We start from the raw sequence: 109417 nt of genomic DNA on the forward strand, positions 1-109417 counted from the left end.
GTCGAGTCGCTCGGCGAGGGCGCTGTCCGAGAGGGCAAGCACCGCGGCGGCGAGGAGGGCGGCGTTGACGGCGCCGGCGCGGCCGATGGCCAGCGTACCGACCGGGATGCCCGCCGGCATCTGCACGATCGAGAGCAGGCTGTCCTGACCCGAAAGGGCCTTGGATTCGACGGGGACGCCGAAGACCGGCAGCGGAGTCAGCGAGGCCGTCATGCCGGGCAGGTGCGCCGCGCCGCCGGCGCCGGCGATGACCACCTTGAAGCCCTCGGCCTTGGCGCCCTTGGCGAAGTCGAACAGCCGGTCCGGCGTGCGGTGGGCCGAAACGATGCGCGCATCATAGGGGATCGCGAGGGCGTCGAGCGCCTCGGCCGCATGACGCATCGTCGCCCAGTCGGACTGGCTGCCCATGATGATGGCGACGGGGGTGCTGCTGGCTGCCATGGAATGCGCTCGGGCTCGGCTCCGGAAGCGCGCGATCTAGACCGGTAGACGCCGGGTAAGCAAGGGCGAATCGGCTTGAGGCAGCTGGAAAACGCCGCGTCAGGCGATGATGTCGGGCGTCAGCGCGTCCTCGATCTGGGAGATGCGGTCCTTGAGGTAGAGCTTGCGCTTCTTCAGGCGCTGGACCTGGACCTGATTGATCGAGCCCACGCGCTCCAGCGCATCGATGGCGCTGTCGAGATCGCGATGCTCCTCGCGCAGCCGCGCGAGTTCGGAGGTGAAGGTCTCGACCTCTTCCGGGCTGAGCTCGAATCCCATGGGCATCTCATCATCGCCTTGATCGGGGGCGACTATGCGCGTGCCGCCCTGCGTCCCGCAAGTGCGGGTGGGGCAGCTGAAGGCATAGGGAAGCCATCTATTCACGGCTTTCCGGAAACGGACCGGTCACGATCACAGAATCTCATGAATGCCGTGTGACGGCGCAGGGAAGACGTGAAGCCGGCTCTATGCCAGATTGGGACGTCAACCGCTCATCAGGAGGATCCAGATGTCGTTGCAGACCCGTCTTGCGGAACTCGAGCGCAAGCACCGTCAACTCGAGGACGCTATCGCCCAGGCTGTGGCGAGCCCGTCCTCCAGTGACCTCAGCCTCGCAGAGCTGAAGCGGAAGAAGTTGCAACTGAAGGATGAGATCGAACGCGTACGGATGACCATGCCGGAGCGAACCTTGCATTGAGCCGGCGGGCCGAATGGCCCGTTGAATGCGATGAAGATGCGGATGAACCGGCCCGAAAGGGCCGGTTTTTCGTTGGCGGCAGGCCGGGGCGGGCGCCGTCAACGGAATGACACAAATCGGCGGGAACTTCTTTGGCGATGACCCGTTGAAGCCGGGCGCGCATCGCGAGGGGAGGCAGCCATGGGCATCGTCTGGACCATCATCATCGGTTTCGTCGCCGGGGTCATCGCCAAGTTCATCATGCCCGGTTCGAACGAGCCCGCCGGCTTCGTGCTGACGACGATCCTCGGCATCATCGGTGCCTTCGTCGCGACCTATCTCGGCCAGTCGCTCGGCTGGTATGCGCCGGGGCAGGGCGCCGGGCTGATCGGCGCGGTCGTCGGGGCCATAATCGTGCTGGTGGTCTGGGGCGCGATCAGCGGCCGCAACCGCGCTGTCTGAGTTCGACCTTCCTTTTCCCAAACGGAGTGAGCGCCGTGAGTGACGACAACAGCAGCAGCGGTTTCCCGTCCCTGACCGCCCTTCTCGGGCTCCTCGCCGTCGCCGGCTACCAGAATCGCGACAAGATCGCGGAATGGCTGGGCGGGCGCGGCCAACCCGAGCCGGGACAGGTTCCGGCGCCGCAGCCCGGACAGGCTGGCGCCGCGCCGCAGGGCGATGGCGGCGGACTTCTCGGTGGCCTTGGGGGATTGCTGGGTGCCGGCGGCATCGGCGGCATGCTGAATGGCGGGCTCGGCGAGCTGGCCGACCGGTTCAGGCAGGCCGGGCAGGGCGAGAAGGTCGATTCCTGGGTGCAGAACGGACCGAACCAGGAGGTCGCGCCCAGCGATCTCGAACAGGCGCTCGGCCCGCAGGTGATCGACGCGATCGCGCGCCGCACCGGCCTGTCGCGCGACGAATTGCTGGGGCGGCTGTCGCAGGTGCTGCCGGAGGCGGTCGATCGCTATACGCCGGATGGGCGGCTGGATCGCGCGGGGGTCTGATACCGCAGACGATAGCGCTATCCCGGGCTTCGCTCGGAATGGCGGCTAATTGCGGCTGAAGTCGGTGCTCAGAGCGCCCGCGCCATCTCCCGCAGGCGGAATTTCTGGATCTTGCCGGTCGAGGTCTTCGGCACCTCGGCGAAGACGATCGTGCGCGGGCATTTGAACGAGGCGAGATGCTCGCGGCACCAGGCGATGATCTCGGCCTCGGTCGCGGTCTTGCCCGGCTTCAATTCGATGAAGGCGCAAGGCGTCTCGCCCCATTTCTCGTCGGGGCGTGCGACGACGGCGGCGGCCTGCACGGCCGGATGCTTGTAGAGCGCGTCCTCGACCTCGATGGACGAAATGTTCTCGCCGCCGGAGATGATGATGTCCTTCGAGCGGTCCTTGAGCTGGATATAACCGTCCGGGTAGCGCACGCCGAGATCGCCGGTGTGGAACCAGCCCCCAGCGAAGGCGGCCTCGGTCGATTTCCGGTTGCCGAGATAGCCCTTCATCACGACATTGCCGCGCATCATCACCTCGCCCAGCGTCTGGCCGTCGCGCGGAACGGGCTGCATCGTCTCGGGATCGAGCACGTCGAGCCCTTCGAGCGCGGGATAGCGCACGCCCTGGCGGGCCTTCTTGGCGGCCTGCTCGGCCGGCGAGAGGGCGTTCCAGTCGTCATTCCAGTCGTTGACGACGGAGGGGCCGTAGCACTCGGTCAGCCCGTAGAGATGTGTCACCTCGAAACCGGCCTGCTTCATGCCGGCGAGCACGGCCTCGGGCGGCGGGGCGGCGGCGGTGAAGAAGGAGACTGTCTGCGGGAAGTCGCGGCGCTCTTCGGGCGTCGCGTTGAGGAGCGTCGACATCACGATCGGCGCGCCGCAGAGATGGGTGACGCCATGGTCGGCGAGCGCATCGTACATCGCCTTGGCGCGGACCTGGCGCAGGCAGACATGGGTGCCGGCGACGATCGAGATCGTCCAGGGGAAGCACCAGCCGTTGCAGTGGAACATCGGCAGCGTCCAGAGATAGACGGGGTGCCGGCCCATATTGCCGGTGATGACGTTCGACGTCGCCAGCAGGTTGGCGCCGCGATGGTGATAGACCACGCCCTTGGGATCGCCGGTGGTGCCGGAGGTGTAGTTCAGCGCGATGGCGTCCCATTCGTCCGCTGGCATCAGCCAGTCGAATTCCGGGTCTCCTGAAGCAATGAGCTCCTCGTATTCGACCTCTCCCAGCCGCTCGCCGGGGCCGTCATAGACGGGGTCGTCATAGTCGATGACGATCGGCTTGGCCTTGCAGAGCGCGAGGGCCGCCTTGATCGTCCCGGAGAACTCGCGGTCGGTGATCAGCACCTTGGCGCCGCCATGGTCGAGCGAGAAGGCGATGATCGCGGCGTCGAGCCGGGTGTTCAGCGTGTTGAGGACGGCGCCGGCCATCGGCACCCCGTAATGGCATTCCAGCATGGCCGGCGTGTTCGGCAGCATCGCCGCCACCGTATCGTTCTTGCCGATGCCGTGCTTCGCCAGAGCCGAGGCGAGGCGGCGCGAGCGGGCGTAGAATTCCGCATAGGAGCGGCGCAGCGGGCCGTGGATGATCGCGGTGCGGCCGGGGAAGACCGAGGCCGCGCGCTCCAGGAAGGCGAGCGGCGTCAGCGGCTGGTAGTTCGCCGGGTTGCGGTCGAGATCGGTGTCATAGGCCGAACGGGTCATCGGGAGCCTTCCTCGCAAGCGCCGAAAGCCTTAGCGGCTGGCGCGCTCCCAGGTAATCCATCCCTTTTTCCGATGCGGCGCAATCGCGCGGATGCGGCTCAGCCGAGAAGATGCAGGCCGCGCAGGCCGTCATAGACGAGCTTGGCGCCGACCAACAGCAGCAGCCAGTAGATGATCCCGTAGAAGCGCTCGGGCGGGACACGACGGACCAGCCAGACCCCGGCGAAGGTCGCGGCGACCGCGAAGGGCAGCAGCGCGGCGGAGGCCAGCAGGTTCTGGCCGTTGAGCTGGCCGAGCGCGAGATAGGGGATGAGCTTCACGAGGTTCATCGCGGCGAAGAAGACCGCGCCGGTGCCGACGAAGACGGCGGGCTTCAGCTTCTGCGGCATGACATAGATCTGGAAGGGTGGGCCGCCGGCATGGGCGACCATGCTGGTGAAGCCGCAGAAGAAGCCCCAGAGGCTGCCGGCGCTCCAGTTCGCCTGCGTCGCGACAGTGGGCTTCCTGCCGTCGCTCAGCATGCGGCGCAAAGCGAAGCCGACCGAGATCAGGCCGACGGCGAGCACGACCGCCGCATCCGAGACCTTCGCGGCCAAGAGATAGCCGACGAGGATGCCGATGAGGGCGCCGGGCGCCAGCGTCGCGAGATTGCGGCGGTCGAAATCACGCCGATAGGACCAGACCGAGACGACGTCCTGCGCGATCAGGAGCGGCAGCATGATCGCGGCTGCCGTCACCGGCGAGACGACCAGCGCCATCAAGGGCAGGGAGAGCAGGCCGATGCCGGAGAAGCCGCCCTTGGCCAGGCCGGTCAGGACGACGGCCGGCACCATCGCGGCGAAGAAGAGCGGGTCGAAGGGCATGTGGTACTGCGTCGCAGGGCCGGGAAATGCAGGTCGGGATCGGCGAAAGTCTTAAGGCGGCGCGCTTGCGCTGGGCGCGGGGAAGAGCGCAGGGTTTGCGCAAAACCAGCCCCGCCATCGCCGGCTCGCTCACGGGGCTTTAGGCTGAAACCCGGCGCAGAGGAACGCTTCCGATGAATGGCTCCCATGCGGCGCCCGCCCGCTCCGAAGGCTATCGCGAAACCTATGCACGCTGGCAGGCCGATCCGGACGCCTATTGGCTCGACATGGCCAAGGGCATCGACTGGATCAAGCCGCCCGAGAAGGCCTTCGATCCGGCGGCCGGCATCTATGGCCGCTGGTTCCCGGATGCGACCTGCAACACCTGCTTCAACGCGCTCGACCGGCATGTGCGCGATGGGCGCGGCGAGCAGGTCGCGCTGATCCATGACAGCCCGGTCACCGGGACCAAGGCGAGCTATACCTATGCGCAGATGCTGGAGGAGGTGGCGACGCTCGCCGCCGTCCTGCAGGATCTCGGCGTCGGCAAGGGCGACCGCGTCCTGATCTACATGCCGATGGTGCCGGAGGCGGCCTTCGCCATGCTCGCCTGCGCCCGGATCGGCGCCGTGCATTCGGTGGTGTTCGGCGGCTTCGCGGCCAAGGAACTGGCGACGCGGATCGACGATGCCGAGCCCAGGGTCATCCTGACCGCGACCTGCGGCATCGAGCCGACGCGCGTGGTCGAATACAAGCCGCTGCTCGACGGCGCGATCGAGATGGCCAGGCACAAGCCGCAGGCCTGCGTGGTGCTGCAGCGGCCCCAGGTCGATGCCTCGATGCATGTGACCCGCGACAGGAACTGGCGCACGCTGGTGGCGGCTGCGAAGGCCGCGGGGCGCAAGGCGGATTGTGTCGAGGTCGCGGCGACGGACCCGCTCTACATCCTCTACACATCCGGCACGACCGGCCGGCCCAAGGGCGTGGTCCGCGACAATGGCGGGCATATGGTCGTGCTCAAGGCGACGATGGATCAGCTCTTCGATGTCGGGCCGGGCGAGGTGATGTTCTGCGCCTCCGATGTCGGCTGGGTCGTCGGCCACGGCTATATCGTCTACGCGCCGTTGATCCAGGGCGCGACCAGCGTGCTCTACGAGGGCAAGCCGGTCGGCACGCCCGATCCCGGGGCGTTCTGGCGGGTGATCGCCGAACATGGCGTCAAGGTGCTGTTCACGGCGCCGACCGCCTTCCGCGCCATCCGCAAGGAGGACCCCGAGGGCAAATATCTCGCCGGACACGACCTCTCGCGCTTCAGGGCGCTGTTCCTGGCCGGCGAGCGGGCCGACCCCGAGACGCTGAAATGGGCCGAAGAGATGCTCAAGGTCCCGGTGATCGACCATTGGTGGCAGACCGAGAGCGGTTCGCCGATCGTCGGCGACCCCATGGGGCTCGGCCTGCTTCCGGTGAAGCACGGCTCCCCGACGGTGCCGCTGCCGGGCTGGGACGTGCAATGCCTCGACGAGGGCGGGCGGCCGGTCGAGGCCGGCAAGATGGGCGCGATCGTGCTGAAACTGCCCTTGCCGCCGGGCGCGCTGCCGACGCTGTGGAACGACGATGCGCGCTTCAAGGAGGCGTATCTCGCGACCTACCCGGGCTATTACAACACCTCGGATGCCGGCTTCATCGATGCGGACGGCTATGTATTCATCATGGGCCGCACCGACGACATCATCAATGTCGCCGGCCACCGGCTCTCGACCGGCGGCATGGAGGAGGTGCTGGCGGCGCATCCGGCCGTGGCGGAATGCGCGGTCGTCGGCATCCGCGACGCGCTCAAGGGCGAGCAGCCCTGCGGCTTCGTCGTGCTGAAGGCCGGCGCGACCGTGACGCCCGAGCAGGTCGAGAAGGAGCTGGTCGCGCTGGTGCGCGAGCGCATCGGGCCGGTCGCGGCCTTCAAGCTGGCGCTGACGGTCAATCGCCTGCCGAAGACACGCTCCGGCAAGATCCTCAGGGCGACGATGAAGAAGATCGCCGACGGCGAGGATTACGCCGTGCCCGCGACGATCGAGGATGTCGCGGTGCTCGGCGAGATCGGCACGGCGCTGAAGGGCAGGGGGATCGGGTAGAAGCGGTCGCGCTACCGCGTCATGCTCGCCCTTGTGGCGAGCATCCATGTCTTGAACACGACCTTCGAGCAGCGAAGACGTGGATGGTCGGGACAAGCCCGACCATGACGGCTGAGCCGGAGCCTAAGCTCAGCCCTCGTCGTCCTCGTCTTCGGCCGGGCGCTTGAGCTGCTTCAGCTTGGCGAAGACGGAATCGACGTCGATCGCGGCCTCTTCCTCGCGCTTCGGCCGGCTCATGTCGGCGAAGGGCTGGCTCTCGCTGCGTGCGGGCTCCGGAGCGATCGCCTCTTCCACCGTGAGCAGGGTCGAGCCGGCTTCGGCCAGCGCGGCCGGACGGTCCTTGGCGGCGCGGCCGACTTCGAAATCGAGGTCGATCTGCGAGCACAGGCCAAGGCTGACCGGGTCGATCGGGGTGAGCTGCTGGGCGTTCCAGTGCGTCCGGTCGCGGATCTGCGCGATGGTCGACTTGGTCGTGCCGATCAGGCGGATGATCTGCGCGTCCTTGAGCTCGGGATGGTTGCGCAGCAGCCAGAGGATGGCGTTCGGACGGTCCTGGCGCTTCGAGACCGGGGTGTAGCGCGGGCCCTTGGTGCGCTTGATCTCCGGCACCTTCACCTTGCGCTCGGCGAGCTTGAGGTGATGGTTCGGGTTCTTGGCGGCGCGCTCCAGCTCCTCGCGGGTGAGCTGGCCGGAGGTGATCGGGTCGAGGCCCTTGATGCCGGCGGCGACTTCGCCGTCCGCGATGCCGCGCACCTCGAGCGGGTGCAGCTTGCAGAACTCGGCGATCTGCTCGAAGGTCAGCGAGGTGTTCTCGACCAGCCAGACCGCGGTGGCCTTGGGCATCAGCGGGGTTTGTGACACGGGACGGTCTCCTCTTCGCCTTCGCGCCGCCGCTCGCAGGGGCTCCAAAAGGCAGGGTCGCGGACAATAGCTCTCATGCGCAGACCGGCCTCCCCGGCCGGCCATCCAAATCATCGACGATGAGCAGGATGGCGCGCCTTATAGGCGAGGGCGGGGCCAGTGTCCATGAAAAGCGTGTGATTGCAGAAGGTCACACCGTCAGTACGATCTTGCCGATATGGGCGCTCGACTCCATCAGGCGATGGGCGTCGGCCGCCTGCGCCAGCGGGAAGGTCGCGTGGATCAGCGGCTTGCAACGGCCGGCCTCCAGCAGCGGCCAAACCTTCGCGTGCAGCTCGGCGGCGATGGCGGCCTTCTCGGGCACGGTGCGGGGGCGGAGTGTCGAACCGGTATGGGTCAGGCGCTTCAGCATCAGGCGGCTGAAATTGACGGTGGCCTTCGGCCCGTTGAGGAAGGCGATCTGGACGATGCGGCCCTGATCGGCGGCGAGCTCGTAGTTGCGGTCGATATAGTCGCCGCCAACCATGTCGAGGATCAGGTCGGTGCCGCGTCCGCCGGTCATGGCCTTGCCCGCCGCGACGAAATCCTCGGTGCGGTAGTTGATGGCGTGGTCGGCGCCGAGCTCCAGGCAGGCGGCGCATTTGTCGTTGGAGCCGGCCGTGGCGATGACGGTCGCGCCGAAGGCCTTGGCCAGTTGGATCGCCGTGGTGCCGATTCCCGACGAGCCGCCATGGACGAGGAAGTTCTCGCCGGCCTGCAGGCGGCCGCGCTGGAAGACATTGGTCCAGACGGTGAAGAAGGTCTCAGGGATCGCGCCGGCCTCGGTCAGCGTCAGGCCCTTGGGGGCGGGCAGGGCGTTGCTCTCGTCGACCACGGCATATTCGGCATAGCCGCCGCCGGCGACGAGGGCGCTGACGCTCGCGCCGACAGGAAAACGATTGGCGCCTTCACCTTGCGCGACGACCGTGCCGGCGAATTCGAGGCCGGGGATGTCGGAGGCGCCGGACGGGGGATTGTAGCCGCCCTGACGCTGCAGGACGTCCGGGCGGTTGACGCCGGCGGCGGCGATGGCGACGAGAATCTGGCCGGGGCCGGGCTTCGGCACCGGGCGCGTTTCCGGCCGCAGGACCTCGGGGCCGCCGGGCGCCGCCATGCCGATCGCCGTCATCGTCTCGGGAAGGGTCGTCATGCGTCTCGTCCTCGTTTGGTGCGTCGCAGCGTGACTGCGGTCGAAACTTGGGTAGCGTGCCGCGCGCAGTTTGAGCAGATGCGAGGCCGCCATGTCGATATTCCCGGAGGACGACCGTCCCAAGCCGAAGAGCGTGCATGAGATCGGGCAGGACCTGTCGATGCTGTCCCTGGCCGAGATCGACGAGCGCATCACCGCGCTCAAGACCGAGATCGAGAGGCTGATCGAGACCCGGGCGCGCAAGGATGCCTCGCGCTCTGCGGCGGACGCGTTCTTCCGCAAGCCCGCCTGAAAAAGCGTCAAAAAGAAACGCCCGTTTACCGGGCGTTAATGATTCCAAAGTATGAATCGCATCATCCAGTTTGTCTGGATGTCGAGTGGCTCCTGCCCACTCTGTTTGACGCCTCCCTGTTGACCTTCGAGCCGCCTTTGGCGGCTCTTTTTTTGCCCGCGCGTTCCCTTGCGTCGGCTGGTCGATAAGCTCCTGTGGAGCCGCCTGCCTTGTTGTCGCCACAGCGGTTTAGCCTCGTTAAGGTTAACGGCACCTTACCGACGCCGGAAACCGTGATCGGCGCTATCCTTGCGACATCGGCAGCCATATCCGTGACGCGTTCCAGAGGCGCACGGGTTTGTGCCGATGGGAGACACCAATGAACGACGCCCAGTTGCTCGATCCGCAGACGGAAGAGGGCGCGATTTCCTTTGCTCGGGGTTTCGTGCGCTCCGATGCCTTCATGCTGCTGTTTCGCGAGGGGATGGGGCTGGTCGAGCAGACGGCGAGCTATCTCGACGGGGACGGGCGCAAGGACGCCGCCGCGCTGCCGCGCGAGGCCTCGCTGACCTATGCCACCGAAAGCATGCGCTTGACGACGCGGCTGATGCAGATCGCCTCATGGCTCCTGGTGCAGCGGGCCGTGGCTGAAGGCGAGCTTACCGCCGAGCAGGCCCGCACCGAGCATAACAAGGTCAAGATGGGCGATCCGATGCCGCCCCCGGCCGAGCATATCGTGGCTCAACTGCCGGAGCGGCTGCGCGACCTGATGGCGCATTCTTTCCGTTTGCAGGAGCGCATCCGTCATCTCGAGGGCCAGATGTCGGGCGTGGCCCCTGTCCGCGCCAACGCGAATCCCGTCTTGAACCAGCTCGCCAGCCTGGAAGCGCGGCTGGGCTTCGGCCGCTGACCCTTTCAGATGCGCGGCGTCTTATGGGCGCCGCGACCCGATCATGCTCGAACAAAAAACCCGGCCGCGAGGCCGGGTTTTTTGTTCGAGATCAATGACGGCGGCGCCGGAGCGCCGCAGCATCACTTCTTGCCGATGGCGCCGATGCCGCTGAAGCGCGAGTTGAAGCGCGAGACGCGGCCGCCGCGATCCAGCATGTGCTGGGTGCCTCCGGTCCAGGCCGGATGGGTCTTGGGGTCGATGTCAAGGTTCAGCGTGTCGCCTTCCTTGCCGTAGGTCGAGCGGGTGGCATATTCGGTGCCATCGGTCATGACGACCTTGATGGTGTGATAATCGGGGTGGATGCCGGCCTTGGCCATGACGAAGTCCTCGGAGCTACAAAAACGGGCGCATCGACAAGCAGGCGAGCCTGCCCGGCCCGTCGAAAGAATTCGGATGAGCCTGTCGTGAAGTCGCGTGCACATATCGCAGCCGGCGCCTCAGCGCAAGCACAACGCGCTTTCGGGGGCTCCCCTGCGGCGTTGCGTCGTTTGCCAATCCGGCCATGATCGGCTTCACGGAGGCAAGATTGAGATTGGTCGAAAGAACGCGCGCGGCGCGTGCGCGAGATGCGGGAGGGCCAGTGCGTGGCCGAAGCTGACAAGAACGACAAGAAGGCCCGGCCCGATTTCCGCTCGCTCGCGACCTTCTGGCCCTATGCGCGGGCGCAGAAGCGCCGGATCGCGCTGGCGCTGGTCGCCCTCATCATCGCGTCGCTGGCGACGCTGGCGCTGCCGCTGGCGGTCCGGCGCGTCATCGATGTCGGTTTTGCCGGCGGCGAGCGACAGCTCGCCGACAGCTATTTCATCCTGCTGATCGGCGTGGTCGGAGTGCTGGCGCTGGCAAGCTCGGCGCGGTTCTATCTGGTGATGACGGTGGGCGAGCGCATTGTCGCGTCGCTGCGCGCCGACGTCTTCCGCCACCTGACCCGGCTGGAGCCGGCCTTCTTCGATTCGAGCCGCGCGGGCGACCTCGTCTCGCGGCTCACCGCCGACACCACGCAGATCAAGTCGACCTTCGCCTCGACCGCCTCGATCGCGCTGCGCAACGCCATCATGGCGCTGGGGGCGCTCGCGATGATGGTGGCGACGAGCCCGCGGCTTTCCGCGATCGTGATCGGCGTGATTCCGCTGATCGTGATTCCGCTGGTCCTGTCCGGACGTTCGGTCAGGCGGCGTTCGCGGGCGGCGCAGGACCGGCTGGCGGATGCCTCCGCCTTTGCGGCCGAGGCGGTTAGTGCCATCCGCACGATGCAATCCTTCGGCGCCGCGCGCCAGACCTCGGCGCGATTCGAGGCGGCCTCCGATGACGCTTACGGCGCCTCGCGGGAGGCGACGGCCTCACGCGCGCTGCTCTCGGGCGTCGCGATCTTCCTGGTCAGCGCCAGCGTCGTCTGCGTGCTCTGGGTCGGCGCCACCGAGGTGTTCGACGGGCGGATGAGCGGCGGGCGGCTGTCGCAGTTCATCCTCTATGCCGTGCTGGCGGCCAGCTCGCTCGGCCAGCTCTCCGAGGTCTATGGCGATATCAGCGCCGCTGCCGGTGCCTCCAGCCGGCTCGGCGAGATCCTGGCCTTGAAGCCGGCCATCGCCGCGCCGCCGCATCCCAAGCCGATGCCGGCGCCCTCGTTCGGCGAACTCGCCTTCGAGAACGTCTCGTTCAGCTATCCCGGCCGCGTCGGGCCGGCTCTGTCGGATCTCAGCTTCTCGGTCCGGCCAGGCGAGCGGATCGCGCTGGTCGGGCCTTCAGGAGCCGGCAAGAGCACGGTGCTGCAACTGGCGCTGCGCTTCTACGATCCGCAGGACGGGCGCGTCGTCGTCGATGGCGTCGCGGGGCCCGAGGCCGATCCCGAGGTCTGGCGCGAGCGTTTCGCGCTGGTGCCGCAGGAGCCAACGGTGTTCGGGGTCTCGGTGCGCGATAACATCGCCTATGGCCGCCCCGAGGCCTCGCAGGAGGAGGTCGAGGCTGCAGCGAGACTTGCGGCGGCGGACGAGTTCATCCGTGCCTTGCCTGAGGGCTACGAGACGGTGGTGGGCGAGCGCGGCGTGACGCTGTCGGGCGGGCAGCGGCAGCGCCTCGCTATCGCGCGGGCGATCCTGAAGGACGCGCCGATCCTGCTGCTCGACGAAGCCACCTCGGCACTCGATTCCGAGAGCGAGCGGGCGGTGCAGGACGCGCTCGACCGCCTCATGCAGGGCCGGACCACGCTGGTGGTGGCGCATCGGCTGGCGACCATCCTCTCGGCCGACCGAATCCTCGTCATGGAGGACGGACGCATCGTCGAGGAGGGCAGCCATGCCGAGCTCAAGGCGCGCGGCGGGCTCTATGCGCGGCTGGCGGCGCTGCAGTTCGGACTGGAGGCGGCCTGAGCGGCGGCCTCACCGCTCGGTGATCTTGAACTCGATGCGGCGGTTGCGGCGGTGGGCTTCGTCTGTATTGGCCACGTCGAGGGGCTGATACTCGCCGAAGCCGGTCGCGGCGACGCGGTCGGTCGGCAGGCCGCGCGAGATCAGGTATTCGACGACGGCGATGGCGCGGGCCGAGGAGAGATGCCAGTTCGAGGGGAACTGCGCGGTCTTGATCGGGCGGTTGTCGGTATGGCCGTCGACGCGCAGGATCCAGGGCAGGTCGGGCGGCATCTCGTTGCCGAGATCGAGCAGGATGGTGGCGAGCTTGTCGAGCTCGCCCTTGCCCTCGGGCTTCAGCACGGCCTGGCCGGCATCGAAGAAGACCTCGGACTGGAAGACGAAGCGGTCGCCGACGACGCGGATATCGGGCCGCGTGCCGAGTACCTGCCGCAGCCGGCCGAAGAAGTCCGAGCGATAGCGCGCCAGTTCCTGCACACGCTGGGCCAGCGCGACGTTGAGCCGTGAGCCGAGCTCGGAGATGCGGGCCTGCGAATCCTTGTCCTTGGCCTCGGAGGCGGCGAGCGCCTCCTCCAGCGCCGCGAGCTGGCGGCGCATGGCTTGAATCTGCTGGTTGACCAGATCGACGGTGGCCTGGGCGCGGGCGGAAAGCTGCTTCTCGGCGTCGAGGGCCTTCTGGGATTCGGCGAGCTGGGCGCCGGCATTGCTGCCGGCTTGCGTGTCGATCAGGCCCTGCAGGCGGGTGCGATCGCCCTGGGCCTGCGCCAGGGTCGATTGCATGAGCTGGAGGCTTTCCTGCGCCTGCCGGTTGGAGGAGCGCTCCAGGGCGAGCAGGTCGGTCAGTTCCGAAATCTGCCTGTTGAGGCGTTCAAGCGCCGTGTCCTTGCCGGTCAGCTCCTGCGAGAGGAAGAACTGGCCGAGCACGAAGACGGTGAGCAGGAAGACGATGCCGATCAGCATCGTCGAAAGCGCATCGACGAAGCCGGGCCAGAAATTCGTTTCCTCGCGGCGATGGGCGCGGGAGAGGGCCATCCGTCAGGTTCCTGCTCTGTCCGAAGCCATCATGGTTCGGTGACCTGGTCGGCAGTAAGGCGGTCGATCAGGCGCTTCAGGTCCTTCTCGCGGGCGGCTTGCGCCTCGACCCAGTCGCGGATCATCTGCTGCTCGGAACGCATATGCTGGACGAGCCCCTGGATGCCCTCGGCCAAGTTGGAGAGGGCCTGGGTCGCGGCGCGGTTGTTGGAGGCGCCGTCGGCCATGGCGGCGCTGAGCTGCTCGAAGCGGTCGGCCAGCGGGTTGCCGGCGCCCAGCAGGGTGGCCGGCGCCTCGGGCGTGCCGGTGCGGCTGCCGAGCCAGCTCTCGACCTCGTTGCGGAAGCGGCGCTGGGCCTGCCCGACCTGAAGGTCGAGGAAGCCGAGGATCAGCGAACCGGCGATGCCGAAGAGCGAGGACGAGAAGGACAGGCCCATGCCGGCGAGCGGAGCGGAGAGGCCGGCCTTCAGCTCGTCGAAGAGCACACCGGCTTCCGCGCCGGTGCGCAGCGACTTGATGACGCCGCCGACCGAGCCGACGGTATCGAGCAGGCCCCAGAAGGTGCCGAGCAGGCCGAGGAAGACGAGCAGGCCGCTGAGATAGCGCAGCACCTCGCGTCCGTCGTCGAGCCTGACGGCGATCGATTCGAGCGTCGAGGCCGCCTGGACCGGGGCGAGCGTGCCGTGCTCCAGCGCCGGCAGGACGGAGCCCAGCGGAGCGATGACCTGACCGCGGCGGACTTCGGCGGACGCGGGGGAGGCTGCGAGGTTCGTCGCGGCGCGCGCCTCGCTATGGAGGCGCCAGAGCTCGCGCAGCGCGATCAGGCAGCCGACGAGCAGGGCGCCCAGGATGAGGCCGTTCAGCCCCGGGTTGGTCATGAAGGCATCGACCAGCCCGCGCTGCAGGATGTAGCCGAGGAAGCCGATCAGGGCGAGGAAGAGGACCGCGCGGACGACGTAACGGAGCGGTCTGGAGAAACGGACCTGCGTCCGCACGCTTGCGGCCGTTGCCGGCTCGGCCGCGAAATCCTCAATCGCCATGCGTCGTCTTCCGTTCGCCTCGGAGTGCGGGGAGGACTGTCGCCTCCCACGCCGCCGGGATCAAGCACGAAAGAGCAACAGTTTATTGGCTGTTGGGTTTCACGCGGCAGCGGTCTTGAGCGCCTGGGCGAGCGCGCGCTCGCCGGCCTCGTTGCCGCAGATGATGTCCTTGGCGCTGGTCACCGGCTTGCCGTCGAGCGTGCCGAAGGTGCCGCCGGCCTCGCGGATCAGCACGGCGCCGGCCGCGAAATCCCAGGTGTTGAGGCCGCGTTCCCAATAGGCGTCCATGCGACCGGCGGCGACATAGGCGATGTCGAGCGCGGCCGAGCCCATGCGGCGGACATTGGCGAAGCGCGGCATCACGGCCGCGAGCTCGCGCAGGAACTGGCCGTGGCCGCCCTTGCCGATATGCGGGATGCCGGTGCCGATCAGCATGTCGGCGGGCTCGTTGCGGCCGGAGACGCGCAGGCGGCGGTTGTTGACGAAGGCACCCTTGCCCTTCTCGGCCATGAACATCTCGTCCTTGGCGGCGTCGTAGATCACGCCGGCGATGAACTGGTTGTCGCGCTCCAGCGCGACCGAGATGTTCCAGTGCGGGATGCCGCGCAGGAAGTTATGGGTGCCGTCGAGCGGGTCGATATGCCAGCGGTTGCTCTCGTCGGTGCCGTGGACGACGCCGCTCTCCTCCAGGACGAAGCCGTAACCGGGGCGGGCCTTCTCCAGTGCCTCGCGCAGAATCTCCTCGGCCTTGTGATCGGCCTTGGAGACGAAGTCGCCCGGGCCCTTGGCGAGCACCTGCAGGTTCTCGACCTCGCCGAAATCGCGCTTCAGCGAACGGGACGCCTTCATCACGGCGTCGGTCATCACGGTCATCAGGGGGGAGCGGATCATCGGAAACCTCTTGCGCGCCGGAGAGGCGCGGTGAGCCAGCGGCGCAAGCCTTGCGCCCGGCGAAAATTTAGCGAGCCGTCACTTGCGCGGGTCTTAGGGCGCCGTCAAGACGGCGCTGCTGATCCGGCTGGCGGCCATGCGGGCGGCGCGGGCCTGCTGTTCGGGCTTCAGGCGCTCGAACAGGTCGTCGAGCGCGGCGTCCTTGAGGCCCTGCGCGCGGGCGGAGAGATGCCATGCAGCGGCCTCGATCGTGTCGGGCGCGATGCCGAGCCCGAACTGATAGAGCTTGGCCAGGCGGTTCTGGGCGATCGGATTGCCCTGCCAGGCGGCGCGCCGGAACAAGTTCGCGGCAGCGGTCTCGTTCTTCTCCACGCCGGTGCCGTTGAACAGCATGATGGCGTATTCGACCTCGCCGGGGACATTGCCGGCCGTCGCGGCCTGCTTCATCCAGCGGGCTGCGACCTCTTCGCTGGCCGGCATGCCGCGGCCCTGCTTGGCGAGGATGCCGAGCGCATACATGGCATCGCCGACCTGCGCCTTCGCCGCGATTTCGAGGCTGGCGACAGCGCGCTTGTCCTCGGCTTCCTTGTTGGCCGCGAGCAGGGCGAGGGAGAGATTGTAGTTGGCGGCGGGGTGGCCGGCGGCGGCGGCCTTCTCCAGCAAGCCCCCGGCGCGTGCCGTATCGCGCTTGCCGCTCTTCTCGTCGAGAAGCTGGGTCGCGAGCGCGAAGGCGGCGTTGATGTCGCCGCGCGCCTCGGCCCGCTCATACCATTCCGTCGCGATCTTCTGGTCCGGCGGCACCCCGAGGCCCTGGCGATAGAGCTCGCCGAGAAGCGTCATCGCCGCGGCATCGTTATTGTCCGCCTCGATGCGCTTGATCGCCTCGGTCAGGGCACGGCGGTAATGGCCGGCCTGATAGGCGCCATAGGCCATGTCCGGCGCTGGCGCCGCCCCAACCGGAGCCGCAAGCAGGGCGCCGGCGAGCAGGACGAGCCCGGCCAGCCGTTTCATCGGGCCGCCTTCCGCGCCGCGCAGGCTGCGGTTGCGGCATTGGCGGCTTCAACCAGGGCGCGGATATCCTGGCCTTCCTCGAAGGCCCAGGCGCCGAGCGCCACGAATTCCGCGCCGGTCTCGACCAGGGCCGGGATGGATTCGGCATCGGGGGCGTAGGCGACACAGGGCGTCTCGAAGATCTCGGCCCACCAGCCGGCGCGCTCGATCACGGCCGCCAGCGGCGGCAGCGAGCCGTCCGGGCGGGGCTCGCCGAACATCACGTAGTCGACGCCGGCCTCGCCCGCATCCATGGCGTCGTGGCGGGCACGCAGGCCGCCGATGCCGATGATTCGCTCGCTCTTGAGGCTGGAGCGGGCCTCGGCAACCGTGGTCGGGCCGCCGGTGAGATGGACGCCGTCGGCGCCGCCGCGCGCGGCGACGAGCGCATTGTCCTCGACGACGAGCGCGACGCCATTGGCCTGGACCGGGCCGGCGAGGCGCTTGACGCGCTCGATCCGGCTGCGGTCGTCGCCGGGCGTCAGGCGCAGCAGCACGGCGGCGACATCGCCGCCGGCCATGGCCTGCATCAGGCGAAAGGCCATGGCCTCCGCGTCCGCGACGGGAGGGGTGACGAGCATCAGGCGAGTGGAGAAAGGTTGTGTGGTCATGATTTGCTGCGCAAACGGCCCGCAGCGAAGTCCAATGTCAAGACCGCAAGACCGGCAACGAGGCTCCAGAAGGCCGAGCCGATGCCGAAAAGCGAAAGGCTGGAGGCGGCGACGGCGAAGGTGACGACGGCGGCGAAGCGCTCCTTGTCGGAGGCCATGGCCTGCCCGAGCGCGCCTGTCAGCGAGCCGACGAGGCCCAGGCCCGCCACAGCGACGATCAAAGCCTTGGGCAAGGCCAGCAGCAGGGCGATCAACAGGCCGGTGCAGGCGGCGACGACGAAATAGGCGAATCCATAGAGCACGCCGGCCTTCCAGCGCTGGGCCGGGTCGGGATGGGTATCGCCGCCCGTGCAGATCGAGGCCGATATCGCCGCCATGTTGGTCATGTGGGCGCCGAAAGGGGCGGTCAGGAGCGAGGTCAGGCCCGTCACGAATAGCGAGGGCGCGGTCGGCGGATTGTAGCCGGCGGCGCGCAGCACGGCGAAGCCCGGCAGGTTCTGGGCGGCCATGGTGACGAGGTAGAGCGGGACGCCGATGCCGAGCATGGCGGGAATATCGAAGCGCGGCGTGACGAATTCGAGGCCGCTCAGCGTCATTGCTCCGGCAGGCCAAGCGCTGAGGCCGCCAAGAAAGCTGATCGCGATGCCGGCGACCAGCGCGGCGATGACGCCAAGGAAAGGATTGATCAGCCGCGCCATGAGGAAGACGGCGAGCAGCGGCAGGACGAGGCCGGGCGAGAGCCGCATCTCGTCGAAGACCGCGACGACGAAGCGGAAGATGACGCCAGCGAGCATGGCAGCCGCGACCGGCATCGGGATGCGTTCGATCAGCTTGCCGAGCGGGCGGAAGGCGGCGGTCAGCATCATCAGCACGGCGGCGACCAGGAAGGCGCCCACGGCAGACGCCATGTCGAAGCCGGTCACGGCCGCGATCAGTGCTGCGCCCGGCGTCGACCAGGCGCAGATCATCGGCATGCGGTAGCGCCAGGACAGGAAGAGGCTGGAGGCGCCGGTCGCGAGGCAGAGCGCGGCGATCCAGGAAATGGTCTGGCCGTGCGTGGCGCCCAGCGCCTGCGCGGCCTGCAGGATGACGGCTACGGAGGCGGCGAAGCCGACGAACACCGCGACCAGGGCAGAGAAGACGATCGACATGGTGCGGGAAGCCGGCTGGAACGGAAGCAAGCCAGCGTTGAACCAGAAAACGCGAGACACGGAAAGGGTGGCAGGCGCAAGGCCGGGGCCAGCTTCAGGCACGACGCTTGCCCGAAGATGGCCTGCCGCTGGACGGGGATGTCATGCGGCTGTCAAAGCCTAAGTCTAGCTGCGCATTATTCCAATCCGAAGCGACCGAGGCCGACCATGCGCGACGACGATCACGAATCCACCTTCGGCGCCAGCATGCTGGAGCATGAGGACGCGGAGCCGCGGAACCCGACCGAGAACCCGACGATGGGCGAGTTGATCTCGCAGCGCTTCTCGCGGCGCGGGCTGCTCAAAGGTGCTCTTGCCGTCTCGGCGATCTCGGCGACGGTCGGCACGCTGGCGCTGGAGAGCGCCGCGGAAGCGCAGGCGCAAGGCGCGAAATCGGCCTTCTCCTTCAAAGAGGTCGAGGTCGGCGTCGATGCCGATCACCATGTCGCCGATGGCTACGAGGCGCAGGTGCTATTGCGTTGGGGCGACCCGCTGACGGCCGATGCGCCGACCTTCGACCCGGCGAGGCAGAGCGCCGAGGCCCAGAGCAAGCAGTTCGGCTACAACAACGACTTCGTCGGCTATGTGCCGATGACCGGCGCGGCCGACCCGTCCGCGCATGGGCTGCTCTTCGTCAATCACGAATACACCAACCCGCATCTGATGTTCCCGGGCGTGGTCGAGATGAAGGACGGCAAGCCCGTCCTGAAGAACGCGACCCCGGAGCGCTTCGCGATCGAGGCGATGGCGCATGGCGCGACGGTCGCGGAAATCCGCAAGACCGGCAGCGAGTGGGCACTGGTGAGGGATTCCAAATACAATCGCCGCATCACTGCCGCGACCGAAATGGAGCTCTCGGGGCCGGTCGCCGGCACCGAGCGCGTGCAGACCAAGGCCGATGCCAGCGGCCGCAAGGTGCTGGGCACGCTCAACAACTGCTCGGGTGCGCTGACGCCCTGGGGCACCTTCGTCTCCGGCGAGGAGAACTTTCACGGCTATTTCTCCGGCAAGCTGCCGGAGGGCCATCGCGAGGAGGCGAATTACAAGCGCCTCGCCGTGCCGTCCTCGCCCTATGCCTGGGGCCGCTTCGAGGAGCGCTTCGATCTCGCCAAGGAGCCGAACGAGGCCAACCGCTTCGGCTGGGTGATCGAGGTCGATCCGTTCGACCCGAACTCGGTGCCGAAGAAGCGCACCGCGCTCGGCCGATTCAAGCACGAGGGCGCCGACATGGTCGTCGCCAGGGACGGGCGGGTGGTCGCCTATCTCGGCGACGACGAACGCTTCGACTATGTCTACAAGTTCGTCACGGCCGGCCGGTTCGACCCGAACAATCGCGCGGCCAATCTCGACCTGCTCGATTCCGGCACGCTCTACGTCGCCAAGTTCGCGGCTGATGGCACGCACGAATGGCTTCCATTGGTCTTCGGTCAGGGCCCGCTCACGGCCGCCAACGGCTTCCAGAGCCAGGCCGATGTGCTGATCGAGGCGCGACGCGCCGGCGACCTGCTCGGCGCGACCAAGATGGACCGGCCCGAGGACATCACGCCGAACCCGGTGACGGGGCGCGTCTATGTGATGCTGACGAACAATACGAGCCGCAAGGATGGTGAGGTCGATGCTGCCAATCCGCGCGCCAAGAACGCCTTTGGCCATATCATCGAGATCGCCGAGGCCGATGGCGACCACACCGCGACCAAGGGGCGCTGGGAGATCCTGCTGAAATGCGGCGATCCGTCCGTTGCGGCGGTCGGCGCCAGCTTCTCGACGGATACGACCAAGAACGGCTGGTTCGGCATGCCCGACAATGCCGTGGTCGATTCCGCCGGACGGCTCTGGGTTTCGACCGACGGCAACGGCATCGACGTGACCGGGCGCACCGACGGGCTCTGGGCGGTCGATACCGAGGGCGGCGCGCGCCGGACATCAAAATTGTTCTACCGCGTGCCGCATGGCGCGGAGCTCTGCGGACCGTGCTTCACGCCGGATGACACCACCGCCTTCGTCGCCGTGCAGCATCCCGGCGATGACGGCCCGGACTGGCCGGAGTTCGGCCGCCGCTCCTATTACGAGGACCTCTCGACCCGCTGGCCGGACTTCAAGCCGGACATGCCGGTGCGGCCCTCCGTGGTGGCTATCACCAAGAAGGGCGGCGGCAAGATCGGGGTTTGAGGCGGCGACCCGCCGGCCCGGCGCACCTCAGGCCATGAGGAAAGCGAGCCGGTCGTCGGCGCGGCCCGGCGCGATCTCAAGGATGTCGGCGCTGACGACATCTTCGGCCACGAACGGGTCCTTCTCCACGCGCGCCTCAAGTTCTGCGCGCGTGATCCGGTGGGCGAGGACAACGCCGCCCAGGCCCGGCTTCAAGCTCCCGGTCATCAGGAAGACGCCATCGTCGAAACCACTGCGAATCCAGTCGTTATGAGCCTGCATCAGGTTTGGCGCCTGTGCCTTGTTGGCGGAGAAGCGCAATGTGACGACGAACATGGCGGTGCCCTCGGACAATTGGATCAGATGGTCTGCGGCGGGGTGGCTGGGCATTGTGCGTCGAGCCAGAGATGCATTGCCTGCACCTCTCGCTCGATAAAACCTTCATCGCGCAGGGCGGCGGCGAGGGTCGCGACGCCCTGGCTGCGCATCAGCAGATGCATTGCCAGAGAATCGGCGTCGGCAGAGCGACCGAGTGCGTCGAACTGCCTGGAGAGCCAACTTCGGAAGAGTGCGAAGAGCTCTCCGGCGCGACCAAGGGCGAGATGGTCGAGCTTCGCAAGCTCGCTACACAGAGTTCCCACCGGGCAGCCGTAAAGCATGATCTTCGCGCGGTTGGCGACCAGGATGTGGACGAAGCGGCGGACGCGATCACGCGGCGCCTCCGTCTCGCTCTCCCAATGGGCAAGAAGGGCTTCCGTCTTTTGCAGCCGCAACCCGATCACGGCGTCGAGGATCTCGTCCTTCGTTCTGAAGTGGTAGTAGAAATTGCCGCGCGAGATGCCGATGGACGCCGCAATGTCGGCGAAGGCGGTCGCTCCGAAGCCGTTCTCGTAGAACAGCCGGTCGGCCGTCTCGACGATCTGCTGCCTGGTCGAGGCTGCTGCCATCCTATCCCTCGTGCACGCTACGGCATTCGAAGCGAAATGAATTAGGTCACTTGTCCTAATTGCTTTATTAGGACAAGTGACCTAGAGCGTCAAGCAGGCAAGCCACCATAACGAAAACGCCGCCGGAGGCCCGGCGGCGTTCGCTAGCGTCTTTCGATGTCGTGAGCGTGGTAGCGCTCGCAGCGCTGGTTCAGGCCGCCTTCTTGGCGCCGAAGGTCGGGTCGAGCTCGCCCTTGGCGTAGCGCTTGGCCATGTCGGCCAGCGTGATGACGCGCTTGATCTTCGAGGCCTGGCCGGCGGTGTTGAACTCCTCAAGACGCTGCTTGCAGAGCTTGGTCATCGCTTCCATGGCGGGCTTCAGATATTTGCGCGGATCGAATTCGCCGGGGTTGTCCGACAGGATCTTGCGGATCTGGCCGGTCATCGCCATGCGGTTGTCGGTGTCGATGTTGATCTTGCGCACGCCGTGCTTGATGCCGCGCTGGACCTCCTCGACCGGCACGCCCCAGGTCTGGGGCATCTTGCCGCCATACTGGTTGATGATGTCCTGGAGGTCCTGCGGAACGCTGGACGAGCCGTGCATCACGAGATGCGTGTTCGGCAGCAGCTTGTGGATCGCCTCGATGACATGCATCGCCAGGATCGCGCCGTCGGGCTTGCGGGTGAACTTGTAGGCGCCGTGCGAGGTGCCCATGGCGATGGCGAGCGCATCGACCTTGGTCTCGGCGACGAACTTCACGGCCTCGTCCGGGTTGGTCAGGAGCTGGTCGTGGGAGAGCTTGCCCTCGAAGCCGTGGCCGTCTTCCTTCTCGCCCTCGCCGGATTCGAGCGAGCCGAGCACTCCGAGCTCGCCCTCGACGGAGATACCGCCGAGATGGGCCATGTCGGTGACGGTCTTGGTCACGCCGACATTGTAGTCCCAGTCGCCGGGGGTCTTGCCGTCGGCCTTGAGCGAACCGTCCATCATCACCGAGGTGAAGCCGGCCTGGATCGCGGTCATGCAGGTCGCCGGCTCGTTGCCGTGGTCGAGATGCACGCAGACCGGGATATGCGGATAGATCTCGGTGACGGCGTCCATCATGTGCTTGAGCATGATGTCGTTGGCGTAGGATCGGGCGCCGCGCGAGGCCTGGATGATGACGGGCGCGTCGGTCGCGTCTGCCGCCGCCATGATCGCCAGCGCCTGCTCCATGTTGTTGATGTTGAAGGCGGGCACGCCGTAGTCGTTCTCGGCGGCATGATCGAGCAACTGGCGAAGCGTGATGCGGGCCACGATGGCACTCCCCTTTGGTTCATCGGTCTGAGGGTGGATTTAGTGCGGAAGCGCCAGTCGCGCAAAGCGAAACCGGCGAAAACCTTAAAATGCGAGCGGCGCGCGTCGTTCACGCCGGTGTTCAAGCAAGCCAGCGCGCCCAAGCTTGTTCGGCCAAAGCATGGACGGGTCTGGTCAAAATCAACGCTGCCAGCCCGATAGGCCAGATGCGCGATCCCTGCCAACCCGCGAGATCGGCAAGGCCGAGGATCACGGCCACGGCGAGAAACGCCATGGCCGCATGAAACAGCAGGAAGAAGGCGGCGCGCTTCACGCCTTCCGGAGCGCCTCGACGCCGGGCAGGGCCTTGCCTTCCATCCATTCGAGGAAGGCGCCGCCGGCTGTCGAGACATAGGAGAGGTCGTCGGCGACGCCGGCATGGTTCATGGCTGCGACGGTGTCGCCGCCACCCGCGACCGCAACGAGTTGCCCCGCCTTGACGCGCTTGGCCGCGGCCTTGGCGACGGCGACCGTCGCGGTGTCGAAGGGCGGCAGTTCGAAGGCGCCGAAGGGGCCGTTCCAGACCAGCGTCTTCACCTTGTCCAGGCGCAACACGACATCGGCTGCGCTGAGCGGGCCGGCATCAAGGATCATCTCGTCGGCTGCGACCTCGCCGACCGTTACGACGCGATGACCGGGATGCGCCTTGAACTCGCGCGCGACCAGCGCATCGACGGGCAGGACGATTTCGCAGCCGGCGGCCTTGGCCTTTTCCTCGATCTCGCGGGCGGTGACGACGAGGTCATGCTCGCAGAGCGACTTGCCGACATCGACGCCGCGGGCGGCGAGGAAGGTGTTGGCCATGCCGCCGCCGATGACGAGCACGTCTACCTTCTTCACGAGGTTCCCCAGCAACTCGAGCTTGGTCGAGACCTTGGCGCCGCCGACGATCGCCATCACCGGGCGGGCCGGGTTGTCGAGGCCGGCAGAGAGGGCTTCAAGTTCCGCCTGCATGGTGCGCCCGGCATAGGCCGGCAGGTCATGGGCGAGACCCTCGGTCGATGCATGCGCCCGGTGCGCGGCCGAGAAGGCGTCATTGACATAGAGATCACCATTGGTGGCGAGCGCCTTGACGAAATCAGGATCGTTCTTCTCGTCGCCGGCATGGAAGCGGGTGTTTTCCAGCAGCAGGACATCGCCGTTCTTCGCGGCCGTCAGGGCCTTGGCGACGTCATCGCCGATGCAGTCCTCGACGAAGGTGACGGGGCGGCCGAGCGCCTGCGTCAGTGCGGGCACGACCTGGCGCAGGCTGTTCTTGTCGTCGCGGCCCTTCGGGCGGCCGAAATGGGCAAGCAGCACGACCTTGCCGCCCTTGTCGGCGATCTCACGGATCGTTGGCAGGATGCGGTCGATGCGGGTGGTGTCGCTGACCTTGCCATCCTCCATGGGAACGTTGAGGTCGACGCGGACAAGCACGCGCTTTCCGGCGAGATCGGCGTCATCGAGGGTGCGGAAGGCAGTCATCGGGCTCTCTTATCGGATGCGTTCGAACAGGCTGGGATAATCGACGACGAGGCCGTCCTCGTCGACAGGCAATTCGGCCTCGAAGCTGCCATCGGCCGCCTGGTAGCGGAACAGGCGTGGGGCGAGGCAGGTATAGGTCTGCCGATCGATGGTCGGCACGAAATCGTCGAAGGGGATGTAGAGCATCGCGAAGGTGCGGCTCTGGCCGATCTCCCAACGCTCGCGCCGGATCGGCAGGGTGTTGGTGAAGGGCGAGCCCTGCAGGTCGATGTCGATGCAGTCGTCGAAGGCGGGAAGCCGCGTGCCGGCGGCATCACGCCAGCGGCCGGCACGGCGCTCCATGGCGAGGCGGCGGCCATCGGTCGTCGCGATGGCGAAGCTGGTGACCGCGAAATCCGCTGTGCAGTCGATACGGTAGGAGACGCCATAGGGCGGTTCGCCGCGCTCGCCGATGACCACGGCCTCGGCGCGGATGCCTGATTGCGTCGTGGCGAGCGTGAGATGCTCCAGTCCGACGCCCTCGACCGGTCGCCAGCGCAGGCTGCGCGGCACGGCCAGGAGGGCGACGTCCCGAAAGCTCATCGGGCGAGCAGGCCTCCGAACAGGCCGGGCACGCCGAATTTCAGCACGAGGATGGTGAGGATCACGGTCAGCACGGCCGTGACGATCGCGGTCATGAACAACGTGCCGGCGCGCGGCGTGGCATCGACGCGGTTGCGGAGCGCATTGATCTCGCCGCGGATCGCCGCAAAATCCATGGTGCCGGCGGCGGCGTCGACCTTGTGGGCGCTACGCTCCAGCGAGGCTTCCGCACGGGTCAGCACGGCCTCGTAGCGGGCGAACTTCTCCTCGATGCGCGCCGCCTTCTCCTCGATGCGGGAGAGCTGGTCGAGCTTGCGCGGCTCAGTGACGGGAGCGGCAGTCTCTGTGGCCACGAGCGTGGGGCTGAAGGCGGGGGGCGGCGAAGCGACGGGCGGCTCGGTGTTCGCCGGGGTCACGACGGTCGGCTCGATCTTGGCCATAGGCGCTCCGTAGCTGGGAGGTGTCGGACGAAGCCGCGCTTTGGCAGCGCGGCTTCCCATTGATGGATCATGCCCTCGATAGGGGGCACGAATATGTTGGTTCAGAGCAGCTTGCCCATGGCGACGGCGGTGTCGCTCATGCGGTTCGAGAAGCCCCACTCGTTGTCGTACCAGGACAGCACGCGCACGAACTTGTCGTCCATCACCTTGGTCTGGTCGAGGGCGAAGGTCGAGGAGGCCGGGTCGTGGTTGAAGTCGATCGAGACGTTCGGCTGGTCGGTGACGGCGAGGATGCCCTTGAGCGGGCCGCGCTTCGACGCCTTGATGAGGGCCTCGTTGATCTTCTCGACCGTGGTCTTGCGCTTCGAGATGAACTTGAAGTCGACGACCGAAACATTCGGGGTCGGCACGCGCACGGAGGTGCCGTCGAGACGGCCCTTCAGCTCGGGGATGACGAGGCCGATCGCCTTGGCGGCGCCGGTCGAGGTCGGGATCATCGAGAGCGCGGCGGCGCGGCCGCGATAGAGATCCTTGTGCATCGTGTCCAGCGTCGGCTGGTCGCCGGTATAGGCGTGGATCGTGGTCATGAAGCCCTTGTCGATGCCGACGGCGTCATGGAGCACGCGCACGACCGGAGCGAGGCAGTTCGTGGTGCAGGAAGCGTTGGAGACCACGAGGTGGTCCTTGGTCAGCTCGTGCTGATTGACGCCGAAGACGACGGTCAGGTCGGCGCCGTCGCAGGGGGCCGAGACCAGGACGCGCTTGGCGCCGGCGGCGAGATGGGCCGAGGCCTTCTCCTTGCTGGTGAAGAAGCCGGTGCATTCCAGCGCGATATCGACGCCCAGCGCCTTGTGCGGCAGGTCCTTGGGGTCGCGGATCGCGGTGACCTTGATCGGGCCGCGGCCGACATCGATCGTGTCGCCGGAGACGGTCACGGTGCCGGGGAAGCGGCCGTGGACGGAGTCGAAGCGGAAGAGATGGGCGTTGGTCTCGACCGGGCCGAGATCGTTGATCGCCACGACCTCGATGTCCTTGCGCTTCGACTCGATGATCGCGCGCAGAACGTTGCGCCCGATGCGGCCGAAGCCGTTGATCGCCACCTTGACCGTCATGTCTTCCTCTCCTTCGCCGAGCGTCCGGCGTAAGCCGTCGCTATCCACGCGGGCAATTCGGCCAAAGAATGGCCGAACGCAAGATGTCTTTCGGGAAAATCAGCCCTGCCTGCGGCAAACAGACCGTCAGGCGTTGTGCTTCTTCATCGCGGCGTCGGCGATCGCCTCCGCCGTGATGCCGAAATGCTTGTAGACCTCCTTGTAGGGGCCGCTGGCGCCGAAGGAGTTCATGCCGATGAAGGTGCCGTCATGGCCGATCACGGCATCCCAGCCGAAGCGCACGCCGGCCTCGATCGCGATCTTGACCGGGGCCGAACCGATGACAGCAGCCTGCGTGGCCTCGTCCTGCTCGAGGAAGAGTTCGAGCGAGGGCACCGAGACGACGCGGGCGCGGATGCCCTTCTCGGCGAGCAGCTTGCGCGCGGCGACGGCGAGTTCGACCTCGGAGCCCGAGGCAAAGAGCGAGACCTGGGCCTTGCCGCCCTCGGCCGCCAGCAGCTCGTAAGCGCCGGTGGCCGAGCGGTTCTTCGCGGTGGCGTCGGTGCGCAGCTGCGGCAGGTTCTGGCGCGAGAGCGCGAGGACCGTCGGGCCGTCGGTGCGCTCCAGCGCGGCCTGCCAGGCCTCGGCCGTCTCGATTGTGTCGGCCGGGCGGAAGACGCGCATGTTCGGCATGGCGCGGAGCGAGGCGACCTGCTCGACCGGCTGGTGGGTCGGGCCGTCCTCGCCGAGGCCGATCGAGTCATGGGTCATGACATAGACGACCGGCAGGCTCATCAGCGCGGCGAGGCGCATGGAGGGGCGGGCATAGTCGGCGAAGACCAGGAAGGTGCCGCCGCCGGTGCGGAAGCCGCCGTGCAGCGTGATGCCGTTCATCGCGGCGGCCATGCCGTGCTCGCGGATGCCGTAGCGGACATAGCGGCCCTTCGGGGTCTTCGGGGTGAAGTCCTCGGCGGCCTTGGTGCGGGTGTTGTTCGACGGGGTCAGGTCGGCCGAGCCCATCACCAGCTCCGGCATGATCGGGGTGATGGCTTCGAGAGCCAGTTCCGAGGCCTTGCGGGTGGCGACAGCCTGCGGCGCGGCGATCAGCGCCTTCTTGTGGGCGAGGATCGCCTTGTCGAGCTTGGCCGGGACGGTGTGGGCGAGGCGGCGGTCGAATTCGCCGCGCTTGCGCTCGGAGAGGGTGGCGAAGCGCCCGTTCCAGTCCTTGTGGGCAGCAGAGCCGGCGGAGCCAGCGGCGCGCCAGGCCTTGAGCGTGTCGGCCGCGACCTCGAAGGCGCCGCCGGTGATGCCGAGCTTCTGCTTGGCGGCAGCGAGTTCCTCGGCGCCGAGCGGCTCGCCATGGGCCTTGGAGGTGCCGGCCTTCTTCGGCGCGCCGAAGCCGATCACGGTCTTGCAGGCGATCATGGTCGGCTTGTTCGACTTCCGGGCGCGGTTGATCGCGGCCTCGATCGCATCGGGATCATGGCCGTCGACGCGCTCGGAGCGCCAGCCGCAGGCCTTGAAGCGCGCGACCTGGTCGACATTGTCGGTGATCGAGAGCGGGCCGTCGATCGAGATGCCGTTATCGTCCCAGAGCACGATCAGCTTGTTGAGCTTCTGGTGGCCGGCGAGCGCGATCGCCTCCTGGCTGATGCCCTCCATCAGGTCGCCGTCGGACGCCAGCACATAGGTGTGGTGGTCGACGACCTTCTTGCCGAACTCGGCGGCGAGCATGCGCTCGGCCATCGCCATGCCGACGGCGGTGGCCAGACCCTGGCCGAGCGGGCCGGTGGTGGTCTCGACGCCGGCGGTCATGAAGTTCTCGGGGTGGCCGGGGGTCTTCGACTCGAGCTGGCGGAAGGCCTTGAGGTCGTCGAGCTGCATGCCGGGCGCGCCGGTGAGATAGAGCAGGGCGTAGAGCAGCATCGAGCCGTGGCCGGCGGAGAGCACGAAGCGGTCGCGGTCCGGCCAGCGCGGATCGGCGGCGTCATACTTCATCACGCGGGTAAACAGCACGGCGGCGATGTCGGCGGCGCCCATCGGCAGGCCGGGATGGCCGGACTTGGCCTTCTCGACGCCATCCATCGCCAGGCCGCGGATGGCGTTGGCGAGCTTGTCGTGCTGGGCGCGATCGATGGTGGTCATGATGATCTCACAGGGCTCCGTCGGGCGGGCGGGAGGACCGGGCCGGCCTGCGCGACAGCGGGCCGGCGAGGGGGAAGGCAGTCTTGCCGCCGCTTGCGGCAGGCTTGGAAAGGACGGGGTGGATTAGGCCCGCCCCTCCCTGCGAGTCAATTCGCGAAACCCTGCTTTCGGGGTCGCAGGCAACGCTTTTGGTCGGTTTTCCGCAGGCGGCGCTTCAGCCCCGCCCGGCAAGCCGTTGCGAGGACGTGTTTACAGGCTGCGAGATCGATTCCTGTTTTCCGGCGTTCTGCTGTAAATTGCGGCACGAATCGTGTGAGCCGGCTTCGATCTGAAAGGAGAGCGACGGTGGCGAGCCTGATGCTGGACAATGCCCTGGCCCGTCTCGATACGGCGCTCGGACAATTGGAGGCGGCGGCGCGGCGGCGGGTCGAGGCTGAGCGTGGACGTGGCAACCTCGAAACCGAACTCGCCCTGATGCAGGACGACCGGGCGCGGCTGGCGGCCGAGCTCGACGGCGCGATGTCGCGTCTCGGCCAGGTCGAGACGGCTGCGGCCGATGTCGACCAGCGGCTGGAGCGGGCGATGAACGTCGTCGGTGCGGTGATCGCGCGGGTGGAGGCGCAGCAGCCGCCGGAGCCCGAGGCAACGCAAGGCTAGAACAAGGACTGGAGCTCGAATGCCGCAAGTCAACGTCATGATTTCCGGGAAGGCCTATCGCATGGCCTGCGGGGAGGGCGAGGAGGCCCATCTCGAGGGGCTCGCCCGGTTCTATGACGAGAAGATCGGCGAGATGCGGCAGGCCTTCGGCGAGATCGGCGACATGCGGCTGCATGTCATGGCGGCGCTGATGGTGGCCGACGAGGTCCATGAACTGAAGCAGCGATTGGCGAAGCTGGAGGCCGATCTCGCGGCGACGCAGGGCAATGCCGGCGCCGCCGACGAGCGGCTCAGCGAGGTCGAGGACCGGGCGGCGGAAGCCCTGGTCGCGGCGGCCGAGCGGATCGAGGGCGTGGCGCGCAGCCTGATCCCGACCGCGGTGGGGTGATCGCGCCGTTCAGGTATGAAAAAGGCCCCGGATGTCGCCATCCGGGGCCTTTTCTTTTGTCTCTACGCTGGGCGATCAGACGCCGGGCGCGCCGCCGGCGCCGTCCAGCACCGTGACCGAGCGACGGTTCTGCGACCAGCAGGAGATGTCGTTGCAGACCGCGACCGGGCGCTCCTTGCCATAGGAGATGGTGCGCATGCGGTTGGCCTGGATGCCGCGCGAGGCGAGGTAGTCGCGCACGGTCTGGGCGCGGCGGGCGCCGAGCGAATAGTTGTACTCGCGGGTGCCGCGCTCGTCGGCATGGCCTTCGACGGTAAAGCTGTAGCGCGGGTAGCGCTGCAGCCAGCCGGCCTGCTTGTCGAGGGTGGCGGTCGCGGTCGAGGTCAGGTCGGTCGAGTCGGTCTCGAAGAAGACGCGGTCGCCGACATTGACGACGAAGTCCTGCGCGCTGCCCGGGGTCGCGGCGCCGCCGGCACCGAAGCCCGAGCCGTCGGCGTTCTGGTCCTTGGCGCAGGCGCCGAGCGCGAGCGTGGCGGCGATGGCGGCAGCGAAACGGACGGCACGGCCGCCGGAAACGAAAGTGGTCAACATGGCTGGACTCCGGGCAATCGAATTCATGTGGCGGGGCACTTCGAGGAAGGCTTCGCGATGCCTCATCAATGAAGTGTCAACCTAAACGAGACCTTGCCAAATCAGGGCGAAGTGGCGGCATTGCGGCTTATGGTTAACCAATTATGGCGAAAGGCTACTCCGGGAGGAGCTGTGGTGCGGCGGACACATCCGCGCTCACCCGTGAAAGAAGCTTGCAGATAGCCCGGCCAATTGCAGCGCCTGTTTCGCCGGAAGGGCTCTATCGTTCCCTGAGCATCGGCTCGATACTTGCTTCTTTCCCGTCTTTTCCTTCGACCGGAGATCGCGATGGCCCATTCCCTCAAGTCCGGCACCGCGAACGTGACGCCGCTTCGTGGTCCGAACCAGCCCGATCTCGATTCCGATATCGTCTGGGAGGCGCGCCGGGACCTTGCCGCGACCTTCCGGATGGCGGCGCGCTATGGCTTCGAGGAGGGCATCTGCAACCATTTCTCGGCGCTGGTGCCGGGCCATGACGACCTCTTCATCGTCAATCCCTATGGCTGGGCCTTCCGCGAACTGACCGCCTCGAAGCTCCTGATCTGCGGCTTCCACGGCAATGTCGTCTCGGGCGAGGGACAGCCGGAGGCGACGGCCTTCTACATCCATGCCCGCATCCACAAGAACATCCCGCGCGCCAAGGTCGCCTTCCATACGCATATGCCCTATGCGACGGCACTCTCGATGACCGAGGGCGATCCGCTGATCTTCGCCGGTCAGACGGCGCTGAAGTTCTACGGCCGCACCGTCGTCGACCGCGACTATAACGGTCTGGCGCTGGACGAGCGCGAGGGAGACCGCATCGCGGCAGCGGTCGGCGATGCCGATATCGTCTTCATGAAGCATCACGGCGTGATGGTGCTCGGGCCGAATATCGCCGAGGCCTGGGACGATCTCTATTATCTGGAGCGGGCCTGCGAGGTGCAGACGCTGGCGCTCTCGACGGGGCGGCAGGTCAAGCCGGTCAAGCCCGAAATCGCGGAAGCCGCCTATCGTCAGATGCGCGAGGGCGATCCGGAATCGGCGCGCCTGCATCTCGCCTCGATCCGCCGCCAGCTCGACGCGGAGGAGCCGGTCTATCGCGATTGAGCCGGCAGGATCGCCAAAGAAAAAGCCGCCCGGAATGTCGGGCGGCTTCGAAGAGGATGTGGCTGACGAGCGCCTTGCGCCTCAGCGCTGGCCGCTGAGCAGCGGCGACCAGGTCGGGTCGGAAGCGAAGGCCGGGGTCGGCACGGGCACTTCGACGCGGCCGGTGATGTCGACCATATAGAGCTTGCCGCCGGACTGGCCGCCCGGATCGCGGAAGAACATGATGTACTGGCCGTTCGGCGCCCAGTTTGGGGCTTCGTTGTGGAAGCCCTCGGTCAGGATGCGCTCGCCCGAGCCGTCCGGCCGCATCACGCCGATGGCGAATCCGCCGCCGCCCTGGCGGGTGAAGGCGATGAGGTCGCCGCGCGGCGACCAGGACGGCTGCGAATAGCGGCCCTGGCCGAAGGAGATGCGCTGCCCCTCGCCACCGCCAGCGCCCATCACATAAAGCTGCTGCTGGCCGCCGCGATCGCTTTCGAAGACGATGCGCGAGCCGTCCGGCGCATAGGAAGGCGAGGTGTCGATCGCTGCCGTCGAGGTCAGGCGCGTCGTCGAGCGCGAGCCGATATCGATGGCGTAGAGATTGGCGTTGCCGCCCTGCTGGAGCGAGAGCACGACGCGCTGGCCGTTGGGCGCAAAGCGCGGGCTCGAGCTCATGTCGGGGAAGTTGCCGACGATCTGGCGCTGGCCGGTCTCGATGTTCAGGACCTGCACGCGCGGCTGCTCGCCCAGGCGCTGGGTCATGAAGGTCACGTCCTGCGAGACCGGCGAATAGCGCGGCGTTACCACCGAGGTGTCGCCATTGGTGAGGTAGCGCACATTGGCGCCGTCCTGGTCCATGATGGCGAGGCGCTTGCGGCGGGTTTCCTTCGGGCCGGATTCGTCGACGAAGACGACGCGGGTGTCGAAGAAGCCGCCGAGGCCGGTGACCTTCGAGAAGATCGCGTCCGAGATGATGTGGCCGACGCGGCGGGCATTGCTCGGGTCGGTGAAGTACTGCTGGCCGTCGGTCTGCGTGCCGGTGGCGACGTCCCAGAGCCGGAACTCGGCGCGGATGCGGCCGGCTTCGCGCGCGACGCGGCCGGTGACGAGGGCCTGTACGCCCGCCGCCTTCCAGGCGTCGAAACGCGGAGCGGCATCGAAGGGCGGGTTCGCTTCCGGGAAGCGGCCCTTGTCGACGGGCGTGAAGTAGCCGCAGCGCTTCAGGTTGTTGGTGATGACGCCGGAGACGAGCACGCCGCCCTCGCCGCCGAAATCGGCGATGGCGATCGGCATCGGCTGGAAGGCGCCGCCGCGCAGGTCGATGACGAGTTCGGCCTTGGCCGCGGCGGGCACGAGCAGCGCCGCGCCGGCGGTGGCGAGGAGGCGGCGGCGCGTCGGCGCTGCCGCGAGGAAGGGGAGGGGGGTACGGTCGATCATCGGGGTCACATGACGTCCCTGGCGTCGAAATTGACGACGACATCGCGCCAGTCGTCGTAATAGGAGGCGAACTGAGCCGGGATGCGCAAGGGCGCGCAGCGGCGGGTGGCGGTCAGCGCCGAATCGGCGGCGACGCGGAAGAGCGGGTCCGCGGAGGAGTTGATCACGCCAGGCTGGCCGATGAGCGAGCCGTCCGTGTTCAGCTTCATCCGCACGGACGGCACGACATTGCCGCTGCCATGGGCGTTGGCGAGCGCGATCGGCACGTTCCAGCACTTCAGGAGCTGATCCTGGATGATGCCGATGAGCTGGGCCCGGAGCGAGGGGCTGAGCTTCTGCGAAGAGCCACGCTCGGTGCCCAGCGAGGCCGTGCGGTTGACCTGCGGCGCCGAGGAGCCCGAGGACTGCGCCTTCTCCTTCGACTGAAGCAGCTTGGCGATGTCGCTGGCGTTGAAGTTCTTGGCGATCTCCGCCTCCTTCTTCGCCTTGGCCTCGGCTTCCTGCTTGGCCTTCACTTCGGCTGCGATCTTGGCTTTCTGCTCGGCCTCGGCCTTCGCCTTGGCGGCAGCCTCCGCCTTTTCCTTCGCGGCTTTCTCCGCTTCCGCCTTGGCGACAGCTTCTGCCTTGGCCTTCGCATCAGCGGCGCGCTTGGCGGCCTGGGCATCGGCTTCCGCCTTGGCCTTGGCGGCGGCCTTCGCCTCCTCCTCGGCCTTCTTCGCCTTGGAGGCGAGCTCGGCCTCCTCGGCGAGCTTGGCCAATTCCTCGCGCTTCTGCTCGGCCTCGCGGGCGGCGGCGGCCTCGCTCTTCTGCGGCGGCTGCTTGGCGGGCTCGGGCTGCTTGGCTTCGGGCTTCGGCGGCTCCGTCGGGCGGGCCGGCGGCGGGGGCGTCGTGGCGTTGTTCTCGGCGGTCTTCAATTCGGGCGGGCGCGAGGGCGGGGCCGGCGTATCGGCCTTGGCCTCGCCTGCCTCTTTGCGCTCGACCGTTTCGGACTGGCGCTCGGCGCGTGGGGTCGGCTGGGCCTGGACCTTCTCGGCGCTGCGCTCGCCGCGCGTGACCTGGTTCAGCGCGCTGGGGTCGATCACCTCGACGGCGATCGCCTCCTCGTTATCCGGCAGCGGCGCAGGCGACGAGAACGCCAGCAGCCCCGCGACGAGGAACGTCGCGTGGCCGAGCGCCGACACCAGCATGCCAGGTTCGGAGGTCGAAAGCTTCACGCCCTTAACGTCCTTACTCTCTAACTCTCAGCTCTCAGCGGCTCGGCTCGGTGACGAGCGCGACCCGCTTGAAGCCGGCGGCGGTGATGGTCGACATCACCGAGGCGACACGGCCGTAATCGACCTGCTTGTCGCCGCGAACATAGACGCGCTCGTCGAAGCCCTGCTTGGCCAGGCCCTGGAGCTTGGCGACGAGGTCGGGCTCGAGCGTCGGCTCGTCCTGCAGGAAGATCTGGCCCTTGCTGTCGATGGCGATGGTCAGCGGCTTCTGGTCGACATTGATCGGCTTGGCGCCGGTCTGCGGCAGGTCGAGCGGGACGCCGGTCGCGATCAGCGGCGCGGCGACCATGAAGATGATGAGCAACACCAGCATGACGTCGATGAACGGCGTCATGTTGATCTCGGCGATGGCGCCGTGGCGGCGTCCGCGCCGGCCCCGGCGGCCGGAACCGCCCTTTGCGCCTGAAGCGGCTGACATACCCATCGGTCAGCTCCTCACGCTGCCATGCGCTCGTCGATCTGCCGCGACAGGATCGCGGAGAACTCGTCGGCGAAGGCTTCGAGACGCCCTTGCGCCTTGGCGACCTCGGACTGGAGCTTGTTGTAGGCCATCAGCGCAGGGATAGCGGCGAAGAGGCCGATCGCGGTGGCGAAGAGCGCCTCGGCGATGCCCGGCGCGACGACCGCGAGCGAGGAATTCTTGGAGACCGCGATCGCGGTGAACGAGGTCATGATGCCCCAGACCGTGCCGAACAGGCCGATGAAGGGGGCAGCCGATGCGATGGTCGAGAGCACGAGCAGCCCCGATTCCAGCCGCTCCGTCTCGCGCTGGATCGTGACGTCGAGCACCTTGTCGATGCGCTGCGAGAGGCTGGCGACCGAACGCCCGCCATTCTCGAAGGAGCGCTTCCACTCGCGCATCGCCGCGACGAAGACGGCGGCCATGTCGTTGACCGGCTTGCTGGCGAGGTCGCGATAGAGCTCCTCGAGCGAGCGGCCGGACCAGAACACCTCCTCGAAGGCGTCCATGTCCTTGCGCGTGCGGCGATAGAGCAGGGTCTTGTCGACGATGATCGACCAGCACCAGACCGAAGCGGCGAGCAGGCCCATCATGACCAGCTTGACGACGATGTGGGCGTGCCAGAACAGCGTCCAGAACGACATGTCGATCTGCGGCGCGGCCTGCGCGACGTCGGCGGGGTTCATCCTGTCATCCTTCTCACCCAGGCGGTACGGCCGATGCTGGACTCCACTGGCTCCAGCCCCGGCCCAAACCCCGCCGCTTGCGTCGCGGGAGACCCACGCCGCCGCCCGATCCGCGATCCGGGGAAATGCCGTATCCCTCCAATCGCGCGTGAATCCGGCGAAAGATGGGCCGAAACTGGGTTTCCCACGGAACGCATGCTCCAGAGCGAGTTAAGCATCCGGCAAGGTTAATGTGGGGTATACGCCGGAGATGCGGCGTGAGGCGCGGCGGCGAAAAAGCTGCGGGCGCCCGCCGAACGCTCTCTCGAGCCTTTGGGCTCCACCGAGGCCGTGCGTTCCCTGCCGAGGCCGAGCCGGAAGAATCTGGCTGAAACCGTCTGCGGAAAGGTCTAGGAATCCCTGCGCTGTGGTCATCCGCGGCACGATGCCAGACTTGAACCGAAACTGCTTTTTTGAGTGGAGAGGTTTCCTATGTCGAAGCGTATTGGTCTGATTGTTGCCATATCGCTCGCAGCGGCTGTCGCCGGTTGCGCCACCTCGCCAGAGATCACGACACGTACCGTCATTGTTGCCGGCGTGGGGCCGGTCGAGATCGAGCGACTCAATGTCCGGGTTGTCTCGGTCGACGCACCTAATCGTAGCGTCCTGGTCGAGCAGCGCGGCTTGCGCTGGCTGGTCCATGTTCCTCCTGTCTTTGGTAATCTCGAGAATGTCCGCGAAGGCGACATGGTCGAGATCAACCGCGTCGAGGGCGTCGTTGTCGAGGTTCGACCCAACAGGCGGGGCTCCAAGCCCGGCATCACCTATACCGAGACGGCGAGCACTCCAGCCTTCCAGAACCTGCCGGAGCGGTTCGTCACGCGTTCGCTGACATTGACCGCGCGCTTCGAGAGCTTCGATACCGCCAACAGCACCGTCAATTATGTGGGGCCGCTCGGACCCCGCACGCTCACCGTGGCCGACCCGGCCGTGAAGGAGCGGCTGCGGCGGTTCCGGCGCGGGGACATGGTCGATCTCTCCTTCGAAGAGGCGTTCTATATCGTGCTGCGATAGGGCTCCGCTCGCATCGCGTCTGTTCGATTCTCCGAAACGCATAGCCCGCTCCGGCAGACCGGGGCGGGCATCAATTGCGGCGCACCATGTTGCTGCTGCCGGGTGGAGATTAGGCACTAGCCGAGCGGCGATCCGTTTCATTCAAAACTTAAAAGCAGAAACGTATGAGCCGGTAGCAGTCTTCGCAAAAACAATGCTCTTGACAGAAATTTTCAATTTGCAGATCTGTGCTGGCCTTCAGGACAGGAAGGCCAGTTAAAACCATGAAATATTGCTCATATGTGGGCTCCGGCCCTTATTGCTACGCCAATTCATTTTCGATGATGTTCGGGGAGGCTTCGCTATCGCCCGCCGTCATTGAGTTCGCGACGGGAAGTCCTTTCGGCATGCAGTTGCATGGCGGGGCGATGCCGTTCTTCGACCCCTATGGCTGGACACCGGAAGCGGGTTTCGAGGATGCGCTTGCCGCCATGGGCTGGAGCTCCGCCGTGATGCGAGGGGGCAGCGAAGCAGAGGCGCTTTCCCGGCTCGTGGATGCACTTGCCGCAGGACCAGTCTGGGCCGGCCCGCTCGAAATGGGTCATCTGCGACATCAGCCGGGCATGCACGGAGCGATCGGGGCCGATCACTACGTTGTCGGGCTCGCCCTGCGCGACGGCATGATCGAGATGCACGATCCGCAGGGCTATCCGCATGCAACCCTGCCGCTTGCCGATTTCATGGCGGCGTGGCGCGGTGAGACGGTGGATTACGGCGAGCCCTACACGATGCGGACGGGTTTCCAGCGCGTCGAGACCGTGCCGGAGGACGAGGCGATCCGGCGAGCGCTTTCCGCCGGCATTCGCTGGCTCGCCATGGATCGGGATATGCAGCCGCAGGCGGGGACGCTCGGCAACGAAGCGGCGGCGCTCGCCTTGGCGGAGCGGGTTGCGGCCGGCTGCGACGACGACCTCAGGGGGCACCTCATCCACTTCGCGGTGCGCGTCGGCGCGCGGCGGGCTGCCGATGCCGCGCGCTGCCTGACACGGATCGGGCTCGATGAAGCTGCCGGGATCATGGGGCGCCAGGCGCAATTGATCGGCGCCTTGCAACATCCGCTGGTCGCCCGGGATGACGCTACGGCGGCGGCTCATTTGAGGGCGCTGGCGCCGACCTATCGCGAATTGCTTGCGGTGCTGGAGCCCGTCGTCGTTTCATAGCGAGGCGACCGCCAGACAAGAAAAAGCCCGCCCCGGTGAGGAGGCGGGCCTGTCTTGGTCGAACCGGCGGTTCAGGCCGCGTCGGGCTGGGCCGGGGTGTTAGCCGGCGGGTTGTTGCGGCGCTCGGTCATGAACTGATCGAACTCGGCCTTGTCGCGGGCCATGCGCAGGCGGCCCAGGAAGTCGTGGAACTCGCGCTGCTCATCCTCGAGCCGGCGCAGCGTCTCCTCGCGGTATTCGTCGAAGGCGCGGTTGCCGCTGGTCGGGCCGCCGCGGCCGCCCCAGCCACCGAAGCCGCCGCCGAAACGACCGTCGCGGCCGGCCATGCGCTCGCGCAGGCGCTCCATCTTGCCCTGCAGGCGGTTCATCCGGTGCTCATACCGGTCTCCGGCATATCCACAACCCATGCGTCCACTCCAGAAAAGAAAGACCAGGGTCGCAAGACCCAACGGCCAGAACAGGATGAAGCCGAGAACCGCGAACGCGATCCAGGCACCCTTTCCATATTCGTCCAGCTTCTCGACGATCGGCATTGCTCCCTCACTGAGCCAGCGTGAATGTAAATCACATTTACATAGATGCGCTCGACCCTGCCACTTGTCAAGAAGCCGGCCTACGGAAAAGATTCAGCCGGGCGTGGCGGGGCCGTTGCGGCCGATGCCCAGGCCCTGGAGATAGATCAGCATGCCGGCCTCCAGCAGCTCGGCGGCCGACATCGGCAGGGGGCGCCGCCCGCCATCGGCGCGGCCGAACAAGGCGGCGACGCCGTGGGACATCGCCCAGACATGCAGGGCCATCATCAGGGCCGGCGGGCGCTTGCCCTGCGGGAGCTGCGCGATCAGCGCCTCGGAGGCCTGGCGCAGGCCGGCGAAGGCGCGGTCGGCGGCGGCGCGCAGTTCCGGGCTGGCATCGAGCGGCACGCCGGCCTCGAACATCGCCGAGTAATAGGCCGGCTCGTCATGGGCGAAGGCGAGGTAGGCGCGCCCCAGCCGGTGGAAGGCGGTCTCGGGATCGGGCCGGCCCTGGTCCCAGGCGCGCGACAGGGCCGCCTCGAAAGCCTGGAAGCCGCGCGCGGCGACATCGGCCAGAAGCTCATCGCGATCGCGGAAATGGCGGTAGGGTGCGGCCGGGCTGACGCCGGCCATGCGGGCGGCCTCGGCGAAGGTGAAGCCGTTCGGACCCTTCTCGCCGATCAGTCCGAGCGCGGCCTTCACCAGCTCCTCCTTGAGGTTGCCATGGTGATAGCCGCGGGGTGTTTCGGGGCGGTCGCGCTTCCAGCTCATGTAAGGAGCGCTAACATGGGGGCGGGGGCTGCGTCGACTGTCAGTCGTCGAGCATCAGGCGCTTGCGCAAACCGTCAGGGATGCGCCGGGCGCGGCCACCGCCGACGCAGGCGACCTTGACCGCGGCGGTGATCAGCACCTCCTCGCCGCGCAGCACGCGCTGCTCAACGTCCATGGTGGCGCCGCGCGCCTCGACGGAGCGGGTCTCGACCGTCAGCAGGTCGTCCATCACGGCGGGGCGCAGGAAGTCGATCGTCATCTTGCGCACGGCGAAGCCCAGCGCCGTCTCGCCGTCGAAGAGCTCGCGTTGCTCGACGCCGAGCGCGCGGATCAGTTCCGTGCGGCCGCGCTCCATGAAGCGCAGATAGGAGGCGTGGTAGACGACGCCGGAGAAATCGGTGTCCTCGTAATAGACGCGGACCTCGATGCGATGGACCCTGCTCATGGCGCTCCGGAGCGGTTCAGAATGGTTGCGGCTGCCATAAACCAGGAGAGGCGGCTTCGGAAAGGCTGGAACTGCTCTGCCGGAGCGGCGTTCCCGATTGCGTGATCACAACAAGGGAGGATCTGTCATGGCGCAATCCAGCAAGGCGACCGCGAGGCTGCTCGACAAGGCGGAGGCCGATCTCGTCGCCAGCACCCATCGCAGTGCGATCGGAGCTCTTCCGGATGACGCGTTGCGCGATCTGGCCAGCAAGCTGCGCGAACGCCGCGACAAGGCCCGTGACGGCGCGCGGCGCCAGAAGCGCGAGATGCGCGGCAAGGCCGAGCCGAAGGGCGCCAGGGCGGCGACCGACAATACCGGCACCAAGGCGAAGGCCGATGCGCTGACGGCGGCGCTGAAGCGCGTCGGCGCCGAGCGCACGCGGCGGGAGGAGAAGGCCAAGCTGCCGAGCCAGCGCAGCCTCGCGCGCAAGGCCCTCGCCCTTAAGCAGCGCCAGCTCGCGGCCGAACGTCCTGCCAGCCGCACGGCCGGCAAGGGCATGCGGCCGGTCGAGAATCCGAAGGCGGCGAAATCGGGCGCGCTGAACGATGCCGGCGCGCGGCCGGCGATGATGCGTTCGAAGATCGCGCGGCAATCCTAAGACGGCATCAAGCCCTGCGAGCGCTCAGCGCTTGCAGGGCTTGTTCATGAAGGAGCCGCAGTCATAGGGCTTCGACAGCTCGTCGCGCACCGAATAGGCCTTGCCTTCGAAGCTGTTGACGATGTCGTCGATGCGCCAGCCGCCATCCTCCCTGATCATCCGGAACTGGACGCCGACAGGTTTGCCGAAGCTGCGGAAGCTGGCGATCACGGTCGCCTTGCCCGCCGCGACGGGGATCGTGTCGAGGCTCAGCTTCTTCACCTCGCCGTCCTGGCCGTTGAGGAAAGGATCGGCGCCGATCTGGCCCATGTCGCCGCTCTCCTCCTGATAAAGGTCGTCACGGGCGAAGAGGGCGGCCAAGCTCTTGCTCATCAGCTTGTCGCGATGCGGCGGGCGCCAGGGCGACGGCGGGGTTCTGCCTTTCGCCGCGAGCATCCGGATCGTGATGGCGTAGGCCTCTTCGACCGGGCCGCGGGGCATGTCGTCGCCGGCGCGGGCCGAGACCGCCACGAATGCGGGCAGGCCGATCATGGCGAGCGCGACCTTTCGCCAGTTCCGCTTCACGCTTCGTCCTCATCACTGCCGAACAGGCCGAACTGCGCCGTCTCGCGCGAGGGCTCGGGCATGCCGAGATGGCGGAAGGCATGGGGCGTCAGCAGGCGCCCGCGCGGCGTGCGCTGGATGAAGCCCTGCTGGAGCAGGAAGGGCTCGATGATCTCCTCGATCGCGTCGCGCGGCTCGGAGAGCGAGGCGGCGATGGTCTCGATCCCGACCGGGCCGCCGCCGAAATTGACCGCGACCGTGGTGAGGTAGCGCCGGTCCATCTGGTCGAGGCCGATCGCGTCGACATCGAGCAGCGAGAGCGCCTTGTCGGCGACCTTGCGGGTGACGATCGGGTCGCCGTCGACGATGGCGAAGTCGCGCACGCGGCGCAGCAGCCGGCCGGCGATGCGCGGCGTGCCGCGCGAGCGCTTGGCGATCTCGTTGGCGCCGTCGTCAGACATCGGCACGCCGAGCACGCGGGCGCCGCGGGCGACGATGCCCTGCAATTCCTCGACCGTGTAGAATTGCAGGCGGATCGGGATGCCGAAGCGGTCGCGCAGTGGCGTGGTCAGCAGGCCGGCGCGGGTGGTGGCGCCGACGAGCGTGAACTTGGGCAGGTCGATCTTGACCGAGCGGGCGGCCGGGCCTTCGCCGATGATCAGGTCGAGCTGGTAATCCTCCATCGCGGGATAGAGGATTTCCTCCACCGCCGGATTGAGGCGGTGGATCTCGTCGATGAAGAGCACGTCGCGCTCTTCGAGATTGGTGAGCTGGGCGGCGAGATCGCCGGCCTTGGCGATGACCGGGCCCGAGGTCGAGCGGAAATTGACGCCGAGTTCGCGCGAGACGATCTGCGCTAGCGTCGTCTTGCCGAGGCCGGGCGGGCCGACGAAGAGGACATGGTCGAGCGCGTCGCCCCGGCTCTTGGCGGCGTTGATGAAGACCTGGAGATTGGCGCGCGCCGCGGCCTGTCCGGTGAAATCGGACAGCGACAGCGGACGCAGCGAGGTCTCGCTGTCGTCATCGCGGCGTTCGGCCGTCATCAGGCCGGAGCGCTTCGGTTCGCTCACAGCGCGATCTCCAGCTCGATGGCGTCGTGGATCGGAATGTCCTTGTACCCTGTCTTGATGATATCAGGCTCGACCGAGCGATAGTGGTCGATCGCCTCGAGATAAAGCCCCGAGAGGCGGAAGCCGCGGCGCTGGTAGAAGGTCATGCCGGGCATGTTGTCATTGGTCAGCATGGCCTTGAGCCGTTTGGCGCCGGCCTTGCGCGCGGCGAAGATCACGGCGTCCAGCATGCGGATGGCGACGCCTTCGCCCGGCCGCAGCGAATGGAGGGCGCAGAGATAGGCGTTCTCGCCGCGCACCGTCCAGCTCGCCAGCGCCGCGGTGCGGCCCGATGGTTCGTAGAGGCCGAGCGCGTCGATCTCGGCGACGTCGTAAACGTGCAGGTCGATCATCATGCTCTGGGAGCCCCAGCTCGCCAGCATGATGCGGCAGAGCTCGGTCTTGTCGGTGACGACGCGCAATTGAAGCTCGTCGGGCGCTTCGCTCACTTCGCCAGTTCCTTCAGGCCCAGCTTGATCAGCTGGGCCGTGCCGGCACCATCGCCGGCGACCTTGGCGGCAGCCGCCACGGCAGCCACCGCCTGCGCCTGAGGATAGCCGAGATTGGCGAGCGCCGACACGGCGTCGGCGATCGGCTGCGGCAGTTTCCTGTCTTCCAGCGCGCCGGACAACTGCACGACGCCGGGATCGATATGGCCGAAGGCCGGGGCCTTGTCCTTGAGCTCGGCGCAGAGGCGCTGCGCCAGCTTGGGGCCGACGCCGGGCGAACGGGCAATGGCGGCCTTGTCGTTGGTGGCGATGGCGGTCGCGAGCGCGCCCGGCTCAAGCGTCGAGAGGATGGCGAGCGCGACCTTGGCGCCGACGCCCTGAACGACCTGCATCAGGCGGAACCAGTCGCGCTCATTGTCGGACATGAAGCCGTAGAGGCGGATCGCATCCTCACGGACATGGGTCTCGATCGAGAGCGCGGCGGCCTCGCCGGGCTGGGGCAGGCGCTGGAGCGTCCGCGCCGAGCACTGCACGACATAGCCGACGCCCTGCACGTCGATGATGACGTGATCCTCGCCATAGGAATCGATCAGGCCCTTGAGCTTGCCGATCATCGTCTCGTTCCCCCGGCCGTCTTCATCAACCTGCCACGCGCATCTGCGCGACCAATGCCTTCATGCCGCGATGCTGGGCATGGCAGATCGCGACGGCGAGCGCGTCCGCCGCATCGGCCGAGGAGGTCTCAGCCTTGGGCAGGAGCACGCGGATCATCGCCTGGACCTGCTTCTTGTCGGCATGGCCGACGCCGACCACGGTCTTCTTGACGAGATTGGCGGCGTATTCCGCGACATCGAGCCCCGCGAGCGCCGGCACGACCAGCGCGATGCCGCGGGCCTGGCCGAGCTTCAGCGCCGATTGCGGGTCGCGGTTGATGAAGGTCTCCTCGACGGCGGCCTCATGCGGGCGATGCGCGGCGAGGACCTTGTTGAGGCCTTCGTGCAATTGCCGCAGACGCTGGCCGAGCGACAGGGCACCGTCGCTCTCGATGCAGCCGCAGGCGACGAAGGAGAGCTTGCTGCCTTCCGAAATCACGATGCCCCAGCCGGTTTTGCGGAGGCCGGGATCGATGCCGAGGATGCGAATCGGAGGTGCCATGACGGGCTCAACCTAGCGGATGTTTCGGATTTGTCCCGCGCCGAGACGGGCGACGGCACGGGGCGGGATGAATTCCCCTGATCGATGACATCAAAAAGGAAAGTTGTTCTTGCTGCCGGCTCGCGGGCATGGTTCGCCGCATCTTTCGTCTCCAGCCGGCTCCATGTCCTCGATTCTGTCTACCTTCATGCCGGGCGTCAGCGCCGACGGCATCGCCGTCTTGCTGGCCGCGACCTTGCTCGGCGGGCTCGTGCGCGGCTTTACGGGCTTCGGCTTCGCCATGGTGTTCATGCCCTTGGCCTCGGTCGTGCTCGGGCCTGTCGCGGCACTCGGCCTGATCTGGTTCATCGACCTGCCTTTCGCGCTGCCGATCGCGGCGCGCAGCGCCCGGCAGGCGGAATGGCGCGAAATCCTGCCGCTGCTGCTGACCGCGACGCTCGCCTTGCCGGCCGGCATCTGGCTGCTGATCTGGCTCGATCGCGAGACGATGCGCTGGGTGCTGGCCTCGCTCGTGCTGATCGCAGTCGCCTTGATGGCGTCGGGCTGGCGCTATCACGGACGGCCGACGATCCCGCTCTCGCTCGGGGTCGGGGCGCTGTCGGGGCTGTTCAATGGCATGGCCTCAATCGGCGGCATGCCGCTCGCGGTGTTCTGGCTCGGCGCGCAGCGCAACGACCGGCACAAGACGCGGGCCAACCTGCAGGCCTTCTTCGGCGTGTCGACGCTGATCAGCGGCGCGGTGCTGTGGTGGAAGGGCATCCTCACCGGCGGTGCCCTGCTGATGGCGGTGCCGCTCTTCGCCGTCTACGGCATCGGGCTCTGGGCCGGGACGCATGGCTTCCGGCTGGCCTCGGAGGAGACGTTCCGGCGCGGGGCCTACCTGGTGATTTTCTTGAGCGCGCTGATCAGCCTGCCGCTCTGGGATGTCGTGATCGGGCGGTAGAAGACGTCGCGGGCATCCACGTTCTCAACGCCATATCGAGGCCGCAAAAATGCAAATGGCCGGGGCGAGCCCGGCCATGATGCGGAAGGCGCTGGCTTCGGCTCAGGCGCTGAGTTTGGCCATGATGTCGTCGGCGATCTCGAAATTGGCGAAGACGTTCTGGACGTCGTCGTCGTTGTCGAGCGCTTCCATCAGCTTCATCATCGAGGCCGCCTTGTCCTCGTCGAGCGGGGCGCTCGTCGTCGGGCGCCAGACGGGCTTGGCCGAGGCGGGGGCGCCGAGCGAGGCTTCGAGCGCCTTGGAGACCTCGTTCAGCGCGTCGAAGGCGCAGAGGATGGTGTGGCCGTTCTCGTCCGAGATCACGTCGTCGGCGCCGGCCTCGATCGCCGCTTCCATCAGCTTGTCGGCGTCGCCGGCCTCCGGCGGATAGCTGATCTCGCCGACGCGGTTGAACATGAAGGAGACGGAGTTGCTTTCGCCGAGCGCGCCGCCCGACTTGGTGAAGTAGGAGCGCACTGCGGAAGCGGTGCGGTTGCGGTTGTCGGTCAGTGCCTCGACGATAACGGCCGCGCCGCCCGGGCCGTAGCCCTCGTAGCGGACCTCGTCATAGTTGTCGCCTTCGCCGCCGGCCGCCTTGTTGATGGCGCGCTGGATATTGTCCTTCGGCATGTTCTCGGCGCGCGCGGCGAGCACGGCCATGCGCAGGCGCGGGTTCATGTTGACGTCGGGCATGCCCATCTTGGCGGCGACGGTGATTTCGCGGGCCAGTTTCGAGAACAGCTTGGAGCGCACGGCATCCTGCTTGCCCTTGCGGTGCATGATGTTCTTGAACTGTGAATGGCCGGCCATGGGAGCTCGCTGCCCTTTGATGAGATGGAACCATGGAAACACCGCCGGCAGTGCGTGCCGGGGCGATCGGAGGGCCTTATAGGCGCCGGTTTCCGTGACAGGCAAGCGCCTGTGGTCGATCTTGGCCCAAATCGGAGGCGATCAGGCCGTTAAGCCATTCTTTGCCATGACGGGGCATGATGCCATCACCCGCCGCGCCGTCCTCACTCAAGCCCGCGAAGCCGTGACATCCAATTCCATTGCCGCGCAGGAACACCGCTTCCGCGCCTTCCGGATCTTCAACGAGGACATCGTTCTTCTCGGCTCACTGTCGGATTTCGCCCGCAGCCGGCTGCCGCATCTGCTGGACAATCTGCACGACCAGTTCTCGCCCTGGCCGGAAATCGCGCGTGCCCTGCGGCAGCCCGATGTTCATGAGCGGCGGCTCGCGCATTGGATCATGCTTGCATCCGGCCGTCTCCAGGAGGGCTACACCGAATCGGCGCACCGCCTGGCGAGCGTGTTCCATGAACACGGAGTACCGATCTATGCGGTGGTGATCTGCCACGCGATCGTCTCAAACGCCATCATCGTCGAGCTTGGCCTGGACCGGCAAAGCATGATGGGGCTGTCGAGCTTCTGGAAGAGGCGTGAACTCGACCGGCGGATTGCGATACGCACGGCACTGTCCAAGGCGACGCAGCTCGATCTCGAACTGCTGCTGGAGACCTATTCCGTGGTTCAGCAAGAGAACCGCGACCGCACGCGCCGCCAGATCGAGACGTTCGAGGTCACGGTCCGGGAAGTCGTCGGAGCGGTGAATGCCAGCGCCGGCAAGGTGGAGCGGCTTGCCGCCTCGGTCGAGAACGTGGTCGGTGAGACCAGTTCGCAGGCCGAGCGCGCCGCGGGGGCGGCAGGGGACGCTTCGGACAACGTCAGCAATGTCGCGACGGCTACGAACGAGTTGTCGATTTCGCTCGACCATGTCGCCGCGGAGGTGGTGCGGGCGTCGACAATGGCGCATGAGGCACATGCCGCCGCCCAGAAGACAGACGCGATCGTCCAAAGCCTGGCGCGTTCGGCCGAGACGATCGGCTCGGTCGTCGAGATGATCCAGACTATCGCCAGTCAGACCAATCTCCTTGCGCTCAATGCGACGATCGAGGCAGCGCGCGCGGGTGAGGCCGGGCGTGGCTTCGCCGTCGTGGCGACGGAGGTGAAGCAGCTTTCCTCCCGCACCGCCAAGGCCACGGACGAGATCGCCGCCCAGGTTCCCGCCATGCAGGCGGCGACGCGGGAGGCCGTCGCGGCGATCGAGAGCATCGTCGCCTTCGCCAGCCAGGTGAACGGCATTGCGGGTGCGGTCGCGGCCAGCATAGACGAGCAGCGTGCCGCGACGCAGGAGATCGCCCGCAGCGCCGATCAGGCGGCGCTCGGCACGCAAGCCAGCGCCGAAAGCATCGTGCAGCTGAACGACAGGGCCCAGCACGCGGGACGGGCGGTGCATGATGTGCTCGACGTCGCCGGAACGCTCTCGCGGCAGGCGGAGAGTCTGAACCACGCCTTCGACGAATTGATTCGACAGAACCGCGCTGTCTGAGCCGCGCAGCCCGAAGCGCGATCAGCGAGCGATCAGCCCTAGGCCCAGTCGGGCACGGCCTGGCTGAGATGCGGGCCGACGCGCACGGCCCAGACCGCCTTGGCCAGGCCGGTCGCGTCGTCGATATCGACCGCGACCCCGGAGAGGGTGCCTTCGCCGGTCGCCGGCTCCAGGCGGGCGCCCGGCACCTTCTGCAGGAAGCGGCGCACCGGCTCGTCCTTCTGCATGCCGAGCACGGAATCATAGTCGCCGCACATGCCGGCATCTGACTGGTAGGCGGTGCCGGCCGGCAGGATGCGCGTATCGGATGTCGGCGCATGGGTGTGAGTGCCGACGACGAGGCTGGCGCGTCCATCGAGGAAATAGCCCATGGCCTGCTTCTCGCTGGTCGCCTCGGCATGGACATCGACGATGACGGCGTCCGCCACTTCGCCGAGCGGGCAGGCGGAGAGTTCGCGCTCGACCGCGGCGAAGGGGTCGTCGAGCGCATCCATGAACAGTCGGCCCATGACGTTGACGACGAGGACGCGGGCGCCGTTGCGGGCCTCGATCACGGTTGCACCGCGGCCGGGCGTGCCGGGCGGGTAGTTGGCCGGGCGGATCAGCCGGTCCTGCCTGTTGATGAAGACGAGCGCCTCGCGCTGGTCCCAGGAATGGTTGCCGAGCGTGACGACATCGGCCCCGGCGGCGAGGATCTCGTCGCAGATCGCCTCGGTGATGCCGAAGCCGCCGGCCGAATTCTCGCCATTGATGATGACGCAATCGAGCTTCCAGGCCTCGCGCAGGGCGGGCAGCCGCTCCTGAACCGCAATCCGGCCGGGGCGGCCGACGATGTCACCGAGGAAGAGAAGACGCATGAAACAGACTCGAAAACCGGGAAGGCTTTCTCCCTCGCGCGAAGCCGCGCGGGAATCAACCGCAGCGCAGGGTTTCGCGCTCGGTCACGATCCAGTCGAGGCGCCGGTCATGCGGCTCGTCCGGCACGGCGTCGATCTCCTGCGCGGCATAGCCGATGCCGATGCTGATGGTCGGGCCGAGTTCCGTCAGCGCCCGGTCGTAATAGCCCTTGCCGTAGCCGATGCGGTAGCCGCGCCGGTCGAAGGCGGCGAGCGGCACCAACAGGATCGTGGGCTTCAGCTCCGGCTGGTCGGGCGCGGGAACGAGCGTGCCGAAGCCGCCGGGTACGATCGGCTCATAGGGCGCCCAGCGCCGGAAGATCATGCGCTTCTCGACGATCGCCGGCAGGCAGAGCGGCAGGCCGCGCTCATGCAGGGCTTCGAGGATCGGGCGGGGATCGGCTTCCGAGCGCATTGGCCAATAGGCCGAGACCGGGCCGGTGCTGCCCTTCCAGACGGGGAGGGCAAGGGCGTGGGCCGCGATCTCCGCGTCCCATTCCAGCCGGTTGTCGAGATCGAGCCCGTCGCGGCGGGCCAGCGCTTCCGCGCGGAGAGCCGCCTTGCGCGAGGAAGGAGTTACCGGCGTGTCGGACGTCATCGTCATATGGGCTGCGGAGCCACCTCGGCCGTGGAGTTTTGAATCCCGGGACACCTACTAAAGTAGGTGGGCGCCGTGTGTCCGGCTCCAATGGAACCGGTCAGGGACAGCTCCCTAGGGAGTCGTATGGGCCCGGGGAATGCTGTCTCTCACGCACCAGGCAGCCCCGCCCTGCCAATGTAGGGACGTCGCCGGCAAAGCGCCAGTGGTTCTTTACGCGTTTGCACATGGCGCGCGCCGCCATCAGGCCGGCCATGAAAACGTTCATATTTTGGCCGTGGTGAGCTGATGGTATAGAGACGCGCGCGACATGTACGGAAACCGGTTTCAACGATGCTTCGTTCTCTCCTAGCCCGCCATCTCTCCCGTCCGGGACTGGCCGCTTTGGCGCTCTCCGCTGCCCTTGCTGGCGGCGCGGTGCCGGCTTCGGCGCAGGATGCGGCCGATCTGCTGGTCCGCACGACGCGGCTGGAAAACCAGCTGCGCCAGATGTCCGGCCAGATCGAGCAGCTCCAGTTCGAGAACCGGCGGCTCTCCGACCAGCTCCGCAAGTTCCAGGAAGACGTCGATTTTCGCCTGAACGAGAAGGGCGGCGGCCGGCCGAGCACGGCGGCCCCGGGCCCGACGGGCGCGCCGCCTGCCGGCGGAGCGCCGCAGCCGCAGCGCCAGCGCCGCGGCGACGCCTTCGACCCGACGATGCAGCAGGGCGCTGCCGGTGCACCGCAGCAGCTCGGTGGTGGTGCCGGGATCGTCGGCATCATCGAGGATGACTATGCCGGCGGCCCGGCCACGGGCCAGCCGCTCGACCTGCAGGGCGTCGGGCGCCCGGTGCCGCAAGGCGGGCTGCCGCAGGACAGGCCGCGCGGCGCGAGCGTCGCTGCCGCGAGCGGTCCGCAGAGCGCCAAGGACGCTTACGACCTCGCCTTCGCCTCGCTCCAGCGCAAGGAGTACGAGCAGGCCGAGATGGGTTTCCGCCAGTTCCTCCAGAGCTATCCGCGCGACCGGCAGGCGGTCGATGCGACCTACTGGCTTGGCGAGAGCTATCTCCAGCGCCAGCGTTATCGCGAGGCGGCCGAGCAGTTCCTGAAGATCTCGCAAGGATCGCCGAAGGCGGCCAAGGCCCCGGACAGCCTGCTCAAGCTCGGCATGTCCTTGAACGGGCTCGGCGCCAAGGAACAGGCCTGCGCGACCTATGCCAAGGTCGGCATCGACTATCCCTCCGCCTCCAATTCCGTGCGCCAGGGCATCGCCCGCGAGCGCCGCCGCTCCGGCTGCGCTTGAGCGCGGCCCCGCTCGCAGAAGACATTGCGCCGGTTTCGCCAGTCGAGGCCGGCGCTGCTTTTGAGGGGCTGTCGGGTGAGACGGCCCTGCTTGTCGCTGTCTCGGGCGGGCCGGATTCAGTAGCCCTGCTGGCACTGCTGGCTGCATGGGCTCAGATGCCCGGCCGGCCGGCACTTCATGCCGCGACGGTCGATCACGGGTTGCGCCCGGGATCGGCGGAGGAGGCCGCCGCCGTGGCCGGGCTTTGCGCGAAGCTCGGTGTCAGCCATGCGACCTTGCGCTGGGAGGGGGCGAAGCCCGCGAGCCGCGTGCAAGCCGAGGCGCGCCGCGCCCGCTATGCGCTGCTGGCTAACGAGGCGAGGCGGCTCTGTAGCGCGACGCTGGTCACCGCCCATACGCTCGACGATCAGGCCGAGACGATGCTGATGCGGCTTGCCCATGGCTCGGGACCGTCCGGGCTCGCGGGGATGCGGGAGCGCAGCGAGGTTGACGGTATTCCGCTCGTCCGGCCCTTGCTCGGCATCCCCAAGGAGCGCCTTGTCGCGACAGCAGAGGCACGCGGATTGCCGTTCGTCCGCGATCCCAGCAATCGCGACCCGCGTTTCGAGCGGGTGCGCTGGCGGGAGGTGATGCCGGTTCTGGCCGAGCAGGGGCTGACGGCCGAGCGACTGGGGCGGCTGGCGGAGAGAATGGCGCGACTGGACGAGGCCGCGGCGCATCGTGCCAGCAAGATTTTCGTAGAGGCCGTGCTGCCGAACGAGGCAGCGGGGAGTCGTCTGCGTCTGGATTTTTCAGCGCTTGTCGTCGAGCCGGAAGAGATCGTCTTGCGGGTTCTTGGGCTGGCGCTCGATGCGGTCCGGCCGGAGGGCGAAGGGTATGGCCGGCTGGAGCGGCTGGAAGCCTGTGGGGCCGTTCTGATCGAGGCGGCCCGCGCCGGTTCGACCGCGCGGCGGACACTGTCGGGCTGCGTTCTTTCGCTTGGTCGCGACGGCGTTCTGACGCTGCAAGCCGAGCCCCCGCGCAGACGCGGTGTTCACCCTTCGGCGTCATAGTGCCGCCACGCCATTGCTTTCCCTTGGCAAGCACGTATGCGACACCTAAATTGATCGTCGGGAAACTCTAGGCCTCGCCCGGTTGCTCCGGGAGGCCCGATCGGACTGGGAATGAATCCGAATTTTCGCAATTTCGCCCTCTGGGTGGTGATCTTCCTGCTGGTGCTGGCGCTGGTCACTCTGTTCCAGAGCCCGAGCCAGCGTGCCAGCACCAATGAAATCCCCTACAGCCAGCTGATCAACGAGGCCGAGGCCGGACGCGTGTCGAACGTCGTCGTCGCCGGCCAGGAGATTTCCGGCTCCTTCTCGGACGGTCGCAGCTTCGTGACCTATGCGCCCTACGGCGATCCGAACCTGCTGAAGACCATGGCCCAGAAGGGCGTGCAGGTCTCGGCCAAGGCGCCGTCGGAAGGCACGCCCTGGTTTATGGCGCTGCTGGTCAATTCGCTGCCCTTCGTCATCTTCATCGGCCTGTGGATCTTCATGTCCCGCCAGATGCAGAACGGCGCCGGCCGGGCGATGGGCTTCGGCAAGTCCAAGGCCAAGCTCCTCACGGAGGCGCATGGCCGCGTCACCTTCGAGGATGTCGCCGGCATCGACGAGGCCAAGGAAGACCTGCAGGAGATCGTCGAGTTCCTGCGCGATCCCCAGAAGTTCCAGCGACTGGGCGGGCGCATCCCGCGCGGTGTCCTGCTCGTCGGCCCTCCCGGTACCGGTAAGACCCTTACGGCGCGTGCCGTCGCGGGCGAGGCGAACGTGCCGTTCTTCACCATCTCGGGCTCCGATTTCGTCGAGATGTTCGTCGGTGTCGGTGCGAGCCGCGTGCGCGACATGTTCGAGCAGGCCAAGAAGAACGCGCCCTGCATCATCTTCATCGACGAAATCGACGCGGTCGGCCGTCATCGCGGCGCCGGTCTCGGCGGCGGCAATGACGAGCGCGAGCAGACGCTGAACCAGCTCCTCGTCGAGATGGACGGCTTCGAGCCGAACGAGGGCGTGATCATCATCGCCGCGACCAACCGTCCGGACGTGCTCGACCCCGCGCTGCTGCGTCCGGGCCGCTTCGACCGCCAGATCGTCGTCCCGAATCCGGATGTCGCCGGCCGCGAGAAGATCCTGCGCGTCCATGTCCGCAAGGTGCCGATGGCGCCGGATGTCGACCTCAAGATTCTGGCCCGCGGCACGCCCGGTTTCTCGGGCGCCGACCTGATGAATCTCGTCAACGAGGCGGCATTGCTGGCGGCCCGCCGCGGCAAGCGCATGGTCACCCATGGCGAGTTCGAGGACGCCAAGGACAAGGTCATGATGGGCGCCGAGCGCAAGTCCATGGCCATGTCGGAGGAAGAGAAGAAGCTGACCGCTTATCACGAGGCCGGTCACGCCATCGTCGGCCTCTATGTCCCGGCCGGCATCCCCGTGCACAAGGCGACGATCATTCCGCGCGGCCGTGCGCTCGGCATGGTCAAGTTCCTGCCGGAGGGCGACCGCTACTCGATGAAGTTCAAGGAGTTCACCTCGCAGCTCGCGGTCGCCATGGGCGGGCGTGTGGCGGAGGAGATCACCTTCGGCCGCGAGAACGTCACCTCGGGCGCCACCGGCGACATCCAGCAGGCGACCAAGATGGCCAAGGCCATGGTCACGCAGATGGGCTATTCGGACGAACTCGGCATGGTCGCCTATGGCGACAATCAGGAAGAGGTCTTCCTGGGCATGTCGATGGGCCGCAGCCAGTCGCTCTCCGAGGCGACAGCGCAGAAGATCGACGCCGAGGTGAAGCGCCTTGTCGACGAGGGCTATGCCGATGCCAAGAAGATCCTCACCGACCATCACGAGGAGTTCGTGGCGGTGGCCGAGGCGCTGCTCGAGTTCGAGACGCTGACGGGCGAGGAAATCCGCGACCTGATCGCCGGCAAGCGCCCCTCGCGCGATCTCGACGACACGCCGCATGCCCCGCGCGGTTCGGCCGTGCCGAGCGCCGGCAAGGGCCGCAAGCGCGGCGAGCCGGATGCCGGCATGGAGCCGCAGCCGCAGGGCTGAGGCTGGCTTTGACGGAATACGAAAGGGCGGCCGCGAGGCCGCCCTTTCTCTTTGCGCGGAGGCGATGTCACGCTCCGTCACAATTTGTGAGAAGGCGGAAAGGTTTTTTGGCTATAGAACGCGCAAAACCGGGCGTGATCCGCCCCTCGGAACCGAATCACGATGACGCGCAAATACTTTGGAACGGACGGCATTCGCGGGCGGGCGAACGGCGTCATCACGCCTGACCTCGCCCTGAAGGTCGGCCAGGCCACGGGCATCGCCTTCCGCCGCGGCGAGCATCGCCACCGGGTGGTGATCGGCAAGGATACCCGCCTCTCCGGCTACATGATCGAATACGCGATGGTCGCGGGCTTCACCTCGGTCGGCATGGACGTGATGCTGCTCGGCCCGATGCCGACGCCGGCGGTCGCGATGCTGACGCGCTCGATGCGGGCTGATCTCGGCGTGATGATCTCGGCCTCGCACAACGCCTATGAGGATAACGGCATCAAGCTGTTCGGGCCTGACGGCTACAAGCTCAATGACGAGGTCGAGCGCGAGATCGAGGGGCTGATCGACGGCGATCTGACCTCGCGCCTTTCCGGTTCGGCCAAGCTCGGCCGGGCCAAGCGCATCGACAGCGCCGATGCGCGCTATGTCGAGTTCGCCAAGCGGACCATGCCGCGCAACATGAGCCTGGAAGGCCTGCGCATCGTGCTCGATTGCGCCAATGGCGCCGGCTACAAGGTGGCGCCGCAAGCCCTCTGGGAGCTGGGTGCCGAGGTCATCGTCATCGGCGACGAGCCCGATGGCTTCAACATCAACCGCGATGTCGGCTCGACCCATCCCGCGACGCTGGTGGCGAAGGTCAGGGAATTGCGTGCCGATGTCGGCATCGCGCTCGATGGCGACGCCGACCGCGTGCTGGTGGTCGACGAGCAGGGCCAGATCGTAGACGGCGACCAGCTGATGGCAGTCATCGCGCGCTCCTGGCTGGAGGATGGCCGGCTCTCGGCGCCGGGCATCGTCGCGACGATCATGTCCAATCTCGGCCTGGAGCGTTATCTCGCGGGCCTGGGCCTCACGCTGGCGCGGACCGCTGTCGGCGACCGCTATGTGCTGGAGCACATGCGCAACCACGGCTTCAACCTGGGCGGCGAGCAGTCCGGCCATATCATCCTCTCGGATTTCGGCACGACCGGCGACGGCCTCGTCGCAGCGCTGCAGTTGCTCGCCGTGGTCAAGCGGATGGACAAGCCGGTCTCCGAGGTCTGCCACTGCTTCGAGCCGCTGCCGCAGATCCTCAAGAACGTTCGCTACAAGAAAGGTCGCCCGCTGGAGGAGAAGCCGGTGGTCAGCGCCATCGAGGCGGCCAAGCAGCTCCTCGGCGAGAGCGGCCGCCTGGTCATCCGCCCGTCCGGTACCGAGCCGGTGATCCGCGTCATGGCCGAAGGCGACGATCGCGATCTGGTCGAGCGCGCGGTCGATGATGTCGTCGAGGCGGTGACGAAGGCCGCGGCCTGAACGGCTGCCTCACACCACCGTGGTGAGCCCGCCATCGACCATCAGCAGGTGGCCGTTGACATAGTCGGACGCCGCCGAGGACAGGAAGATCGCGGCGCCCGCCAGCTCCTTCGTCTCGCCCCAGCGCCCGGCCGGCGTGCGCGTGCAGACCCAGTTCGAGAAGGCCTCATCAGCGATCAGCGCGGCATTGATCTCGGTGGCGAAATAGCCGGGGCCGATGGCGTTGGCCTGGATGTTATGCTTGCCGAGTTCGGCGGCGAGGCCCCGCGTCATCATCTTCACCGCGCCCTTGGACGCCGTATAGGGGATGATCGTGGCGCGGCCGAGCTCGCTCATCACCGAGCCGATGCTGATGATCTTGCCGCGCTTGCGCGGCACCATGCGCTTGGTCACGGCCTGGGTGACGTAGAACACCGAGTGCAGGTTGGTGTTGATCACCTCGTGCCAGCCATCGACCGGAAATTCGGTGATCGGCGCGCGCTTCTGCATGCCGGCATTGTTGATGAGGATATCGATCGGGCCGATCTCGGCCTCGATCATGGCGACGCCAGCCTCGACCGCCGCGTGGTCGGTGACGTCGAAGGGGGCGATGGAGGCCTTGCGGCCGGCGGCGGCAAGGGCCTGCTGCGCCCGCTCGAGCTTCGCCCTGTCGCGGCCGTTCAGCACGACATGGGCGCCGGCATCCGAGAGCCCTTCGGCGAGCGCGAGGCCGATGCCCTGGCCCGAGCCGGTGACGAGCGCGATCTTGCCGGCGAGACTGAACAGCGACAGCGACATGGCTTATCCTCGCAAAATGCCGAATGCGGCGATTTCGGTTTGCGCCGGGGGCGCTGTCTTGGGTAAGCAGGTTTCAATCGATTAGACAATGGTGCCGCGCGCCATCGCGCGGCGAATCCGGGAGCGTCCCATGCGTGCCGTCGTCATCCATGCCGAGAAGGATCTGCGGGTCGAGCCGACCACCGCACCCGAGCTCGGGCCGCGCGACGTGCGCGTGCGGATCGAGGCCGGCGGCATCTGCGGCTCGGACCTGCACTACTATCTGCATGGTGGTTTCGGCACGATCCGCGTGCGCGAACCGATGATCCTCGGCCACGAGATCGCCGGCCGCGTCGAGGCGATCGGCGGCGAGGTCTCGCGGGTGAAGCCGGGCGACCGGGTCGCGGTTAATCCGAGCCGGGCCTGCGGCCATTGCCGCTATTGCCAGATGGGTTTGCAGCAGCACTGCACGGACATGCTGTTCTACGGCTCGGCGATGCGCTTCCCGCATGTGCAGGGGGGCTTCCGTGACGTCTTGGTCGTTGAGGAGCGGCAGGCGGTGAAAGTGGCGCCTGGTGTCACGGCGGCCGAGGCCGCCTTCGCCGAGCCGCTCTCGGTCTGCCTCCACGCCGCCAAGCGCGCCGGGCCGCTGCTCGGCAAGCGCGTTCTGGTGACGGGTGCGGGGCCGATCGGCGCGCTGACCATCCTTGCGGCCAAGGCTGCCGGCGCTTCCGAGATCGTCGCGACCGACGTGGTCGATGGGCCGCTGCCGGTTGCCCACAAGATGGGCGCGACGGCGACGGTCAATGTCGCGGCGGAGCCGGAGCGGCTCAAGGCCGAGTACGGCGCGGAGAAGGGCGCCTTCGACGTGATGTTCGAGGCCTCCGGCAACCAGCATGCGCTGACCGGCGCCTTCGACGTGGTCAGGCCGGGCGGCGTCATCGTCCAGATCGGCGTCGGCGGCCAGTTCACGCTGCCGATGAACGTCGTCGTCGCCAAGGAATTCGACCTGCGCGGCTCCTTCCGCTTCCATGAGGAGTTCGACTGGGCGGTGGCGATGATCGGCTCGGGCTCGATCGACCTGTCGCCGTTGCTGACGGCGTCGATCCCGGTCGACCGGGCGGTCGAGGCCTTCGATCTCGCTGCCGACAAGTCGAAGGCGATCAAGGTCCAGCTCGACTTCGCTTGAGCGTGTCATCCCGTGCGCATTGCGGCGCGAAGTGCCGCGATGCAGACACGGGACCGCGCGACGAGAAGACACCTTTTCCTGATGACGGTCCCGTGTCTGCGCAGCGGCATTTACACGCCGCAGCGCGCACGGGATGACGCGCTTTAGCCGCTGCTGCGCCGACGCAGCGGCAGTTCCTCCGGCTGGCTGACGGCGAAGCCGTTGCGGCCGTTGCGCTTGGCGACATAGAGCGCCTCGTCGGCGCGGCGCGTGGCTTCGCTCAGCGTGTCGGAGGGTTCCATGAGGGCCGCACCGATGCTGGTGGTGACCAGGACGGTCGCGCCGCTGCTCAGGGCAACAGGGCGCTCCGCGGCGGCAGCGACGATCGCGGCGGCGATCCTCGACATGGCGTCGCGATCAACATTGTCGAGCAGCAGGATGAACTCGTCGCCACCCCAGCGGGCGCAGATGTCGCGGTCGCGCAGCAGCGCGGTCATCCGCCTCGCGAGTTCGGCGATGACCTCGTCGCCGCTCTGGTGGCCGTGGCGGTCGTTGAGCGGCTTGAGATTGTCGAGATCGACCAGCAGCAGCCCGGCCTGATGCCCGGTGCGCCCGGCGCGGCTGCGGCTCTTCGCAAAGGCGCGCTCGAAGCCGCGGCGGTTGAAGACGCCGGTCAGCGGATCGGCATGGGCGAGCCTCTCGAGCTGCTCGGTCCGCTCGCGCACGGCTTCCTCGAGACGGGCGGTGTTCTCCTCGACGCTGCGCGCCATCATGCCGAAGGCCTGCGACAGCCGGCCGATCTCGTCGCGCCCGGCATCGATCGCGACGGCGCGGAACTCGCGGGCGCGGACATGGCTGGCGGCATGCTCGACGCGGGCGAGCCGGTCGAGCACCGCACGCTTGAACAGCAGGGTCATCAGGGCGGCCGCCGCCAGCAGGACCACGCCGAAGAGCAGGCCGAGCGGCAGGAACAGGCTGCGGTCGATGATGCGGTCGATATCCATCACCGTGACGTTGAACCAGCCGAGGCGATCGAGATAACCGACGCCGACGAGCACGCGCTTGCCGTCGACGGTCATGAAGCGAGATTGCACGAGGTCGTCGCCAGCCCCGACACGGGCGATCATCTGGCCGAGCAGGCTGCGGTCCGGGTCGGTGTCGATGATCTGGTAGATCGTCTTCTTGGACGAGATGTCCTTGGTCAGGCTGTGGAAGTCGACGAGGCTGGCGTCGCGATGGGCCTGCACGGCGCCGCTGCGATCGACGAACATGCTCTGGACGCCGGTCTGCGGGATATCGACGACCTCGCGGATGAACTGCGTCAGGTCGAGCCCGGTGCCGATGATGCCCAGCACGCGGCCATCCTTGCGGATGATGCAGTTGATCCAGACCTTGGTGACGCGGAGATTGTCGTCATTGTCGACGTTCAGATGGCAGCCGGAGCCGAGGGCCGCGGTCTTGTAGAACCAGCCGTCGCGTGGGTTGCTGGCCGAGAGCGTGTAGCGCTTGCGGGCGTGCTCGTAGCTGTTGTCCTTGTCGTTGAAGTAGTAGTTGCCGGAGCCGGCGATGACGGCGAAGTAGCTACGATCCCGGAAGGACTGGCGGTAATGCTCCAGCTCGGCCAGACCGCGCTCGGCCTTGTCCGGATCACCCTCGGTTTCGGCCCAGTCGACGATCGTGGGGGCGCGGGCGACGGTTTCTGCCAGCGAAACCTCGCGCATCAGCGCTTCCAGCCCGCGATAGCGATCGAACAGGATCTGCTTCTCGGCGACGAGCGTGCCGAGCTTCACCACGGTCGCGTCGACGATCCACAGGAAGGCTGCGCCAGCCGGAATCGCGATCGCCACGAGTATGGCGAGCGTCCAGCCCATGACCCGGGCCTTCAGGCTATGCGTGCGGGGCAGACCGGTTTCGGCCTGGCTCATCGGGTCGGCTTCCTTGCGGGATGGCGCAAGGTAGAGACCGATCCGTTGCGTAAGCTTTAAGAATGGCTAATGCATCGGCGGCGTTTGCTCGGGCTGTCATCCCGTGCGCGCTGCGGCATGTGAATGCCGCTGCGCAGACACGTGACCGTCTCCCGGAAAAGGCGCCCTCTTGTCACGCGGTCCCGTGTCTGCGCCGCAGCGTTTCACGCTGCAGCGCAGACACGGGATGACGCGCTTCAGAATCATGACACGCTTCAGAACAGGCCTTCGATGCGCCCCTGCGCGTCGATATGGATGCGCTCGGCGGCGGGCTCGCGCGGCAGGCCGGGCATGGTCATGACGTCCCCGCAGATCGCGACCACGAAGCCGGCGCCGGCCGAGAGCCTGAGCTCACGCAAAGGCACGATGTGGCCGGAGGGCGCGCCGCGCAGGGTCGGGTCGGCCGAGAAGGAATACTGGGTCTTGGCGACGCAGACCGGCAGGTCGCCGAAACCGGCCTCCTCCAGCTCGGCGAAACGCGCCTGAAGCTTGGCATCGACGCTGACGCCTTCGGCGCCGTAGATTTCGCGCGCGACCGTCTCCAGCTTCTTCCGAAGCGGCATCGTATCGGGGTAGAGCGGTGCGAAATCGGCCTCGCCTTCATCAGCCAATGCGGCGACTTTGCGGGCGAGCTCCTCGGCGCCGGCGCCGCCCTCGGCCCAGTGCCGGCAGATCACCGCCTCGACGCCGAGATGGTTGCGGCAATAGTTGCGGATCAGTTCGTGCTCGGCGGCGGTGTCCGTGGTGAAATGGTTGATCGCGACGACCGGCGGTACGCCGAATTTCCGGACATTGTTGACATGGCGGGTGAGGTTGGAGAGCCCTGCTTCCAGCGCCTTCAGGTCCTCGCGTCCGAGCGCGTCCTTGGCCACGCCGCCATGCATCTTGAGGGCGCGGACGGTGGCTACGACAACAGCGGCGGCGGGCTTCAGCCCGGCCTTGCGGCACTTGATGTCGAAGAACTTCTCGGCGCCGAGATCGGCCCCGAAGCCGGCCTCGGTGACGACATAGTCGGCGAGCTTCAGCGCAGCCTTTGTCGCGATCACCGAATTGCAGCCATGGGCGATATTGGCGAAGGGGCCGCCATGGACGAAGGCGGGCGTGCCCTCCAGCGTCTGCACGAGGTTCGGCATCAGCGCGTCCTTGAGCAGCACGCTCATCGCGCCGGTCGCCTTGATGTCGGCGGCGGTGACGAGGCGCTTGTCGCGCGTGCGGCCGACGACGATGCGGCCGAGACGGGTTTCGAGATCGGCGGCGTCGCGGGCGAGGCAGAAGATCGCCATGATCTCGGAGGCGACGGTGATGTCGAAGCCGTCCTCGCGCGGGAAGCCGTTGCTGGCGCCGCCAAGCGAGGAGACGATCGAGCGCAAGGCCCGGTCGTTCATGTCCATGACGCGCCGCCAGGCGATGTGGCGGGTGTCGAGGCCGAGGCCGTTGCCCCAGTAGACATGGTTGTCGACCATCGCCGCCAGCAGGTTATGGGCGCTGGTGATCGCGTGAAAATCGCCGGTGAAGTGCAGGTTGATCTGCTCCATCGGCACGACCTGGGCATAGCCGCCGCCGGCGGCGCCGCCCTTCAGGCCGAAGCTCGGGCCGAGCGAGGGCTCGCGCAGGGCGATCATCGCGCGCTTGCCGATGCGGGAGAGCCCGTCGCCGAGGCCGACGGTCGTCGTGGTCTTGCCTTCGCCGACGGGCGTGGGGCTGATCGCGGTGACGAGGATGAGCTTGCCGTCCGGCTTCGCCTGGAAGCCGGGGATCGCGTGGGTGTCGATCTTGGCGATGTACTTGCCGTAGGGGTTCAGCGCCTCGGAGGGGATGCCCGCCTTTTCGGCGATCGTGGCGATGGGCTGCAGCGTGGCTACGCGCGCGATCTCGATATCGGTCGGCATTCGTCCTCTCGGAGGCTATTCCGCCCGCGCCTCCCGAGCGCGGAACCGGGCGGACACTGGCCCGAAAACCCCGCCGCCGCCAGCGCTTTCGCAGGCGGGGCAGGCATGATGCACAGGCGGTGTCGGCCGTCGGTCAGCCCGCCAGATGGGCGTTCTGCGGGAACAGGAATTTACGCGCTTCCGCGTCGAAATCCGTTTTGAAGGCGAACTGGTCTTTCAGCGCGACGGCACGTTGCGCAGCGGGACGAGCGGAGATCTCGTCGAGATGGCGCTTCACATGCGGGAACATTTCCGGCCAGGTCTCGCCGATGGCGAAGGAGAGCCGCGTCGCCCAGCCCCAGATCGACATGTCGACCAGCGTGTAGCGGTCGCCCAGCATGTAGCGTCGGTCTGCGAGCAGGTCGTTGACGATGCCCCAGTGCCGCTCCGCCTCGCGGGCATAACGGTCGATGGCATAGGGCAGCTTCTCCGGGGCGAAGCGGCTGAAATGCACGGCCTGGCCGCAATAGGGGCCGATGCCGGTCGCGACGAACATCAGCCAGGACAGCATCTCGCCGCGTGCCTTCGGCGTGTCCTCCGGCAGGAACTGGCCGGTCTTCTCTGCGAGATAGAGCAGGATCGCGTTGGAATCGAAGATTGTGACGTCGCCATCGGTCAGGGCGGGCGTCTTGGCGTTGGGGTTGATCGCGAGGAACTCCGGCTTGAACTGGTCGCCTTTGCGGGTGTCGACCGGCACCATCTCGTAGGGCAGGCCGGCTTCCTCGAGGAAGAGCGCAATCTTCGCCGGGTTCGGCGAGGGGTGGTAATAAAGCTTGATCATCGGGGTCTCCTCGCGTGGCGCTTCAGGCCTGCCGCAGTCCGGCGACATAGGAGACGAGATCGGTCAACGCGGCAATGGTGGCGTCTGACTGGAAGCCGAGCTGCTCCGGCTGCATGCGGAGCGCCTTGAACATCAATGCCGGGTCGATCGTCGTGGCCGCCGCCAGTTCGCTGCGCAGCCTACCGGCGGGAATGCGTTCGATGCGGGCAACATGGAAGCCATGTGCCTTGGCCCCGGCGATGTCGAAGCCGTTCGAGGAGACGAAGAGAATCTCGTCGCGCGCGAGGCCGAGCCGCTTCTCGACATGGGCATAGCCGCGCGGATCGGGCTTGTAGACGCCGATCTCGTCGACGCTGATCACGGTCTCCAGCAGGTCGGTAATCCCCGCATGGGCGACGAGCCGCTTCAGCATGTCCGGGCTGCCGTTGGAGAAGATGGCGAGGCGGTGGGAGGCAAGGCCTTCGAGTGCGGCGCGGGCCTCCGGGTAGAGCAACAGCGCGTCATAGGCGGCCGCGATCCTGGCGACGAGCTCGGGCGAGGAGGCGAGCCCGAGCGTCCGCAGCGTGAAATCGAGGGAGTCGCGCGTGACCGTCCAGAAATCCTCGTATCGATCCATCAGGGCGCGCAACCAGGTGTATTCGAGCTGCTTCAGGCGCCAGATCTGGGTGATCGTCGCGCCATGGCCGGGAAAGGCTGCATCGGTGACGGCGGCGACCGACTGGACATCGAAAAGCGTGCCATAGGCATCGAAAACCAGCGCCTTGATCGACATCGGTATGCTCCGTGGTGGTCCGTAGCCTTCTTAGCACTCGCATCGGCGGCGTGGCGCGTGGTATCCGCACAAGCAGTTTTCACAAATGCCGACAGGTCAAGCCGATGCCGCCTCGCCCCGTGATGCTGATGATCCTCGATGGCTGGGGCTGGCGCGAGGAGAGCGAGAACAACGCCGTCAAGCTGGCGAACACCCCGAATTTCGACCGGCTCTGGGCGGCGAACCCGCATGCTTTCCTGCGCACCTCCGGGCTCGATGTCGGCTTGCCGCCGGGCCAGATGGGCAATTCCGAGGTCGGCCACCTCAATCTCGGTGCCGGCCGGGTGGTGATGCAGGATCTGCCACGCATCAATCAGGCGATCGCAGACGGCTCGATCGCCACGGCGCTGGAAGCGACCGCCCTGGTTGCGGGGCTGAAGGCGAGCGGCGGCGCCTGCCATCTCATCGGCCTTGTCTCGCCCGGCGGTGTCCATGCCCATCAGGACCATGCGGTGGCGCTCGCCCGCATCCTGACCGCGCAGGGCGTCACCGTGCATGTCCATGTCTTCACCGACGGGCGCGATACGCCACCGCAATCGGCGGTCGAATACGTCAAGACCTTCGCCGCCGCTCTGCCGGCGGGCGCGACCATCGCCAGCGTCTCAGGCCGCTATTATGCCATGGATCGCGACAATCGCTGGGAGCGGGTCGAGAAGGCCTGGCGGGCGATGGTGCTGGGGGAGGGTGAGCGCTTCGCGGATGCGCAGGCCGCAATCGCCGCGGCTTACGCCCAGAACGTCACCGACGAGTTCATCCTGCCGGCTGTTATCGGTGCCTATGCAGGGATGAGGGACGGCGACGGTCTGCTCAGCTTCAATTTCCGCTCGGACCGCATCCGCGAGATTCTCGCCGCCGTCCTGGAGCCGGATTTCACCGGCTTCGTCCGGCCGCGCCGGCCGGTGCTGGTCAAGGCGGTCAGAATGACCTCCTACAGCGCCGAACTCGACAAGGTCATGCCGATGCTGTTCGCCCCGCAGACGCTGGCCAACGGCTTGGGCGAGACGGTCGCCAAGGCCGGGCGGACGCAAGTCCGCATGGCCGAGACCGAGAAATATCCGCACGTCACCTATTTCTTCAACGGCGGCGAGGAGACGCCCTATCCGGGCGAGGATCGGGTGATGGCGCCTTCGCCGAAGGTCGCGACCTATGACCTGCAGCCGGAGATGTCGGCGCCGGAACTGACCCGGAAGGCGGTCGAGGCGATCGATTCCGGCCGCTACGACCTTGTCGTGCTCAACTTCGCCAATCCCGACATGGTCGGCCATACCGGCGTGCTGGCGGCTGCGATCAAGGCGGTCGAGACGGTCGATGCCGGGTTGGGCGCCATCGCTGACGCCATCGGGCGGCAGGGCGGAGCGCTGCTCGTCACGGCAGACCATGGCAATGCCGAGTTGATGGTCGATCCGGCGACGGGCAAGCCGCATACCGCCCACACCACCAATCCCGTGCCGCTGATGCTGGTCGGCGGGCAGGGCAGGGGGCTTGCCGACGGGCGGCTCGCCGATATCTCGCCCACGCTGCTCGCGTTGATGGAGCTGGCGCAGCCGTCCGAGATGACCGGGCAGTCGTTGCTGCGCTGAGAAAAGCCAAACGGCGCGGGGTTGGCCCGCGCCGCTTCTTATCCTTGTCCGATGCTTCGGATCAGTACTTGCGCACCACCGGCGGCGCGTAGGCGACCGGCTCCGGCGTGCCGCAGCAGTTCGGGTCGCCGAAGTTCCAGCGCATGCCGATGCGGAAATCGTGGCTCTCGATGTCCTTGGCCTTGAGCGGCGCCTGGATCTGGCCGGTGAAGGCGTTGACCAGACGGCCCGACTGGGCATCACCAAGGTTCAGGTAGCGGTAGCCGACTTCGAGGGTGAGGTTCTTGTTCACCTCGTAGCCGACGCCGGCCATCAGGGCCCAGGCGAGGTCGGTCTTGCTGCCGCTATTGGCATAGCCCAGCGTCGGGCCGACGAAGTTGCCGAGCAGGGCCCCCTGGTCGGTCAGGCCGCTGATCCGGTTCTGCGAGAAACCGATACCGGCGCCGATATAGGGCGTCAGGCAGTTCCAGGTGCCGAGATCGAAATAGCCGTTGAACAAGGTGACCAGCGAGGTCAGGTTGCCCTTGTAGGTATTGGTCTGGTTGCCGTTGTTGAACGGATTGAAGACGATGTCGTTCACACCGATCTGGCCGGCGCCGCGATATTCGCCGGTGACGTCGAAGCGCAGCCAGTTGTTGAAGCGGTAGCCGACACCGATGCCACCGAAGAAGGCGGAATTGTCGCTCTTGCCGAAGAAGCGGCCGCCGAACTGGGCGACGTCGTCCTGATGATATTTGCCAACGCTCTGGACGCCGACGCCGATATCGCCGCGCAGGTAGATGCCGCTGGAGATCGTGCCCTTGAGGCCGAGCGGCTCGGGCGGGGGAGGCGGAGCGTAGTTGAGATCCGCGGCCTGTGCCGCGGCGGAGACGCCGAGGGCCAGGCCGCCCGCCAGCGCGAGAGTTTTCAGGCTGCCCATGGCAGTGTCCTTCACGTTTGCGCGGCGCAGAGAACGCAAGCCCGCGCTTGTTACCCACGGGAAGGACCATGGCAGTGATTTCTTAAATGACACTTAACCCTAAAAGCTAACCTTACCGGCGCGTGAACGACGGCAAGGTGATGCCGAAGCCCCGATATCCGTCAGGCTTCTGCAGGGGCGGCGTTACGCCGTCAGGCGCTCGGCATGCCAGGCGATGTGCTGGGCCATGAAGGTCGAGATGAAGTTGTAGGAGTGGTCGTAGCCGTCGCGCATCGTCAGCTGGAGCGGGATACCGGCAGCGGCGCAGGCGATGTCGAGAAGCTGTGGGCGCAGGCCCTCTTCGAGGAAGCCGTCGGCCGTGCCCTGGTCGACCAGCAGGTCGCGGACGCGATGACCATCGGCGATCAGCAGGGTCGAGTCATAGGCACGCCATTTGGTCTCGTCCGGCCCCAGATACTTCTCGAATGCCGGGCGCGACCAGCCGGCCGTCGAGGGCTGGGCGATCGGCGCGAAGGCGGACACGGAACGGTAGCGCTCCGGGTTCTTCAGGGCGAGCGTGATCGCGCCATGGCCGCCCATGGAATGGCCGAAGATACCCTGGCGCTTCATGTCGACCGGGAAATGCCGGCTGATCAGCTCCGGCAGTTCGTCGCGGATATAGGTCTCCATGCGGTAGTTCTTCGCATAGGGTGCCTCGGTCGCATCGAGATAGAAGCCGGCACCTCCACCGAACTGCCAGTTTTCCGGCTCGTCCGGCACGCCTTCGCCGCGCGGGCTCGTATCCGGGCAGATGATGGCGATGCCGTTGGCGGCCGCCGCCGCGCGATACTCTCCCTTGTCCATGACGTTCTGGTGCGTGCAGGTCAGCCCCGAGAGATACCAGAGCAGTGGAACCGGACCGTCCTCGATCTGATGCGGCAGGTAGATCGCGAAGGTCATCGGACAGGCGCAAGCCGCGCTGTCATGCCGATAGACGCGTTGCGAGCCGCCGAAAGCCTTGGAGGAGGAGAGCAGTTCCATGGGCGATTCCTTTCTTGCGGCGCGCTTGTCATTCCGGGGCGGCCAGGTGCCGAACCCGGAACCCACGACCGGACGAGCTTTTGCCCGGTTGGCCTATTCAAATGTCTCACCCGGTCGTGGGTTCCGGGTTCCGCGGGTTGCGCAGCCCCGGAATGATAAAGGTGGTGCTTCAGTGCCTGCCGAATGAGGCGGTGGAACGGCCGCTCAATAGACCACCACGCTGCGGATCGACTTGCCCTCGTGCATCAGGTCGAAGCCGGTATTGATCTCGTCGAGCGAGAGCTTGTGGGTGATCAGGTCGTCGATGTTGATCTTGCCCTCCATGTACCAGTCGACGATCTTCGGCACGTCGGTGCGCCCGCGTGCGCCACCGAAGGCCGTACCCTTCCAGACGCGGCCGGTGACGAGCTGGAACGGACGGGTCGCGATCTCCTTGCCGGCCTCGGCGACGCCGATGATGATCGACTCGCCCCAGCCGCGATGGCAGCATTCCAGCGCCTGGCGCATCACATTGGTGTTGCCGGTCGCATCGAAGGAGAAATCGGCGCCGCCGCCGGTCAGGTCGACGATCGCCTGCACAACCTTGTCGTTGCCGATCTCGCTCGGGTTGATGAAGTCGGTCATGCCGAACTTCTCGGCCATGGCGCGCTTGGCCGGGTTGATATCGACGCCGATGATCTTGTCGGCGCCGACCATGCGGGCGCCCTGGATGACGTTGAGGCCGATGCCGCCGAGCCCGAAGACCACGACATTCGCACCGGGCCAGACCTTCGCCGTGTAGATCACCGCGCCGATGCCGGTCGTCACGCCGCAGCCGATATAGCAGATCTTGTCGAAGGGGGCGTCCTCGCGGACCTTGGCGAGCGCGATCTCGGGCAGCACGGTGAAGTTCGCGAAGGTCGAGCAGCCCATGTAGTGGAACACTTCGCCACCGTCGCAGGAGAAGCGCGAGGTGCCGTCCGGCATCACGCCCTGGCCCTGGGTCGCGCGGATCGAGGTGCAGAGATTGGTCCGGCGCGACAGGCAGGACTTACAGCTGCGGCATTCCGGTGTGTAGAGCGGGATGACATGGTCGCCGGGCTTCAGCGTGGTGACGCCAGCGCCGACCTCGCGCACGATCCCTGCGCCCTCATGGCCGAGGATCGCGGGGAACTTGCCCTCCGAATCCAGGCCTGAGAGCGTGTAGGCGTCGGTGTGGCAGATGCCGGTTGCCATCACCTCCACGAGCACCTCGCCGGCCTTGGGGCCGCCGATCTCGATGGTCTCGATGGTGAGGGGCTTGCCGGCTTCCCAGGCGACGGCGGCGCGGGTCTTCATCGGGTGTTTCCTTCTGTTCGAGCGTTCATTTCAGATAGGGGCGGATGACCCGCATGATCGCGGCGATCTCGTCGTCGTTCCCGGCATCCGCCTGTGCTGCCTCGGCCGGGCGGGCCATGGTCTCGCGCAGGTGGCTTTCCAGCACCTCGGCCATCAGCCCGGTCGCAGCGCCGCGCAGGGCGGCGAGTTGCTGCAGGAGGGCGCCGCATTCCTCGCCGCGCTCGACGGCGGCGATCAGGGCGTCGGTCTGCCCCCTGATGCGGCGCAGCCGCGTCACGGCGCGCTTCTTCTCTTCGGGCGTATGAGGCATGGGCACCGAGGCTCCGGTTGCCGCGACGCTATGGTACTGAGGGGGAGTATGTCAACGCGCAAGGCGAACCGAAACGAAAAGAGCGGCAGCGTTGCCGCTGCCGCTCTTTCTTGGATGCGTCGTCAGGCTGCTTCAGAAGCTGTAGCCGAGTTTCACCTTCACCAGATGCTGGCTGAAATTGGTGAGGTCGAGATTGCCCGGCTCGCCCTTGGCCTTGCCGGAGACCTGGATGTTATAGGCGGCGGACAAAGCGAGCTGCTTCGTCGCCTGCCAGAACACGCCCGGGCCAACGAAGGTGGCGTAGCCCGCCTCGTTGCCGAAGCCGAGCTCGTTATGGGAGCGCATGTGGCGGACCTCGCCGCTGAGATAGAGGCCTTCCTGCACCTGCCAGGCGAGCGCGCCGCCGACGGTGAAGGTGGAGGAGCGCTGATAGGGCGAGGGGCCGGTCCAGGTCAGGTCATGCGAGATGTTCAGGCCGGCATAGAGCGTGTTCGGGATGAGGGTCTTGTCGGCGAAGATGCGGATGCCGGTATTGTAGGTGGTGAAGCGGCCGGCGCCGTCCGGATCGGCGCGGTTCAGGCTGGGGTCGATGACCAGAGTCAGGCCGATTCCATGCATGTTGCGGCTGAGCAGCTTGTACTTCATCTCGACGCCGGCGCCGAAGGCGCGCGAGTCGGCGCTGACTCCGCCGGCCGAGGCGCTGGTGATATTGCCCAGCAGATAGGGGCCGATCTCGAAGCAGGGGAAGAGGCCATAGGAGCCCTGCAGGGTCAGGCCATGGCCGTTCGAGCTGCCGGTGCGGGTGCCGAAGGCGCCGCCATAGGTCAGGCTGGTCCCGAAGGAGCCGGTATCGGCGACATCGGAGCCGGTGGTGAAGCCGAAGGCGTCGGTCGGGATGCCCTCGCTTTCCGTGCAGACGGAGACGACGGGGGGCGGCGCAACGGGCGCGCCCTTGCGGGAAGACAGGTCGGCGGCGACGGCGGGGGCCGAGAGGGCCGCGGCGGTCAGGGCGAGAGCGGTGGCTTTCGAAAACATAGGTGTGCTCCGGGGAGGCCTCGGATTGATACGCTAATGCAAATCAATTGCAATAACTATTTCATCCTCGAGCGAACCCTGCCGCGAGCCCGATCCCGCCGCGATAAAAGAGCCATAGTCGTTTCCGCTATCCGCCCCGCTGTTGTTGCGCTGCAACAGTCAGGGTTTCGGCAGGCTGGAGAGGCGTTCCAGCGCACGCGGCGCGATCCCGGCCAGCGCGTCGATCGGCTTCCAGGCGGCGGCGTGCACTTCCTCCACCTGAGCGACGAGCGGCAAAGCCGGGTCGGCGAGGAAGAGATATTGCAGGTCGTGATGGACATGGGCCGGCTCGCCGCGCGACGGCTTTCCCGGCACGTCATGGCTGTCGATGGTGAAGGGCAGGTCGCCGCTCCGGTGCCAGGGATGCAGGACAAGGCCCTGCACGCCGGTTTCCTCGACCGCCTCGCGTGCCGCCGAGAGATGGAAGTGTTCGGCCTCCTCCCAATGCCCGCCGGGCTGGAGCCAGCGGCCGATCACGACATGGTCGATCAGCAGCACCTGCGCATGGTCCGGCGAGAGCACGAAGGCGCTGGTGGTGAGATGGCCGGGAAAGGTGTCGCGCCGGTCGAGCGCATGGCCTGCCGCCATCTGCCAGCGCAGCAGGGCAAGATGCTCGCGAGGATCGGCGACCTCGGCGCGATAGCGCTCGACGGCGTGGGTGAGAGCGTTGCGGAATTCCATCGGGTCAGCGCGCTTCGATCGGCAGGCGATAGGATTCGAAATGGCCGTTCTTCGGGCCGTCATAGCCGACGAGGGCCGCGAGGCCCTTACCATCGGGCGAGAGCACGGTCAGGGATTCTGCCTTGTCATCGCCACGGCCGGGCAGATCGCCGAGCGTTGCTGAGGCATCGGGCTTGGCGGGGTCGATCAGCATCAGCGAATAGGGCAGGGCCTGTTCCTGGGCCGGGCCGAGCAGGGCGAGCAGGCGGCCGTCGGGCAGGGGCGCGAGGTCGCGGATGCCGCGATTACTGCCGGCCGGCAATTCGAAGACCCGTGGCGCCTCCGTCGCCGGCGCATGGCCCGGCGCGAACAGGGCCTTGAGCGAGGCGCCGACGAGGAAGGCGCGATTGCCGAGCGAGGGCGCGCGCAGGCCAGCCCAGAGCGTGTCGCCGACGACGGCGATCCCCTCGATGTTCAGGCCGTTATCATCCATCAGCCCTCGGCCGAAGAAGGGGGCGGCCGGGCCGGCGGTGCGCAGCATGTCGCTCAGGCGATAGGTGCGCTCGACCTTGCCTGCGGGTGAGCCTGCCGCATCGACCTTGATCCGGGCGAGGTGGAAGGAGGAGAGGCGGAACTCGCCCCTCTTGCGCGAGCAGCCATGCGAACCGGCGATGTAGAAGGCGCCATCGGCATAGGCCACGGCCTCGCCATCGAGCTCGGCGAAGCGGCCGGGCATCTTGCAGATGCCTTGCGGCGGCTGACCGAGCGTATCGGACGAGGCCTCGGTCCCGATGATGGGCAGGGTCGCATCGGGGGTGATGCGATTCTCGGCGATGCGGGCGAACTGGGCGAAGGAGCCTTCGTCATTGATCAGCAGGCAGCGCTGCGTTCCGTTCGCGGCCGGCATGCAGGCGAGGCCGCTGACATCGCGCGCCGGCTTGCCTGCCTTCTTCGCGGAGAAATCCCCGAGCGTCCTGAAGCGCTGTTCCGGTGCAAGCGTCGCGGCTTGAGCGATTGAGGCGCCCAGCAGGCTGGTTGCGACGAGGGTGGCGAAGAGGCGGTAACGCATCGGGCGAATCCGGAAGGAGGGGCGCGGATTGAGCGCGCCCGGCTGGTGGATGTCAAAGTGCGGCGGGCGCGATCCCTATGGAATCTTGATGGTATCGCCCCTTGCCTCGTCTCGAACGCCTATGGTGTCGCCCCTAGCTTGTCCGGGCGGCCCTTGGAGGCCGTTCGGGAAACAGGATGATGTTCAGTATCCCTCGCAAATCCTTCGGCGGCCCGCTCCAGTTCCTGGTCGGGCGCGACGCGGAAGGCCACTGGCTCGCCGTCGAGACGCATGGGCGTGGCGGCGGCATCTTCTGCGATCGCAGCGCCGCGCTCCGCTATGCCGTCTTCGAGACTGGGCACCGGGCGCGTGCGGTCCGCGTGACCGCCAAGACGCTCTCGCTGCTCTGAGGCATGCCATGAACCACTGGCTTCACGGCATGTTCACCGCGCTGGTCACGCCCTTCGACGAGGACGGGATCGACTATGGCGCGCTGGAACGCCTCATTATCTGGCAGATCGCGCAGGGCGCCGACGGCATCGTGGTCGGCACCGCCACGGGCGAGAGCCCGACGCTGAGCGGCGCGGAGCGGGAGGCGCTCTGCGCCGCCGCCCGCCGCATCGCCGGCCGGCATTACCCTGTGATCGCCGCCGTCGGCAGCTATTCGACCGCCGGGACGGTTTCCGAGATCGCGGCCGCCGAGAAGGCTGGCGCCTCGGCCCTGCTGCTGCGCATGCCCTATTACAACCGCTCGACGCAGGCGGGGCTCGCGGCCCATGCCCTGGCGGCGGCGCAGGCGACAGGGCTCGAGATCATCCTCGACAATGACCCGGATCGATGCGGCGTCGAGATCGCGCTGGAGACGCTGCAGATGCTGGAAGGGGCGCCGAACATCGTCGGCATCCTGGAACGGCGGGGCGATCTCGTCCGCTGCGACCGGATTGCTCGCGCGCGCGACCGCCGTTTCATGCGATTGACGGGCGCTGCCGAGACGATCCCCGCCTATCTGCTCGCCGGCGGCTGCGGCGCGATTACCAGCGTCGGCAATCTCGCGCCGCATTGGCTGGCGCGGCTGGACAGCGCGGCGCGCTCCGAATTCTACGGGCAGGCGGAGATCCTGCAGCGGCGGCTCGTCCCGCTGCTCGATCTGCTCGCGCGGGAGCCTGATCCGGTTCTGATCAAGCTCGCCCTGTCGATGCTGCATCCGGAGGTCGGCGCCGCCTGCCGCGCGCCGCTCGCGCCGCCGCGCCCGGAATGCGTGCCCCTGCTTTGCGACGCCATCGAGGACCTGCCACATCCGCTGGTCGGCATGGTGACGAAGCCTGCGGGCAACGGCGTCGCGGCAGCCCGCAGATTTTGAACCTACAGCGGGCGCGGCTGCGCCCGCCGCGAACCGGATGGAGGTTTTCATGACCGCAATCGGGACCTATCGCCGCCGCCGCGAAGCCGTTTATCGCTCCGTTCCGCGGACATCGGCGGGCGGCTTGAAGGCCGATCTGCTGCACCTGTGCGGCTCGATCGTCCTGCTTGCCGTGCTCATCGGCGCGCGGGTCTGGTGGCATATGAACTGACCGCGCAAAAAAGGGCGCCGCGTTGCCGCGACGCCCTTTCGAGTTCGTTGCCCCAGGCTCGCTCAGTTCAGCTTGGCGTAGGCGGGGACGGTGAGGAAATCCTCGAAGTTCGGCGCCAGCGAGAGCGTTTCGAACAGCGCGATCGCCTCAGGGAAGCGGCCCTTGGCATAGTTCTCAGACCCGAGCTCGCCCTTCACACGCTCCATTTCTTCCGGCAGGCAGCGCTTGAACAGCGCCGCATCGGCCTTGATCCCGCCTTCGAGGTCGACGCCGTACTGGCAGAACTGCCAGATCTGGGCGCGGCTGATCTCGGCCGTCGCGGCATCCTCCATCATGTTGTAGATCGGCACCGCGCCGCGGCCGCGCAGCCAGGCCTCGATATACTGGACGCCGACGCGGATGTTCTCGCGGAAGCCTTCCTCGGTGCGGGTGCCCTGATGGACCTCCAGCAGGTCCTTCGCGCCGATCTCGACGTCGTCGCGCTTCTTGTCGAGCTGGTTGGCCTGCGGCATCAGCCGGTCGAAGACCTCCATCGCGACCGGGACGAGGTCCGGATGGGCGACCCAGGTGCCGTCATGGCCGTCGCCGGCCTCGCGCTCCTTGTCGGCCTTGACCTTGGCGAAGGCGGCGGCGTTCGCTTCCGGGTTGTTCTTGACCGGGATCTGCGCCGCCATGCCGCCCATCGCGAAAGCGCCGCGCTTGTGGCAGGTCTTGATCAGCAGCAGCGAATAGGCGCGCAGGAACGCCTTCGACATCACCACCTGCGAACGGTCCGGCAGGACGAAGGCCTTGTTGCGGGCGAGCTTCTTGATGAAGGAGAAGATGTAGTCCCAGCGGCCGCAATTGAGGCCGGCGATGTGCTCGCGCAGTTCGTAGAGGATCTCGTCCATCTCGAAGGCGGCGGGCAGGGTCTCGATCAGGACGGTGGCCTTGATCGTGCCGTTCTTCAGGCCGAGCGCCGACTGCGCCGCGACGAAGACGTCGTTCCAGAGACGGGCCTCGAGATGGCTCTCCAGCTTCGGCAGGTAGAAATACGGGCCGGAGCCGGCGGCCAGCGCCGCCTTGGCGTTGTGGAAGACATAGAGGCCGAAATCGACCAGCGAGCCCGAGGCTTCCTCGCCGTCGATCTCGATATGGCGCTCCGGCAGGTGCCAGCCGCGCGGGCGGATGATCAGGACGGCGGGCTTGGCCTTGAGCTTGTAGTCCTTGCCGTTCGTCGGATCGGTGAAGTCGATCCTGTTCGCCCAGCGGTCGCGGAGATTGATCTGGCCCTCGACCATGTTGGCCCAGACCGGCGAGGAGGCGTCCTCGAAATCGGCCATGAAGACCTTGGCGCCGGAGTTCAGCGCGTTGACGATCATCTTGCGGTCGACCGGACCGGTGATCTCGACGCGGCGGTCGAGGAGGTCGGCCGGGATCGGCGCGACGCTCCAGTCGCCTTCGCGGATATGCTTGGTCTCGGCGAGGAAGTCCGGGGTTTCGCCGGCATCGAAGCGCTTCTGGCGCTCGGCGCGCAGCGCGAGCAGGCGCTTGCGGGTCTCGTTGAAGCGGCGGTGCAGGTCGGCGACGAAGGCGAGCGCCTCCGTGGTGAGGATCTGCTCGAAGCCGGGCTGCAGGGCGCCCTTGACGACGACGCCGGCTGGCGGGGCGAGAGTAGGGGTGTCCGACATGGATGGTCCTCCGATCAGGTTGAGGCCATCATTCCGCGAAAGTGAGTTTTATAAAATCAGGAGAAAATGACGATCACTTGTTCATTTGCGGAAAGAATTTTGTTTCCGGGCGAGAAACCATGATTGCACGCTATGATTGTATATCCTGCGCAGCAAGCGCAAGATGACGTAACGGCAGAGAGATTCCATTCAAAATGTGCAGATAGGCCCGACTTCCACAAATCGGTTTCAGCAATTCGTAAGCTCCGGCCGCCAACGCTTCCAGGGCCGAATGCGGCAATTCGGCCCTGGATGAGGCACATGATGACGTTCGGTTCCCTGCCTGAGATGATGCGGCGCTTCCGGCAGGATCAGCGCGGCAACTTCCTGATGATGTTCGGGCTCGCGCTTGTCCCGCTGATGGGCGTCGTCGGCGTTGCCGTCGATTATTCCCGCGCCAGCAACGCCCGGCAGGCGCTCAATGCGGCAATCGACTCCGCGGCGCTGATGGCGGCGCGCGATGCCCAGAAGTTGACGGATGCGCAGGTGACCGCCCGCGTCAACGCCTGGATCCGCGACAACCTGCCGGCCGATGTGAAGGACCAGTTCTCGACCGCGACCGTGACGATCGACCGGACCGCGCGGACGATCAAGGTCACCGCCCACGCCAATGTGCCGACGACCGTTGCCCGCGTGCTCGGCAACACCGAGATGCCCGTCGCTTCCAGCAGCCAGTCGACCTGGGGAACCAACAAGATCGAGCTCGCCCTCGTGCTGGACAATACGGGCTCGATGGCCTCCTCGGGCAAGATGACGGCGCTGAAGCAGGCTTCCAAGGATCTGATCCAGATCATGAAGGATGCGTCGCTCGACCCCGAGCAGATCAAGATCTCGATCGTGCCGTTCAATACCCAGGTCCGCATCGACCGCGGGCTCAAGGACGAGCAGTGGATCCGCTATGGCATGACCCGGTCGGTGACGATGACCTGCGACAAGAACGGGAACAACTGCAAGACGCCGGGTGGTGTGGCCGAACCGGATTCCACGCTCTCAGGCTGCAAGACCAACAACAAGGGCGTGAGGACCTGCAACGAGGCGCTGACCAAGGCCGTCTGGGCGCAGAGCCATGGCTGCATCGCCGACCGCGACCAGAACTACGACGTCACGGATGCGGGCTCCTATGCGGCCAGCGCGCAGCAATATCCCGCGACCTGGTGCGGCCAGACCTCGCTGGCTGAAGTCCTGCCGCTGACGTCTAATTGGAACACGCTGAACACCCGCGTCGATACCATGACGCCGGTCGGCAATACCAACGTCACGATCGGGGCGGTCTGGGGCTGGGCCACGCTGTCGACTCCCGCTCCCTTCATCGAGGCCAAGCCTGCAACCGAGCCAAATCTGAAGAAGTACATGATCCTGCTGACCGACGGCGAAAACACCGAGAACCGCTTCACGACCAACGGTGCCGCCATCGACGCCCGGACGAGCCTCGCCTGCACCGGGGTCAAGAATGCCGGAATCAACCTCTACACGATCCGCGTCATCGACGGCGACGCGACCCTGCTGAAGAACTGCGCGACCCGGCCGGAGATGTATTACGACGTCAAGAACGCCTCGCAGCTCAGCCCGGTCTTCAAGGCGATCGCCAGCGAGATCAGCGCGGTGCGCCTGACCCTGTAAGCCCGGCATCGCCGAGCGCGGCAAAGCGCGCCAGGAAGCGCGCCTGCGCCGCCTCGGTATCGAGCGGATCGAGCCAAGCGAGAACTTTGGCCGGCAGCGCTTGCGGCCGGCCGAAGAATTTGAGGGCCTCCTCGCGATCGAAGCCGGCGAGGCGCGTCGCCTCGAAGAAGGCGGCGATCGTATCGGCCTCCTTGATCTTCCGCTTCAGGATGGCCGGCGTCGCAGCCGGCAGGCCGAAGCGCAGGTGGATTGCCGCAAGCAGGCGCAGTTCCACGCTCTTGTAGGCGTCGCCCATCACCACCTTGAACGGCGAGATCATGTCGCCGATCACGTATTCCGGCGCGTCATGCAGCAGCGCCATCAGGCGCCAGCCCTCGCTCCAGTCCGGATTGAGATGGGCGGCGATCGCCTCGACCAGCAGCGAGTGTTGCGCGACGGAGAAGGAATGGGCGCCCCGCGTCTGCCCGTTCCAGCGGGCGACGCGGGCAAGGCCGTGGGCGATGTCCTCGATCTCGATGTCGAGCGGCGAGGGATCGAGCAGGTCGAGCCTTCGGCCCGAGAGCATGCGCTGCCAGGCGCGGGGCGGAGCGGGCTTGCGGGCCATCAGGCAGCGGGGCGCGAGTCGCGGGCAAGCGCGGCGCATTCGCTCCAGCGGAAGCAGCCGGTCAGATGGTCGTTGACCAGCCCGCAGGCCTCCATGAAGGCATAGACGATGGTCGGGCCGCAGAAGGTGAAGCCGGCCTTCTTCAGCTCCTTCGAGATCGTCTCGGAGAGCTTTGTCTGGGTCGGGACCTCGCCCTGCGCCCGGTAGCTGTTCTGGAGCACGCGGCCGTCGAGATGCTTCCAGAGGAAATCCGCGAAGGGCTCGCGCTCGCTGATCCTGAGATAGGCCTGCGCGCTCCTGATCGTACCTTCGATCTTGCCGCGATGGCGGATGATGCCGGGGTCGGCCAGCAGGCGCTGGACATCGGCCTCGGTGAAGCGCGCGACCGCCTCCGGCTCGAACCCGGCGAAGCCGGCGCGGAAGGCGTCGCGCTTCCTGAGGATGGTGATCCAGGACAGGCCGGCCTGGAAGCCGTCGAGGATCAGCTTCTCCCAGAGCGCGCGGGAATCGTATTCCGGCACGCCCCATTCGGTGTCGTGATAGGCGAGGTAAAGCGGCTCGGTGCCCGGCCAGCGGCAGCGGAACTTGCCGTCCGCGCCCTGGATCGCGATACGCTCCTCGCTGACGATGCCAGTGTCGCTCATAGGGCAGCTCCTGCGGCGGCTCCGAAGCCTGCCTCGCCCGGGAAGGGGAAGCGGATGAAGCCGGGCTTCTCCGCGAGATGGAAGACGAGCCCGCCGCCGAGCGGGGCGGTGCCCGAGGCGAGCGCATCGGCCAGCCGGTCGAGCCGGAGCATGGCGAGCGCCCGGCCGTTCGCCGAGGAGCCGATGGTGCCGAGCGGCTTGCCGCCGGCCGTGGCCTCGGCACCGGTCTCGGTCGCGATGCCCTCGTCGAAGACGATCGGCACGACACGGGTGCGGGCGGTGCCGCGATGCTGCATGCGGGAGACGACCTCCTGCCCGATATAGCAGCCCTTCTTGAAGGATACGCCGCCGAGCTGGTCGAGCAGCGCCTCATGCGGGAAGGCGTCACCATAGGCGAAGTCGCGGCCGCCCGCGGGCACGCCGAGCGCGATGCGGCGGGCGTGATAGGCGTCCGGCTCGGCCGTTACGAGGGTTTCGACGCCATCGGCATCGGTGATGGCGCGCTGGCCGAGCGCCGCCAGGCGCGGGTCGTCATAGACGAAGCCGGCATCCTCGGGCAGCGCAGCGCCATCGGCAGAGGCCAGCACGGCGCTGGTCTCGGTCAGGTCCTCCAGCGCCACCCTGGCGCGGAGCTTGTAGAGCTTCAGGCGTTTCATCAGGTCGGCGGTCTGGAGCAGGGGCGTGTCGAGCAGGAAGCCGCCGCCATCCTCCGGCGCCAGCGCGAGGATGAAGAAATCGCAGATCATCTTGCCTTGCGGCGTCAGCAGTGCGCCGTAGCCGGCCTGCCCGGGCGCGACCGGATCGAGATCGTTGGTCACGAGATTCTGCAGGAAGTCGCGCGCGTCGTCGCCGCTGACGCGGATGACGCCGCGATCGATCAATCGTGTGGCGGACATGAGGCCGTTCCAGTTCTGGTTTCGGGTCGAGGTCTCGACAGCCGAAAAGGAGACGCTGGCGCCACCCGAAACCTGTTTGGGCTTCCGGGACGACGCGTTGGCCGATAGGTAGGCTGCATCGGTCTTTCACTCAACCGCCCGGAGACAGCCATGCCCCAGACATACGACGTGATCCTCAAGGGCGGCACGGTGGTGAACCAGGATGGCCGCGTCGTGCGCGATGTCGGCATCACCGGCGGCAAGATCATGGCGCTCGGCGATCTCTCGCAGGCCTCGGCCGGCGAGGTCGTCGATTGCACCGGCCTGCACATCCTGCCCGGCGTGATCGATTCACAGGTGCATTTCCGCGAGCCGGGGCTCGACCACAAGGAAGACCTGGAGAGCGGTTCGCGCTCGGCGGCGCTCGGTGGCGTGACCTGCGTCTTCGAGATGCCGAACACCATTCCGCAGACGACGACGCCGGAGGCCTTGGCCGACAAGATCAGGCGCGGGCGCCATCGCATGCATTGCGACTTCGCCTTCTGGGTCGGCGGCACGCACGAGAACGCCAACGACGTGCCGGAGCTGGAGCGCCTTCCCGGCGCCGCCGGCATCAAGGTCTTCATGGGCTCCTCGACCGGCGACCTGCTGGTCGAGGATGACCGGGGCGTCGCCGAGATCCTGAAGCGCACGCGCCGCCGCGCCGCCTTCCATTCCGAAGACGAGATGATGCTGCGCGAGCGCATGCCCCTGCGGGTCGAGGGCGATCCGTCGAGCCACCCGGTCTGGCGCTCGCCAGAGGTGGCGCTGACCTGCACGAAGCGGCTCGTGCGGATCGCGCGCGAGACCGGCGCGCGGGTTCATATCCTGCATATCTCGACCGGCGAGGAGATGGTCTTCCTTAGGGATCACAAGGACGTCGCGACCGTCGAGGTGCTGCCGAACCACCTGACCTTGGTCGCGCCGGATTGCTACGAGCGGCTCGGCACCTATGCCCAGATGAACCCGCCGATCCGCGACGACAGCCATCGCCAGCGCATCTGGTGGGGGGTCGAGCAGGGCATCGTCGACGTGCTCGGCTCCGATCATGCGCCGCATACCCATGAAGAGAAGCACCACGCCTATCCGGCGAGCCATTCCGGCATGCCTGGCGTGCAGACGCTGGTGCCGATCATGCTCGACCATGTGAATGCCGGCAGGCTGACGCTGGAGCGCTTCGTCGATCTCAGCAGCGCCGGGCCGCAGCGCATATTCGGGCTGGAGGGCAAGGGCCGGATCGCGGCCGGCTACGATGCCGACTTCACCATCGTCGATCTCAAGCGCCGCGAGACGATCACCAAGGAATGGAGCGCCTCGAAATGCGGCTGGACGCCCTATGACGGCGTCACCGTCACCGGCTGGCCGGTCGGCACCTTCGTGCGCGGCCTCAAGGTCATGTGGGAGGGCGAGCTGACGACCCCGTCGCAGGGCGAGCCGGCGCGCTTCCTGGAGGCGCTGCCGCGCAGCGTCTGAAGCGGATCGAAGCCGCCCGCGTTCGGCTCTGGATGAGCGCGCGCGTGGCTTCGCAAAAAAAAATCGAAAAAAGATTCCCGGCGTTGTCGATTCCGGTCGCGCCCGTTCGACGTGCAGTCAGAGAACGGGTTTCGGCGGCTGTCGCCGGAGCCGCCCGGTTCTCCCAAACCCAAGGAGAATACCGATGCGTGTGATGGTTTTGGTCAAGGCCGACAAGGATACCGAAGCCGGCGTGATGCCGAGCGAGGACATCCTGACCAAGATGGGCGCCTATAACGAGGAGCTGGTGAAGGCCGGCATCATGCTGGCGGGCGACGGCCTGCATCCGAGCGCGAAGGGTATCCGCATGCGCTTTTCCGGCAGCGAGCGGACGATCACGGATGGCCCCTTCGCCGAGACCAAGGAGCTGCTCTGCGGCTTCTGGATCTGGCAGGTGAAGTCCTTCGAGGAGGCGGTCGAGTGGCTCAAGCGCGCGCCCTTCGACGGCGGCACCGAGATCGAACTGCGCCGCATCTTCGAGATGGAGGATTTCGGCGAGGCGCTGACGCCCGAACTGCGGGAGCAGGAAGAGCGCATCCAGGCCGCCGCGGCGAAGCTCGCCGGTTGAACGACAGAATTCCCGAAACCTAAATCCAGGCGCGAGCTGAGCCTCCGCCTTTCAAAGGAGAAAACCGATGCGTTTCATGGTGATGGTCAAGGCGACCAAGGACAGCGAAGCCGGCGCGCCGCCGACCCAGGAGCTGCTCGAGGCGATGATGGCCTACAATGAAGAGCTGGTGAAAGCCGGCATCATGAAGGGCGGCGACGGCCTGCAGCCCAGCGCGAAGGGCGCGCGCGTCCAGTTCGACGGCGCCAAGCGCGCTGTCGTCGATGGGCCCTTCGCAGAGACCAAGGAGCTGGTCGCCGGCTACTGGCTGTGGGAATGCGCCTCGCTCGACGAGGCGATCGCCTGGGTCAAGCGCTGCCCCAACCCGATGCCCGGCCCTTCCGAGATCGAGATCCGGCCGCTGTTCGAGCTGGCCGATTTCGGCGAGATCGTCACGCCGGAGACCGCGGCGCAGTGGGACCGGCTCAAGGCCGAGTCCGAAGGGCAGGCCTGATCGCTCGACGCCTCGCCTGCGCCCCTTGCCAGCCGATGGGCTGATGGTGTGTATCGCTTCCCATGTCGGGCAGCGATGCACACCGCACCATCGAGACGGTCTGGCGCATGGAAGCGCCGAAGTTGATCGCGGGGCTGGCGCGCCTGACCCGCGATGTCGGCCGGGCCGAGGAGCTGGCGCAGGACGCGCTGGTCGCGGCGCTGAAGCAATGGCCCGAAGAGGGCGTTCCGCGCAATCCGGCGGCCTGGCTGATGCAGGTCGCCAAGCACCGCGCGCTCGACACCGCCCGCCACGAGATCATGGCCCGGCGCAAGCAGGACGAGATCGGCCGCGACATCGACAATGAAGGGCCGGCGATGCCGGATATCGACGCGGCGCTCGATGACGAGGTCGGCGACGATCTCCTGCGCCTGATCTTCACGGCCTGCCATCCTGTGCTGCCCACGGAGGCGCGGATCGCACTGACGCTGCGGCTGCTCGGCGGCTTGACCACCGACGAGATCGCGCGCGCCTTCCTGGTGCCCGAGCCGACGATGGCGCAGCGCATCGTGCGCGCCAAGAAGACGCTGAGCGAGGCGAAGGTGCCTTATGAGGTGCCGGCCGGCGCCGAACTTGGCGCGCGGCTCGCCTCGGTGCTGGAGGTCGTCTACCTCATCTTCAACGAAGGCTATTCGGCCACAGCCGGCGAGGACTGGGTCAGGCCGGGTTTATGCGAAGAGGCCATGCGGCTCGGGCGCATCCTGGCAGCGCGGGCGCCTGGCGAGCCCGAGGTCCATGGCCTCGTGGCGCTGATGGAATTGCAGGCCTCGCGGCTGCGGGCCCGCGTCGGTGCCGATGGCGAGCCGATCCTGCTGCTCGACCAGAACCGCGCTCGCTGGGACCGGCTGCTGATCGGGCGCGGGCTTGCGGCATTGGAACAGGCACAGCGGCTCGCCGGACCGGCGCCCGGCCCCTATCTGCTGCAGGCGGCGCTGGCTGCCTGCCATGCCCGCGCCCGGACCGCCGAAGAGACCGACTGGAAGCGGATCGTGGCGCTCTACACGGTGCTGGGGCAGGTGACGCCGTCGCCGGTCGTGGAGCTCAACCGCGCTGTGGCGGTGAGCATGGCGGATGGGCCGGAAGCGGGGCTCGCGCTGGTCGAGGCTCTGGCCGGCGAGCCGGCGCTCAAACGCTATCACCTGTTGCCGGGCGTGCGCGGCGATCTGCTCGCCAAGCTCGGCCGCCACCGGGAGGCGGCAGACGCATTCGACATCGCGGTGGCCATGACGCAGAACGCGAGGGAGCGGCAGCTGATGCAGGACAGAGCTGCCAAGGAACGCGCTGCCGGCGCGTAATCCTCGCCTGTGCCGCGAGACTGTCGCATTCCGTTGCAACTCTGTTCATGCCGGCGTCTATAAAGGGATGTCGCGTCCTGACGTGCCTAGAACGAGAGCCTACATGAGCGATTCCGTGAGTACCCTGGCCGGCAAGCGGCTTGAACCCGGCCAACTCGTCGACGTGGCGGCCCTCACCAAAGCCTATTACGAGCAGCCCGATCCTTCGCAGCGTTCGCAGCAGGTCGCCTTCGGCACCTCCGGCCATCGCGGCTCGGCTCTGCTGCGCTCGTTCAACGAGGCGCATATCCTCGCGATCGCGCAGGCGCTCTGCCTCTATCGCCGCGAGCAGGGCATCGACGGCCCGCTCTTCCTCGGCATCGACACGCATGCGCTCTCGCGCAACGCCTTCGAGACGGTGCTGGAGGTCTTCGCGGCCAATGGCGTCGCCACGATCATCGACGAGAAGCTCGGCTTCACGCCGACCCCGGTGATCTCGCATGCGATCATCACGCATAACCGCGGCCGGACCGCAGGGCTCGCCGACGGCGTCGTGATCTCGCCCTCGCATAACCCGCCGGCCGATGGCGGCCTGAAATACAATCCCCCGCATGGCGGGCCCGCCGATACCGACGCGACCGGCTGGATCGAGAAGCGGGCCAACGCCTTCCTCACTGATAAGCTCGCGGGGGTTCTGCGCATCCCCTACGAGACCGCGCTGAAGAGCGAGAACGTCCACCGGCACGACTACATCACCGGCTATGTCTCCGACCTCGCCAGCGTCGTGGACATGGAGGCGATCCGGCAGGCGGGCGTCGTGATCGGCATCGATCCGCTCGGCGGCGCCGGGCTCGACTACTACCAGCCGATCATCGACCGCTACGGTCTGAACGCGACGATCGTCAGCAAGGAGGTCGATCCGGCCTTCGGCTTCATGACCGCCGACTGGGACGGCAAGATCCGCATGGATTGCTCCTCGCCCTATGCGATGGCGAGCCTGATCGGCATGCGGGACCGCTTCGACGTCGCCTTCGCCAACGATACTGATGCCGACCGGCACGGCATCGTGACGCGCAGCAGCGGGCTGATGAACCCGAACCACTATCTCGCGGCGGCGAGCGCCTATCTCTTCGCCAACCGGCCGGGCTGGCGCGCAGATGCCGCGATCGGCAAGACGGCCGTGTCGAGCGCGATCATCGACCGCGCCGCTGCCAAGCTCGGGCGCAAGCTCGTCGAGGTGCCGGTCGGCTTCAAATGGTTCGTCGAGGGGCTGATCTCGGGCAGCTTCGGCTTCGCGGGCGAGGAGAGCGCCGGCGCCTCCTTCCTGCGCATGGATGGCTCGGCCTGGACCACCGACAAGGACGGCATCATCCTCGGCCTGCTCGCCGCCGAGATCACCGCGAAGACCGGCAGCGACCCCGGCGTGCTCTACGGCCAACTGACGGCGGAGCTGGGCGAGCCACGCTATGCGCGCGTCGATGCGCCGGCGAGCGCCAGCCAGAAGGCGGTGCTCAAGAACCTGTCGGCTGAGCAGATCGCGACGAAGGAGCTCGCGGGCCAGCCGATCACCGCGATCCTGAGCCACGCCCCGGGCAACGGCGCGCCGATCGGCGGCGTCAAGGTGACGGCGGCGGATGGCTGGTTCGCGGCGCGCCCGTCGGGCACCGAGGAGGTCTACAAGATTTACGCGGAGAGCTTCCGGGACGAAGCTCATCTCGCTGCGATCCAGGAGGATGCGCGGCAGATCGTCGGAAAAGCCTTCGCTGCGGCGGGGGCAGCCTGAGAAACGCCGCCATGGTGCGGTGATCCGGCCGATCTTCGGGCCACCGGCAAGGGCGGCCGGCCATGTCGGGCCGCCTAAGCCACAGGCAGCGGACTTGCGGGCGAGCGACTCATATGAGCCGGTTGATAACGCCGCTGGTTTGTTCAGCGCGCACTTCAATTGTCGATGGATGGGGCCCGTTCAACCAGTTCGAGAAAGATCGCCGCACAGGCCAGCCAGACAATCATCGACCAGATTATCATCGTCCCTCCCAGGATTATGCGTTTTTTTTCAGCATAACCGAGGAGCGATTTCCGGCAAGCACGCAGGAATTGTGGTGCGCTATCAACGCTTTGTCCCGCGTGAGAGCTCCGTTGTGCTGCGGTGCCGCCTGAGGGAGTGATTCGCATGAGCGGCGCTCTTCAGAGCTGGCTGGCGATCCGCTCCAGACCGGATGGCTCTCCGCCGAAGGCACGCGTCGCCCGTGCCGCTGCGACGAGAAGCGGCCGTTTCATCTGTCCGATGAAGGCTCCGTCGACGCGCGTCCGCGGTCCGGCGAGCGTTATTGCGCCGACCAGCGTAGCGCTGGGGCCGAACACAGGAGCCGACAAGCCGGCCGTATCGGGATCGCGATCGCCGAGCGAGACATAGTGATAGCTCCGCCGGATCGACTCGTAAGGCTCGCCAGGCTCACCCGAAAAGGCCGCCAGCACCCGCCCGCCCGAGCCCAGATGCAGGGGCAGCACGTCGCCCTCGCGGACATGGTAGCGGATCGGGTGCTTGGACTCGATGCGGTAAAGGCAGGTACGCAAATCTCCTGCCGGAGCGTAGAACGCGACGCTCTCGCCGCTCTCCTCGGCGAGGTCGCGCATGACCGGCAGAAGAATGTCGGCAGCAGCGACCGAGCGCTGGTAGATCGCACCAAGCCGGAACGCTCCCGAGCCGATCCGGTAGAGGCCGTCAGGCAGGCGCTCGAGCAGATGGCCCCGGATCAGCGAACCCACCAGGCGCAGGATCGTGCTCTTGTAGAGACCGGTCCTGGCCGCGATCTCGGCTAGCGACAAGCTCCGGTCTTGTGGCGTGAAGGCGTTGAGGATCGCGATGGCGCGATCCAGCGCCGCGACGCCATCCGAAGATGCCGGCAGCGATGTCCCGTCCGCCCGTCCGATCTTGCTCGTCTCGTCGGTCTTCCTAGCCATGGCCGAGCGATATCGGATCAGGTCAGCTTCGTCCAGATCGTTCTGTCTAGCAGAATATAATTCTGATTGACAGAACGATAATGGAATGACAAAAGCGTCTCCGGACAGGCTCAGATGAAGAAGCGCCTTCAGGCCGACGCGGCTCTGTCCTGGAGGATGCCGGTACATCCGGCGCGAAATCCCGGAGGAAATCGATGCTGTCTCGCCGCCATATTCTGCTGGGCTCGCTCGCCGCTGGGGCTGCCATCCAGGCGCAAGGGCCGATCGGCGCCGCCTGCGCGCAGACGCTAGCCCAGCTCCAGATGTTCGTGCCCGCCGCGCCTGGCGGCGGCTGGGATCAGACCGCCCGCACGATGGAGCAGGTGCTGCGCGCGGAGAAGCTGATCAGCGGCGCCCAGATCACCAATGTCGGTGGCGCCGGCGGCACGGTCGGCCTGCCGCAGTTCATCAACCAGTGGAAGGGCCGCTCCAACGCGCTGATGATTTCCGGCATGGTGATGGTCGGTGCGATCATCGCCAACAAGGCGCCTGTCAAGCTGGCGCAGACGACGCCGATCGCTCGGCTGACCGGCGAGTTCCTCGCGCTCGTCGTGCCAGCGGCCTCCCCCTTCAGGACTGCGAAGGATTTCATCGCCGCACTTAAGGCCGATCCGGCGAAGGTTCCGGTCTGCGGCGGTTCGGCCGGTGGCTCCGACCATATCCTGCTCGGATTGATGGCGAAATCGGTCGGCGTCGCTCCGGCCAAGCTCTCCTATGTCCCCTATGCCGGCGGCGGCCAGGCCGTGGCGGCGCTGCTGGGCAACCAGGTCGCGGCCGGCATTTCCGGCTATGGCGAATTCTCGGAGCAGATCAAGGCCGGCAAGCTGCGCCTGCTCGCGATCTCGGCCGACGCGCGCCAGCCCGGCATCGATGCGCCGACGCTGAAGGAGCAGGGCATCGATGTCGAGCTGTTCAACTGGCGCGGCGTCTTCGCCCCGCCGGGCATCAGCAACGACCAGCGCGCCGCGATGATCACCCTGATGGAGAAGATGGCCGGCAGCGCCGCCTGGTTCGACGAGGTGAAGAAGCGCGACTGGACGCCGATCCTGCTGACCGGCGATGCCTATGCCCGCTTCCTGCAAGACGAGACCGCGCGCATTGAGGCGATCCTCAGGGATCTCGGCCTGGCGGCTTGAGCGCCACCGCGAAGCGTTCCCGACATCCTCTCCCAGGAGAACCGTGATGACCGACGTTCATCCGCGGCAGCGGCGGCGCGCGCGCCTAGCGCCGGCAGAAGCCCTGATCGGGTTCGGGCTTCTGCTCTTCGCCGGGCTCACCCTCTGGCAGACGCTCTCGATCCCGGTCTCGCCGATGTATGCCCAGGTCGGCCCACGGGTCTTCCCCTATATCACGACGGCAGGCCTTGCCCTGTTCGCCGTTCTCCTCCTCGTGCAGGCGGCCCGCGGCGGCTGGCAGCCCGAAGAGGAGAAGGAGGTCGTGCTGGACTGGCGCGCCGTGGCCTTCGTCGCCGCAGGGCTCGTCGCCAATGTCGCACTGATCGGCCCGCTAGGCTTCTCGGCCGCATCGACCGCGATGTTCGTGCTGGTGTCGCATGGCTTCGGCAGCCGACGGCCGCTCCGGGATGTCGCGATCGGGCTTGGTCTCGCGCTCGCCGCCTATTTCGGTTTCGCGAGGGCGCTCGGCGTCAATATCGGCGCCGGCCTCATCGAAAACCTGCTGGGAGGCTGAGGCATGGACACGCTCGCCCAGCTTGCGAACGGTTTCGCCGTCGCCTTCTCGCCGGCGAATCTGCTCTGGTGTCTCGTGGGTACAACGCTCGGCACCGCCATCGGCGTGCTGCCGGGGCTGGGGCCCGCGCTGACCATCGCGCTGCTCCTGCCGATCACCTTCCAGGTCGCTCCGGAGGCAGCCTTCATCCTCTTCGCCGGCATCTATTACGGCGCGATGTATGGCGGTTCGACCACCTCGATCCTGCTGAACACGCCCGGCGAAAGCGCGACGATCGTCACCGCGCTCGAGGGCAACAGGATGGCGCGCTCCGGCCGGGCAGGTGCCGCGCTTGCGACCTCGGCGATCGGCTCCTTCGTCGCCGGCACGATCGGGACGATGGGCGTCACCTTCCTGGCGCCTGTCGTCGTCGGCCTCGCGCTCCTCTTCGGGCCGGCCGAATACTTCTCGCTGATGGTGCTCGCCTTCGTCACGGTCTCTGCCGTGCTCGGCTCGTCCGCCGTTCGTGGCCTCGCCAGCCTGTTCCTCGGCTTCTATCTCGGCATGATCGGCATCGATCTGCAGACCGGCCAGCCGCGCCTGACCTTCGGCCTGACCGAGCTGCTCGACGGCACCAATGTCATCGTCGTCGCGGTCGGCCTGTTCGCGGTCGGGGAGACGCTCTATGTCGCCGCCCGCCGCCATGCCGGCCGGGACGAGATCGTGCCCTTGCGCGGCTCGCTCTACATGACGCGCGAGGAATGGTCGCGCTCCTGGAGGCCCTGGCTGCGCGGCACGGCGATCGGCTTTCCGATCGGCGCCATGCCGGCCGGCGGGGCGGAGATCCCGACCTTCCTGTCCTATGTCCTGGAAAAGCGCCTGTCGAGGAAGCCGGAGGAATTCGGCACGGCCGGCGCGATCGAAGGCGTCGCCGGGCCTGAGGCCGCCAACAATGCCTCGGCAGCCGGCGTGCTGGTGCCGATGCTGACGCTCGGCCTGCCGACCTCGGCGACCGCCGCGATCATGCTCTCGGCTTTCCAGAGCTACGGCATCCAGCCGGGACCGCTGCTGCTGGACACCCAGCCCGCGCTGGTCTGGGGCCTGATCGCCAGCCTCTATGTCGCCAATGTCCTGCTCGTCGTCCTCAACCTGCCGCTGGTCGGGCTCTGGGTCCGCATCCTGAAGATTCCGGCGCCGCAGCTCTATGCCGGCATTCTGGTCTTCGCGACGGTCGGCACCTACGGCATCTCGCAATCGCCGATCGATCTCGTCCTGCTCTACATCCTCGGCGGCATCGGCTTCCTGATGCGCCGCTTCGATTTCCCGACCGCGCCGGTCGTGATCGGGATGATCCTGGGGCCGATGGCGGAGACCGAGTTCCGCCGGGCGATGACGATCTCCAACGGCGACTGGACGGTGCTGTTCACCCATCCGCTGTCAGCCGCGCTGCTGGCGCTTGCCTTTGCGGCGCTGTTCGGCCCGCGCCTCTATCGCCTGATCCTCGCCTGGCGCGGCCCGCGTCCGGATCATGTCCCCGGCGGCGCCTGAGCAAGCGAGATTTCCGATGACAAAGCTCCTGCATGGCCTTCGCGTCCTCGACCTCACCAATGTGCTGGCGGGCCCCTATTGCGGCTACCAGCTCGCCCTGCTCGGCGCGGATGTGATCAAGGTCGAGGCGCCTAACGGGGGCGACCTCGCCCGCCAGCTCGGCGCTTCGCCTGCACTCAACAAGGCGGCGATGGGCGCGTCCTTCCTCGCGCAGAACGCCGGCAAGCGCTCCGTCGTCCTTGATCTCAAGAGCGAGGAAGGTCGGGCGCAGTTCCGCGACCTCGTCGCTACGGCCGATGCTCTCGTCGAGAACTTCCGGCCGGGCGTGATGGAGCGCCTCGGCCTCGGTTACGAGAGCCTGCGCAAGCTCCGCCCGGACCTCGTCTATTGTGCGATCTCCGGCTTCGGCCAGACCGGGCCAATGCGGGACAACCCCGCCTATGACCAGATCATCCAGGGTCTGTCCGGGGTGATGAGCATCACCGGCACGCCGGAGACCGCACCCTTGCGGGTCGGCTACCCCGTTTGCGACACGCTCGGCGGCCTATTCGGCGCCTTCGCCGTGGTTTCCGCGCTGCTGCGCCGGGCGAGCACGGGGGAGGGTGCCTTCCTCGACGTCTCCATGCTCGAATGCACGCTCAGCGCGTTGGGCTGGCCGGTCTCGAACTATCTGACGGCCGGCGTCGAGCCGCGGGCGATGGGCAACGAGAACATGACGGCGGCGCCCTCCGGCGCCTTCGAGACCGGCGACGGCTTGCTCAACATCGCCGCCAACAAGCAGGAACAGTTCGTCACCCTGTGCGGCGTCATCGGGCGGCCCGAACTCGCGAGCGATCCGCGCTTCGGCGAGCGCGAGGCCCGCAAGCGCCATCGCGCCGAACTCAAGAGCCTGATCGAGGCCGCGCTTGCCACCGCCCCCGCCGCGACATGGGAGGACCGCCTCAACCGGTCGGGGGTGCCGGCCGGGCGCGTGCTGACCATCCCCCAGGTCCTGCAGGAGCCGCAGGTCACTTCCCGGGGCATGACCACCCGCTTCGAGGCAGGTGCGGGGGACGGTCCGCTGACGGTGATCCGTGGCGGTTTCCTGGTGGATGGCGATGCGCCGAGCCCCGCGCAGCCGCCCCCGAAACTCGGTGAACACAGCGACGAGATTCTGGCGGAGGCCCGCCGGCAGCGCGAGACCAGGAGGCAGGCATGAGCGACGCAACCCGCAAGGAAGGCCGCGAGCGCGGCGAGGAATGGTGGGCGACCGAGATCATCGAGATGCGGCCCGGGCTGATCCGCCTGCGCGGCTATCCGATCGAGGACCTGATTGGCCGGGTCAGCTTCCCGGCGATGATCTGGCTGATGCTGCGCGGCGAATTGCCGAGTGAAGCTCAGGCCGCGCTCCTCGGCACGGCGCTGGGGGCGGCGGTCGATCACGGCCCGCAGGCGCCATCGATCGCGATCGCGCGGATCGCCGCGACCTGCGGCGTCGGCATCAACAGCGCCATGGCTTCTGCCATCAACGTGCTCGGCGACGTGCATGGCGGCGCCGGCGAACAGGCGCTGGAATTCTTCGGAGCGATCGCCGCCGCGATGGAAGCGGGCGTGCCGCTGGAAGCCGCTGCCGCGGACCATGCCGCACGGTTCCTCGCCGAAGGCGGCTATCTGCCCGGCTTCGGCCACCGCTTCCATCCGATCGATCCGCGGGCGCCGCGGCTGCTGGCACTGGCGCGTGAAGCGGCCGCCGCGGGCACGGTGTCCGGACGCTTCGCCGCTATCGCCGAGGCGGTCGAGGCCGCCGTCGCGCACGCCAAGGGCAAGCGCATCCCGCTCAACATCGATGGCGCCACTGCGGTGATCTATGGCGAGCTGGGCTTTCCGCCGCCGCTGACGCGCGGCCTCTTTGTCCTGTCCCGCTCGGTCGGGATCCTCGCCCATGCCTGGGAGCAGTCCCAGAAGCCCGACCGCAACAAGGGGCCGCTGCCGCGCGAATGGCTCTGGGCCTACCAGGGGGCGCCGGAGCGCCGGCTGCCGGAGGCTTAAGCCGGGGGCCCTGTCCAATTCCATAACCAAAAAGCCGCTTCTGGGAGGAAGCCATGACGCATTTGACTCGCCGTTCTGTCCTGCGGGCGTCCTTGGGCGCCGCCGCTGTCTCTCTCGTCCCGTTTCGGGAAGCCGCACGGGCCGAAACCTATCCGTCGCGCAACGTCAGGATGGTCGTGCCTTATGCCGCAGGCGGCACCACCGATTTCGTCGGCCGGCTGATCGCGGAGGCGATGAGCGCACCAGCGAACGGACCGCGCTTCTTCGTCGAGAACAAGGCGGGTGCGGCCGGGGCGATCGGCATGAAGGACGTCGCCGGTTCCAAGCCCGACGGCTACACCGTCCTGCTCGGCGATTCCACGATGGCGGTCACGCCTACGTTGACGCCCGCCGCCGGCATCGACCCGCTGAAGATGTTCAGGCCGATCAGCCTTGTCGCAACCTTCCCTTCGGTTCTCGTCGTGCACCCCAGCGTGCCGGCGAAGACGGTGGCCGAACTGATCGCTTATGCGAAGGCGAACCCCGGCAAGATCAACTTCGGCTCGGGCGGCGTCGGCACCGTCCCGCATCTGCAGGGCGAACAGTTCAGACTGAAGACCGGCACAAGCCTGCAGCACGTGCCGTACCGTGGCGCGGCGGCCGCCCTCCAGGACGTCGTCGCCGGGCAGATCCAGATGCTGTTCACCGCGGCGCCGACCGCGCTCTCGTTCATCGAGGGCGGGCAGCTCAGGCTGATCGCGACAACGGGCGCCGAACGTCTGCCCATCGCCGCGCAGGTGCCGACGCTGGTCGAAGCCGGCGTGAAGGACTTCGTCTCCTCGCAATGGTTCGGCCTGCTTGCGCCGGCCGGCACGCCGGAGCCGGTCGTCGCACGCCTCAACGAGATGGCCGTGCGGGCGACGCGCGATCCTGCTCTGTCCAAGCGCATCGCCGACCAGGGCGGCTTCCCGCAGCCGGGCTCGCCGGATGATTTCGCGCGCTTTATCGCGAGCGAGATCAAGACCTGGGGCGAGGTCGTCCGGGCCTCGCAGACCTAGCCGCATCATACGGCAAATCCCGCGCTGGAGACCCGAGCGATGACCTGGTTCGCACCGCCGCAGCCGATCGAAACCACGGTCCATGCTCGCCTTCCCGAGGTTTTTCGAGTTCGGCAGCCGAACGCCTGGGGCGATGCCAACAAGGGTGGGCAGGCGGTCGACTCGTTCCTGGAAGGCCCCTGCCTCGGACTCGACGGCACGCTTTATGTCGTCGACATTCCGTTCGGCCGGATCTTCGCGATCGATCCGGCCGGACAGTGGCATCTCGTCATCGCCTATGACGGCTGGCCGAACGGTATGAAGGTCGCGTCGGACGGCCGGCTGATCGTGGCCGATTACCGTCGCGGCCTGCTCTCCATCGATCCCGGAAGCGGGGCCATCGAGACCATCCTCGGTGCCGTCAACAGCGAAGGCTTCAAGGGGCTGAACGACCTTCAGCTCCTGCCGGACGGGTCGATCCTTTTCACCGACCAGGGCCAGACCGGCATGCACGACCCCAGCGGCCGCCTCTATCGCCTGTGGCCGGACGGCCGTCTCGACCGGATCATCGCCAACGCGCCGAGCCCGAACGGTGTCGCTGTTTCGCGTGAAGGCAGTCATGTCTTCCTGGCGCTGACCCGCGCCGCCCAAATCTGGCGGGTGCCGCTCGCCCCGAGCGCCCAGGCTGGCAAGACGCAGGTCTTCGCCCAATTGCCGGGCGGCCTATCGGGTCCGGACGGCCTCGTCGTCGACGGCCATGGTCGCCTGATCGTCTGCGATCCCGGTCACGGCTGTGCCTGGGTCCTCTCGCCGCTCGGCGTGCCGCTCTATCGCGTCATCTCCTGCGCCGGGCGGACCGTGACGAATGCGGTGCTGCTGACCGACGGAGTGACGCTGCTTCTGACCGAATCCGAGACCGGGCAAATCCTGCAGGCGCGCCTTCCGGGCATGCCATGACCATCGACAGCCTCGGGCGGACCTGCGCCGAGGTGCTGATCCTGACCTGTCACGTCTCGAAATAGGCGGTGTTGCGTCCGCCGATCACGATGTCCCAATTGTAGAGTGCTTCGCCGCCTGGACCTTGGCCGACAGGCTGGCCGAAGTGCCGGGCCTGCGCCTCGCCGAGCAGGATGAACATCGGGTCGCGGGCGAGATGCGGGTCACCCTCGAAATACATCTGGGCGATCAATCGGGCCGAGCCACCGCGGATCGAGACATGGACATGGGCCGGCCGCCAGCGGTCGATGTCGGGCCGCGCCAGATAGGAGCCGGGCCGGATCGTGCGGAAGCGGTAGCGCCCGGCCTCGTCGGTCATCGTCCGGCCGAAGCCGAGAAAATTCGGGTCGAGGCGTTCGCGCACCGGGTCCTTCACATGGGTGTAGCGCCCCCATTTGTTGGCGTTCCAGATCTCGACCAGCGTGTGGCGCACCGGCCGGCCGAACTCGTCGACCACGCGGCCGGAAATCTCCATGACTTCGCCCTCGGCCTGTGGCCGCCCCGGTGCGATGCGGGTCAGGTCGTTCTCACCGAGCTTGAGCCCCGGCAGATCGGAAAGCCAGGGCACGAAGCTCTGCCGTGCGGCCTCCGGGATCAGGTGCAGGCGTTCGATCGGCACGCGCCGCTCGGCGGCCCCATCGGTTGGGCCGGGCAACATGAGGCGTCCGCGATTCAGGGTCATGGGCTTCTCCGCTCAGCTCGAAAGATCGTCGAAGAAGGGCGTCTCGCCTTCGCCGCGCAGCACGATCGCGATCTCGTAGAGCGCTGGGCCATCGGATGGCGTGACGATCCGCCTGGCCACCAGCCGCTTGCGCAGCGCGGCGGGCAGGCTCGCCAGCAGCGGGTCGGCCTCGTTGGTCTCGGCCTCGTCGTCGAAGAAGACTTGCGTCACGAGCCGGGTGATGCCGTCCGAGAAGATCGTCAGCGTGATATGGGGCGCCCGCGCCGCGGTGCCATCATCCGTCCGGATCGGGCCGGGCTTGACCGTCTTGAAGTCGAAGGGCTGCAGCGTCGTGATCAGCCGGCCGAAGCCGTCGAAGAACGGATCGAGCAGGGGATGGCCGTCACTGTCGGGCGTGCGCAGGATGCCGGCGGCATTGGCCTGCCAGAATTCAACCAGCGCATCTTCGACCGGCTGTCCGTCGCTATCCAGCAGGTGCCCGCGCAGGATGATCTGCCGGCCTTGAGGGCCGACGCTCAGCCCGTGGTGGAGCCGTGTCAGGTCGCTGCGGTCACCGTCTATGAAGGAATAGGGATAGTAGGGGCCGACCGTATCCTCGGCGAGAGGAGCCAGCCGATTGGTGGTGCCGGATGCATCGCTCATCGCGCGGCCTCGCCGAACCATTTGCCCATCGTTCCGCTCCCCTATTTCGTTTTGTTTATATACAAAACTTTGTTTTAATCAAACGCGCCGGTACGCTGTCAGAAGCGCCCGGCATCGGTCCTGATGCGCTCGCCCGTGAGCGAGGAGGAGGCATCGGAGGCGAGGAACAGCGCGGCGGCCGCGACCTCCTCGGGCGTCACCCAGCGTCGCAACGCGGCGACATCGGTGTAGTTCTGCTTGATGATCTCGGCCGGGTCGCGCCCCTCGGCGGCGGCACGCCGGGCGACGACGCGGTCCATCAGTTCGCCCGAGACGGCACCGGGGCAGAGCGCGTTGACGCGGACGCCGGCCGGCCCGACCTCGCGTGCCACCGTCTCGGTGAGGCCGATGACCGCGAACTTCGTGGCGCAGTAGGCACTGCGCATCGGATAACCCTTGAGGCCCATCAGCGACGACATGTTGACGATCGAACCCGAGCCCTGCCTGCTCATGATCCGGCTGGCGACGCGCAGGCAGTTCACCGTGCCGAACAGGTTGATCTCGACGCAAGTCCGCCAGGCATCGAGATCGACATCGGCGATATTGCCGATCGGGCCGCTCTGGCCGGCATTGTTGACGAGCACATCGACCTTGCCGCTGATCGCCAGCGCCTGCGTGAACAGCGCCTCGACCTCGTCGAGCTTCGCGACATCGCAGAGAACCGCCGTGCCGCCGATCGCCTGCGCGACGGGCTCGATCGTCTCGCGGGTGCGGCCGGAGACGACGACATGGGCGCCGGCCTGGGCGAAGGCCTCGGCGATCGCCTTGCCAATGCCGGTGCCGCCGCCGGTGACGATCGCGACACGCCCGTCGAGACGATTGAAATCCTTGGCCATGGGTGCAGTCACCTGTGCGATCAGGCCGCGGCGGCGGCTGGGTTTGCGAAACGGCCGGGGTCGAAGAGCGGCAGCTCCGGTTCCCGGCCGAGGATGAGGTCGCCCATCAGCGCGCCGATATAGGGGCCGATGGTGTAGCCCCCGCGCACGCAGCCGAGCAGGAAGGCGTTCTCGATGCCGGGTGCGGCACCGGCGAGCGGGTAGAAATCCGGGACATTGGCCTCGAAGCCGGTCCAGGAGCGCACCACGCGGAAGCGGTCGAGACCCGGAACGGCGAACATCGCAAGCCTGAGATTCGGCAGCAGCGTCTCGGGATCGACGCAGCCACGGCCCTGTTCCGGCGAGCCGGTGCCTTGCCAGCCGCCACCGATCAGCACGCTGCCGTTCGGCTTCTGTTTAAGCGTGAGGAGACCCGTGGCGTGGCCGATCACGGTGCCAACCAATGGCGGCCCTCGCTCGGTGACGGACACCGTGTTGACCCGCGCCCGCACCGGCAGGTCGAGCCCGATCATCGCGGCGGCGCTCTTCAGCCAGGCGCCGCAGGCTAGGAGCAGGCGGGTGGCGCGGATCGGGCCTGCCGAGGTGGCGAGTTCGAAGCTGCCGCCATTGCTGTCGATGGCCGTGACGGGCGTGTGTTCGCGGATCGCGACGCCGGCCGTCTCCATCCGTGCGCGATAGTAGGCGCCTGTCAGGCTGGCATTGGCGTAGCCGTCCTCGGCGGACCAGCTCGCCGCGACGACCTTACGCGACAGGTTGGGTTCGAGTTCCGCGACGCGGGCTGGCGAAATCAGCTCGATCGGTGCGCCTGCTTCCCGCTTCAGCGCCATGCGCTCATGCAGCAGGTCCGCTTCGCGCTGGTTGAAGGCAAGCGTGATGCCGCCGGTCTTGTGGAAGCCGACATGCGCGCCGGCATGCTCCCAGAGTTCGTGCCCCTTGACGGCGTAGGGCATCAGCTTGACCCGCTTGATCTGCAGCGAGAGCGTCCCGGCATTGACGCCGGAGGCTCCGCTCCCGATCGTCTGCTGCTCGATGACGATCACCCGCATCCCACCTGCGGCGGCACGGCAGGCGGCGGCGCTGCCCATGATGCCGCCGCCGATCACGGCGAGATCGTAGATGTCGCTCATAGCGGGACCGGGGCGGGGATCGGGAGGTCGTCGTAGTTGAAAGCGCCGGTGATCGCGGCGAGCGGGACCGGGCGCAGGGGAGGTCGGGCGCTGGGCGGCCGATCGTCTCGCGGCTCAAGCCTGTCGCGGCGCAGATCAGCATTGCCGCTGCCTCGCCGCAGACGCGGCCGCCGCAAGGCCCCATGCCGCAACGCGTCATCGCCTTGAGGTCGGCGAGTGTCCTCGCGCCGGCCGTGATAGCGGTGTCCAGTGTCGCGCGGGTCAGGCCTTCGCAACGGCAGACGGTCGTTTTCGCGTCGATCAGAGCGGCGGCGCCGGGCGGCGGCATGGCGAGCGCCGACATGGCCGCGCCGAACCGGGCCGACCGGCGCCAGCGCGTCGTCGTTGCCGCAGCTTGCCGCTCCAGATCGCGACCACGCCCGAGCCGGCGCGCAACGCCGATGGCGGCGAGTTCGCCCGAGAGCGGAGCCGCATCGGCACCGCGGACGCCGCCGCCGTCACCGGCGATGAACAAGCCGGGGACGGAGGTTTCCAGCGCAGCATCGACCTCGGGCACCCAGCCGCCGAGCGTTGGTTCATAGCGGTGCCGGGCGCCGAGCAGCCGCGTGACCTCTGTCGACGGCAAGAGGCCGAAGCCGATACAAGCCGCGTCGGCCTCGATCGTCTGAAACGGATCGCCAACCGGCTGCCAATCTCCATCGATACGACCGATCTCGACCGATGTGACGCCATCCGTGCCATGGATCGCGCGGATGGCAGCGCCGGAATGGATCGGAACCCGCGCTTTCAGGAGTTGCAGCAGCCAGCCCGCGCCTTTGGCCATAAGGTCAGGCCGCGCCGCCATGCTCCCAAGCCGGGCAAACCAGCCTGCGCGGGGCGCGGCATCGACGATCGCCGCGACTTCTCCGCCGGCCGCGACGATCTTGCTGGCGACGAGCAGGAGCAATGGCCCCGAACCTGCGACCACCACCCTCCGTCCCGGCAGGACGCCATGCGATTTGAGGAGGATCGTGGCGCCGGCGAGCCCGATGACGCCCGGCAATGTCCAGCCGGACACCGGGATATGCCGCTCGACCGCGCCGGCCGCCACGATCAGGTTGGGCGCTTCCAGCGTCAGGGGGCCGTCGGGGCCGACCGCAGTGACGGAAAAACCCGCCGTCAGCGACCAGACGCGCTGGTTCATGTGAAGGGCGGCACCACTGGCCGTGAGCTTGGCGCGAAGGTCATCGCCTTTCTTCAGCTCGGGATCGGCCGGGGCTCTCGCCAGCCCGGCGGAGGGCGCGCGATAGACCTGCCCGCCCGCTTCCGGCGCCTCATCGATGACCGCGACCGACAGGCCGAGCGCGCGCGCCTTGATCGCCGCCGTGGCTCCGGCCGGGCCTGCGCCCAGCACGATGAGATCGAGCGGGGGGCTCATCGCAACCTCTCGACCACGAGGCCCTCGCGGACGAGGGTGCGGCAGGCTTCCGTCTGCCGGCCGTCGATCAGCACGACGCATTCCTGGCAAACACCCATGAAGCAGAAGGCGCCGCGCGGGCCGCCGTCGTCGCGATGGATCCGCAATGTGCGCCGCCCCTGCGCATGGAGCGCGGCGGCCAGCGTCTCGCCCTCGGAGGCCGTCAGCGCCTCGCCGTCGAAGCTGAAGCCGACCTTTCGCTTCCAGGCGCCAGCAGCGTCGATGCGCAGATCACCCTCCATCTCAATGACCGGGCAAAAGGCCGAGCTCGTCGAGCGTCGCCCGCAGCTTGTCGAGCGCCGGCCCGGCGAGCGGCAGCAACGGATCGCGCGGCACGCCGGCCGGCAGGCCCTGAAGGTTCAGCGCCGCCTTGAAGGAGGAGGGCCAGGTGCCCAGCGACATCAGCGTCTCGTAGACGATGGTGAGCTTGTGGTGGGCGTCGACATAGGCGGCATCCGGCGCCTTGCGGCCGATCTCCATCAGTTGCCCGGCCGTCTTGCCGAGCAGCTCGGGACCGGTCGCGATGAAGCCGGAGGCGCCGAGCGCGCTGCCGGCGAGGATGTAATAAGCCGGGCCGACCATCACCGCGATCCGGTCGCCCATCCGGCGCAGCAATCGCGTCAGATGACCGATATCGCGGTTGGATTCCTTGATGCCGACGACAGGGGCGACGCCCGCGATCGCCGCGACATCATCGATCGAAAGCTCGATCACGGCGCGGCGCGGCGAGTTGTAGAGCACGATCGGCATGTCGACCGCCTTTCCCAGCAGGTCGAAGCGGCGCAGCAATTCCTCGCGCGTCGCCTTCATCACATAGGTCTGTGGCATCACGAGGATGCCGGCGGCGCCGGCATCGCGCGCGGCTTGCGCATATTGAATCGTCTGCTTCGAGCCCGGCGCGGTGCAGCCCATCATCACCGGCACCCGCCCGGCGCTGCGATCGACGGCGATGCGGGTGAGCCGTGCGCGTTCGTCGCGATCGAGCGCCCAGCTCTCGCCATTGTCGCCGGCCACGCAGATGCCCTGCGCGCCGATACCGATCAGGTGCTCGACCAGATGGGCGAAGGCGTCCTCTATGATCTCGCCACGCTCGTCGAAGGGCGTGACCACGGCCGGCACGAAGCCCTTGAGCGTGTCCTTCGTCAGCAGCGTCATGCGGGTCGTCCTGAAGGGGAGGTGGCGAGGAGCCGGGCCATGGGCATGCGGAAGATGGCGCCGGTCTGGGCCTCGACGATGAACAGCGTCGATTGGTCGGGTGAGAAGGCGCAGGCCGTCGTCCAGAGTCCACCCGGCGTGTGGACCACGGCGACGGGATCGCCGAGCGCATCGACAAGATAGAGCCGCCCGGCCTGTGCCTGCGCGATCGCGATCCGGCCGGAAGCATCGACGGCCAGCCCATCCGGACCGAGGCCGCCGGAGAGCTGGAGGAAGGTGCCGACCATCGGCCAGGCCGGATCGGGCGCCTCGGCCATGAAGCGCCAGACCGCATTGGCACGGGTGGCCGCGAGATAAACGAGCTTGCCGTCTGGAGAGAGCGCGATGCCGTTGGGATAGGGCACGTTCGCCAGGATCAGGTCCGGCTGCGTCTCGCCTTGTCGCAATCGATAGACCCGGCCGCTCGGATCCGAGAGGCTGGAACGGCCGGAATCGGTGAACCAGACATCGCCATTGGGCGCGACCGTAAGGTCGCTCAGGCCCCGGAAGGGCTCGGTATTCACCCGCCCGCAGAGTGTCGTGACGGTCTGCGTCGTGGGATCGCAGACGAGCAATCCGTGACGGTAGTCGACGATGAGCCAGGTGCCGTCGCCGCGCGGGCGCAGGCTGTGCGGCTCGCCGTCATATTCGAAGGCGAGCTGCCAGCTTCCGTCCGGCGCGATCCGGAACAGCCGGCCATAGGGCACGTCCGCCAGCCAGAGATGGCCGTCGGCATCGAAGCACGGGCCCTCAAGAAAGGAATGCAGGCGCTGGCCGGGCCGCGTGGTGCGGACCCAGTCGGTCGGCTCGCCCGTCCAGTGCAGCGCCTCGGGCAGGCGCGTAAACAGCTCGGCATCGTGACGGGGAAAGGGGCCGATCATGCGACGATGCCTCGTTCCCTCAGCGCAACGATCTCGGCCGGCGAGCGGCCGAGATTGCCGAGGATTTCGTCACTGTGCTCGCCCAGCCGTGGCGGGGCGCGGTCGATCGCCGGGCCGGCTGTGGCATAGGAGAAGGGCGCCAGCGGCACCGAGACCGGAGCAGCGCCTGCCTCGCCCGGTTGCAAGGCGTGGAAGAAGCCGCGCTTGTCGAGATGCGGCAGGCACACGGCTTCCTCGAGGGTCCGGACACGCTCGGCCGGAATGCCGATGCGGTGGAGATAGATTTCCCATTCGGCAGCGGTGCGCGTGCGCATGATCGGGACGAGCGCCTCGCGCATCGTCTGCGCGGACGCCCAGAGTTCCGGCCAGCTATCGAGAGCGGCGAAGTCGGGACTTCCGAGCGCTTCCCACAACCGCTTGTTCTGCCGGGTGTTGAAGGCGCCGAGCATCAGGAGCCCGTCCGCCGTTTCGTAGGTGCCGAGCCCGGCCTCCTTCGGGCGCGGCTGGCTCGGGCCTTCATAGAGCGCGGCGGCGGCTTCGGGTGCCATCAGGGTCAGCGCGGTCTCGAACATCGAGCAGTCGATCACCTGTCCGACCCCGCTCGCCTGCCGCTGAAACAATGCGGCGGAGATTGCGAATGCAGCGGCATAGCCGGTCGCGTAGTCGATGAAGGAGGCGCCGGATTTCACCGGCTCGCCCGCGCGCCCGGTGGTCCGCGCCATGACGCCGGAGGCGGCCTGGATGACATTGTCATAGGCGTTCACGGCTTCGCGCTCATGGCCGCGGGCGAAGCCGGTGATCGAGCAGCAGATGAGCCGGGGATTGCGCGCCTGCAGGGTCTCCGGCCCGAGCCCCAGTGCCGCCAGCGCGCCGGTTCGGTAGTTCTCGACCAGCACATCCGCATCGGCGACGAGGTCGAGCAGGATGGCTCGTCCTTCCCCTGTCGCGAGGTCGAGCGCCAGCGAGCGCTTGTTCGCGCCCTGAACGAGATAATTGATGCCGAGCCCCGCCGCGTTGAGCGCATCGTCCGGCCCGCGCCCGCGCGCCGTGTCGGGCATGCCGGGCGGCTCGATCTTGATCACGTCGGCGCCGAGCAGGGCGAGCTGATAGGCGCAGAACGGGCCCGCCAGGACATGGGTCAGGTCGAGCACCCGGATACCGTGAAAGGGGCGTTGCGCTGGCAGGCTCAAGGGGCGGCCACTCCGTTATTGTTTGTTATATGGAACTATGTTTTGTATATCAACATGATTGTGACAACAGCGGAGAGCGTCGTGCCACCGTCGAACAGCATGCCGAAGCGGTCCGCCGTGCTCCACCGCAACCTTCGCAGCACGCCGCCGCTCGCGGTGAAAGGCGAGGGCGTCCATCTGATCGACGCCAACGGCAAGCGCTATCTCGACGCCAGCGGCGGCGCTGCCGTCTCCTGCCTCGGCCATGCCCATCCGCGTGTCATGGAGTGGATCGCGGCCCAGCTCGGCCAGCTCGAATATGCCCACACCTCCTTCTTCACGAACGGGCCGAGCGAGACCCTGGCGCAGATGCTGATCGACCGTGCTCCGCCGGGGTTCGGGCAAGGGCGCGTCGCCTTTCTCGGCAGCGGCTCGGAGGCGATGGAAGCGGCGATGAAGCTCGCCCGGCAGTATTTCGTCGAGATCGGCCAGCCGCAGCGCAGCCGCTTCATCTCGCGGCGGATGAGCTATCACGGCAATACGCTGGGTGCGCTCGCGGTTGGCGGCCATCCCGGCCGGCGCAAGCTGTATCAGCCGATACTGATCGAGACCTCGCAGATCGCGCCCTGCCATGCCTATCGCAACCGGCGTGACGACGAGACGCTGGAGGCTTACGGCCTGCGCGCCGCGGACGAACTCGATGCCGAGATCCGCCGCCTCGGCCCCGGGACCGTCGCTGCCTTCGTCGCCGAGCCGATCGTCGGAGCGACGCTTGGTACCGTCACCGCCGTCCCCGGCTATTTCGCCCGTATCCGCGAGATCTGCGACCGTCATGGCGTGCTCTTCATCGCCGACGAGGTGATGTGCGGCATGGGCCGCGCCGGCGCCTTCTTCGCCTGCGAACAGGAAGCCGTGCGGCCGGACATCATCACCATCGCCAAGGGGCTCGGCGCCGGCTACCAGCCGATCGCCGCGATGCTGGCGAGCGAGCGCGTCGCCAAAGCGATCGAAGACGGCTCCGGTCTGCTCGCAAATGGCCATACCTATATGAGCCATGCCGTCGCCTGCGCCGCCTCGATCGCCGTGATCGAGACGATCGAGCAGGAAGGCCTGCTCGACAATGTCCAGCGGATGGGTGCGCTCTTATCGTGCCGGCTCCATGAGGCCTTCGGCCAGCATCCGCATGTCGGCGATATCCGCGGGCGGGGCCTGTTCCAGTCGATCGAGCTGGTCGCCGATCGCGACAGCAAGCGGCCCTTCGCGGCGAAGCGGAACCTGGCTGCCCGGATCAAGCAGGAGGCGCAGGAGCTCGGGCTGATCTGCTACCCGTCGAGCGGCACGGCCGATGGCGCCGATGGCGACCATGTCCTGCTGGCGCCGCCCTTCATCATCGATGCCGGCCATGTCGACGAGATCGTCGGCAAGCTTGGGCGCGCGCTCGCCACGACCCTTTCCACGACCGACCCCGCTGCCTGAGGAGCCCCGCCTTGTCCCGCAAGACCATCCTCACCTGCGCCGTCACCGGCAACCTGACGACCCGCGACCAGCATCCCGGACTGCCGGTGACGCCGGCCGAGATCGCCACTGCCGCCATCGAGGCCGGCAAGGCGGGCGCGGCTGTCGTCCATATCCATGCCCGCGATCCCGCGACGACCAAGGGCAGCATGGACCTCGCTCTCTTCCGGGAGATCGTCGACCGCATCCGCCAGTCCGGCTCCGACGTGATCCTCAACCTCTCGACCGGGGAGGGCGGGCGCTATATCCCGAGTCTCGACAACCCGGCCGTCGCCGCTCCCGGCACGACATTGACCACGCCGGAGCGCCGTGTCGCCCATGTCGAGGCGCTGAAGCCGGAGATCTGCACGCTCGATCTGAACACGATGTTCTCGGGCAGCGCCGTCGTGATCAACACGCCGGGCAACGTCACCGAAATGGCCCGGCGCATCTATGCGTCCGGTGTGCTGCCGGAGCTGGAGATATTCGACGGCGGCGACCTGCAACTGGCAAAGGCGTTGCAGGAGGACGGCACGCTGCGCAACCCGCTGCTGATCCAGATCGTGCTCGGCGTTCGCTACGGCGCGATCCCCAATCCGCAGACGCTGTTCTACTTCGTCTCGCAATTGCCGCCGGGTTGCATCTGGGCGGCCTTCGGCATCGGCCGCCATGAGTTCCCGCTGCTGGCGCAGGCCTTCCTGCTCGGCGGCCATGTCCGGGTCGGGCTGGAGGACAACGTCTATATCCGCAAGGGCGTGCTCGCCCGCGACAATGCCGAGCTGGTCGAGAAGGCCGGAACGATCGTCGAGAATCTCGGCGGCTCGCTCGCGACGGCGGCCGAGGCGCGCGCGATCCTCGGGCTCTAGACTGCCGGGGTTACGCTAGCCGAGCCGGACGGAGATGCGCGCGGCCGCCGCGCGTACCGCTGCCAGATAGCGCCCCTCGATCGCGTCGAGATCGAACGCGGAATCGGGACCGGAGATGTCGATGGCCGCGACGACCTCGCCGCGACGGTTGACGACCGGTGCCGAGATCGAGCTGCCCGCCGCCTCCATGATGCCCCGGCTGACGACGTGCCCACGCGTGCGCGCCGCCGAGACGGCCTCGGTCAGTTGCTGAAGCGAGGTCGGGGTCTGGTTCGTCAGCGGCTCGAACACCGCGTTGCGGAAGAGATCCGCGAGTTCTGGTTGCGGCAGGCCGGAGAGCAGCAGCCAGCCCATCGGCGAGGCATAGGCCGGTACCCGCGAACCGACATTCATGTTGCTGAGGAAGCCCGAGCGGGTCTGGACGCAGCTCAGATAGAGCACGTCGCGCTCGTCCCGGATCGCCAGATGCGCGGAGACCTGGGTCTCGTCGCGCAGCGCCTCCAGCTCGGGCCGCGCGATCTCGATGATGTCCTTCGAGGCGAGGAAGGCGAAGCCGATATTGAGCACGCGCGGCCCCAGCGTGAACTGCTTGGACTGCTCCTCTTCCAGGAAGCCCATATGCCGCAGCGTGTAGACCAGCCGGAAGACCGAGGAACGCGTTAGTCCGAGCTCGGCCGCGATCTCGGAAATGCCCAGCGGGCGGCCGGCGCCGGCGACGATTTCCAGCGCGCGCAGGCCGCGATGCAGGCCCGGCACGAAATACACCGCGTGGTTCTTGTGCTGCGTTTCCGCATCCGCTGCGTCTTGCATGGCATCCCGACTCGCTGTCCTCGGTCGATTTGCATGTAAAACACTTGGTCGTCGGGGTCACCTGCGCGGATGGCAGCAGGATGCGCGGGCACGGTCGGGCGCATCCTGCGTACCGCGCCGCGACCGGTCCGGTCAGCCGAAGGTGAAGGCGTAGGCACGTACGCCCGGGTCGAGGAACTCGATCTCGACGATTCGGTCGCCGACAGGTCCTGCCTGGCGCACCAGCTGGTAGAGCCGGCCGTCGCGAACGGTGCCGAAGCCCTGCTCGTCGGTATCGGAGCCGTGGCTTGCTCCTGGTGCTGCGCCGTCGATCCTGACGCGGAACCGGACGGGCCGGTCGGGCGTGCCGGGGACCAGCACGAGATGCAGGTCACGGGCATGGACACGGTAGCGCAGTCCCCCACCGGCGGCATTCAGCGCAGCGAATTCGGGGCCGACCGTCCAGTTGCCCGACAGGCTCCAGAAATTCGCGGGCAGGGTGGCCGGATGCCGGTATTCGCGCGGCTGGTCGCGGGTGAGCGGGCCGGGGGAGGCGAAACGCTCGGCCTTGTCATGGCCGAGATAGGTCTCGGGGGAGCGCAGATTTCTCCGGTCGGCCTCCTTCTGCGTGCCCTGGCCTTCGACGGGCTGGCTGGGACTGGCGATGCCGGTGGCGTTCGCTTCGGCCAGCAGGCGCTGGATCACCCGCTCTGTCTGCTCGTAACGGCCTTCGCCGGTTGCCTGATGGCGGATGCGGCCATCGGCACTGAGGATATGCAGACCCGGCCAGCCGCTGTTGCGGAAGGCGCGCCAGATGCGGAAATCATTGTCGAGCACGACCGGGTAGCGAATGCCGAGCGCGGCGCTGGCTCGGGCGACATTGTCCTGGACCTTCTCGAAGGCGAATTCCGGGGCGTGGACGCCGATGACGACGAGGCCTTGCGCTTCGTATTTGGCCGCCCAGCTCTTCACATGCGGCAGCGCGCGCAGGCAGTTGATGCAGGAATAGGTCCAGACATTGAGGAGGACGACCTTGCCGCGAAGATACTCGGCGCGAAGCGGGGCCGAGTTGACCCAGCCCGTTCGGCCAAGCAGCGAGGCGAGGGGGGCGGCGATCGTGTCGGGGCTCGCAGCCACCGCAGAGTTAGGCCAGAGGCTCGCGGGATCCGAAACCAGCTTCACCAGCGTGTTCTCCAGCTTGTTGGTCTGTTCGGTGGAAAGGCGCTGGAGCAGGCTGGTATCGAGGCCGAGGCCCAGCACAGTGACGCTGCCGATCGCGGCGATACCGGCGAGCCGGCGCGCCCGTTCGACCCAAGGCAGCGACGAGCGCAGGCGCATGAGCGCCAGCCGCCCGGCCATGAGCGCGGCTGCCAGCGAGGTGGCGGCGCCGATGCCGTAAGCGAGCAGAAGCGCGCCGGTCTGGGGGGCGGGGCCGCTCAAGGCGGCACCCGAGAGGATGAGACCCAGCACCGGACCGGCGCAGGGCGTCCAGAGCAGCCCGGTGGCTACGCCGAGTGCGACTGAGGAGATCAGGCCTGAGCGTCCGTCCCGAGCCCAGAGGGCCAGCCGCGATCCCGCCGCGACGAATGGCGCTGCGAGCCGGGCAGACAGCGCCGGCAGCACCAGGCCGAGGCCGAAGATGGCGAGCAGGACCAGAGCAGCGGCACGGCCGAACTGGTTCGCGGCCACGGCCCAGCCGCCGGCGAATGCGGCAAGGCTCGCCACCGCCGCGAAGGCGATGGCGAGTCCCAGCAGCATCGGCAGGCCGCTCCGGCGGAAGGGCCGATCGGCACGCGCCAGGATGAAGGGCAGGACGGGAAGGATGCAGGGCGACGCGATCGTCAGAACGCCCGCGAGATAGGACAGGATGAAAAGCGACATCGGGGCGCTCCCGTTCGGGCGGTGGCGTCGTCGGTGACAGGCTCGGGGTGCTCGAGCCGGCCATCCATGACCCGATGGCTGTTCCCCGGCAGGGAAGCGGCCATCGGCTGGAGCGTCAGGCGATGGTGGTCACCACGTCGATGTTGCCGCGGGTCGCCTTCGAGTAGGGGCAGGTCTGGTGCGCCGCCTCGACCAGAGCCTCGGCGACCTCGCGCTCGATCCCGGGCAGGCTGACATTGAGCCGCGCCTGCAGGAAATAGGCACCGTCGGTGTTGGCGAGATCGACCTCGGCATCGACGGCGGTGTCCGCGGGCAGCCGGAGCTTGCGCGCGCCGGCGGCATGGCCGAGCGCGCCGATGAAGCAGGCCGACCAACCTGCCGCGAAGAGCTGCTCCGGATTGGTGCCGGCGCCGGACGAGCCGGGCGGGGAGAGCGTGACGTCGAGGCGGCCGTCGGCGCTGCGAGCGGCGCCGTCGCGCCCGCCGGTGGTGTGGGTTCGGCCGGTATAGAGAACCTTGGTGCTCATGAAGCTGCCTTTTCCTATTTGTATCGTATCCGCTTTAATCGGATACGCTTTATCTGGGAATGCGCCGCCTCTTGTCAATCCCTTCCGATTTAATCGGATGCGATTTATATGGTTGGCATGCAGCCTGGCCTGGATATGGGAGACATTCATGACGCAATCGAAGCCGCCGGACCTTGCAACCCGGAATCTCGGCGATTTCATGTGTTTCGCGGTTTATTCGGCCAATCTCGCCTTTGGCCGGGCCTACAAGCCGATCCTCGAGGAGCTGGGCGTCACCTACACTCAGTGGATCGCGATCGTGGCACTGTGGGAGGATGACAATCAGACGGTGAAGAGCCTCGGCGAGAAGCTGTTCCTCGAATCGAACACGCTGACACCGCTCCTCAAGAAGCTCGAGGAACTCGGCTACCTGCGCCGCCAGCGCGATCCCGGCGACGAGCGGCAGGTGATCGTCAGCCTGACGGAGGAGGGGCGGCGCCTGCGCGAGCGGGGAGCACAGCGGAGTCTGGTCAAGGCGACAGGCATGGAGGCGGACGAGTTCGCGAAGACGCAGAAATCGATCGTCAAGCTCCGTAACAATCTGATCAAGCACGCGCAGGCGTGATCGTCGCGGCTCAGATCGCCGGCCTTTGCGCTATGCGGACATCCGCGCGTTGCGCTGGATGCCCGGGACGCTTCGCGAGGCAGGTTCTCTTCGCGGTCCTGGCATGGCGACACGGAATCACATCGGATCGTGATCGCGGGGCCGCGCGGTCGTCGCCAGCCTAAGGAGTGCGGGCCATGGACCGCTTCGATGCAATGCAGGTTCTGCTGGCGGTGGTCGATGCCGGCAGCCTGTCGGCTGGAAGCCGCAAGCTGAATGCGCCGCTGCCGAGCGTCAGCCGGAAGGTCGCGGAGCTCGAGCGCTATCTCGGTACCCGCCTTCTCGTGCGAACGAGCCGCAATATCCAGCTTACCGATGCGGGCCGCGATTATGTCGATGCCGCCTGCCAGATCATGGCACAGCTCGATGACGCCGAGCTGCGGGCTTCGGGTGAATACGAAGAGCCGCGGGGCGTCCTGACGGTCACCATGCCGATCTCGTTCGGCCATGATCACATCCTGCCGCTCGCCTATGATTTCCTGTGCGAGCATCCCGAGATCAGGCTGAACGTGCTCTGCCTCGACCGGACCGTTAGCCTGATCGACGAGCATGTCGATGTCGGCATCCGGTTGGGTGCGCTCGCCGACAGTTCGCTGCATGCGGTCAAGATCGGCGAGTTCGGCTTCGTGACCTGTGCCAGTCCGGACTATCTGGCGCGCAAGGGGTATCCGGCGCGGCCGGAGGATCTCGCCGGCCATGACGGCGTGGTTTTCGGACAGATCACCCAGCCGGGCTGGGTCTACCATCGGGAAGGCCGCAGGCTGGAAGCGCAGCCGGATGTCCGGATCCGCGCGAACACCGCCACCGCTGCCTTGACCGCCGCCTTGCGCGGGGCCGGGATCATCCGGGCTCCCCGCTATCAAGTTGCCAGGGCGCTGCAATCGGGCGCGCTGATCTCCCTTTTCGATGCCTATGAGAGCCCGTCGTTTCCGGTGCACCTGATCTATGCGCGTCAGGGCCTTCTCCCGCTCAAGGTGCGGGTGTTCATCGACTGGATGGTGCCACGGTTGCGGCGGGCCTTGAAGGAACTCGTCGCTCCCGTGCCTGCGGGAGATTCGCAGGGCGCCAAGCCGCTGGAGGCCGGCTCGGCGTGAGATCCAGCCGAGCCTCTTCTATCGTGGCATGAGAGGCTGGCTATCGCCTTTGCCGGCTGATGGCGGTTCGAGGGTTTTCCTAACTATCGGGCATCCCGAAGACTCCAGCAGGAGATTTGACCATGCCCGCAAAGACCCTTTTCACTGCGAATGTTCATACTGTCGGCGGCCGCGAAGGCTGGGCGAAGAGCTCGGACGGCCAGCTCGACGTCAAGCTGTCGATCCCTGGCTCGAACCGCCCCGGCACCAATCCCGAGCAGCTCTTCGCTGCCGGCTGGTCCGCCTGCTTCGAGGGCGCCCTGGCCCATGCCGCTCGTGAACAGGGCGTCAGGCTGCGGCCCAAAACCGCCGTCGATGCCGAGGTCGATCTGGGGCTCGACGAGGTGGATGGCTACTTCCTGAGGGCCCGTCTGAACGTCAGCATTCCCGGCATCGCCGAGGATGTCGCGCAGCGGCTGGTCGATCGTGCGCATGCGACCTGCCCCTATTCGAAGATGACCCGCAACGGGATCGAGGCCCGCGTCGCGCTCGCCGTCGCAGCGTAGGACAGGCCAGGGCTCCCGGAGCGCCTCATAACCTTAAGCCTCCGTCATCTCTGGGGGCGGAAGGCTTCACGGCGTCGGCTTCGCGTTGCCTGAGCGCTCGGTCGCTGCACCATGCGAAGCCTGCTGTGACCGCGAGCCGATCCGGCTCGCGGTCACAGATATCCCGAAACGCCGTCCCAGAGCAGCTTCAGCGCGGTGACGACCAGCAGGCCGTAGCAGGCGCGATAGACCTGGCGCTGGTCCAGCGCGCCGTGCAACCGCCATCCCAGCCAGATTCCGGCGGGGATGGCGAGGAGGCAGATCGCCATCAGCGCCCAGACCTTGGCCTCGGGCTGGACCAGCATCAGCCAGGGCACCAGCTTGGTGGCGTTGCCGACGGTGAAGAACAGGCTGGTCGTGCCGGCGTAGATCTCCTTGCTGAGGCCGAGAGGCAGCAGATACATCGCCAGCGGCGGGCCGCCCGAATGCGCCACCATGGTGGTGATGCCGGAGGTGAAGCCCGCCGCGAGCGCCTTCGGCGTCGAGCGAGGCTGCACCGTGACCTCTCCGCCGCGCAGGAACCAGAGGCTGACGAAGACCAGCGTGATCGCAGCCATGACGATGGCGATGGCGCGATGGTCGAGGAGGCGGAACAGCAGGTAGCCGCAGCCGATGCCGATCACGAGCGCCGGGACCAGCAGGACGAGATCGGGCTTCGACCAGGTCGAGGCCTTCCAATAGCGCAGGGCGTAGAGGTCCATCGCGACGAACAGCGGCGCGAGCATACCGCCGGCCGTGACCGGATCCATCACGGTCGACAGGAGCGGGATGCCGACGATGGCGAAGCCGCCGCCGAATGCACCTCTCATGAAGCTGATCAGGAAGACGCCGGCAAAGGCGACCAAGACGATTGCTAGCGTCAGGTCCATGACGATGCGCCCCAAAGCGATGGCTGCTCGCGCCCTCGCATCACATCGGCTTGCGGTCGGGCCGTGGTACGAGGCCGTGCACGGCCGCCTCGATCTGGCTTCTGGCGATCCCGATGTCGTGCAACGCATGCTCGTCGAACTCGTACAGGTCGGCAATGGCGGCGCGGTTGACGAAGTAGCGTGAGGCCGCCTGGTACAGCGCGCCCGGTAGGCGGAGCAATGCCTCGGAGCGCTTTGTGCTGACGGGGCGGGTGATGATCGGCAGAACTGCGGACATATTGGCCTCCGTTGGGTTGCACCGGGCTGACATCGGCAACAAGCCCCCATCACGTTGGCGAGGTCGTCGCCAGCCGTCGTAACCCTCGCGATTTCCGGTGCGGCTGGGTTGATGCGAACAAAATGATCCGGTACATTGATCGGAGCAATAAAAACATTGTACTCGGTGCAATAAATGTCGAAATCCGATTATCTCAAGCTGGCCGATGTGATCTCGGCTGATATCGCCGAGGGCAGACTGAAGCCGGGCGAGCGTCTGCCGCCGCAGCGCAATTTCGCCTATGAGCGCAAGATCGCGGTCTCGACCGCGAGCCGGGTCTATGCCGAGCTGCTGCGCCGCGGCCTCGTTGTCGGCGAGGTCGGCCGGGGCACCTTCGTCTCGGGGGAGGGCAGGCGCGGTGTCGCGGCGCCCGGCGAGCCGACCGGCACAAGGATCGATCTCGAGTTCAACTACCCGATCCTGCCCAGGCAGGCCGCGTTGATCGCCAGGAGCCTCGCCGGTCTGGACGAGAGCGCGGCCCTCGATGCCGCCTTGCGACAGGCGACCAGCGTCGGCACCCCGGCGATCCGCAGCATCGGCGCCGCGTTTCTGTCACAGGGGGGCTGGTCGCCTGCGCCGGAGCAACTGGTCTTCACCGGCAATGGCCGCCAGTCCGTCGCCGCGGCGCTCGCCGCCCTGGTGCCGGCCGGCGGCCGCTGCGGTGTCGAGGCTCTGACCTATCCGTTCATCAAGGGGATCGCGGCCCGGCTCGGGGTCACGCTGGTGCCGCTGGCGATGGACGAGCATGGCATGCGGCCGGACGCGGTCGAGAGGGCGCATCGCGAGGCCCATCTCTCGGCGCTCTATGTCCAGCCGGCGGTGCAGAACCCGCTGGGCATGACGATGCCCCGAGCACGTCGGGCCGATTTGCTCCGAGTCGTCGAGGCGCTCGGCCTGCCAGTCATCGAGGACAATGTCTACGGCTTCCTCGAAGACGAACCGCCCTCGGCGGCGCTCGCGCCGGAGAGCTGTCTGGTTATCGACAGTCTCTCAAAGAAGGTCGCGCCGGGCCTGACGCTGGGCTTCGTCGTCACACCGCTGCGCCTGCGCGAGACCGTCAAGGCTTCGGTGAGGTCGGGCGGCTGGACGGCGACGGGTTTCGCCTTCGCGGCGGCGCAACGGATGATGAGCGACGGCACCATCGCCGAGCTCGCCAAGCTCAAGCGCCTCGATGCCCGTGCGCGCCAGGCGCTCGCCGCGGAGCGCCTAGCCGGTTTCGAGATCCAGGCCAACCCGAATTGCTATCATCTCTGGCTGACGCTGCCGGGGCATTGGCGCTCGCAGAGCTTCGTCGCGGCCGCGGCGCGGCGCGACATCGCGCTGACGCCGTCGAGCACCTTCGCGGTGACGCCGGGCCATGCGCCGAACGCCGTCAGGCTGGCGCTGGCGACGCCGAGCATGGAGCAGCTCGACCTCGGCCTGCACACCCTCGCCGCCTTGCTGCATGCCAGGGAGGACGATTTCGATTCGACCGAGTGAGGCGGGCGCCAGCGCCACCGATACAGGCTTGCCTCAGGAGAACGCCGCCTCGTCGAGGTCGATCGAGACCATCACAGGTCCCCGAGCGGGAACCGGCCACCGCGTGCTCCTGTGCCCTTGTCCAACTGAGCCGGTCAGGCCGCCTTGCGGTAGCGAGGGGCGGGTGTAGCGGTCGAGAGCTTGCCGATCATCGCCTGCCGGGCGGCTTCGTAAGTGTCGAAGAGCGTGCCGTCCTGAAGAGGGGGGATGGTGACGAACTCGCCCCGGTCGAGCGCGACGAGCGCGGCGTCGACCAAGTCCTCGCTGCGCATCACGATCTCGCTAGGGAGATGCTCGACCGGGACGCCGGCAATCGCCCAGAAATCCGTGGCTGTGGCGCCCGGCAGCACGACCTGCACGGTGACGCCGGTGTCGGCAAGCTCGTGCCACAGGTTCTGGCTGAAGGCGAGGACAAAGGCCTTGCTGCCACCGTAGACGCCGTTCAGTGCTTCCGGGTTGATCGCGACGATCGAGGCGATGTTGACGATGGTCCCGGCGCCGCGGGCGATGAACTGCGGCACGATCGCATAGGTCAGGCGGGTCAGTGCCGTGACGTTGAGCGTGATCAGCGAGGTCATCTGGTCGATGTCGGAGTCGACCAGCTTCAGCGCGCCGCCGAGCCCGGCATTGTTGACGAGCAGGGTGATATC

113 protein-coding genes, 1 other RNA gene and 1 pseudogene (2 of these 115 only partly in view) are annotated in these 109417 nt (G+C 67.3%); 44 read left to right on the plus strand and 71 right to left on the minus strand.

Annotated features, from left to right (window positions below; translation table 11 throughout):
- Both purE and NUV79_RS00550 read right to left on the minus strand, forming a co-directional pair.
- Nucleotides 1-441, minus strand: partial view of a 5-(carboxyamino)imidazole ribonucleotide mutase gene (purE, locus tag NUV79_RS00545; protein ID WP_257731137.1) — the 5' portion only. The gene continues 60 nt to the left of window position 1, outside the view; only the first 441 of its 501 coding nucleotides appear in the window; it begins with the start codon at nt 439-441; the stop codon falls past the left edge of the window.
- A 99-nt stretch (nt 442-540) separates the two neighbouring features.
- Nucleotides 541-759, minus strand: a complete 219-nt coding sequence (locus NUV79_RS00550; protein ID WP_047580734.1) for a YdcH family protein — start codon at nt 757-759, stop codon at nt 541-543.
- 229 nt (nt 760-988) lie between these two features.
- Here NUV79_RS00550 and NUV79_RS00555 point away from each other — a divergent pair, with 229 nt between their 5' ends.
- The 3 genes from NUV79_RS00555 to NUV79_RS00565 all read left to right on the plus strand — a co-directional run bounded on the left by NUV79_RS00555 (nt 989) and on the right by NUV79_RS00565 (nt 2160).
- Nucleotides 989-1177 carry a YdcH family protein gene (locus tag NUV79_RS00555; RefSeq protein ID WP_047580742.1) on the plus strand — a complete coding sequence of 63 codons (189 nt, stop codon included), beginning with the start codon at nt 989-991 and terminating at the stop codon, nt 1175-1177.
- Between the two features lie 180 nt (nt 1178-1357).
- Nucleotides 1358-1618 (plus strand): GlsB/YeaQ/YmgE family stress response membrane protein, encoded by a 261-nt coding sequence (locus tag NUV79_RS00560; RefSeq protein ID WP_257731138.1) that lies wholly within the window; start codon nt 1358-1360, stop codon nt 1616-1618.
- 35 nt (nt 1619-1653) lie between these two features.
- Nucleotides 1654-2160, plus strand: coding sequence for a YidB family protein (locus tag NUV79_RS00565; protein WP_257731140.1), 507 nt, complete (start codon nt 1654-1656; stop codon nt 2158-2160).
- Between the two features lie 68 nt (nt 2161-2228).
- Here NUV79_RS00565 and NUV79_RS00570 read toward each other — a convergent pair whose 3' ends face one another.
- Both NUV79_RS00570 and NUV79_RS00575 read right to left on the minus strand, forming a co-directional pair.
- Entirely contained in the window at nt 2229-3857 is a 1629-nt protein-coding gene (locus tag NUV79_RS00570) for an acyl-CoA synthetase (RefSeq protein ID WP_257731141.1), read from the minus strand.
- A 98-nt stretch (nt 3858-3955) separates the two neighbouring features.
- Nucleotides 3956-4720 carry a sulfite exporter TauE/SafE family protein gene (locus NUV79_RS00575; protein WP_257731142.1) on the minus strand — a complete coding sequence of 255 codons (765 nt, stop codon included), beginning with the start codon at nt 4718-4720 and terminating at the stop codon, nt 3956-3958.
- Between the two features lie 173 nt (nt 4721-4893).
- Here NUV79_RS00575 and NUV79_RS00580 point away from each other — a divergent pair, with 173 nt between their 5' ends.
- Nucleotides 4894-6825, plus strand: a complete 1932-nt coding sequence (locus NUV79_RS00580; RefSeq protein WP_257731143.1) for a propionyl-CoA synthetase — start codon at nt 4894-4896, stop codon at nt 6823-6825.
- A gap of 129 nt (nt 6826-6954) precedes the next feature.
- Here the strand turns inward: NUV79_RS00580 and NUV79_RS00585 are convergent, their stop codons facing one another.
- Entirely contained in the window at nt 6955-7686 is a 732-nt protein-coding gene (locus NUV79_RS00585) for a DUF1013 domain-containing protein (protein ID WP_257731144.1), read from the minus strand.
- 190 nt (nt 7687-7876) lie between these two features.
- A complete protein-coding gene (locus NUV79_RS00590) occupies nt 7877-8875 on the minus strand; it encodes an NAD(P)H-quinone oxidoreductase (RefSeq protein ID WP_257731145.1) in 999 nt (332 codons plus the stop codon).
- Between the two features lie 91 nt (nt 8876-8966).
- Between NUV79_RS00590 and NUV79_RS00595 the strand changes: the two genes are divergently transcribed.
- Both NUV79_RS00595 and rcdA read left to right on the plus strand, forming a co-directional pair.
- The gene (locus NUV79_RS00595; RefSeq protein WP_257731146.1) at nt 8967-9167 is read left to right on the plus strand and encodes a DUF1192 domain-containing protein; all 201 of its coding nucleotides are present in this window, start codon (nt 8967-8969) and stop codon (nt 9165-9167) included.
- Nucleotides 9168-9525: 358 nt separating this feature from the next.
- On the plus strand, nt 9526-10056 hold the full coding sequence (gene rcdA, locus NUV79_RS00600; RefSeq protein WP_257731147.1) for a protease adaptor protein RcdA: 531 nt from the start codon (nt 9526-9528) through the stop codon (nt 10054-10056).
- Between the two features lie 122 nt (nt 10057-10178).
- Here the strand turns inward: rcdA and rpmE are convergent, their stop codons facing one another.
- Nucleotides 10179-10415: a 50S ribosomal protein L31 gene (gene rpmE, locus NUV79_RS00605; RefSeq protein WP_199091846.1), complete on the minus strand. Its 237-nt coding sequence runs from the start codon at nt 10413-10415 to the stop codon at nt 10179-10181.
- Nucleotides 10416-10664: 249 nt separating this feature from the next.
- Between rpmE and NUV79_RS00610 the strand changes: the two genes are divergently transcribed.
- Nucleotides 10665-12461 carry an ABC transporter transmembrane domain-containing protein gene (locus tag NUV79_RS00610; protein WP_257731148.1) on the plus strand — a complete coding sequence of 599 codons (1797 nt, stop codon included), beginning with the start codon at nt 10665-10667 and terminating at the stop codon, nt 12459-12461.
- Nucleotides 12462-12470: 9 nt separating this feature from the next.
- Here the strand turns inward: NUV79_RS00610 and NUV79_RS00615 are convergent, their stop codons facing one another.
- The 6 genes from NUV79_RS00615 to NUV79_RS00640 form a co-directional block, all read right to left on the minus strand.
- A complete protein-coding gene (locus tag NUV79_RS00615; RefSeq protein ID WP_257731149.1) occupies nt 12471-13490 on the minus strand; it encodes a peptidoglycan -binding protein in 1020 nt (339 codons plus the stop codon).
- A 29-nt stretch (nt 13491-13519) separates the two neighbouring features.
- Nucleotides 13520-14530 (minus strand): flagellar motor protein MotA, encoded by a 1011-nt coding sequence (locus tag NUV79_RS00620; protein ID WP_257731150.1) that lies wholly within the window; start codon nt 14528-14530, stop codon nt 13520-13522.
- A gap of 99 nt (nt 14531-14629) precedes the next feature.
- Nucleotides 14630-15421, minus strand: a complete 792-nt coding sequence (locus NUV79_RS00625) for an inositol monophosphatase family protein (RefSeq protein ID WP_257731151.1) — start codon at nt 15419-15421, stop codon at nt 14630-14632.
- A 93-nt stretch (nt 15422-15514) separates the two neighbouring features.
- A complete protein-coding gene (locus NUV79_RS00630) occupies nt 15515-16432 on the minus strand; it encodes a tetratricopeptide repeat protein (protein ID WP_257731152.1) in 918 nt (305 codons plus the stop codon).
- A complete protein-coding gene (locus tag NUV79_RS00635; protein ID WP_257731153.1) occupies nt 16429-17082 on the minus strand; it encodes a thiamine phosphate synthase in 654 nt (217 codons plus the stop codon). Before NUV79_RS00635 ends, NUV79_RS00630 begins: the two co-directional genes overlap by 4 nt.
- Nucleotides 17079-18233, minus strand: a complete 1155-nt coding sequence (locus NUV79_RS00640; protein WP_257731154.1) for a benzoate/H(+) symporter BenE family transporter — start codon at nt 18231-18233, stop codon at nt 17079-17081. Before NUV79_RS00640 ends, NUV79_RS00635 begins: the two co-directional genes overlap by 4 nt.
- A 207-nt stretch (nt 18234-18440) precedes the next feature.
- On the opposite strand from NUV79_RS00640, the gene NUV79_RS00645 reads away from it, so the two are divergent.
- Nucleotides 18441-20441, plus strand: a complete 2001-nt coding sequence (locus NUV79_RS00645) for a PhoX family protein (protein ID WP_374678592.1) — start codon at nt 18441-18443, stop codon at nt 20439-20441.
- A gap of 27 nt (nt 20442-20468) precedes the next feature.
- Here the strand turns inward: NUV79_RS00645 and NUV79_RS00650 are convergent, their stop codons facing one another.
- The 9 genes from NUV79_RS00650 to tkt form a co-directional block, all read right to left on the minus strand.
- Entirely contained in the window at nt 20469-20756 is a 288-nt protein-coding gene (locus NUV79_RS00650; RefSeq protein WP_257731155.1) for a YciI family protein, read from the minus strand.
- A 23-nt stretch (nt 20757-20779) separates the two neighbouring features.
- Nucleotides 20780-21367 carry a TetR/AcrR family transcriptional regulator gene (locus tag NUV79_RS00655; RefSeq protein WP_257731156.1) on the minus strand — a complete coding sequence of 196 codons (588 nt, stop codon included), beginning with the start codon at nt 21365-21367 and terminating at the stop codon, nt 20780-20782.
- A 190-nt stretch (nt 21368-21557) separates the two neighbouring features.
- A complete protein-coding gene (gene fba / locus NUV79_RS00660) occupies nt 21558-22640 on the minus strand; it encodes a class II fructose-bisphosphate aldolase (protein WP_257731157.1) in 1083 nt (360 codons plus the stop codon).
- A gap of 121 nt (nt 22641-22761) precedes the next feature.
- Nucleotides 22762-22953 carry a hypothetical protein gene (locus NUV79_RS00665; RefSeq protein ID WP_257731158.1) on the minus strand — a complete coding sequence of 64 codons (192 nt, stop codon included), beginning with the start codon at nt 22951-22953 and terminating at the stop codon, nt 22762-22764.
- Nucleotides 22950-24143 carry a phosphoglycerate kinase gene (locus NUV79_RS00670; RefSeq protein WP_257731159.1) on the minus strand — a complete coding sequence of 398 codons (1194 nt, stop codon included), beginning with the start codon at nt 24141-24143 and terminating at the stop codon, nt 22950-22952. The genes NUV79_RS00665 and NUV79_RS00670 overlap by 4 nt, the downstream gene beginning before the upstream one ends.
- Before the next feature lie 9 nt (nt 24144-24152).
- The gene (locus NUV79_RS00675) at nt 24153-24725 is read right to left on the minus strand and encodes a putative glycolipid-binding domain-containing protein (RefSeq protein ID WP_257731160.1); all 573 of its coding nucleotides are present in this window, start codon (nt 24723-24725) and stop codon (nt 24153-24155) included.
- Nucleotides 24722-25165 (minus strand): hypothetical protein, encoded by a 444-nt coding sequence (locus NUV79_RS00680; RefSeq protein WP_257731161.1) that lies wholly within the window; start codon nt 25163-25165, stop codon nt 24722-24724. The genes NUV79_RS00675 and NUV79_RS00680 overlap by 4 nt, the downstream gene beginning before the upstream one ends.
- 101 nt (nt 25166-25266) lie before the next feature.
- Nucleotides 25267-26277, minus strand: coding sequence for a type I glyceraldehyde-3-phosphate dehydrogenase (gene gap, locus NUV79_RS00685; protein ID WP_257731162.1), 1011 nt, complete (start codon nt 26275-26277; stop codon nt 25267-25269).
- Nucleotides 26278-26403: 126 nt separating this feature from the next.
- Nucleotides 26404-28401, minus strand: coding sequence for a transketolase (tkt, locus tag NUV79_RS00690; protein ID WP_257731163.1), 1998 nt, complete (start codon nt 28399-28401; stop codon nt 26404-26406).
- 345 nt (nt 28402-28746) lie between these two features.
- On the opposite strand from tkt, the gene NUV79_RS00695 reads away from it, so the two are divergent.
- Both NUV79_RS00695 and NUV79_RS00700 read left to right on the plus strand, forming a co-directional pair.
- Nucleotides 28747-29058, plus strand: a complete 312-nt coding sequence (locus NUV79_RS00695; RefSeq protein ID WP_308218141.1) for a DUF4164 family protein — start codon at nt 28747-28749, stop codon at nt 29056-29058.
- 19 nt (nt 29059-29077) lie between these two features.
- Nucleotides 29078-29446, plus strand: a complete 369-nt coding sequence (locus tag NUV79_RS00700) for a cell division protein ZapA (protein ID WP_047580412.1) — start codon at nt 29078-29080, stop codon at nt 29444-29446.
- 75 nt (nt 29447-29521) lie between these two features.
- Here NUV79_RS00700 and pal read toward each other — a convergent pair whose 3' ends face one another.
- Nucleotides 29522-30037 carry a peptidoglycan-associated lipoprotein Pal gene (gene pal / locus NUV79_RS00705; protein ID WP_257731164.1) on the minus strand — a complete coding sequence of 172 codons (516 nt, stop codon included), beginning with the start codon at nt 30035-30037 and terminating at the stop codon, nt 29522-29524.
- A 327-nt stretch (nt 30038-30364) separates the two neighbouring features.
- Here pal and NUV79_RS00710 point away from each other — a divergent pair, with 327 nt between their 5' ends.
- Nucleotides 30365-31165: an aldolase gene (locus NUV79_RS00710; RefSeq protein WP_257731165.1), complete on the plus strand. Its 801-nt coding sequence runs from the start codon at nt 30365-30367 to the stop codon at nt 31163-31165.
- A gap of 81 nt (nt 31166-31246) precedes the next feature.
- On the opposite strand, the gene tolB is transcribed toward NUV79_RS00710, so the two are convergent.
- Genes tolB through tolQ form a run of 4 tightly spaced genes read right to left on the minus strand, consistent with a single transcriptional unit; the run spans nt 31247 to nt 35004 of the window.
- The gene (gene tolB, locus NUV79_RS00715) at nt 31247-32584 is read right to left on the minus strand and encodes a Tol-Pal system beta propeller repeat protein TolB (RefSeq protein WP_257731166.1); all 1338 of its coding nucleotides are present in this window, start codon (nt 32582-32584) and stop codon (nt 31247-31249) included.
- Between the two features lie 5 nt (nt 32585-32589).
- Nucleotides 32590-33798, minus strand: a complete 1209-nt coding sequence (gene tolA / locus NUV79_RS00720) for a cell envelope integrity protein TolA (protein ID WP_257731167.1) — start codon at nt 33796-33798, stop codon at nt 32590-32592.
- A gap of 34 nt (nt 33799-33832) precedes the next feature.
- Nucleotides 33833-34276 (minus strand): protein TolR, encoded by a 444-nt coding sequence (gene tolR, locus NUV79_RS00725; protein WP_374678693.1) that lies wholly within the window; start codon nt 34274-34276, stop codon nt 33833-33835.
- A 17-nt stretch (nt 34277-34293) separates the two neighbouring features.
- On the minus strand, nt 34294-35004 hold the full coding sequence (tolQ, locus tag NUV79_RS00730) for a protein TolQ (RefSeq protein ID WP_257731169.1): 711 nt from the start codon (nt 35002-35004) through the stop codon (nt 34294-34296).
- A gap of 471 nt (nt 35005-35475) precedes the next feature.
- Here tolQ and NUV79_RS00735 point away from each other — a divergent pair, with 471 nt between their 5' ends.
- A complete protein-coding gene (locus tag NUV79_RS00735) occupies nt 35476-36057 on the plus strand; it encodes a hypothetical protein (protein ID WP_257731171.1) in 582 nt (193 codons plus the stop codon).
- A gap of 263 nt (nt 36058-36320) precedes the next feature.
- On the plus strand, nt 36321-37256 hold the full coding sequence (locus NUV79_RS00740) for a hypothetical protein (protein WP_257731172.1): 936 nt from the start codon (nt 36321-36323) through the stop codon (nt 37254-37256).
- Between the two features lie 71 nt (nt 37257-37327).
- Here the strand turns inward: NUV79_RS00740 and NUV79_RS00745 are convergent, their stop codons facing one another.
- The 3 genes from NUV79_RS00745 to ybgC form a co-directional block, all read right to left on the minus strand.
- On the minus strand, nt 37328-37789 hold the full coding sequence (locus NUV79_RS00745) for a DUF2852 domain-containing protein (protein ID WP_257731173.1): 462 nt from the start codon (nt 37787-37789) through the stop codon (nt 37328-37330).
- A 93-nt stretch (nt 37790-37882) separates the two neighbouring features.
- Nucleotides 37883-38539 (minus strand): TetR/AcrR family transcriptional regulator, encoded by a 657-nt coding sequence (locus NUV79_RS00750; RefSeq protein ID WP_257731174.1) that lies wholly within the window; start codon nt 38537-38539, stop codon nt 37883-37885.
- A gap of 40 nt (nt 38540-38579) precedes the next feature.
- On the minus strand, nt 38580-38984 hold the full coding sequence (ybgC, locus tag NUV79_RS00755) for a tol-pal system-associated acyl-CoA thioesterase (protein ID WP_308218142.1): 405 nt from the start codon (nt 38982-38984) through the stop codon (nt 38580-38582).
- A gap of 127 nt (nt 38985-39111) precedes the next feature.
- On the opposite strand from ybgC, the gene NUV79_RS00760 reads away from it, so the two are divergent.
- Nucleotides 39112-39624 (plus strand): hypothetical protein, encoded by a 513-nt coding sequence (locus NUV79_RS00760; protein WP_257731175.1) that lies wholly within the window; start codon nt 39112-39114, stop codon nt 39622-39624.
- A 24-nt stretch (nt 39625-39648) separates the two neighbouring features.
- On the opposite strand, the gene NUV79_RS00765 is transcribed toward NUV79_RS00760, so the two are convergent.
- Genes NUV79_RS00765 through ruvC form a run of 5 tightly spaced genes read right to left on the minus strand, consistent with a single transcriptional unit; the run spans nt 39649 to nt 42880 of the window.
- On the minus strand, nt 39649-40188 hold the full coding sequence (locus NUV79_RS00765; protein WP_257731176.1) for a YbjP/YqhG family protein: 540 nt from the start codon (nt 40186-40188) through the stop codon (nt 39649-39651).
- Nucleotides 40185-41210 (minus strand): Holliday junction branch migration DNA helicase RuvB, encoded by a 1026-nt coding sequence (gene ruvB / locus NUV79_RS00770; protein WP_199090800.1) that lies wholly within the window; start codon nt 41208-41210, stop codon nt 40185-40187. The genes NUV79_RS00765 and ruvB overlap by 4 nt, the downstream gene beginning before the upstream one ends.
- Nucleotides 41211-41233: 23 nt before the next feature.
- Complete coding sequence (locus NUV79_RS00775) at nt 41234-41725, minus strand: GNAT family N-acetyltransferase (protein ID WP_257731177.1); 492 nt, start codon at nt 41723-41725, stop codon at nt 41234-41236.
- Nucleotides 41722-42339, minus strand: a complete 618-nt coding sequence (ruvA, locus tag NUV79_RS00780; protein ID WP_257731178.1) for a Holliday junction branch migration protein RuvA — start codon at nt 42337-42339, stop codon at nt 41722-41724. The genes NUV79_RS00775 and ruvA overlap by 4 nt, the downstream gene beginning before the upstream one ends.
- Before the next feature lie 25 nt (nt 42340-42364).
- Entirely contained in the window at nt 42365-42880 is a 516-nt protein-coding gene (ruvC, locus tag NUV79_RS00785) for a crossover junction endodeoxyribonuclease RuvC (RefSeq protein WP_257731179.1), read from the minus strand.
- A 163-nt stretch (nt 42881-43043) separates the two neighbouring features.
- Between ruvC and NUV79_RS00790 the strand changes: the two genes are divergently transcribed.
- Nucleotides 43044-43823 (plus strand): sulfite exporter TauE/SafE family protein, encoded by a 780-nt coding sequence (locus NUV79_RS00790; protein ID WP_257731180.1) that lies wholly within the window; start codon nt 43044-43046, stop codon nt 43821-43823.
- Between the two features lie 102 nt (nt 43824-43925).
- Here the strand turns inward: NUV79_RS00790 and NUV79_RS00795 are convergent, their stop codons facing one another.
- On the minus strand, nt 43926-44672 hold the full coding sequence (locus NUV79_RS00795; RefSeq protein WP_257731181.1) for a YebC/PmpR family DNA-binding transcriptional regulator: 747 nt from the start codon (nt 44670-44672) through the stop codon (nt 43926-43928).
- A gap of 94 nt (nt 44673-44766) precedes the next feature.
- Between NUV79_RS00795 and NUV79_RS25240 the strand changes: the two genes are divergently transcribed.
- On the plus strand, nt 44767-46251 hold the full coding sequence (locus NUV79_RS25240) for a methyl-accepting chemotaxis protein (RefSeq protein ID WP_308218143.1): 1485 nt from the start codon (nt 44767-44769) through the stop codon (nt 46249-46251).
- Between the two features lie 38 nt (nt 46252-46289).
- On the opposite strand, the gene NUV79_RS00810 is transcribed toward NUV79_RS25240, so the two are convergent.
- From NUV79_RS00810 to ssrS, 3 genes are all read right to left on the minus strand, one after another.
- Nucleotides 46290-47108 (minus strand): TIGR00282 family metallophosphoesterase, encoded by an 819-nt coding sequence (locus tag NUV79_RS00810; RefSeq protein WP_257731182.1) that lies wholly within the window; start codon nt 47106-47108, stop codon nt 46290-46292.
- A gap of 55 nt (nt 47109-47163) precedes the next feature.
- Nucleotides 47164-47751 (minus strand): 5-formyltetrahydrofolate cyclo-ligase, encoded by a 588-nt coding sequence (locus NUV79_RS00815; protein ID WP_257731183.1) that lies wholly within the window; start codon nt 47749-47751, stop codon nt 47164-47166.
- Between the two features lie 6 nt (nt 47752-47757).
- Nucleotides 47758-47915, minus strand: a non-coding RNA gene (ssrS, locus tag NUV79_RS00820) — 6S RNA.
- Nucleotides 47916-48078: 163 nt separating this feature from the next.
- Here ssrS and ybgF point away from each other — a divergent pair.
- The 4 genes from ybgF (at nt 48079) to glmM (ending at nt 53621) form a co-directional block, all read left to right on the plus strand.
- The gene (gene ybgF / locus NUV79_RS00825; protein ID WP_257731184.1) at nt 48079-49026 is read left to right on the plus strand and encodes a tol-pal system protein YbgF; all 948 of its coding nucleotides are present in this window, start codon (nt 48079-48081) and stop codon (nt 49024-49026) included.
- A complete protein-coding gene (gene tilS / locus NUV79_RS00830; protein ID WP_257731185.1) occupies nt 49023-50078 on the plus strand; it encodes a tRNA lysidine(34) synthetase TilS in 1056 nt (351 codons plus the stop codon). The genes ybgF and tilS overlap by 4 nt, the downstream gene beginning before the upstream one ends.
- A 111-nt stretch (nt 50079-50189) precedes the next feature.
- On the plus strand, nt 50190-52115 hold the full coding sequence (ftsH, locus tag NUV79_RS00835; protein WP_257731186.1) for an ATP-dependent zinc metalloprotease FtsH: 1926 nt from the start codon (nt 50190-50192) through the stop codon (nt 52113-52115).
- Between the two features lie 162 nt (nt 52116-52277).
- Nucleotides 52278-53621, plus strand: a complete 1344-nt coding sequence (gene glmM, locus NUV79_RS00840) for a phosphoglucosamine mutase (RefSeq protein ID WP_257731187.1) — start codon at nt 52278-52280, stop codon at nt 53619-53621.
- Nucleotides 53622-53630: 9 nt separating this feature from the next.
- Here the strand turns inward: glmM and NUV79_RS00845 are convergent, their stop codons facing one another.
- Entirely contained in the window at nt 53631-54398 is a 768-nt protein-coding gene (locus tag NUV79_RS00845) for an SDR family oxidoreductase (RefSeq protein WP_257731188.1), read from the minus strand.
- A gap of 130 nt (nt 54399-54528) precedes the next feature.
- Between NUV79_RS00845 and NUV79_RS00850 the strand changes: the two genes are divergently transcribed.
- Nucleotides 54529-55566 carry an L-idonate 5-dehydrogenase gene (locus NUV79_RS00850; protein ID WP_257731189.1) on the plus strand — a complete coding sequence of 346 codons (1038 nt, stop codon included), beginning with the start codon at nt 54529-54531 and terminating at the stop codon, nt 55564-55566.
- Between the two features lie 143 nt (nt 55567-55709).
- Here NUV79_RS00850 and NUV79_RS00855 read toward each other — a convergent pair whose 3' ends face one another.
- The 4 genes from NUV79_RS00855 to NUV79_RS00870 all read right to left on the minus strand — a co-directional run bounded on the left by NUV79_RS00855 (nt 55710) and on the right by NUV79_RS00870 (nt 60990).
- Nucleotides 55710-57470, minus strand: a complete 1761-nt coding sequence (locus NUV79_RS00855; RefSeq protein ID WP_257731190.1) for a sensor domain-containing diguanylate cyclase — start codon at nt 57468-57470, stop codon at nt 55710-55712.
- A gap of 254 nt (nt 57471-57724) precedes the next feature.
- Nucleotides 57725-59398 carry a formate--tetrahydrofolate ligase gene (locus NUV79_RS00860; protein ID WP_257731191.1) on the minus strand — a complete coding sequence of 558 codons (1674 nt, stop codon included), beginning with the start codon at nt 59396-59398 and terminating at the stop codon, nt 57725-57727.
- 133 nt (nt 59399-59531) lie between these two features.
- Nucleotides 59532-60218, minus strand: a complete 687-nt coding sequence (locus NUV79_RS00865) for a glutathione S-transferase family protein (protein WP_257731192.1) — start codon at nt 60216-60218, stop codon at nt 59532-59534.
- Nucleotides 60219-60240: 22 nt separating this feature from the next.
- Entirely contained in the window at nt 60241-60990 is a 750-nt protein-coding gene (locus tag NUV79_RS00870; protein ID WP_257731193.1) for a haloacid dehalogenase type II, read from the minus strand.
- 104 nt (nt 60991-61094) lie between these two features.
- On the opposite strand from NUV79_RS00870, the gene gpmI reads away from it, so the two are divergent.
- Nucleotides 61095-62609, plus strand: a complete 1515-nt coding sequence (gene gpmI, locus NUV79_RS00875; RefSeq protein ID WP_257731194.1) for a 2,3-bisphosphoglycerate-independent phosphoglycerate mutase — start codon at nt 61095-61097, stop codon at nt 62607-62609.
- Between the two features lie 61 nt (nt 62610-62670).
- On the opposite strand, the gene NUV79_RS00880 is transcribed toward gpmI, so the two are convergent.
- The 7 genes from NUV79_RS00880 to NUV79_RS00910 form a co-directional block, all read right to left on the minus strand.
- Complete coding sequence (locus NUV79_RS00880; protein ID WP_257731195.1) at nt 62671-63528, minus strand: outer membrane protein; 858 nt, start codon at nt 63526-63528, stop codon at nt 62671-62673.
- A gap of 183 nt (nt 63529-63711) precedes the next feature.
- On the minus strand, nt 63712-64548 hold the full coding sequence (fghA, locus tag NUV79_RS00885) for an S-formylglutathione hydrolase (RefSeq protein ID WP_257731196.1): 837 nt from the start codon (nt 64546-64548) through the stop codon (nt 63712-63714).
- Nucleotides 64549-64752: 204 nt separating this feature from the next.
- Nucleotides 64753-65865: an S-(hydroxymethyl)glutathione dehydrogenase/class III alcohol dehydrogenase gene (locus tag NUV79_RS00890; protein ID WP_257731197.1), complete on the minus strand. Its 1113-nt coding sequence runs from the start codon at nt 65863-65865 to the stop codon at nt 64753-64755.
- 25 nt (nt 65866-65890) lie between these two features.
- Nucleotides 65891-66175 (minus strand): metal-sensing transcriptional repressor, encoded by a 285-nt coding sequence (locus tag NUV79_RS00895; RefSeq protein WP_257731198.1) that lies wholly within the window; start codon nt 66173-66175, stop codon nt 65891-65893.
- Between the two features lie 132 nt (nt 66176-66307).
- Nucleotides 66308-67210 carry a hypothetical protein gene (locus tag NUV79_RS00900; protein WP_257731199.1) on the minus strand — a complete coding sequence of 301 codons (903 nt, stop codon included), beginning with the start codon at nt 67208-67210 and terminating at the stop codon, nt 66308-66310.
- Nucleotides 67211-67369: 159 nt separating this feature from the next.
- Complete coding sequence (locus NUV79_RS00905) at nt 67370-67930, minus strand: NUDIX hydrolase (protein ID WP_257731200.1); 561 nt, start codon at nt 67928-67930, stop codon at nt 67370-67372.
- Nucleotides 67931-67934: 4 nt separating this feature from the next.
- A complete protein-coding gene (locus NUV79_RS00910) occupies nt 67935-68978 on the minus strand; it encodes a DUF3616 domain-containing protein (protein WP_257731201.1) in 1044 nt (347 codons plus the stop codon).
- 179 nt (nt 68979-69157) lie between these two features.
- Here NUV79_RS00910 and NUV79_RS00915 point away from each other — a divergent pair, with 179 nt between their 5' ends.
- Genes NUV79_RS00915 through NUV79_RS00925 form a run of 3 tightly spaced genes read left to right on the plus strand, consistent with a single transcriptional unit; the run spans nt 69158 to nt 70528 of the window.
- Nucleotides 69158-69367 carry a hypothetical protein gene (locus tag NUV79_RS00915; protein ID WP_257731202.1) on the plus strand — a complete coding sequence of 70 codons (210 nt, stop codon included), beginning with the start codon at nt 69158-69160 and terminating at the stop codon, nt 69365-69367.
- A gap of 8 nt (nt 69368-69375) precedes the next feature.
- On the plus strand, nt 69376-70317 hold the full coding sequence (locus NUV79_RS00920) for a dihydrodipicolinate synthase family protein (protein ID WP_257731203.1): 942 nt from the start codon (nt 69376-69378) through the stop codon (nt 70315-70317).
- A 49-nt stretch (nt 70318-70366) separates the two neighbouring features.
- Entirely contained in the window at nt 70367-70528 is a 162-nt protein-coding gene (locus NUV79_RS00925) for a hypothetical protein (protein ID WP_257731204.1), read from the plus strand.
- A 62-nt stretch (nt 70529-70590) separates the two neighbouring features.
- On the opposite strand, the gene aceB is transcribed toward NUV79_RS00925, so the two are convergent.
- Nucleotides 70591-72198: a malate synthase A gene (aceB, locus tag NUV79_RS00930; protein WP_257731205.1), complete on the minus strand. Its 1608-nt coding sequence runs from the start codon at nt 72196-72198 to the stop codon at nt 70591-70593.
- A gap of 300 nt (nt 72199-72498) precedes the next feature.
- On the opposite strand from aceB, the gene NUV79_RS00935 reads away from it, so the two are divergent.
- Nucleotides 72499-73857, plus strand: coding sequence for a pilus assembly protein (locus tag NUV79_RS00935; RefSeq protein WP_257731206.1), 1359 nt, complete (start codon nt 72499-72501; stop codon nt 73855-73857).
- Here NUV79_RS00935 and NUV79_RS00940 read toward each other — a convergent pair.
- The 3 genes from NUV79_RS00940 to ygfZ are packed head-to-tail and all read right to left on the minus strand — an operon-like array spanning nt 73832 to nt 76001.
- Nucleotides 73832-74461, minus strand: a complete 630-nt coding sequence (locus NUV79_RS00940; RefSeq protein WP_257731207.1) for an HD family hydrolase — start codon at nt 74459-74461, stop codon at nt 73832-73834. The two genes, NUV79_RS00935 and NUV79_RS00940, sit on opposite strands and share 26 nt — an antisense overlap.
- Complete coding sequence (locus tag NUV79_RS00945; RefSeq protein WP_257731208.1) at nt 74461-75105, minus strand: DNA-3-methyladenine glycosylase I; 645 nt, start codon at nt 75103-75105, stop codon at nt 74461-74463. The genes NUV79_RS00940 and NUV79_RS00945 overlap by 1 nt, the downstream gene beginning before the upstream one ends.
- A complete protein-coding gene (gene ygfZ / locus NUV79_RS00950) occupies nt 75102-76001 on the minus strand; it encodes a CAF17-like 4Fe-4S cluster assembly/insertion protein YgfZ (RefSeq protein WP_257731209.1) in 900 nt (299 codons plus the stop codon). Before ygfZ ends, NUV79_RS00945 begins: the two co-directional genes overlap by 4 nt.
- Before the next feature lie 150 nt (nt 76002-76151).
- Between ygfZ and NUV79_RS00955 the strand changes: the two genes are divergently transcribed.
- From NUV79_RS00955 to pgm, 5 genes are all read left to right on the plus strand, one after another.
- Complete coding sequence (locus NUV79_RS00955) at nt 76152-77492, plus strand: dihydroorotase (protein WP_257731210.1); 1341 nt, start codon at nt 76152-76154, stop codon at nt 77490-77492.
- Between the two features lie 184 nt (nt 77493-77676).
- Nucleotides 77677-78099, plus strand: a complete 423-nt coding sequence (locus NUV79_RS00960) for a YciI family protein (protein ID WP_257731211.1) — start codon at nt 77677-77679, stop codon at nt 78097-78099.
- Between the two features lie 67 nt (nt 78100-78166).
- The gene (locus tag NUV79_RS00965; RefSeq protein WP_257731212.1) at nt 78167-78592 is read left to right on the plus strand and encodes a YciI family protein; all 426 of its coding nucleotides are present in this window, start codon (nt 78167-78169) and stop codon (nt 78590-78592) included.
- A gap of 62 nt (nt 78593-78654) precedes the next feature.
- Nucleotides 78655-79926, plus strand: a complete 1272-nt coding sequence (locus NUV79_RS00970; RefSeq protein WP_257731213.1) for an RNA polymerase sigma factor — start codon at nt 78655-78657, stop codon at nt 79924-79926.
- Nucleotides 79927-80029: 103 nt separating this feature from the next.
- On the plus strand, nt 80030-81688 hold the full coding sequence (gene pgm / locus NUV79_RS00975) for a phosphoglucomutase (alpha-D-glucose-1,6-bisphosphate-dependent) (RefSeq protein ID WP_257731214.1): 1659 nt from the start codon (nt 80030-80032) through the stop codon (nt 81686-81688).
- 401 nt (nt 81689-82089) lie between these two features.
- Here pgm and NUV79_RS00980 read toward each other — a convergent pair whose 3' ends face one another.
- Nucleotides 82090-82866: an IclR family transcriptional regulator gene (locus NUV79_RS00980; RefSeq protein ID WP_257731215.1), complete on the minus strand. Its 777-nt coding sequence runs from the start codon at nt 82864-82866 to the stop codon at nt 82090-82092.
- Between the two features lie 194 nt (nt 82867-83060).
- Between NUV79_RS00980 and NUV79_RS00985 the strand changes: the two genes are divergently transcribed.
- The 7 genes from NUV79_RS00985 to NUV79_RS01015 are packed head-to-tail and all read left to right on the plus strand — an operon-like array spanning nt 83061 to nt 90122.
- Nucleotides 83061-84041, plus strand: a complete 981-nt coding sequence (locus NUV79_RS00985) for a Bug family tripartite tricarboxylate transporter substrate binding protein (protein WP_257731216.1) — start codon at nt 83061-83063, stop codon at nt 84039-84041.
- Between the two features lie 46 nt (nt 84042-84087).
- A complete protein-coding gene (locus NUV79_RS00990; RefSeq protein WP_257731217.1) occupies nt 84088-84594 on the plus strand; it encodes a tripartite tricarboxylate transporter TctB family protein in 507 nt (168 codons plus the stop codon).
- 3 nt (nt 84595-84597) lie between these two features.
- Entirely contained in the window at nt 84598-86121 is a 1524-nt protein-coding gene (locus tag NUV79_RS00995) for a tripartite tricarboxylate transporter permease (RefSeq protein ID WP_257731218.1), read from the plus strand.
- A 16-nt stretch (nt 86122-86137) separates the two neighbouring features.
- Nucleotides 86138-87319, plus strand: coding sequence for a CaiB/BaiF CoA transferase family protein (locus NUV79_RS01000; protein WP_257731219.1), 1182 nt, complete (start codon nt 86138-86140; stop codon nt 87317-87319).
- Nucleotides 87316-88149, plus strand: coding sequence for a citryl-CoA lyase (locus tag NUV79_RS01005; protein WP_257731220.1), 834 nt, complete (start codon nt 87316-87318; stop codon nt 88147-88149). The genes NUV79_RS01000 and NUV79_RS01005 overlap by 4 nt, the downstream gene beginning before the upstream one ends.
- Before the next feature lie 53 nt (nt 88150-88202).
- A complete protein-coding gene (locus tag NUV79_RS01010; protein WP_257731221.1) occupies nt 88203-89186 on the plus strand; it encodes a Bug family tripartite tricarboxylate transporter substrate binding protein in 984 nt (327 codons plus the stop codon).
- A gap of 39 nt (nt 89187-89225) precedes the next feature.
- Complete coding sequence (locus tag NUV79_RS01015; protein WP_257731222.1) at nt 89226-90122, plus strand: SMP-30/gluconolactonase/LRE family protein; 897 nt, start codon at nt 89226-89228, stop codon at nt 90120-90122.
- A 49-nt stretch (nt 90123-90171) separates the two neighbouring features.
- On the opposite strand, the gene NUV79_RS01020 is transcribed toward NUV79_RS01015, so the two are convergent.
- The 9 genes and pseudogenes from NUV79_RS01020 to NUV79_RS01060 form a co-directional block, all read right to left on the minus strand.
- Nucleotides 90172-90843 (minus strand): dioxygenase family protein, encoded by a 672-nt coding sequence (locus tag NUV79_RS01020; RefSeq protein WP_257731223.1) that lies wholly within the window; start codon nt 90841-90843, stop codon nt 90172-90174.
- Between the two features lie 12 nt (nt 90844-90855).
- Nucleotides 90856-91485: a protocatechuate 3,4-dioxygenase subunit alpha gene (gene pcaG, locus NUV79_RS01025; RefSeq protein WP_257731224.1), complete on the minus strand. Its 630-nt coding sequence runs from the start codon at nt 91483-91485 to the stop codon at nt 90856-90858.
- Between the two features lie 98 nt (nt 91486-91583).
- Complete coding sequence (locus NUV79_RS01030) at nt 91584-92360, minus strand: SDR family NAD(P)-dependent oxidoreductase (RefSeq protein ID WP_257731225.1); 777 nt, start codon at nt 92358-92360, stop codon at nt 91584-91586.
- A 20-nt stretch (nt 92361-92380) separates the two neighbouring features.
- Nucleotides 92381-93487, minus strand: a complete 1107-nt coding sequence (locus NUV79_RS01035) for an NAD(P)/FAD-dependent oxidoreductase (protein ID WP_257731226.1) — start codon at nt 93485-93487, stop codon at nt 92381-92383.
- A 145-nt stretch (nt 93488-93632) separates the two neighbouring features.
- Nucleotides 93633-94985 (minus strand): annotated as a pseudogene (locus NUV79_RS01040) (FAD/NAD(P)-dependent oxidoreductase); the annotation flags it as partial.
- Nucleotides 94901-95185: a (2Fe-2S)-binding protein gene (locus NUV79_RS01045; protein WP_257731227.1), complete on the minus strand. Its 285-nt coding sequence runs from the start codon at nt 95183-95185 to the stop codon at nt 94901-94903. The pseudogene NUV79_RS01040 and the gene NUV79_RS01045, both read right to left, overlap by 85 nt.
- Nucleotide 95186: 1 nt before the next feature.
- The gene (locus NUV79_RS01050; protein ID WP_257731228.1) at nt 95187-96098 is read right to left on the minus strand and encodes a dihydrodipicolinate synthase family protein; all 912 of its coding nucleotides are present in this window, start codon (nt 96096-96098) and stop codon (nt 95187-95189) included.
- Nucleotides 96095-97018 (minus strand): SMP-30/gluconolactonase/LRE family protein, encoded by a 924-nt coding sequence (locus NUV79_RS01055; protein WP_257731229.1) that lies wholly within the window; start codon nt 97016-97018, stop codon nt 96095-96097. The genes NUV79_RS01050 and NUV79_RS01055 overlap by 4 nt, the downstream gene beginning before the upstream one ends.
- Nucleotides 97015-98208, minus strand: coding sequence for a CaiB/BaiF CoA transferase family protein (locus NUV79_RS01060; RefSeq protein ID WP_257731230.1), 1194 nt, complete (start codon nt 98206-98208; stop codon nt 97015-97017). The genes NUV79_RS01055 and NUV79_RS01060 overlap by 4 nt, the downstream gene beginning before the upstream one ends.
- 99 nt (nt 98209-98307) lie before the next feature.
- On the opposite strand from NUV79_RS01060, the gene NUV79_RS01065 reads away from it, so the two are divergent.
- Nucleotides 98308-99663, plus strand: coding sequence for an aspartate aminotransferase family protein (locus NUV79_RS01065; protein WP_257731527.1), 1356 nt, complete (start codon nt 98308-98310; stop codon nt 99661-99663).
- Between the two features lie 11 nt (nt 99664-99674).
- Nucleotides 99675-100547, plus strand: coding sequence for a beta-keto acid cleavage family enzyme (locus tag NUV79_RS01070; protein ID WP_257731231.1), 873 nt, complete (start codon nt 99675-99677; stop codon nt 100545-100547).
- 15 nt (nt 100548-100562) lie between these two features.
- On the opposite strand, the gene NUV79_RS01075 is transcribed toward NUV79_RS01070, so the two are convergent.
- The 3 genes from NUV79_RS01075 to NUV79_RS01085 all read right to left on the minus strand — a co-directional run bounded on the left by NUV79_RS01075 (nt 100563) and on the right by NUV79_RS01085 (nt 103743).
- Nucleotides 100563-101357 (minus strand): IclR family transcriptional regulator, encoded by a 795-nt coding sequence (locus NUV79_RS01075; protein WP_257731232.1) that lies wholly within the window; start codon nt 101355-101357, stop codon nt 100563-100565.
- 132 nt (nt 101358-101489) lie between these two features.
- A complete protein-coding gene (locus NUV79_RS01080) occupies nt 101490-103217 on the minus strand; it encodes a redoxin domain-containing protein (RefSeq protein WP_257731233.1) in 1728 nt (575 codons plus the stop codon).
- A gap of 115 nt (nt 103218-103332) precedes the next feature.
- Entirely contained in the window at nt 103333-103743 is a 411-nt protein-coding gene (locus NUV79_RS01085) for an organic hydroperoxide resistance protein (protein WP_257731234.1), read from the minus strand.
- 148 nt (nt 103744-103891) lie between these two features.
- Between NUV79_RS01085 and NUV79_RS01090 the strand changes: the two genes are divergently transcribed.
- From NUV79_RS01090 to NUV79_RS01100, 3 genes are all read left to right on the plus strand, one after another.
- Nucleotides 103892-104347 (plus strand): MarR family winged helix-turn-helix transcriptional regulator, encoded by a 456-nt coding sequence (locus NUV79_RS01090; RefSeq protein WP_257731235.1) that lies wholly within the window; start codon nt 103892-103894, stop codon nt 104345-104347.
- 176 nt (nt 104348-104523) lie between these two features.
- The gene (locus NUV79_RS01095; protein ID WP_257731236.1) at nt 104524-105480 is read left to right on the plus strand and encodes a LysR family transcriptional regulator; all 957 of its coding nucleotides are present in this window, start codon (nt 104524-104526) and stop codon (nt 105478-105480) included.
- 116 nt (nt 105481-105596) lie between these two features.
- Entirely contained in the window at nt 105597-106025 is a 429-nt protein-coding gene (locus tag NUV79_RS01100) for an organic hydroperoxide resistance protein (protein WP_374678606.1), read from the plus strand.
- A 152-nt stretch (nt 106026-106177) separates the two neighbouring features.
- Here NUV79_RS01100 and NUV79_RS01105 read toward each other — a convergent pair whose 3' ends face one another.
- Together NUV79_RS01105 and NUV79_RS01110 are read right to left on the minus strand one after the other, a co-directional pair.
- Nucleotides 106178-106933 carry a sulfite exporter TauE/SafE family protein gene (locus NUV79_RS01105; protein WP_257731238.1) on the minus strand — a complete coding sequence of 252 codons (756 nt, stop codon included), beginning with the start codon at nt 106931-106933 and terminating at the stop codon, nt 106178-106180.
- A gap of 40 nt (nt 106934-106973) precedes the next feature.
- A complete protein-coding gene (locus NUV79_RS01110; protein ID WP_257731239.1) occupies nt 106974-107210 on the minus strand; it encodes a DUF1127 domain-containing protein in 237 nt (78 codons plus the stop codon).
- Between the two features lie 174 nt (nt 107211-107384).
- Between NUV79_RS01110 and NUV79_RS01115 the strand changes: the two genes are divergently transcribed.
- Nucleotides 107385-108728 carry an aminotransferase-like domain-containing protein gene (locus NUV79_RS01115; protein ID WP_257731240.1) on the plus strand — a complete coding sequence of 448 codons (1344 nt, stop codon included), beginning with the start codon at nt 107385-107387 and terminating at the stop codon, nt 108726-108728.
- Nucleotides 108729-108862: 134 nt separating this feature from the next.
- Here NUV79_RS01115 and NUV79_RS01120 read toward each other — a convergent pair whose 3' ends face one another.
- Nucleotides 108863-109417 carry the 3' portion of an SDR family NAD(P)-dependent oxidoreductase gene (locus NUV79_RS01120; protein ID WP_257731241.1) on the minus strand. Its footprint extends 243 nt past the window's final position, so 555 of the gene's 798 nt are visible here — the last part of the coding sequence; the start codon falls outside the window, past its right edge; it ends in the stop codon at nt 108863-108865.

The organism is Allobosea sp. 47.2.35 (assembly GCF_024655635.1).
Taxonomy (GTDB): Bacteria; Pseudomonadota; Alphaproteobacteria; order Rhizobiales; family Beijerinckiaceae; genus Allobosea.

Bases quoted from the DNA above. Each gene is read 5' to 3' on its own strand.
- NUV79_RS01020 (WP_257731223.1), bottom strand. From the start codon at position 90,843: ATGACCCTGAATCGCGGACGCCTCATGTTGCCCGGCCCAACCGATGGG.
- NUV79_RS00870 (WP_257731193.1), bottom strand. From the start codon at position 60,990: ATGTCGATCAAGGCGCTGGTTTTCGATGCCTATGGCACGCTTTTCGAT.
- NUV79_RS01115 (WP_257731240.1), top strand. From the start codon at position 107,385: ATGTCGAAATCCGATTATCTCAAGCTGGCCGATGTGATCTCGGCTGAT.
- NUV79_RS00735 (WP_257731171.1), top strand. From the start codon at position 35,476: ATGTCGAAGCGTATTGGTCTGATTGTTGCCATATCGCTCGCAGCGGCT.
- pgm (WP_257731214.1), top strand. From the start codon at position 80,030: ATGAGCGATTCCGTGAGTACCCTGGCCGGCAAGCGGCTTGAACCCGGC.
- NUV79_RS00680 (WP_257731161.1), bottom strand. From the start codon at position 25,165: ATGGCCAAGATCGAGCCGACCGTCGTGACCCCGGCGAACACCGAGCCG.
- NUV79_RS00655 (WP_257731156.1), bottom strand. From the start codon at position 21,367: ATGGCAGCAGCCTCGACCAGGCAGCAGATCGTCGAGACGGCCGACCGG.
- NUV79_RS00710 (WP_257731165.1), top strand. From the start codon at position 30,365: ATGGCCCATTCCCTCAAGTCCGGCACCGCGAACGTGACGCCGCTTCGT.
- NUV79_RS01090 (WP_257731235.1), top strand. From the start codon at position 103,892: ATGACGCAATCGAAGCCGCCGGACCTTGCAACCCGGAATCTCGGCGAT.
- rpmE (WP_199091846.1), bottom strand. From the start codon at position 10,415: ATGGCCAAGGCCGGCATCCACCCCGATTATCACACCATCAAGGTCGTC.
- NUV79_RS00620 (WP_257731150.1), bottom strand. From the start codon at position 14,530: ATGGCGATTGAGGATTTCGCGGCCGAGCCGGCAACGGCCGCAAGCGTG.
- tkt (WP_257731163.1), bottom strand. From the start codon at position 28,401: ATGACCACCATCGATCGCGCCCAGCACGACAAGCTCGCCAACGCCATC.
- NUV79_RS00890 (WP_257731197.1), bottom strand. From the start codon at position 65,865: ATGAAGACCCGCGCCGCCGTCGCCTGGGAAGCCGGCAAGCCCCTCACC.
- NUV79_RS00980 (WP_257731215.1), bottom strand. From the start codon at position 82,866: ATGGCTAGGAAGACCGACGAGACGAGCAAGATCGGACGGGCGGACGGG.
- NUV79_RS01085 (WP_257731234.1), bottom strand. From the start codon at position 103,743: ATGAGCACCAAGGTTCTCTATACCGGCCGAACCCACACCACCGGCGGG.
- glmM (WP_257731187.1), top strand. From the start codon at position 52,278: ATGACGCGCAAATACTTTGGAACGGACGGCATTCGCGGGCGGGCGAAC.
- ruvB (WP_199090800.1), bottom strand. From the start codon at position 41,210: ATGACGGCCGAACGCCGCGATGACGACAGCGAGACCTCGCTGCGTCCG.
- rcdA (WP_257731147.1), top strand. From the start codon at position 9,526: ATGAACGACGCCCAGTTGCTCGATCCGCAGACGGAAGAGGGCGCGATT.
- NUV79_RS00615 (WP_257731149.1), bottom strand. From the start codon at position 13,490: ATGGCCCTCTCCCGCGCCCATCGCCGCGAGGAAACGAATTTCTGGCCC.
- gap (WP_257731162.1), bottom strand. From the start codon at position 26,277: ATGACGGTCAAGGTGGCGATCAACGGCTTCGGCCGCATCGGGCGCAAC.
- NUV79_RS00905 (WP_257731200.1), bottom strand. From the start codon at position 67,930: ATGGAATTCCGCAACGCTCTCACCCACGCCGTCGAGCGCTATCGCGCC.
- NUV79_RS00590 (WP_257731145.1), bottom strand. From the start codon at position 8,875: ATGACGACCCTTCCCGAGACGATGACGGCGATCGGCATGGCGGCGCCC.
- NUV79_RS01035 (WP_257731226.1), bottom strand. From the start codon at position 93,487: ATGAGCGACATCTACGATCTCGCCGTGATCGGCGGCGGCATCATGGGC.
- NUV79_RS00960 (WP_257731211.1), top strand. From the start codon at position 77,677: ATGCGTGTGATGGTTTTGGTCAAGGCCGACAAGGATACCGAAGCCGGC.
- tolR (WP_374678693.1), bottom strand. From the start codon at position 34,276: ATGTCAGCCGCTTCAGGCGCAAAGGGCGGTTCCGGCCGCCGGGGCCGG.
- ygfZ (WP_257731209.1), bottom strand. From the start codon at position 76,001: ATGTCCGCCACACGATTGATCGATCGCGGCGTCATCCGCGTCAGCGGC.
- NUV79_RS00795 (WP_257731181.1), bottom strand. From the start codon at position 44,672: ATGGCCGGCCATTCACAGTTCAAGAACATCATGCACCGCAAGGGCAAG.
- NUV79_RS01080 (WP_257731233.1), bottom strand. From the start codon at position 103,217: ATGTCGCTTTTCATCCTGTCCTATCTCGCGGGCGTTCTGACGATCGCG.
- NUV79_RS00995 (WP_257731218.1), top strand. From the start codon at position 84,598: ATGGACACGCTCGCCCAGCTTGCGAACGGTTTCGCCGTCGCCTTCTCG.
- NUV79_RS00675 (WP_257731160.1), bottom strand. From the start codon at position 24,725: ATGAGCTTTCGGGACGTCGCCCTCCTGGCCGTGCCGCGCAGCCTGCGC.
- NUV79_RS01000 (WP_257731219.1), top strand. From the start codon at position 86,138: ATGACAAAGCTCCTGCATGGCCTTCGCGTCCTCGACCTCACCAATGTG.
- NUV79_RS00790 (WP_257731180.1), top strand. From the start codon at position 43,044: ATGTCCTCGATTCTGTCTACCTTCATGCCGGGCGTCAGCGCCGACGGC.
- NUV79_RS00810 (WP_257731182.1), bottom strand. From the start codon at position 47,108: ATGCGTCTTCTCTTCCTCGGTGACATCGTCGGCCGCCCCGGCCGGATT.
- NUV79_RS00670 (WP_257731159.1), bottom strand. From the start codon at position 24,143: ATGACTGCCTTCCGCACCCTCGATGACGCCGATCTCGCCGGAAAGCGC.
- NUV79_RS00555 (WP_047580742.1), top strand. From the start codon at position 989: ATGTCGTTGCAGACCCGTCTTGCGGAACTCGAGCGCAAGCACCGTCAA.
- pal (WP_257731164.1), bottom strand. From the start codon at position 30,037: ATGTTGACCACTTTCGTTTCCGGCGGCCGTGCCGTCCGTTTCGCTGCC.
- NUV79_RS01105 (WP_257731238.1), bottom strand. From the start codon at position 106,933: ATGGACCTGACGCTAGCAATCGTCTTGGTCGCCTTTGCCGGCGTCTTC.
- NUV79_RS00985 (WP_257731216.1), top strand. From the start codon at position 83,061: ATGCTGTCTCGCCGCCATATTCTGCTGGGCTCGCTCGCCGCTGGGGCT.
- NUV79_RS01010 (WP_257731221.1), top strand. From the start codon at position 88,203: ATGACGCATTTGACTCGCCGTTCTGTCCTGCGGGCGTCCTTGGGCGCC.
- NUV79_RS00955 (WP_257731210.1), top strand. From the start codon at position 76,152: ATGCCCCAGACATACGACGTGATCCTCAAGGGCGGCACGGTGGTGAAC.
- NUV79_RS01075 (WP_257731232.1), bottom strand. From the start codon at position 101,357: ATGCAAGACGCAGCGGATGCGGAAACGCAGCACAAGAACCACGCGGTG.
- NUV79_RS00740 (WP_257731172.1), top strand. From the start codon at position 36,321: ATGAAATATTGCTCATATGTGGGCTCCGGCCCTTATTGCTACGCCAAT.
- NUV79_RS00745 (WP_257731173.1), bottom strand. From the start codon at position 37,789: ATGCCGATCGTCGAGAAGCTGGACGAATATGGAAAGGGTGCCTGGATC.
- NUV79_RS01065 (WP_257731527.1), top strand. From the start codon at position 98,308: ATGCCGAAGCGGTCCGCCGTGCTCCACCGCAACCTTCGCAGCACGCCG.
- NUV79_RS01005 (WP_257731220.1), top strand. From the start codon at position 87,316: ATGAGCGACGCAACCCGCAAGGAAGGCCGCGAGCGCGGCGAGGAATGG.
- NUV79_RS01045 (WP_257731227.1), bottom strand. From the start codon at position 95,185: ATGGAGGGTGATCTGCGCATCGACGCTGCTGGCGCCTGGAAGCGAAAG.
- NUV79_RS00550 (WP_047580734.1), bottom strand. From the start codon at position 759: ATGGGATTCGAGCTCAGCCCGGAAGAGGTCGAGACCTTCACCTCCGAA.
- ybgF (WP_257731184.1), top strand. From the start codon at position 48,079: ATGCTTCGTTCTCTCCTAGCCCGCCATCTCTCCCGTCCGGGACTGGCC.
- NUV79_RS01015 (WP_257731222.1), top strand. From the start codon at position 89,226: ATGACCTGGTTCGCACCGCCGCAGCCGATCGAAACCACGGTCCATGCT.
- NUV79_RS00580 (WP_257731143.1), top strand. From the start codon at position 4,894: ATGAATGGCTCCCATGCGGCGCCCGCCCGCTCCGAAGGCTATCGCGAA.
- ruvC (WP_257731179.1), bottom strand. From the start codon at position 42,880: ATGGCACCTCCGATTCGCATCCTCGGCATCGATCCCGGCCTCCGCAAA.
- NUV79_RS00610 (WP_257731148.1), top strand. From the start codon at position 10,665: ATGCGGGAGGGCCAGTGCGTGGCCGAAGCTGACAAGAACGACAAGAAG.
- NUV79_RS01095 (WP_257731236.1), top strand. From the start codon at position 104,524: ATGGACCGCTTCGATGCAATGCAGGTTCTGCTGGCGGTGGTCGATGCC.
- NUV79_RS00900 (WP_257731199.1), bottom strand. From the start codon at position 67,210: ATGTTTTCGAAAGCCACCGCTCTCGCCCTGACCGCCGCGGCCCTCTCG.
- NUV79_RS00920 (WP_257731203.1), top strand. From the start codon at position 69,376: ATGAACCACTGGCTTCACGGCATGTTCACCGCGCTGGTCACGCCCTTC.
- NUV79_RS00630 (WP_257731152.1), bottom strand. From the start codon at position 16,432: ATGAAACGGCTGGCCGGGCTCGTCCTGCTCGCCGGCGCCCTGCTTGCG.
- NUV79_RS00925 (WP_257731204.1), top strand. From the start codon at position 70,367: ATGACCGCAATCGGGACCTATCGCCGCCGCCGCGAAGCCGTTTATCGC.
- NUV79_RS00860 (WP_257731191.1), bottom strand. From the start codon at position 59,398: ATGCCGACCGATATCGAGATCGCGCGCGTAGCCACGCTGCAGCCCATC.
- NUV79_RS00865 (WP_257731192.1), bottom strand. From the start codon at position 60,218: ATGATCAAGCTTTATTACCACCCCTCGCCGAACCCGGCGAAGATTGCG.
- aceB (WP_257731205.1), bottom strand. From the start codon at position 72,198: ATGTCGGACACCCCTACTCTCGCCCCGCCAGCCGGCGTCGTCGTCAAG.
- NUV79_RS01050 (WP_257731228.1), bottom strand. From the start codon at position 96,098: ATGACGCTGCTGACGAAGGACACGCTCAAGGGCTTCGTGCCGGCCGTG.
- NUV79_RS00640 (WP_257731154.1), bottom strand. From the start codon at position 18,233: ATGTCGATCGTCTTCTCTGCCCTGGTCGCGGTGTTCGTCGGCTTCGCC.
- NUV79_RS00750 (WP_257731174.1), bottom strand. From the start codon at position 38,539: ATGAGCTGGAAGCGCGACCGCCCCGAAACACCCCGCGGCTATCACCAT.
- NUV79_RS00915 (WP_257731202.1), top strand. From the start codon at position 69,158: ATGTTCAGTATCCCTCGCAAATCCTTCGGCGGCCCGCTCCAGTTCCTG.
- NUV79_RS00940 (WP_257731207.1), bottom strand. From the start codon at position 74,461: ATGGCCCGCAAGCCCGCTCCGCCCCGCGCCTGGCAGCGCATGCTCTCG.
- NUV79_RS00910 (WP_257731201.1), bottom strand. From the start codon at position 68,978: ATGCGTTACCGCCTCTTCGCCACCCTCGTCGCAACCAGCCTGCTGGGC.
- NUV79_RS00935 (WP_257731206.1), top strand. From the start codon at position 72,499: ATGATGACGTTCGGTTCCCTGCCTGAGATGATGCGGCGCTTCCGGCAG.
- NUV79_RS00990 (WP_257731217.1), top strand. From the start codon at position 84,088: ATGACCGACGTTCATCCGCGGCAGCGGCGGCGCGCGCGCCTAGCGCCG.
- NUV79_RS01110 (WP_257731239.1), bottom strand. From the start codon at position 107,210: ATGTCCGCAGTTCTGCCGATCATCACCCGCCCCGTCAGCACAAAGCGC.
- pcaG (WP_257731224.1), bottom strand. From the start codon at position 91,485: ATGAGCGATGCATCCGGCACCACCAATCGGCTGGCTCCTCTCGCCGAG.
- NUV79_RS00850 (WP_257731189.1), top strand. From the start codon at position 54,529: ATGCGTGCCGTCGTCATCCATGCCGAGAAGGATCTGCGGGTCGAGCCG.
- NUV79_RS00855 (WP_257731190.1), bottom strand. From the start codon at position 57,470: ATGAGCCAGGCCGAAACCGGTCTGCCCCGCACGCATAGCCTGAAGGCC.
- tolB (WP_257731166.1), bottom strand. From the start codon at position 32,584: ATGATCGACCGTACCCCCCTCCCCTTCCTCGCGGCAGCGCCGACGCGC.
- ybgC (WP_308218142.1), bottom strand. From the start codon at position 38,984: ATGAGCAGGGTCCATCGCATCGAGGTCCGCGTCTATTACGAGGACACC.
- NUV79_RS00575 (WP_257731142.1), bottom strand. From the start codon at position 4,720: ATGCCCTTCGACCCGCTCTTCTTCGCCGCGATGGTGCCGGCCGTCGTC.
- tolQ (WP_257731169.1), bottom strand. From the start codon at position 35,004: ATGAACCCCGCCGACGTCGCGCAGGCCGCGCCGCAGATCGACATGTCG.
- NUV79_RS01030 (WP_257731225.1), bottom strand. From the start codon at position 92,360: ATGGCCAAGGATTTCAATCGTCTCGACGGGCGTGTCGCGATCGTCACC.
- NUV79_RS00970 (WP_257731213.1), top strand. From the start codon at position 78,655: ATGTCGGGCAGCGATGCACACCGCACCATCGAGACGGTCTGGCGCATG.
- NUV79_RS00815 (WP_257731183.1), bottom strand. From the start codon at position 47,751: ATGACGATGACGTCCGACACGCCGGTAACTCCTTCCTCGCGCAAGGCG.
- NUV79_RS00945 (WP_257731208.1), bottom strand. From the start codon at position 75,105: ATGAGCGACACTGGCATCGTCAGCGAGGAGCGTATCGCGATCCAGGGC.
- NUV79_RS00570 (WP_257731141.1), bottom strand. From the start codon at position 3,857: ATGACCCGTTCGGCCTATGACACCGATCTCGACCGCAACCCGGCGAAC.
- NUV79_RS00760 (WP_257731175.1), top strand. From the start codon at position 39,112: ATGGCGCAATCCAGCAAGGCGACCGCGAGGCTGCTCGACAAGGCGGAG.
- NUV79_RS00645 (WP_374678592.1), top strand. From the start codon at position 18,441: ATGCGCGACGACGATCACGAATCCACCTTCGGCGCCAGCATGCTGGAG.
- NUV79_RS00595 (WP_257731146.1), top strand. From the start codon at position 8,967: ATGTCGATATTCCCGGAGGACGACCGTCCCAAGCCGAAGAGCGTGCAT.
- NUV79_RS00635 (WP_257731153.1), bottom strand. From the start codon at position 17,082: ATGACCACACAACCTTTCTCCACTCGCCTGATGCTCGTCACCCCTCCC.
- NUV79_RS00650 (WP_257731155.1), bottom strand. From the start codon at position 20,756: ATGTTCGTCGTCACATTGCGCTTCTCCGCCAACAAGGCACAGGCGCCA.
- NUV79_RS00625 (WP_257731151.1), bottom strand. From the start codon at position 15,421: ATGATCCGCTCCCCCCTGATGACCGTGATGACCGACGCCGTGATGAAG.
- ftsH (WP_257731186.1), top strand. From the start codon at position 50,190: ATGAATCCGAATTTTCGCAATTTCGCCCTCTGGGTGGTGATCTTCCTG.
- ruvA (WP_257731178.1), bottom strand. From the start codon at position 42,339: ATGATCGGCAAGCTCAAGGGCCTGATCGATTCCTATGGCGAGGATCAC.
- NUV79_RS01055 (WP_257731229.1), bottom strand. From the start codon at position 97,018: ATGATCGGCCCCTTTCCCCGTCACGATGCCGAGCTGTTTACGCGCCTG.
- NUV79_RS00880 (WP_257731195.1), bottom strand. From the start codon at position 63,528: ATGGGCAGCCTGAAAACTCTCGCGCTGGCGGGCGGCCTGGCCCTCGGC.
- NUV79_RS00845 (WP_257731188.1), bottom strand. From the start codon at position 54,398: ATGTCGCTGTCGCTGTTCAGTCTCGCCGGCAAGATCGCGCTCGTCACC.
- NUV79_RS00560 (WP_257731138.1), top strand. From the start codon at position 1,358: ATGGGCATCGTCTGGACCATCATCATCGGTTTCGTCGCCGGGGTCATC.
- gpmI (WP_257731194.1), top strand. From the start codon at position 61,095: ATGCCGCCTCGCCCCGTGATGCTGATGATCCTCGATGGCTGGGGCTGG.
- fghA (WP_257731196.1), bottom strand. From the start codon at position 64,548: ATGGAACTGCTCTCCTCCTCCAAGGCTTTCGGCGGCTCGCAACGCGTC.
- NUV79_RS00965 (WP_257731212.1), top strand. From the start codon at position 78,167: ATGCGTTTCATGGTGATGGTCAAGGCGACCAAGGACAGCGAAGCCGGC.
- NUV79_RS00700 (WP_047580412.1), top strand. From the start codon at position 29,078: ATGCCGCAAGTCAACGTCATGATTTCCGGGAAGGCCTATCGCATGGCC.
- NUV79_RS00895 (WP_257731198.1), bottom strand. From the start codon at position 66,175: ATGCCTCATACGCCCGAAGAGAAGAAGCGCGCCGTGACGCGGCTGCGC.